Source organism: Streptomyces spinosisporus, from assembly GCF_022698145.1.
Taxonomy (GTDB): Bacteria; Actinomycetota; Actinomycetes; order Streptomycetales; family Streptomycetaceae; genus Streptomyces; species Streptomyces spinosisporus.
In genome coordinates this window covers 505277-598682 of the sequence record NZ_JALDAX010000005.1, presented here as the reverse complement: position 1 = coordinate 598682, position 93406 = coordinate 505277, and the positions used below count along the sequence as shown (strand labels likewise).

At 70.1% G+C, this 93406-nt stretch carries 99 protein-coding genes and 1 pseudogene (1 of these 100 only partly in view); 60 read left to right on the top strand and 40 right to left on the bottom strand.

The window, feature by feature from the left end; all coding sequences use genetic code 11:
* Positions 1-17 precede the first annotated feature (17 nt).
* Positions 18-563 (top strand): GNAT family N-acetyltransferase, encoded by a 546-nt coding sequence (locus MQN93_RS17395; RefSeq protein WP_242710175.1) that lies wholly within the window; start codon positions 18-20, stop codon positions 561-563.
* Positions 564-569: 6 nt separating this feature from the next.
* Here the strand turns inward: MQN93_RS17395 and MQN93_RS17390 are convergent, their stop codons facing one another.
* From MQN93_RS17390 to MQN93_RS17360, 7 genes are all read right to left on the bottom strand, one after another.
* Entirely contained in the window at positions 570-2066 is a 1497-nt protein-coding gene (locus MQN93_RS17390; protein WP_242710157.1) for a TraM recognition domain-containing protein, read from the bottom strand.
* Positions 2067-2078: 12 nt separating this feature from the next.
* Positions 2079-3506 (bottom strand): ATP-binding protein, encoded by a 1428-nt coding sequence (locus tag MQN93_RS17385; protein ID WP_016436847.1) that lies wholly within the window; start codon positions 3504-3506, stop codon positions 2079-2081.
* A gap of 13 nt (positions 3507-3519) precedes the next feature.
* Positions 3520-5079: an SCO6880 family protein gene (locus MQN93_RS17380; RefSeq protein WP_242710156.1), complete on the bottom strand. Its 1560-nt coding sequence runs from the start codon at positions 5077-5079 to the stop codon at positions 3520-3522.
* The gene (locus MQN93_RS17375) at positions 5076-6416 is read right to left on the bottom strand and encodes a hypothetical protein (protein ID WP_242710155.1); all 1341 of its coding nucleotides are present in this window, start codon (positions 6414-6416) and stop codon (positions 5076-5078) included. Before MQN93_RS17375 ends, MQN93_RS17380 begins: the two co-directional genes overlap by 4 nt.
* Complete coding sequence (locus tag MQN93_RS17370; protein WP_242710154.1) at positions 6406-7203, bottom strand: DUF8175 domain-containg protein; 798 nt, start codon at positions 7201-7203, stop codon at positions 6406-6408. The genes MQN93_RS17375 and MQN93_RS17370 overlap by 11 nt, the downstream gene beginning before the upstream one ends.
* A gap of 185 nt (positions 7204-7388) precedes the next feature.
* Positions 7389-7697, bottom strand: a complete 309-nt coding sequence (locus tag MQN93_RS17365) for a DUF8827 family protein (RefSeq protein WP_016436843.1) — start codon at positions 7695-7697, stop codon at positions 7389-7391.
* Between the two features lie 268 nt (positions 7698-7965).
* A complete protein-coding gene (locus tag MQN93_RS17360) occupies positions 7966-8418 on the bottom strand; it encodes an SRPBCC family protein (RefSeq protein ID WP_242710153.1) in 453 nt (150 codons plus the stop codon).
* A 191-nt stretch (positions 8419-8609) separates the two neighbouring features.
* Here MQN93_RS17360 and MQN93_RS17355 point away from each other — a divergent pair, with 191 nt between their 5' ends.
* The 3 genes from MQN93_RS17355 (at position 8610) to MQN93_RS17345 (ending at position 11402) form a co-directional block, all read left to right on the top strand.
* Positions 8610-9395, top strand: coding sequence for a trypsin-like serine peptidase (locus MQN93_RS17355; RefSeq protein ID WP_242710152.1), 786 nt, complete (start codon positions 8610-8612; stop codon positions 9393-9395).
* Positions 9396-9524: 129 nt separating this feature from the next.
* The gene (locus tag MQN93_RS17350) at positions 9525-10532 is read left to right on the top strand and encodes a C40 family peptidase (RefSeq protein ID WP_278190819.1); all 1008 of its coding nucleotides are present in this window, start codon (positions 9525-9527) and stop codon (positions 10530-10532) included.
* A 168-nt stretch (positions 10533-10700) separates the two neighbouring features.
* Complete coding sequence (locus MQN93_RS17345; RefSeq protein ID WP_242710151.1) at positions 10701-11402, top strand: phosphatase PAP2 family protein; 702 nt, start codon at positions 10701-10703, stop codon at positions 11400-11402.
* 89 nt (positions 11403-11491) lie between these two features.
* Here the strand turns inward: MQN93_RS17345 and MQN93_RS17340 are convergent, their stop codons facing one another.
* Positions 11492-13057 (bottom strand): FAD-binding oxidoreductase, encoded by a 1566-nt coding sequence (locus tag MQN93_RS17340; RefSeq protein WP_242710150.1) that lies wholly within the window; start codon positions 13055-13057, stop codon positions 11492-11494.
* A 319-nt stretch (positions 13058-13376) separates the two neighbouring features.
* Between MQN93_RS17340 and pstS the strand changes: the two genes are divergently transcribed.
* The 4 genes from pstS (at position 13377) to pstB (ending at position 17529) form a co-directional block, all read left to right on the top strand.
* Positions 13377-14501 (top strand): phosphate ABC transporter substrate-binding protein PstS, encoded by a 1125-nt coding sequence (pstS, locus tag MQN93_RS17335; protein WP_242710149.1) that lies wholly within the window; start codon positions 13377-13379, stop codon positions 14499-14501.
* Between the two features lie 140 nt (positions 14502-14641).
* A complete protein-coding gene (gene pstC, locus MQN93_RS17330; protein ID WP_016436836.1) occupies positions 14642-15649 on the top strand; it encodes a phosphate ABC transporter permease subunit PstC in 1008 nt (335 codons plus the stop codon).
* Complete coding sequence (gene pstA / locus MQN93_RS17325; RefSeq protein ID WP_242710148.1) at positions 15646-16710, top strand: phosphate ABC transporter permease PstA; 1065 nt, start codon at positions 15646-15648, stop codon at positions 16708-16710. Before pstC ends, pstA begins: the two co-directional genes overlap by 4 nt.
* 42 nt (positions 16711-16752) lie before the next feature.
* Positions 16753-17529, top strand: a complete 777-nt coding sequence (pstB, locus tag MQN93_RS17320) for a phosphate ABC transporter ATP-binding protein PstB (protein WP_016436834.1) — start codon at positions 16753-16755, stop codon at positions 17527-17529.
* Between the two features lie 114 nt (positions 17530-17643).
* Here pstB and MQN93_RS17315 read toward each other — a convergent pair whose 3' ends face one another.
* A complete protein-coding gene (locus MQN93_RS17315; RefSeq protein ID WP_016436833.1) occupies positions 17644-18642 on the bottom strand; it encodes an inorganic phosphate transporter in 999 nt (332 codons plus the stop codon).
* Positions 18643-18649: 7 nt separating this feature from the next.
* Positions 18650-19270: a DUF47 domain-containing protein gene (locus MQN93_RS17310; protein WP_016436832.1), complete on the bottom strand. Its 621-nt coding sequence runs from the start codon at positions 19268-19270 to the stop codon at positions 18650-18652.
* A gap of 224 nt (positions 19271-19494) precedes the next feature.
* Here MQN93_RS17310 and MQN93_RS17305 point away from each other — a divergent pair, with 224 nt between their 5' ends.
* Complete coding sequence (locus MQN93_RS17305) at positions 19495-19833, top strand: metal-sensitive transcriptional regulator (protein WP_016436831.1); 339 nt, start codon at positions 19495-19497, stop codon at positions 19831-19833.
* A 50-nt stretch (positions 19834-19883) separates the two neighbouring features.
* On the opposite strand, the gene MQN93_RS17300 is transcribed toward MQN93_RS17305, so the two are convergent.
* Both MQN93_RS17300 and MQN93_RS17295 read right to left on the bottom strand, forming a co-directional pair.
* Positions 19884-20066 carry a hypothetical protein gene (locus MQN93_RS17300; RefSeq protein WP_016436830.1) on the bottom strand — a complete coding sequence of 61 codons (183 nt, stop codon included), beginning with the start codon at positions 20064-20066 and terminating at the stop codon, positions 19884-19886.
* Positions 20067-20178: 112 nt separating this feature from the next.
* Positions 20179-21006 carry an SCO4651 family lipoprotein gene (locus MQN93_RS17295; protein WP_242710147.1) on the bottom strand — a complete coding sequence of 276 codons (828 nt, stop codon included), beginning with the start codon at positions 21004-21006 and terminating at the stop codon, positions 20179-20181.
* A 115-nt stretch (positions 21007-21121) separates the two neighbouring features.
* On the opposite strand from MQN93_RS17295, the gene MQN93_RS17290 reads away from it, so the two are divergent.
* The gene (locus MQN93_RS17290; RefSeq protein WP_199786598.1) at positions 21122-21283 is read left to right on the top strand and encodes a hypothetical protein; all 162 of its coding nucleotides are present in this window, start codon (positions 21122-21124) and stop codon (positions 21281-21283) included.
* Here MQN93_RS17290 and MQN93_RS17285 read toward each other — a convergent pair.
* The 6 genes from MQN93_RS17285 to MQN93_RS17260 all read right to left on the bottom strand — a co-directional run bounded on the left by MQN93_RS17285 (position 21280) and on the right by MQN93_RS17260 (position 27703).
* Complete coding sequence (locus tag MQN93_RS17285; RefSeq protein WP_016436828.1) at positions 21280-21690, bottom strand: NUDIX hydrolase; 411 nt, start codon at positions 21688-21690, stop codon at positions 21280-21282. The genes MQN93_RS17290 and MQN93_RS17285 overlap by 4 nt on opposite strands.
* A 34-nt stretch (positions 21691-21724) precedes the next feature.
* Entirely contained in the window at positions 21725-22849 is a 1125-nt protein-coding gene (locus tag MQN93_RS17280; protein ID WP_242710146.1) for a CHAD domain-containing protein, read from the bottom strand.
* Positions 22830-25262: an RNA degradosome polyphosphate kinase gene (locus MQN93_RS17275; RefSeq protein WP_242710145.1), complete on the bottom strand. Its 2433-nt coding sequence runs from the start codon at positions 25260-25262 to the stop codon at positions 22830-22832. Before MQN93_RS17275 ends, MQN93_RS17280 begins: the two co-directional genes overlap by 20 nt.
* A gap of 163 nt (positions 25263-25425) precedes the next feature.
* A complete protein-coding gene (locus MQN93_RS17270; RefSeq protein ID WP_242710144.1) occupies positions 25426-26382 on the bottom strand; it encodes an ABC-2 membrane transporter-related protein in 957 nt (318 codons plus the stop codon).
* Positions 26379-27299: an ABC transporter ATP-binding protein gene (locus MQN93_RS17265; RefSeq protein ID WP_242710143.1), complete on the bottom strand. Its 921-nt coding sequence runs from the start codon at positions 27297-27299 to the stop codon at positions 26379-26381. Before MQN93_RS17265 ends, MQN93_RS17270 begins: the two co-directional genes overlap by 4 nt.
* Positions 27296-27703: a GntR family transcriptional regulator gene (locus tag MQN93_RS17260; RefSeq protein ID WP_016436823.1), complete on the bottom strand. Its 408-nt coding sequence runs from the start codon at positions 27701-27703 to the stop codon at positions 27296-27298. The genes MQN93_RS17265 and MQN93_RS17260 overlap by 4 nt, the downstream gene beginning before the upstream one ends.
* A 111-nt stretch (positions 27704-27814) precedes the next feature.
* On the opposite strand from MQN93_RS17260, the gene MQN93_RS17255 reads away from it, so the two are divergent.
* Genes MQN93_RS17255 through MQN93_RS17235 form a run of 5 tightly spaced genes read left to right on the top strand, consistent with a single transcriptional unit; the run spans position 27815 to position 32262 of the window.
* Positions 27815-28357: an RNA polymerase sigma factor gene (locus tag MQN93_RS17255; RefSeq protein WP_242710141.1), complete on the top strand. Its 543-nt coding sequence runs from the start codon at positions 27815-27817 to the stop codon at positions 28355-28357.
* A complete protein-coding gene (locus MQN93_RS17250) occupies positions 28354-29193 on the top strand; it encodes a zf-HC2 domain-containing protein (RefSeq protein ID WP_242710140.1) in 840 nt (279 codons plus the stop codon). Before MQN93_RS17255 ends, MQN93_RS17250 begins: the two co-directional genes overlap by 4 nt.
* Positions 29190-30050: an ABC transporter ATP-binding protein gene (locus MQN93_RS17245; protein ID WP_242710139.1), complete on the top strand. Its 861-nt coding sequence runs from the start codon at positions 29190-29192 to the stop codon at positions 30048-30050. The genes MQN93_RS17250 and MQN93_RS17245 overlap by 4 nt, the downstream gene beginning before the upstream one ends.
* Complete coding sequence (locus MQN93_RS17240; RefSeq protein ID WP_242710138.1) at positions 30047-31573, top strand: ABC-2 transporter permease; 1527 nt, start codon at positions 30047-30049, stop codon at positions 31571-31573. The genes MQN93_RS17245 and MQN93_RS17240 overlap by 4 nt, the downstream gene beginning before the upstream one ends.
* The gene (locus MQN93_RS17235; protein WP_242710137.1) at positions 31564-32262 is read left to right on the top strand and encodes an ABC transporter; all 699 of its coding nucleotides are present in this window, start codon (positions 31564-31566) and stop codon (positions 32260-32262) included. Before MQN93_RS17240 ends, MQN93_RS17235 begins: the two co-directional genes overlap by 10 nt.
* On the opposite strand, the gene mshD is transcribed toward MQN93_RS17235, so the two are convergent.
* Complete coding sequence (gene mshD / locus MQN93_RS17230) at positions 32219-33145, bottom strand: mycothiol synthase (protein WP_242710136.1); 927 nt, start codon at positions 33143-33145, stop codon at positions 32219-32221. The two genes, MQN93_RS17235 and mshD, sit on opposite strands and share 44 nt — an antisense overlap.
* A 155-nt stretch (positions 33146-33300) precedes the next feature.
* Here mshD and MQN93_RS17225 point away from each other — a divergent pair, with 155 nt between their 5' ends.
* Positions 33301-35103 (top strand): bifunctional metallophosphatase/5'-nucleotidase, encoded by a 1803-nt coding sequence (locus tag MQN93_RS17225; protein WP_242710135.1) that lies wholly within the window; start codon positions 33301-33303, stop codon positions 35101-35103.
* A gap of 58 nt (positions 35104-35161) precedes the next feature.
* The gene (locus MQN93_RS17220) at positions 35162-36331 is read left to right on the top strand and encodes an LmeA family phospholipid-binding protein (protein ID WP_242710134.1); all 1170 of its coding nucleotides are present in this window, start codon (positions 35162-35164) and stop codon (positions 36329-36331) included.
* A 95-nt stretch (positions 36332-36426) separates the two neighbouring features.
* Here MQN93_RS17220 and MQN93_RS17215 read toward each other — a convergent pair whose 3' ends face one another.
* Positions 36427-36846, bottom strand: coding sequence for a peptidoglycan-binding domain-containing protein (locus MQN93_RS17215; protein ID WP_016436814.1), 420 nt, complete (start codon positions 36844-36846; stop codon positions 36427-36429).
* Between the two features lie 328 nt (positions 36847-37174).
* Between MQN93_RS17215 and MQN93_RS17210 the strand changes: the two genes are divergently transcribed.
* Positions 37175-37966, top strand: a complete 792-nt coding sequence (locus MQN93_RS17210; RefSeq protein ID WP_242710133.1) for a peptidoglycan-binding protein — start codon at positions 37175-37177, stop codon at positions 37964-37966.
* Positions 37963-38799: a helix-turn-helix domain-containing protein gene (locus MQN93_RS17205; protein WP_242710132.1), complete on the top strand. Its 837-nt coding sequence runs from the start codon at positions 37963-37965 to the stop codon at positions 38797-38799. The genes MQN93_RS17210 and MQN93_RS17205 overlap by 4 nt, the downstream gene beginning before the upstream one ends.
* Positions 38800-38805: 6 nt before the next feature.
* Here the strand turns inward: MQN93_RS17205 and MQN93_RS17200 are convergent, their stop codons facing one another.
* The 4 genes from MQN93_RS17200 to MQN93_RS17185 all read right to left on the bottom strand — a co-directional run bounded on the left by MQN93_RS17200 (position 38806) and on the right by MQN93_RS17185 (position 42408).
* On the bottom strand, positions 38806-40236 hold the full coding sequence (locus MQN93_RS17200) for a sensor histidine kinase (RefSeq protein ID WP_016436811.1): 1431 nt from the start codon (positions 40234-40236) through the stop codon (positions 38806-38808).
* The gene (locus tag MQN93_RS17195; RefSeq protein ID WP_016436810.1) at positions 40233-40970 is read right to left on the bottom strand and encodes a response regulator transcription factor; all 738 of its coding nucleotides are present in this window, start codon (positions 40968-40970) and stop codon (positions 40233-40235) included. Before MQN93_RS17195 ends, MQN93_RS17200 begins: the two co-directional genes overlap by 4 nt.
* A 140-nt stretch (positions 40971-41110) precedes the next feature.
* Positions 41111-41317 (bottom strand): hypothetical protein, encoded by a 207-nt coding sequence (locus tag MQN93_RS17190; protein ID WP_242710131.1) that lies wholly within the window; start codon positions 41315-41317, stop codon positions 41111-41113.
* A gap of 32 nt (positions 41318-41349) precedes the next feature.
* Positions 41350-42408: a S1C family serine protease gene (locus tag MQN93_RS17185; RefSeq protein WP_016436808.1), complete on the bottom strand. Its 1059-nt coding sequence runs from the start codon at positions 42406-42408 to the stop codon at positions 41350-41352.
* Between the two features lie 271 nt (positions 42409-42679).
* Between MQN93_RS17185 and MQN93_RS17180 the strand changes: the two genes are divergently transcribed.
* Entirely contained in the window at positions 42680-44428 is a 1749-nt protein-coding gene (locus tag MQN93_RS17180) for a trypsin-like serine protease (protein WP_242710130.1), read from the top strand.
* 48 nt (positions 44429-44476) lie between these two features.
* Here the strand turns inward: MQN93_RS17180 and MQN93_RS17175 are convergent, their stop codons facing one another.
* Complete coding sequence (locus MQN93_RS17175) at positions 44477-45502, bottom strand: LacI family DNA-binding transcriptional regulator (RefSeq protein ID WP_242710129.1); 1026 nt, start codon at positions 45500-45502, stop codon at positions 44477-44479.
* 95 nt (positions 45503-45597) lie between these two features.
* Positions 45598-46377 carry a winged helix-turn-helix transcriptional regulator gene (locus tag MQN93_RS17170; protein WP_242710128.1) on the bottom strand — a complete coding sequence of 260 codons (780 nt, stop codon included), beginning with the start codon at positions 46375-46377 and terminating at the stop codon, positions 45598-45600.
* A 191-nt stretch (positions 46378-46568) separates the two neighbouring features.
* On the opposite strand from MQN93_RS17170, the gene MQN93_RS17165 reads away from it, so the two are divergent.
* From MQN93_RS17165 to MQN93_RS17135, 8 genes are all read left to right on the top strand, one after another.
* On the top strand, positions 46569-47441 hold the full coding sequence (locus MQN93_RS17165) for an alpha/beta hydrolase (RefSeq protein ID WP_016436804.1): 873 nt from the start codon (positions 46569-46571) through the stop codon (positions 47439-47441).
* Between the two features lie 55 nt (positions 47442-47496).
* The gene (locus MQN93_RS17160; RefSeq protein WP_242710127.1) at positions 47497-47751 is read left to right on the top strand and encodes a MoaD/ThiS family protein; all 255 of its coding nucleotides are present in this window, start codon (positions 47497-47499) and stop codon (positions 47749-47751) included.
* A gap of 2 nt (positions 47752-47753) precedes the next feature.
* Positions 47754-48893, top strand: coding sequence for a hypothetical protein (locus MQN93_RS17155; RefSeq protein ID WP_242710126.1), 1140 nt, complete (start codon positions 47754-47756; stop codon positions 48891-48893).
* A gap of 156 nt (positions 48894-49049) precedes the next feature.
* Positions 49050-49790 (top strand): LmeA family phospholipid-binding protein, encoded by a 741-nt coding sequence (locus tag MQN93_RS17150; RefSeq protein WP_242710125.1) that lies wholly within the window; start codon positions 49050-49052, stop codon positions 49788-49790.
* A 234-nt stretch (positions 49791-50024) separates the two neighbouring features.
* Positions 50025-50105, top strand: coding sequence for a putative leader peptide (locus MQN93_RS44375; RefSeq protein ID WP_350310325.1), 81 nt, complete (start codon positions 50025-50027; stop codon positions 50103-50105).
* 123 nt (positions 50106-50228) lie between these two features.
* Positions 50229-51068 (top strand): sulfurtransferase, encoded by an 840-nt coding sequence (locus tag MQN93_RS17145; protein WP_016436800.1) that lies wholly within the window; start codon positions 50229-50231, stop codon positions 51066-51068.
* A gap of 65 nt (positions 51069-51133) precedes the next feature.
* Entirely contained in the window at positions 51134-51421 is a 288-nt protein-coding gene (locus tag MQN93_RS17140) for a DUF1416 domain-containing protein (protein WP_016436799.1), read from the top strand.
* 101 nt (positions 51422-51522) lie between these two features.
* Positions 51523-51783, top strand: a complete 261-nt coding sequence (locus MQN93_RS17135) for a DUF3099 domain-containing protein (RefSeq protein ID WP_016436798.1) — start codon at positions 51523-51525, stop codon at positions 51781-51783.
* A gap of 22 nt (positions 51784-51805) precedes the next feature.
* Here MQN93_RS17135 and MQN93_RS17130 read toward each other — a convergent pair whose 3' ends face one another.
* Entirely contained in the window at positions 51806-52168 is a 363-nt protein-coding gene (locus MQN93_RS17130) for a DsrE family protein (protein WP_037783182.1), read from the bottom strand.
* Positions 52169-52266: 98 nt separating this feature from the next.
* Between MQN93_RS17130 and MQN93_RS17125 the strand changes: the two genes are divergently transcribed.
* The 6 genes from MQN93_RS17125 (at position 52267) to ygfZ (ending at position 56912) form a co-directional block, all read left to right on the top strand.
* A complete protein-coding gene (locus MQN93_RS17125) occupies positions 52267-53040 on the top strand; it encodes a hypothetical protein (RefSeq protein WP_242710124.1) in 774 nt (257 codons plus the stop codon).
* Positions 53037-53861: a hypothetical protein gene (locus MQN93_RS17120; protein WP_242710123.1), complete on the top strand. Its 825-nt coding sequence runs from the start codon at positions 53037-53039 to the stop codon at positions 53859-53861. Before MQN93_RS17125 ends, MQN93_RS17120 begins: the two co-directional genes overlap by 4 nt.
* On the top strand, positions 53858-54640 hold the full coding sequence (locus MQN93_RS17115) for a hypothetical protein (RefSeq protein ID WP_242710122.1): 783 nt from the start codon (positions 53858-53860) through the stop codon (positions 54638-54640). Before MQN93_RS17120 ends, MQN93_RS17115 begins: the two co-directional genes overlap by 4 nt.
* Before the next feature lie 226 nt (positions 54641-54866).
* Positions 54867-55442, top strand: a complete 576-nt coding sequence (locus MQN93_RS17110; RefSeq protein ID WP_016436792.1) for a heme-binding beta-barrel domain-containing protein — start codon at positions 54867-54869, stop codon at positions 55440-55442.
* 56 nt (positions 55443-55498) lie between these two features.
* Positions 55499-55936, top strand: a complete 438-nt coding sequence (locus MQN93_RS17105; RefSeq protein WP_037783180.1) for a Fur family transcriptional regulator — start codon at positions 55499-55501, stop codon at positions 55934-55936.
* Positions 55937-55946: 10 nt separating this feature from the next.
* The gene (gene ygfZ, locus MQN93_RS17100; RefSeq protein WP_016436790.1) at positions 55947-56912 is read left to right on the top strand and encodes a CAF17-like 4Fe-4S cluster assembly/insertion protein YgfZ; all 966 of its coding nucleotides are present in this window, start codon (positions 55947-55949) and stop codon (positions 56910-56912) included.
* An 18-nt stretch (positions 56913-56930) separates the two neighbouring features.
* Here ygfZ and dtd read toward each other — a convergent pair whose 3' ends face one another.
* Positions 56931-57356, bottom strand: coding sequence for a D-aminoacyl-tRNA deacylase (gene dtd, locus MQN93_RS17095; RefSeq protein WP_016436789.1), 426 nt, complete (start codon positions 57354-57356; stop codon positions 56931-56933).
* Positions 57357-57513: 157 nt separating this feature from the next.
* Between dtd and MQN93_RS17090 the strand changes: the two genes are divergently transcribed.
* Positions 57514-58134: an RsiG family protein gene (locus MQN93_RS17090; RefSeq protein WP_372504375.1), complete on the top strand. Its 621-nt coding sequence runs from the start codon at positions 57514-57516 to the stop codon at positions 58132-58134.
* A 133-nt stretch (positions 58135-58267) separates the two neighbouring features.
* Entirely contained in the window at positions 58268-59524 is a 1257-nt protein-coding gene (locus tag MQN93_RS17085; protein WP_242710121.1) for a GNAT family N-acetyltransferase, read from the top strand.
* A 260-nt stretch (positions 59525-59784) separates the two neighbouring features.
* On the opposite strand, the gene MQN93_RS17080 is transcribed toward MQN93_RS17085, so the two are convergent.
* Positions 59785-59970 (bottom strand): hypothetical protein, encoded by a 186-nt coding sequence (locus MQN93_RS17080; protein WP_016436786.1) that lies wholly within the window; start codon positions 59968-59970, stop codon positions 59785-59787.
* A gap of 172 nt (positions 59971-60142) precedes the next feature.
* Between MQN93_RS17080 and MQN93_RS17075 the strand changes: the two genes are divergently transcribed.
* Positions 60143-61066 (top strand): winged helix-turn-helix domain-containing protein, encoded by a 924-nt coding sequence (locus MQN93_RS17075; RefSeq protein ID WP_078516709.1) that lies wholly within the window; start codon positions 60143-60145, stop codon positions 61064-61066.
* A 45-nt stretch (positions 61067-61111) separates the two neighbouring features.
* On the opposite strand, the gene MQN93_RS17070 is transcribed toward MQN93_RS17075, so the two are convergent.
* Complete coding sequence (locus MQN93_RS17070; RefSeq protein WP_016436784.1) at positions 61112-61300, bottom strand: hypothetical protein; 189 nt, start codon at positions 61298-61300, stop codon at positions 61112-61114.
* A gap of 203 nt (positions 61301-61503) precedes the next feature.
* On the opposite strand from MQN93_RS17070, the gene MQN93_RS17065 reads away from it, so the two are divergent.
* Genes MQN93_RS17065 through MQN93_RS17055 form a run of 3 tightly spaced genes read left to right on the top strand, consistent with a single transcriptional unit; the run spans position 61504 to position 63985 of the window.
* A complete protein-coding gene (locus MQN93_RS17065; protein WP_037783176.1) occupies positions 61504-62382 on the top strand; it encodes a GntR family transcriptional regulator in 879 nt (292 codons plus the stop codon).
* The gene (locus tag MQN93_RS17060) at positions 62382-63122 is read left to right on the top strand and encodes an HAD family hydrolase (protein ID WP_016436782.1); all 741 of its coding nucleotides are present in this window, start codon (positions 62382-62384) and stop codon (positions 63120-63122) included. Before MQN93_RS17065 ends, MQN93_RS17060 begins: the two co-directional genes overlap by 1 nt.
* Positions 63123-63160: 38 nt before the next feature.
* Entirely contained in the window at positions 63161-63985 is an 825-nt protein-coding gene (locus MQN93_RS17055; protein WP_372504374.1) for a winged helix-turn-helix domain-containing protein, read from the top strand.
* On the opposite strand, the gene MQN93_RS17050 is transcribed toward MQN93_RS17055, so the two are convergent.
* Entirely contained in the window at positions 63982-64164 is a 183-nt protein-coding gene (locus MQN93_RS17050) for a hypothetical protein (RefSeq protein WP_016436780.1), read from the bottom strand. The two genes, MQN93_RS17055 and MQN93_RS17050, sit on opposite strands and share 4 nt — an antisense overlap.
* A 170-nt stretch (positions 64165-64334) precedes the next feature.
* Here MQN93_RS17050 and MQN93_RS17045 point away from each other — a divergent pair, with 170 nt between their 5' ends.
* Positions 64335-65255, top strand: a complete 921-nt coding sequence (locus MQN93_RS17045; RefSeq protein WP_016436779.1) for a GntR family transcriptional regulator — start codon at positions 64335-64337, stop codon at positions 65253-65255.
* Here the strand turns inward: MQN93_RS17045 and MQN93_RS17040 are convergent.
* Positions 65197-65949: an HAD family hydrolase gene (locus MQN93_RS17040; RefSeq protein ID WP_234024464.1), complete on the bottom strand. Its 753-nt coding sequence runs from the start codon at positions 65947-65949 to the stop codon at positions 65197-65199. The genes MQN93_RS17045 and MQN93_RS17040 overlap by 59 nt on opposite strands.
* Positions 65950-66201: 252 nt before the next feature.
* Between MQN93_RS17040 and MQN93_RS17035 the strand changes: the two genes are divergently transcribed.
* From MQN93_RS17035 to MQN93_RS17015, 5 genes and pseudogenes are all read left to right on the top strand, one after another.
* A complete protein-coding gene (locus MQN93_RS17035; protein ID WP_242710119.1) occupies positions 66202-67320 on the top strand; it encodes an aminoglycoside phosphotransferase family protein in 1119 nt (372 codons plus the stop codon).
* A 216-nt stretch (positions 67321-67536) separates the two neighbouring features.
* The gene (locus MQN93_RS17030) at positions 67537-67698 is read left to right on the top strand and encodes a hypothetical protein (RefSeq protein WP_242710176.1); all 162 of its coding nucleotides are present in this window, start codon (positions 67537-67539) and stop codon (positions 67696-67698) included.
* Positions 67676-69706 (top strand): annotated as a pseudogene (locus MQN93_RS17025) (aminoglycoside phosphotransferase family protein). Before MQN93_RS17030 ends, MQN93_RS17025 begins: the two are co-directional and overlap by 23 nt.
* Positions 69707-69747: 41 nt before the next feature.
* The gene (locus MQN93_RS17020) at positions 69748-70368 is read left to right on the top strand and encodes a TetR/AcrR family transcriptional regulator (protein WP_242710118.1); all 621 of its coding nucleotides are present in this window, start codon (positions 69748-69750) and stop codon (positions 70366-70368) included.
* Between the two features lie 52 nt (positions 70369-70420).
* Entirely contained in the window at positions 70421-72526 is a 2106-nt protein-coding gene (locus tag MQN93_RS17015; protein WP_242710117.1) for a HelD family protein, read from the top strand.
* A 44-nt stretch (positions 72527-72570) separates the two neighbouring features.
* On the opposite strand, the gene MQN93_RS17010 is transcribed toward MQN93_RS17015, so the two are convergent.
* Positions 72571-73413 carry a nitroreductase/quinone reductase family protein gene (locus tag MQN93_RS17010; RefSeq protein ID WP_242710116.1) on the bottom strand — a complete coding sequence of 281 codons (843 nt, stop codon included), beginning with the start codon at positions 73411-73413 and terminating at the stop codon, positions 72571-72573.
* Between the two features lie 222 nt (positions 73414-73635).
* Here MQN93_RS17010 and MQN93_RS17005 point away from each other — a divergent pair, with 222 nt between their 5' ends.
* From MQN93_RS17005 to MQN93_RS16975, 7 genes are all read left to right on the top strand, one after another.
* Complete coding sequence (locus MQN93_RS17005) at positions 73636-74130, top strand: HAD domain-containing protein (protein ID WP_242710115.1); 495 nt, start codon at positions 73636-73638, stop codon at positions 74128-74130.
* A gap of 137 nt (positions 74131-74267) precedes the next feature.
* Entirely contained in the window at positions 74268-74846 is a 579-nt protein-coding gene (locus tag MQN93_RS17000) for a carboxymuconolactone decarboxylase family protein (protein WP_242710114.1), read from the top strand.
* Positions 74843-75694, top strand: a complete 852-nt coding sequence (sigJ, locus tag MQN93_RS16995) for an RNA polymerase sigma factor SigJ (RefSeq protein WP_242710113.1) — start codon at positions 74843-74845, stop codon at positions 75692-75694. The genes MQN93_RS17000 and sigJ overlap by 4 nt, the downstream gene beginning before the upstream one ends.
* Positions 75695-75943: 249 nt before the next feature.
* On the top strand, positions 75944-76459 hold the full coding sequence (locus MQN93_RS16990) for a toxin-antitoxin system HicB family antitoxin (RefSeq protein WP_016436769.1): 516 nt from the start codon (positions 75944-75946) through the stop codon (positions 76457-76459).
* A gap of 104 nt (positions 76460-76563) precedes the next feature.
* Complete coding sequence (locus MQN93_RS16985; protein ID WP_242710112.1) at positions 76564-77406, top strand: DUF4097 family beta strand repeat-containing protein; 843 nt, start codon at positions 76564-76566, stop codon at positions 77404-77406.
* A 100-nt stretch (positions 77407-77506) separates the two neighbouring features.
* Positions 77507-78514, top strand: coding sequence for an ATP-binding cassette domain-containing protein (locus MQN93_RS16980; RefSeq protein ID WP_242710111.1), 1008 nt, complete (start codon positions 77507-77509; stop codon positions 78512-78514).
* Positions 78511-79347 (top strand): ABC transporter permease, encoded by an 837-nt coding sequence (locus MQN93_RS16975; protein ID WP_242710110.1) that lies wholly within the window; start codon positions 78511-78513, stop codon positions 79345-79347. The genes MQN93_RS16980 and MQN93_RS16975 overlap by 4 nt, the downstream gene beginning before the upstream one ends.
* 28 nt (positions 79348-79375) lie before the next feature.
* Here MQN93_RS16975 and MQN93_RS16970 read toward each other — a convergent pair whose 3' ends face one another.
* The 3 genes from MQN93_RS16970 to MQN93_RS16960 all read right to left on the bottom strand — a co-directional run bounded on the left by MQN93_RS16970 (position 79376) and on the right by MQN93_RS16960 (position 82521).
* Positions 79376-80428, bottom strand: coding sequence for an FAD-dependent monooxygenase (locus tag MQN93_RS16970; RefSeq protein WP_242710109.1), 1053 nt, complete (start codon positions 80426-80428; stop codon positions 79376-79378).
* 330 nt (positions 80429-80758) lie between these two features.
* Positions 80759-81355, bottom strand: a complete 597-nt coding sequence (locus MQN93_RS16965) for a Clp protease N-terminal domain-containing protein (RefSeq protein WP_242710108.1) — start codon at positions 81353-81355, stop codon at positions 80759-80761.
* Between the two features lie 182 nt (positions 81356-81537).
* On the bottom strand, positions 81538-82521 hold the full coding sequence (locus MQN93_RS16960) for an SDR family NAD(P)-dependent oxidoreductase (RefSeq protein ID WP_242710107.1): 984 nt from the start codon (positions 82519-82521) through the stop codon (positions 81538-81540).
* A gap of 73 nt (positions 82522-82594) precedes the next feature.
* Here MQN93_RS16960 and MQN93_RS16955 point away from each other — a divergent pair, with 73 nt between their 5' ends.
* The 4 genes from MQN93_RS16955 to MQN93_RS16940 all read left to right on the top strand — a co-directional run bounded on the left by MQN93_RS16955 (position 82595) and on the right by MQN93_RS16940 (position 85498).
* The gene (locus tag MQN93_RS16955; protein WP_242710106.1) at positions 82595-83539 is read left to right on the top strand and encodes an AraC family transcriptional regulator; all 945 of its coding nucleotides are present in this window, start codon (positions 82595-82597) and stop codon (positions 83537-83539) included.
* Between the two features lie 114 nt (positions 83540-83653).
* Positions 83654-84304: a helix-turn-helix domain-containing protein gene (locus tag MQN93_RS16950; RefSeq protein ID WP_242710105.1), complete on the top strand. Its 651-nt coding sequence runs from the start codon at positions 83654-83656 to the stop codon at positions 84302-84304.
* Positions 84305-84371: 67 nt separating this feature from the next.
* On the top strand, positions 84372-85034 hold the full coding sequence (locus tag MQN93_RS16945; protein ID WP_016436760.1) for a hypothetical protein: 663 nt from the start codon (positions 84372-84374) through the stop codon (positions 85032-85034).
* A 131-nt stretch (positions 85035-85165) separates the two neighbouring features.
* Positions 85166-85498 carry a DUF2516 family protein gene (locus MQN93_RS16940; protein ID WP_016436759.1) on the top strand — a complete coding sequence of 111 codons (333 nt, stop codon included), beginning with the start codon at positions 85166-85168 and terminating at the stop codon, positions 85496-85498.
* Between the two features lie 67 nt (positions 85499-85565).
* On the opposite strand, the gene MQN93_RS16935 is transcribed toward MQN93_RS16940, so the two are convergent.
* From MQN93_RS16935 to MQN93_RS16925, 3 genes are all read right to left on the bottom strand, one after another.
* On the bottom strand, positions 85566-86879 hold the full coding sequence (locus tag MQN93_RS16935) for a PP2C family protein-serine/threonine phosphatase (RefSeq protein ID WP_016436758.1): 1314 nt from the start codon (positions 86877-86879) through the stop codon (positions 85566-85568).
* A 251-nt stretch (positions 86880-87130) separates the two neighbouring features.
* On the bottom strand, positions 87131-88198 hold the full coding sequence (locus MQN93_RS16930) for a C40 family peptidase (protein WP_242710104.1): 1068 nt from the start codon (positions 88196-88198) through the stop codon (positions 87131-87133).
* Positions 88199-88356: 158 nt separating this feature from the next.
* Complete coding sequence (locus MQN93_RS16925) at positions 88357-89163, bottom strand: class I SAM-dependent methyltransferase (RefSeq protein ID WP_242710103.1); 807 nt, start codon at positions 89161-89163, stop codon at positions 88357-88359.
* A 403-nt stretch (positions 89164-89566) separates the two neighbouring features.
* On the opposite strand from MQN93_RS16925, the gene mshA reads away from it, so the two are divergent.
* The 3 genes from mshA (at position 89567) to MQN93_RS16910 (ending at position 93220) form a co-directional block, all read left to right on the top strand.
* Positions 89567-90904, top strand: a complete 1338-nt coding sequence (gene mshA, locus MQN93_RS16920) for a D-inositol-3-phosphate glycosyltransferase (protein ID WP_242710102.1) — start codon at positions 89567-89569, stop codon at positions 90902-90904.
* Positions 90897-91397, top strand: a complete 501-nt coding sequence (locus MQN93_RS16915; RefSeq protein WP_016436754.1) for a type III secretion system chaperone family protein — start codon at positions 90897-90899, stop codon at positions 91395-91397. The genes mshA and MQN93_RS16915 overlap by 8 nt, the downstream gene beginning before the upstream one ends.
* Positions 91398-91552: 155 nt before the next feature.
* The gene (locus MQN93_RS16910) at positions 91553-93220 is read left to right on the top strand and encodes a glycosyl hydrolase family 28-related protein (RefSeq protein WP_242710101.1); all 1668 of its coding nucleotides are present in this window, start codon (positions 91553-91555) and stop codon (positions 93218-93220) included.
* Between the two features lie 23 nt (positions 93221-93243).
* On the opposite strand, the gene MQN93_RS16905 is transcribed toward MQN93_RS16910, so the two are convergent.
* Positions 93244-93406: the end of a helix-turn-helix transcriptional regulator gene (locus MQN93_RS16905; protein ID WP_242710100.1), read on the bottom strand. Its footprint extends 683 nt past the window's final position; only the last 163 of its 846 coding nucleotides appear in the window; its start codon lies beyond the right edge, outside the window; it ends in the stop codon at positions 93244-93246.

Here is a 93406-nt window from a genome sequence, read left to right as displayed (position 1 = left end):
CGGCTACCGTGGCTCGTATGACCTACAAGATCCGTCCCGTACGTGCCGACGAATGGCCGGCCGCGAAGGCGCTGCGGCTCGTCGCGTTGCAGGATCCGATTGCGCATCTCGCCTATCTGGAGACGTACGAGGAGGCGCTGCGGCACCCGGAGTCGTTCTGGCAGGAGCGTACGGCCGGTGGTGCCGAAGGGGCCCTGGGAGCGCAGCAGTTCATTGCCGAAGGGCCGGACGGGGAGTGGGGCGCGACCCTCACCGTGCTGATGGAGGAGCCCGGGACGACGGACTGGGCGGGCTATCCGATCGAGCGGAAGCAGGGGCATATCGTCGGGGTGTTCGTGCAGCCGGAGTTGCGAGGGATCGGGCTGACCGAGGTGCTCTTCGACGCCGGACTGGAGTGGGCGTGGGCGCGTGGGGCCGAGCGGGTTCGGCTCATCGTGCATGAGGACAACGGCCGGGCCCAGGCCTTCTACCGCAGGGCGGGGTTCGTGCCCACCGGGCGGATCGTGCCGCTGTCCGACAAGCTCGACGAGAAGGAGCTGGAGTTCGTCCTGGATCGCGACTGAGCGGTGTCAGACCGGGAGTTCGTCGTGCGGCCAGCGTGAGCGGCCCTGTTCTCGGGAGCGGAGCAGGGCCAGGGTCGGCAGGCCCCGCTCCGCTCCGGTGGCCAGCAGCTCCGGGAGCTGGGGAAGCGGAGCCACTGCTGCGACATCGTCGAGGACGAGGGTCAATGGTGGGTCGAGGCGACCGGAGGATGACCGTTCGGCCATGTGCCGGCCGCGCTCGACCACGCTTGCGACGAGAGCCGTCAGGAGGGGCATGGCGCCCGGGTTCGTCCTGGGGTCCTCGATGGATTCCCCCACCACATAAAGCGTGCCCCCTTCGTGGACGAAGGAATCCAAGGCGAGGGCATCGGTTCGGTTTGGAGTGCACGCCTCGCGGATGTTGACCGTGAAGAGAGCGGAGAGGGCTCTGCTGGTCAACTCCTGGGCCATGTCGCGGCGTTCGGGATGGGCGGTGAGGGCCGCCTCGAGTTCGCCGGCGCAGCCGGGAGCGGCCTTGGGGCTCGTACGGAGAATGCGGACCGCGTCCTGGATCTGGGCGCCCTGGGCCCAGCGGTGGACGTGGCGGGTGGTGCGGCCGTCGACCGCGGCGGCGTGCAGGTAACAGCGCAGGAGCGTTTCGGCTGTCGCGGCCAGCGCCTGGTCGAGCTTGGCCGTGGGACGGATGGGGGCCAGCAGCGCGGCGGCTCTGGCTGTCGCGGTCTGTTTGTCCTCGCAGCCGGCGGTGGGGGCCCAGTGCAGTCGGGCCGGGGTGTCGCAGAGGTGGGCAGGGTCGTAGAGGAGGACCGGGCCCAGTTTGGCGCGGGCGTCCTTCGTGTCCGACCAGACGGCCGGGTTCGAGGTGATGACGAGGGCCGGGCCCTCGGCGTCCCGTACGGCCTGGGTGGCGGTTGCCTGGCGGCTGTCCCTCGGGCCGACGACGATCTTCTCCTGGCCGCCCGCGAGCGGCTCGCTGGTGAAGAGGGGCGTGGTCGGTGCCGGTTCCTGGTCAATAACCGTCGTGGGCGGTTCCGGTGGTGCCGTTCTCGGTGTCGGTACCTCGTGCTGGGTCGGCAGCGGTTCGGGTGCGGGCTGCGGCTCCTGCGCGAGCGAGGGCGAGGGCGCGGGCTTCTCGAACGACGTGGGTGCCGTGCGTCGCTTCAGGCGGACCGCGCGCCAGCGCGCGAGCGTTCCCATCACGAAGACCGTCAGGACGACCAGCACCATCAGCTGGCCGATGAACAGCCCCCAGAACAGGCCGTATCCGGAAAGCTGTGTCTTCGGTGTGGCGGGCCAGGCGCCGGGGATGTCGTGCGGTTCGCCGATGAGGTGGCGCATCGCGACGGGCGTACGGGCGAAGGTGACGTGGTCCGGCCAGCTGCCCTGCGCGAACCAGCCGGCGAGGCCCGTGGCCGACCACACCAGCAGGGTCATGCCGAGCAGGAAGGCGAGTATGCCGATCAGCAGGCCGTCCGGGATGCCGCCCTGGCCGTCCCGGCCTTCCCGTCTCCGGTCGTCCGGTCTCACCACTGCCTCCCCCTACGCCACCGTCGACTCGGACGGGCCTTCGAAGTCGCTCAGCTGCTGTTCCACGAAGGCGGCCGCGCGCTCCTCGGCCTCCAGTTCGGCGGCGCGCAGGGCGTCGTCGTTCAGGTCGCGCTCGGCGGACGACTCCGTCATCGCGCGGTCGGTGAAGACCAGGGGGCGTTCCGTCTCCGTGATCAGGTGTTTGACGACCTGGACGTTGCCGTTGACGTCCCACACGGCGATGCCCGGGGTGAGCGTGGGGATGATCTCCACGGCCCATCGGGGCAGGCCCAGGACGCGGCCCGTGGCCCGGGCCTCGTCGGCTTTCTGGGCGTAGATCGTCCGGGTCGACGCCATCTTCAGGATCGCGGCCGCTTCCTTGGCGGCGGCTCCGTCGACGACGTCGGACAGGTGGTGGACGACCGCGACGAAGGACAGGCCGAGGCGTCGGCCGAACTTCAGCAGCCGCTGGAACAGCTGGGCCACGAACGGGCTGTTGATGATGTGCCAGGCCTCCTCGACCAGGAAGATGCGCTTCTTCCGGTCGGGGCGGATCCAGGTGTGTTCCAGCCATACGCCGACGATCGCCATGAGGATCGGCATGGCGATGGAGTTGCGGTCGATGTGGGACAGGTCGAACACGATGAGGGGCGCGTCGAGGTCGATGCCGACGGTCGTGGGGCCGTCGAACATGCCGCGCAGGTCACCGTCGACCAGGCGGTCGAGGACCAGTGCCACGTCCAGGCCCCAGGCCCGTACGTCGTCTATGGCGACGTTCATCGCCTCGGCGGACTCCGGCTCGGGGTGCCGTAGCTGCTCGACGATATCGGTGAGGACCGGCTGGCGTTCGACGATGGTCTCGTTGACGTAGGCGTGCGCGACCTTGAGCGCGAAGCCGGAGCGTTCGTCGAGGCCGTGGCCCATCGCGACCTCGATGATGGTGCGCAGCAGCGCTAGCTGGCCGGTCGTCGTGATCGCCGGGTCGAGGGGGTTGAGGCGGATGCCGTGGTCGAGGGCGGCCGTCGGGTCGAGCCGGATGGGAGTTATCCCCAGCTCTTCCGCGATGAGGTTCCACTCGCCGACGCCGTCCTCGCCCTGGGCGTCCAGGACGACGACCTGGCGGTCGCGGAAGCGGAGCTGGCGCAGGACGTAGGTCTTCTCCAGGGCCGACTTGCCGTTGCCGGACTCGCCGAGGACCAGCCAGTGCGGGGCGGGCAGTTGCTGGCCGTAGAGCTGGAAGGGGTCGTAGATGTAGCCCTTTCCGGAGTAGACCTCGCGGCCGATGATGACGCCCGAGTCGCCGAGGCCGGGGGCCGCGGTGGGCAGATAGACGGCCTGGGCCTGGCCCGTGGAGGTGCGTACCGGCAGGCGGGTCGTCTCGACCTTCCCGAAGAGGAAGGACGTGAAGGCGTCGGTGAGGACGGACAGCGGATCCCGCATCAGAGCTCAGCCCCTACCTTCGGATGCCGGTGGCGAACGGAAGCGTGTTCACGAAGGCGCGATGGTGCTCCCGGTCGCACCACTCCAGCTTCAGGTACGACTTTCCGGCCGACGCCCGGATGGTCCGCTTGTCGCGGGCCAGGGCCTCGGGGGAGCGGGAGGAGACGGTGATGTAGCCGACGAGGTTCACGCCCGCCGCGCCGCTGGCGAGGTCCTCGCCGCGCTGGTCGAGGCGGTTGTGGGCGGCCACGTCACGGGGGTCCACGGTGCGGTTCATCTTGGCGGCGCGGGAGGCCTCCGCCTCGTCGTTGGTCTTTTCGGTCAGCATGCGTTCGATGGCTACCTCGGTGGGCTCGAGATCCATCGTCACGGCGACCGTTCGGATGACGTCCGGGGTGTGGACCAGCAGCGGCGCCAGGAAGTTGACGCCCACCGGGGTCATCGGCCACTCCTTCACCCAGGCCGTGGCGTGGCACCAGGGCGCGCGGGTGGCGGACTCACGGGTCTTGGCCTGGAGGTAGGTCGGCTCCATGGCGTCCAGCTCGGCCGGCCAGGCGTTGCGCTTGGTCATCGCCTGGATGTGGTCGATCGGGTGGTCGGGGTCGTACATGGAGTGGATGAGCGAGGCGAGCCGGCCCTGGCCGAGGGGCTGGCGGACCCGGATGTCGGCCTCCTGCAGGCGCGAGCAGATGTCGGTGAGCTCGCGGGCCATGACGACGGCGAGGCCGGCGTCCCGGTCCACCTTGCGGCCGTTCTGCGGGCGGGCGGCGCGCGCCATGGCGTGCGCCTCGGAGGCGAGCTCGCGGGTGAAGTGCATGCAGGCGACGAGATAGGCGCGGTGCTGCTCGCTGCTCGTCGACACCATGGACTGCAGTTGGTCGTACGAGCCCTGCAGCCATCCCGGTGCCTTGTCGTCGCCGCGGACGGCGACGTCCTTGGCGTGGGCGTCCGGGTCGGCGGGGAGGGTGCGGGCGAGCATCTGCAGGCGGGTGACGAAGCCGTCGCCGTTGGCGACGTGCTTGAGCAGGGTGCCGAAGCGGTCGACGAGGGCTTCCTGGTCCTCGGAGTCGCGCAGGCCGACGCCGGGTCCCTCGATCTCGATGGCGGCGGTGACGGTCCTGCGGTCGGCGTGCAGCAGTACGGCGATCTCGTCGGGCCCGAAGGGGGCGGCCAGCCAGGTGATGCGGCCGATGCCGGGCGGGGGGCCGATCTCGATCTCGCGGCCGTCCAGGCGGGTGCCGGCCTCCATGACGCCGGAGCGGTACAAGGTGCCCTGCTTCAGGGTGCGCTTGTAACTGCGGTTGATCTCGAACCACTTGTAGAACGTGCGGTGCTTGTACGGCACGTAGACCGCTGCCAGCGCGAGCAGCGGGAAGCCCATCAGCAGCACGATGCGCAGGGAGAGGACGGGGACCAGGAGGCCGCACATCATGCCGAGGAACGCGCCCGCGATGATCAGGACGATCTCGCCGGACTCGCGGTTGCGGCCGACGATCGCGTTCGGCCGGGCGCGGCCGATGAGATATGTACGGCGGGGCGTGACCGGATGGGACAGGTGGGACTCGGTCGTCAACGCCCTTCACCTCCCGTGCGGTTGCTACTGCTGTTGCGGTTGTCGCCGGCGTGCGGGGTGCTGGCCGGGCTCGGCGAACGGGGTGCGGGTGCGGCGGAGGGGACGGCTCCGCCACCACCACCGTTCGAGGTGCGGGTGGAGTGGGCGGCCACGCCGCCGCTGACCGGGTTGGCCGGGCGGGCGCTGCCGCCGGAGGACGACTGGCCGCCGCCTCCGTTGTCGTTGGCGCGGGCGCTGTGGGTCTTGATGCCCTGCGCGACCATGGTGGCCGGGGAGCTGATGACCGCGGCGGCCTTGCTCTCGGCGCCCTGCATGATGCGGTTGTTGCGGCCGGAGGCGATCTCGTCGCCGAAGCCGGGCACGAAGCGGTAGATCATCGCGCTGGCGAAGATGGCGAGCAGGATGATCGCGAGGCCGGAGACGACGGCGGAGAAGGAGTCCGGGCCGCCGTCGGTGGACAGGGCGCCCGCGAGGCCGAGCACGATCACGATGACCGGCTTCACCAGGATCACGGCGATCATGATGCCCGCCCAGCGGCGGACGTGGCCCCACAGGTTCTTGTCGACCAGGCCGGCGTAGACCACGGTGCCGAGGAGGGCGCCGACGTACAGCAGGGCGGCGCGGATGACGAGCTCCAGCCACAGGACGCCGGCGGCGAGGATGCTGACCAGGGAGACGACGATCAGCATGATGGGGCCGCCGCCGATGTCGTTGCCCTTGTCGAGGGCGCCGGAGAACGTGCCGAAGAAGGTGTCCGTCTGGTCGCCGGTGGTCTTGGCGAGGACGTCGGTGATGCCGTCGGTCGCCGATACGACGGTGTAGAGGATCAGCGGGGTGAAGGCGGACGCCAGGACCGTCAGCCACAGGAAGCCGATCGCCTCCGAGACGGCCGTGGTGAGGGGGACGCCCCGCACGGCACGCTTGGCCACGGCGAGCAGCCACAGCAGGAGGGTGAGGACCGTGGACGCGGCGAAGACGACCGCGTACTGCTGCAGGAACTTGGTGTTCGTGAAGTCGACGTTCGCCGTCTCCTTCACCGCGTCGCTGAGCTTGTCGACGGTCCAGGAGGCGGCGTCGGCACAGCCCTTGGCGAGGGAGGAGAGCGGGTCGAGGGTGGAGGTGGGGTCGAGGGAGGGGGAGCCGCCGGAGGAGCCGCCTCCGGTGTCGCCTTCGCAGACCTGCCGGGCCTGGCCGGACAGCAGACCGCAGTTGTCGTCGGACTTCGTGGGGGTCGGCGAGGGGTCGGCCGCGGCGCGGGTGGCCAGCAGGACGGCGGCGGTCTGTACGGTGGCGACCGCGGCGGTGAGCTTGAGCGCGAGGCGCCGGCTACCGGGCATAAGTGAAGCCTCCGTACTCCTCGACGGCCTTTGCCATGTCGTCAGCGCCGGAGGCCTTGTCGTCGCCGGGGACTGGCGCAGGGCCTTCCTTCTGGGTCTGGGTCACGATCTTCCAGTCACCGTTGGTCCACTCGAGCTGCATCGTGGTGGTGAACCAGCTGTTGGTCACGGGGTTCGTGGAGTTCTCCCCGGCGACTCCGAGGAGGCCGCTGCACCACACCTCCACGGTCGCGCGGCTGTCGGTGGCCTCGGTGACCTTGGTGCCGATCGGGCTCGTACGGGAGACGAACGTCGATCCGGAGGGGGCCGAGCCGTCCTCGTTCAGGCCGACGTTCTTGTTGAACTGCGGGGTGTAGGCCTTGTCGAGGCTCGACACGAAGTCCGCGACGTGCGAGGGGGCGACGACGGTCTGCAGGATGGCGTCGCGCCTGACCTTGTTGAACATGTCGGGCGAGCCCAGTGCCACCGCGTAGTTCGCCGCCGCGCTCTGCGCCCCCTGCTGGTTGTGCGCGAATCCGGTCGGGATCCCCGCCGCCTTCGTCTTCACCGGGGTCTTCCCGGAGGGCGCCGTCGCGGAGGTCTTCGGGTCGTTGCCGGAGGAGGAGGAAGAGGAATCGTCTCCTCCACGGTTCGCGAAGGCGATCGCTGCGATCAGCAGGACGACCACGCCGACCACGGTGACCAGGCTCCGGGAGGAGGTGCGGCCGCCGCGCCGCGCGCCTCCGTACACGTCCGTGCCGCTGTCGGGCAGCCTTGTCCGGGTCTGCCCCTCGTCTCCGAGACTCATACCGCGTACGCCCTCTCCACCTCGTAGACATACGACGGTAGCCGTGCTGGTTCGCGCGCGTGCGCGGTGTGGTGACTCGACATCAGGGAAATGCAACCTCAGCCGGTGGGCGCGACGGGCGGGTGGGGTGGAGGGGGGCCGGGCGTGCCCGGAGCGGACTGGAGGACGCCTGCCGCGAACGGACGCTAGACGGCCATGCCGTACACGATGGTGAACAGCGTGCCCAGGGAGCCGATGATGAAGACGCCGGTGAGGCCGGCGATGATGAGGCCTTTGCCCTGTTCCGCGCTGAAGGTGTCGCGCAGTGCCGTCGCGCCGATGCGCTGCTTGGCGGCGCCCCAGACGGCAAGGCCGAGGCAGAGCAGGATGGCGACCGCCATCACGACCTCGATCATCACCTTGGCCTCGTTGCCCAGGCTGCCGAAGGGGCCCCAGTCCGGAGCGATCCCGCCGATGATGGTGTTGATGTCTCCCTTGTCGGCCGCAAAGAGCATGTAAGTCACCGCCCCTGGTGGGTAGTTCCGCAGTTCCTCTGCGGGCGTGCAGAGGTCAGGCTCATTCTCGCCGACAATGCTGCCGTCGTATGTCGACTTGGCGTCATTGCTTGGCGGGTTTCGTACGAATAGCACTTAGGTCACTCTGTGTATCACGGCAGGTTACGCCGGGCAATGAGGCCTGGGTGCGGAACCTGCCGTATGAAGAGTATCCCCGCAGTGCGAGCGGGCCACGACTGGTCGTCGTGGCCCGCTCGGTGACGGAGAGTCAGCCCGTGAGGGCCTCCAGCCGGCGCTTCAGGTTCCGGTAGCTGACCGGGGCTCCCTTCGCCGCCTGGCGTCGTACCAGTGGCAGGAGCGGGACGCCGATGCCGTGCGGGTCGAAGTCCAGGGCGAAGGTGACGCGGGAGGCGGTGCCGCCGGCGAGCGGCTCGACGGTGATGTCCATGGAGGGCCGCAGGGGGCCGTCCAGGCCGCGTGCGGACCAACTGCCCGGCGGCCGGCACTCGGTGACCTCCTGCGTGAAGGTGCGCTCCGACGGGCCGATCCTGCGGGTCGTGGTGAAGCGGTCGCCCTTGCCGGTCGAGGCGGGGCCGCCGTCCTCGGCCCGGACCCGCACCACGTCTCCCTGCCATTCGGCGAAGCGGGCCGGATCGGTGACGTAGGCGAAGACCTCGTCGGGGGGACGGGCGATGTCGATGGTGGAGACGAGGGGTGCCATGACACGTGCTCCTTGCTCGGGGACTGCTGCTCTACGTCTGTGACGGTCGGCGCGGGGTGTCTGTGACGGGGCCCGCACGGGTCAGGGGGAGGGGCTGTGGGTGGTGTGGTCGCAGGGGAGGCGGGGAGCGGGGGGCGACAGTACGGTGGAAGTGGTTCCCGGGGGCCCGGAGGGACGGAGGGCAGTGAGTGGTGGCCGCCTCACGCGTCGGCAGCCGGTTCAGCGGCCCCGTGTACGCCGTGGTCGTGCTCCTGGTGTCGGCCGTCACCTCGTCCTCGCTCGCGGCCGCCGACGACGGGCCGGGCCCCTTCGGGGTCACCGTGGTCGCGGCGGCGGGGATGCAGAACGCGAGAGTCGGGGCGCTCTTCGACGCCGACCGCGGGTCCGCGCTCGCCGGGGGGCACTTCTGCACCGCCTCCGTGGTCCACAGCCCGCACCGGGACCTCGTCGTCAGCGCGGCCCACTGCCTGGACGGGGACGGCGACTACGTGTTCGTGCCCGGGTACCGCAACGGGCGTGCGCCGTACGGGACATGGGAGATACGGCGGACGTTCCTGGCCGACGGCTGGTCCAAGGGGCAGGACTCCACGGGGCAGGACGAGGACAGTGACGTCGGGTTCGCCGTCGTCGGCGACCAGGGCGGCAAGGGTGTCGAGGACGTCGTCGGCGCGAACCGCTTCGTGACCGGCATGGCGACCGGGGCCACCGCCGTCACCGTCACCGGGTACCCCGACTCCCGCGAGGCCCCCGTCAGCTGCACCAACAAGCCGACCCCGCACAGCCGCACCCAGCAGCGCATCGCGTGCCCCGGCCTCTCCGGAGGGACCAGCGGCAGCCCCTGGGTCAACGGGGACCGGGAGGTCGTCGGCATCCTGGGCGGGTACGAACAGGGCGGGAACACCGACGACGTCTCCTACAGCGTGGTGCTCGGGTCGGAGGCGGCCGGGCTGTACCGACAAGCCGCCGCGGACCGGTAGGAGACCGTGGCCGGAATGCTGCCGGCGCGCACTGCTGACGGACTGTCACCTTCCGTGTGATCACCCCGGAACGCGGCAGCCGCCCCTACACTGACGTGGGCGAACGGACTCCCGGGCAGCGAGGGGCGGTTGACTGTGCGTAAGGCATGGGTCCTGACGACCGTGGCCGTCGGCTCGGCGCTGTCCTTCGTGATGCTGCTGGTCGTCGGGGTGTACATCGTCGCCGGGAACCTCGTCAACGGCGTGGGCGGCGCGACCAAGTCGCTGGCCAAGGGGTCGGTGCCCGCGGCGTACTCGGCCGTCGTGCAGAAGTGGGGCAACCTCTGCCCGGCCATCAACCCCGCGCTGCTCGCCGCCCAGCTCTACCAGGAGAGCGGGTTCAACCCCAACGCGAAGAGCGCGGCGGCCGCGGAGGGGATAGCGCAGTTCATCCCGGGCACCTGGGCCACGCACGGCATCGACGGCAACGGCGACGGCGTCAAGAACGTCTGGGACCCGCAGGACGCGATCCCGTCCGCCGCGTCGTACGACTGCCAGCTCGCCTCGTACGTGAAGGACGTACCCGGGAATCTGACCGAAAACATGCTCGCCTCGTACAACGCGGGGTCGTACGCGGTGATCAAGTACGGGGGCGTGCCGCCGTACAAGGAGACCCAGAACTACGTCAAGACGATCACGACGCTCGAGAAGAGCTTCGCCGCGCCCGTCACCAGGGTCGATCCCTCCAAGCAGGCCGCGGGCGCCATCGACTACGCGCAGAAGAAGCTCGGCACCCCCTATCTGTGGGGCGGCGACGGCACGGCCCAGGACAACGGGCGCTTCGACTGCTCGGGGCTGACCAAGGCGGCGTACGAGAGCGTGGGGATCACGCTGCCGCGGGTCGCCAACGACCAGTACAACGCGGGACCGCACCCGAGGCGGAACGAACTGCTCCCCGGGGACCTGGTGTTCTTCTCCAAGGACCCCACCGACTCCCGGGCCATCCACCACGTGGGGATCTACGTCGGCGGCGGATACATGATCGACGCGCCGCGGACCGGTGCCGTGATCCGGTTCGACCCGATCGACACCGGTGAGTACTTCGGTGCCACGAGGGTCACCGAAGATGGCGCGAAAGCGTTGCCCACGACGGTGTGAGCTGAGCGTGAACCCACCCCCTGAGCTGCAAGGATGAGTCTCTCTTCGATAACGTCTGAGTGATCATTCGATGGAGTGTGGAACGTAGTAAGCGGGACCGTGCGTTCCTGTTCCACGGAGGCGTGTGTGAGCGCGCCCGACAGCAGACGACGAAGGGGCCGCAGCACCATGGCTGGACTCGCCGCATCCGGGTCGAACCCCGACGTCGACCTGCTCTACGACATCAACGGCCTGGCCAAGGACTCGCCGCACTGGTTCGACCGGGTCATGGAGTTCGTCGGGGAGTACGGGCTGCTGGTCGCCATGGTGCTGCTCGTGGTGTGGTGCTGGTGGTCCCTGCGGCGCCGGGGCGGCGCGGACGTCGCCTCGTCCATGGCCGCCGTGGTGTGGGCGCCGCTGGCTGCCGCGCTCGCGGTCCTGGTGAACGTGCCGATAAGGGGGTTCGTCGAACGTCCTCGGCCGTTCCGTGCTCATCAGGGGCTCGAGGTCCTGGTGTCCGGCAAGAACGACTACTCGTTCGTGAGTGATCACGCGACGATCACCATGGCTCTGGGGGTCGGCTTGTTCGTCGCCAATCGGAAGCTGGGGCTCGTCGGGATCGGGCTGGCGCTGTTGGAAGGGTTCTGCCGGGTTTACATGGGGGTGCACTACCCGACCGATGTGGTGGGTGGGTTTGCGCTGGGTACGGCGGTGGCGTTGTTGTTGTCGCCGGTCGCCATGGCGCTGCTGACGCCCCTGCTGAGTGCGGTGGGGCGGTCGTCCCTTGGTGGGTGGTTGTTGCGGTCTCGGTCGGGGGCGGCGTTGGATGCGGTGATTCCTGGGGCGCGGTCTGAGGCGTCCGGGGCTGCGGAGCGGGATCTCGCCGCCTGAGCAGGGTGGGTGGGGTTGTTTGGCGGCTGCGGGATTGTTGTGGCTTGTCGCGCAGTTCCCCGCGCCCCCAAAAGAGCTGCAGTGGGCCCCTATAGAGCCTGCGGGTAGGTGAAGAAGCCCGTGGGGTCGTACTGCTTCTTCACCGTTGTCAGGCGGGTGGACGCGTCCCCGTAGTACGCCGTGCGCCAGTTCTTCAGCGTCGGGTCCGTGTAGTTCTGGTAGGCCGCGCCGGAGGCGTACGGCTTCATCGCGTCGTGGGCTGAGGTGAGCCAGGACTGGGCTGTGGTGCCTGAGGTGGTGGGGCGCCAGGAGGCGATGTACTGGGCCAGCATGCGGGAGCGGCGGTGGACGAAGGCCGTGGCCGTGGGGGAGACGCGGTTGATCGCGCCGCCGAGGGCGGTCAGCGCGATGCTGCCGGAGCCGCCCCGCACCGAGCTCATCTGCTTCAGCAGGGTCTGGATGCCGGTGGCGGAGATCGAGCGGTCGAAGAAGTCGGAGCGGGCCGCGTAGGTCTCGCGTTGCAGTGCGCCCTGCGCGGAGCGGCCCGGGGTGGTGCCGGGGAGGTGGCACTGCGCCTGGGAGGAGAAGGAGGAGCAGCCGGCGTAGATCTCCATGGCCTCCTCGTAGCCGCGGCGGCGCAGCGAGACGCTGGTGGCGTTCGCGCCGACCTTGTCGGCGAGGCGGTCCACGGCGTTCTTCAGCTCGCCGTAGGTGCCGATGGAGAAGCAGGCGACGGAGATGGTCGGGGTGCCGCCGGCGGCGTTCGCCAGGTGCAGGGAGGACCAGATCTCGTCCGGCTGGGTCGGGCCCCATTCCTGCCAGGCCCTGATCACCGCGGCCGCCCTCGACCAGGGCCAGGTGAGATAGCCCGTCACCGCCTGCGGGGCCGGGTGGGTCTTGAAGTGCAGCTCGGTCACGACGCCGAAGTTGCCGTTGCCCGCGCCGCGCAGGGCCCAGAACAGGTCCTTGTTCTCGGTCGAGTTGGCGACGACCTGCTTGCCGTCCGCCGTGATCAGCGTGGCCTGGGTGAGGCTGTCGCAGGTCAGGCCGTAGGCCCGGGAGACCACGCCGTGGCCGCCGCCCAGGACGAGGCCGGAGACGCCGACGGTGGGGCAGGAGCCCGCGGGTATGGTCACGCCCTTCGCGGCGAGCCCCCGGTAGACGTCGATCAGCTTGGCGCCGGCGCCGACGACGGCCTGGCCGCCGCTCACCCGTATCTGCTTCAGCTTCGAGACGTCGACGATCAGCTTGCCGTTGCCGGAGGACCAGCCCGCGTAGGAGTGGCCGCCGTTGCGTATCGCGACCTGGAGGTGGTGGGCGCGGGCGTACGCCAGGGTCGTACGGATGTCGTCGGCGTGGGCGACGTAGGCGACGGCCGCCGGCTTCAGGTTGTCGAAACGGGTGTTGTAGAGCTGGTGGGCCGCGGCCCAGTTCGCCTCGCCCGGGCGTACGAGGCTGCCGTCGAGGTCGTGTGCGAGAGCGGTCCAGTTCGCGGGGGCGGCCACGGCTCCGGTGGACCGGATCGACGTGCCGGTGGACGATGAGGAGGACGCCGGACTGCTCGCGTCCGCGTCGGCGGATCGGCCCTCGCACGCGGTCGTGGTGACCGCGGCGATGACGGCCGCGCCGCCGCCCATGAACGTACGCCGATGCATGCTGTGCCTCCCGATAGCTCTCGGGGAACGAGACGGCTCGCCGGCCCCACGGGTTCCAGGGGGAGGTGTCACGCCTGTGTCAGCGTGAACCGGAATCCGAGTGTGCTCTCCTCGTGAGCGTTCCGTGACCTAACCACAAAGTCTGCAGGGGTTCACCTTGCGTTCATTTGTGGCCATCGGCGGCTTCACCTGTTCTGCCTAATTTCGGCCTTACGCGATGCGGGTCGCCCTACGACGGAGGCAGCCCTGACTCGCGATGGTATTTCGACTTCGCACGCCGCCGATTCAGGACGGCGGCTCCTGGAAGGAACTCTTTCAAGTGAAGCTTCAGCGCATGAATCGGCGGGCCATCGCCCTCGGTGCCATCGCCGCGTCGAGCGCCCTGGTCCTCACGGCGTGCGGCTCGGACGACACCAGCGACGGCGGCGACAGCAGCGCGTCCGCCACGGGCGCCGCCAGCTCGATCAAGTGCGACGACGCCAAGGGCCAGCTGCTGTCCGACGGCTCGTCCGCGCAGAAGAACGCGATCGACGCGTGGGTCGCGCAGTTCTCCAAGCAGTGCGGTGTGCAGATCAACTACAAGGCCGGCGGTTCCGGTGCGGGAGTCACCTCCTTCACCCAGGGTCAGCTGGCCTTCGCCGGCTCCGACTCGGCGCTGAAGCCCGAAGAGGTCACCGCGTCCAAGAAGGTCTGCAGCGGCGGCCAGGGCATCGACCTGCCGATGGTCGGTGGCCCGATCGCGGTCGGCTACAACCTCTCCGGCGTGGACAACCTGGTCCTGGACGCCAAGACCCTTGCGCAGATCTTCGACAGCAAGATCACCAAGTGGAACGACCCGGCGATCCAGAAGCTGAACCCCGACGCGAAGCTTCCCGACCTCAAGATCCAGGCGTTCCACCGCTCGGACGAGTCCGGCACCACGGACAACTTCACCAAGTACCTCAAGGCCACCGACCCGGCCGACTGGAAGTACTCGGGCGGCAAGGCCTGGCAGGCCAAGGGCGGCCAGTCCGCCGCGCAGTCCTCGGGCGTGGCCGCCCAGGTCAAGCAGACCAACGGCGCCATCGGCTACTTCGAGCTCTCCTACGTCGCCGACGGCATGAAGGCCGTCAGCATCAACACGGGCGCCAGCGCGCCGGTGGCCCCGAGCAGCGACGCCGCCTCCAAGGCGATCGCCGACGCCAAGATCGTGGGCACGGGCAAGGACCTGTCCCTGGAGCTGAACTACGCCACCAAGGCCGACGGCGCCTACCCGATCACCCTGGTCACCTACGAGATCGCCTGCGACAAGGGCAACAAGGCCGACACCCTCCCCGCGACCAAGGCGTTCCTGCGCTACATCGCCTCCGAGGACGGCCAGGGCATGCTCACCGATCTGAAGTACGCCCCGATGCCCGCCGACATCATCGCCAAGGTCCGCACCACCATCGAGGGCCTGAGCTGACTTGAGTGTGCGGTCCGGTCCCGGGATCTCGACGCCGGGACCGGACCGCACCGTCCGGTGCACCGCCGCCATGAGCCGTATGCCGCGTACGGCTTCGCAGAGCCGCGCCGCGCGCACGGCTCCGCAGACCGGAGAACCCGATGGAATCCTCAACGCAGATAGCCGACACCCCACCTCCCGCACCCCAGCCCTCCGCCACCGAACAGAAGCGCGCCGCGCGAGGTGCCACCCGGCCCGGTGACCGGATCTTCCTCGGTCTCTCCCGCGGATCGGGCATCCTGCTGCTGGTGATCATGGCCGCCATCGCGGTCTTCCTCACCTATCGCGCGTACCTCGCGATCAGCGAGGACCACACCAACTTCCTGACCACCTTCGAGTGGAACACCAACATCCACCCGGCGTCCTTCGGCATCGCGGTACTGGCCTACGGCACGGTGATCTCCTCGATCATCGCCATGGTCATCGCGGTCCCGATCGCGGTGGCCATCGCGCTGTTCCTCACGCACTACGCCCCGCGCCGTCTGGCCGGCCCCATCGCGTACGTGATCGACCTGCTCGCCGCCGTGCCGTCCATCGTCTACGGCCTGTGGGGCGCGCTGATCCTCGTACCGCACATGAACGGCCTCTTCGGCTGGCTGAACGACTACTTCTCCTGGACCGGCCTGTTCTCCTGGGAAGAGGGCGCCCCGCGCTCGATGCTCACCGTCGGCATCCTGCTCGCGATCATGATCCTGCCGGTCATCACCAACGTGAGCCGCGAGGTCTTCCGCCAGGCTCCGCAGATGATCGAGGAGGCGGCCCTGGCCCTCGGCGCCACGCGCTGGGAGGTCATCCGGATGGCCGTCCTGCCCTTCGGCCGCTCCGGCGTGATCTCCGCCTCGATGCTGGGCCTCGGCCGTGCGCTCGGCGAGACCATGGCCGTCGCGACCGTGCTCTCCCCGGACTTCCTGATCCACGCCAGCCTGCTCAACCCGGGCGGTGGCACCTTCGCCCAGAACATCGCCAGCAAGTTCGGCGAGGCGGACGAGTTCGGCCGTGACGCGCTGATCGCCTCCGGTCTGGTCCTGTTCGTCATCACCCTGCTGGTCAACGGCGCCGCCCGCATGATCATCGCGCGCCGCAAGGAGTACTCGGGGGCCAACGCATGAGCCACTCAGCAGCCGTCACCGAACAGCGCCCCAGCTCTCTGCGCGGCGCCGTCCTGCCGAAGTGGTCGCCGTGGGCGATCGCCGCCGGTTCCGTAGCCGTCGCCGTCGGCATCGGCCTGGCCGCCGGTCTCGACAGCAGGATCCAGTGGGGCCTGATCGCCGCACTGCTCTTCCTGGTCAGCACCTACGTCATCGCCGCGACCGTCGAGGGCAGCCGGCAGGCCAAGGACCGTATCGCGACCGGACTGGTCTGGACGGCCTTCCTGATCGCCGTCGTACCGCTGGTCTCCCTGATCTGGACGACCGTCGCACGCGGTGTGAAGGTCCTCGACGTCTACTTCCTGACCCACTCGATGGGCATCGTCGCCGACTCCCAGCCGGGCGGTGGCATCTACCACGCCATCATCGGCAGCCTCGAACAGGTCGGACTCGCCACGATCATCGCCGCGCCGATCGGTGTGCTCACGGCGATCTACCTCGTCGAGTACGGCCGCGGCGGCCTCGCCCGCTCGGTCACCTTCTTCGTCGACGTCATGACGGGCATCCCGTCGATCGTCGCGGGTCTGTTCATCCTGTCGCTGATGCTGATCTTCGACATGGAGCCGTTCGGGTTCGCGGGCTCGCTGGCCCTGGCCATCCTGATGATGCCGATCGTGGTCCGCTCCACCGAGGAGATGCTCAAGCTCGTCTCCAACGAGCTGCGCGAGGCGTCCCTCGCGCTCGGCGTCCCGAAGTGGCGCACCATCCTCAAGGTGGTCCTGCCGACGTCGATCGGCGGCATCACGACCGGCATCATGCTGGCCGTCGCCCGTATCGCGGGCGAGACCGCTCCGGTGCTGCTGCTCGTGTTCGGCAACCGGTTCATCAACAACAACCCGTTCGACGGCGCGCAGCAGTCGCTGCCGCTGTACATCTACCAGCAGTACGCGAACAGCGCTGGTGCGAACGCGGCGTACGACCGGGCGTGGGCGGCCTCGCTCACCCTGATCGCCTTCGTGATGATCCTGAACCTGGTGGCCCGGGCGATCGCCCGCTGGAAGGCCCCGAAGACCGGTCGCTGACGCGGCCAACGGCGACCGAAGAAATCTGGAAGTGACGTAATCATGGCCAAGCGAATCGACGTCAGCGGACTGACCGCCTACTACGGCTCCCACAAGGCGATCGAGGACATCTCGATGACCGTGGAGCCCCGCACGGTGACGGCCTTCATCGGCCCCTCCGGCTGCGGCAAGTCGACGTTCCTGCGCACGCTCAACCGTATGCACGAGGTCACCCCCGGCGGCCGCGTCGAGGGCAAGGTGCTCCTGGACGACGAGGACCTGTACGGCGCCGGGATCGACCCGGTGTCGGTGCGCCGCGAGATCGGCATGGTGTTCCAGCGCCCGAACCCGTTCCCCACCATGTCGATCTTCGACAACGTGGCGGCCGGGCTGCGCCTGAACGGCAGCTACAAGAAGAGCGAGCTCGCCGACATCGTGGAGAAGTCCCTCAAGGGCGCGAACCTGTGGAACGAGGTCAAGGACCGGCTGAACAAGCCCGGCTCCGGGCTGTCCGGCGGTCAGCAGCAGCGGCTGTGCATCGCCCGCGCGATCGCGGTCGAGCCGAAGGTGCTGCTCATGGACGAGCCCTGCTCCGCCCTCGACCCGATCTCCACCCTCGCCATCGAGGACCTGATCGGTGAGCTGAAGGAGCGCTTCACGATCGTCATCGTGACGCACAACATGCAGCAGGCCGCGCGTGTCTCGGACCGTACGGCGTTCTTCAACCTGGCGGCCGTCGGCCAGCCCGGCAAGCTGATCGAGATCGACGACACGGAGCGCATCTTCTCCAACCCGTCGGTCCAGGCGACGGAGGACTACATCTCCGGTCGCTTCGGCTAGAACAGGCCGGTACGAACCCCTCGCGGTGCTGCATGGCGGTGCCACCGCGGGGACGATAGGGGCCCGCCCCTGGCTCCCGGGGGCGGGCCCGTCGTCGTTCTCAGGGTTCCTGCGCTACAGGAACAGCAGGTTCACGATTCCGTACGAGGCCGCCGCGACCAGGGCCGCCGCCGGCATGGTGATGAACCAGCCCAGGACGATGTTCTTGGCGACGCCCCAGCGGACCGCGTTGACGCGCTTGGTGGCGCCGACGCCCATGATGGCGGAGGTGATGACGTGGGTCGTGGAGATCGGGGCCTTGAAGATGAAGGCCGTGGTGAACATGATCGCCGCGCCGGTCGTCTCCGCGGCGAAGCCCTGCGGCGGGTCCAGCTCGATGATCTTGCGGCCCAGGGTGCGCATGATGCGCCAGCCACCGGCGTACGTGCCCAGGGAGAGCATGATCGCGCAGACGAGCTTGACCCAGACCGGGATCGGGTCGCCGTAGGTCTCGTGGCCGGAGATCACCAGGGCCATCACCACGACGCCCATCGTCTTCTGGGCGTCCTGCAGACCGTGACCGAGCGCCATGCCCGCGGCCGAGACCGTCTGGGCGATCCGGAAGCCGCGCTTGGCCTTGTGCGGGTTGGACCGGCGGAAGAGCCACATGATCGCCGTCATGACCAGATAACCGACGAGCAGGCCGACGACCGGCGAGATGAACATCGGGACGACGACCTTGTCGATCACCCCGTGCCAGATGACGTCCGTGCCGCCCGCGAGCGCCGCGCCCACCATGCCGCCGAACAGGGCGTGGGAGGACGAGGAGGGCAGGCCGAAGTACCAGGTGACCAGGTTCCAGACGATGGCGCCGACCAGGGCCGCGAAGAGGATGCCCATCCCCTTGGACCCCTGCGGTGTCTCGATCAGGCCCTCGCTGACGGTCTTGGCGACCCCGGAGCCGAGGAAGGCACCCGCGAGGTTCATCACGGCGGCCATCGCGAGCGCGGCCCGCGGGGTCAGTGCCCGGGTCGAGACGGATGTCGCGATCGCGTTCGCGGAGTCGTGGAAGCCGTTGGTGTAGGTGAAGAAGAGCGCGACCGCGACGGTCACGATCAGGGCGAAGGTGTCCATCGACGCCTCAGGACTCCTTGACGGCGATGGTCTCCACCGTGTTCGCCACGTGCTCGAACGCGTCCGCGGCTTCTTCGAGCACGTCCACGATCTGCTTGAGCTTGAGCACCTCGATGGCGTCGTACTTGCCGTTGAAGAGGTGGGCGAGCAGCTTGCGGTGGATCTGGTCGGCCTGGTTCTCGAGGCGGTTGACCTCGATCCAGTACTCGGTCAGGTTGTCCATGGTGCGCAGGTTCGGCATGGCCTCGGCCGTCAGCTCGGCCGCCCGCGCCAGGACCTCGATCTGCTGCTCCACGCCCTTGGGGAGCTCCTCGACGTTGTAGAGGACGACCAGGTCGACGGCCTCCTCCATGAAGTCCATGATGTCGTCGAGGGACGAGGCGAGGGTGTAGATGTCCTCGCGGTCGAACGGCGTGATGAACGAGGAGTTCAGCTGGTGGAAGATCGCATGCGTGGCGTCGTCACCTGCGTGTTCCGCGGCCCGCATACGCTCTGCGATCTCGGCCCGGGCAGGTGTGTCCGCCCCGAGCAGTTCCATCAGGAGCTTCGAGCCCGTGACGATGTTGTCCGCGGATGCGGCGAACATGTCGTAGAAGCTCGTCTCCCTGGGGGTCAGACGAAAGCGCACGTGGGGTCCTCTAGGTGCTTCGGTTTCGGTCAGGCTGATGCTAGGCGCATCATCCGGCCACGGCTAATGGGCCGTCCCCCAGTGTCGCCCATCGGGCAGAGTGCTCGGCACGGGGGCGGTACGAGGCTTCGGTCGCGGCGTCGGCCAAGGGCCCTATACCCAGCAAAGTTCGATACCATATACCCACCTGGGGTATATGTCCGCACGTCTTGTGGGAGGACGCGATGACGACCACCGAGGCCGGCGCGACGGCGCCCTCCGACAACAGCACACAGAACGTGACACACGGGTACCACAAGCAGAAGGACGAGCACCTCAAGCGGCTGCGCCGCATCGAGGGCCAGATCCGCGGGCTGCAGCGGATGGTCGACGAGGACATCTACTGCATCGACATACTCACCCAGGTGTCCGCCTCCACCAAGGCCCTGCAGTCCTTCGCGCTGCAGCTCCTGGAGGAGCACCTGCGGCACTGCGTCGCCGACGCGGCCGTCAAGGGCGGCGAGGAGATCGACGCGAAGGTCGAGGAGGCCACGAAGGCGATCGGCCGGCTGCTGCGGACCTGAACCGGGGCGCGGCGGGCAGGGGCCCGGCCGCGCCTTCCGGCAGGTGGGGCTCAGGCGTCCGCGTCCCCTGCGCGGGCACGTTCTTCGGCCACTTTCAGCACCTCGTCGATGCTCTCCAGGCTGAGCCGCTCCTCCGCGGCCGAGGCCGCGATGATCAGTTCTCCGCACAGCTCGATCTCGGCGAGGGCCACGTGGTCCTGAACTGCCGTACCGCCGACCGGAGCCACGTGCATCACCTCATCTCTGCCGTTACCGACTTCCTAGAGTAGGGAGCGGCCTACGCACCGCGCATGGCACGGACGGGCTAGTTCTTGACGCCCGTCGGTCATGCGCGAGGACGGTCCCCTACTCGGCGATCTTGCCTGCGTAGATGTCCTCGGACGCCGGCAACCTTACGTCGACCCGGGTGCCGAAGCCGTACAGCAGGGTCGTCGAGGCGACCGCGACGGTGCCCTTCTCCCGGTCGTTGACGAAGCTGAACCGGTGTCTGATCTTGCGGATACGGCCCTGGTCGTCGAGGTAGGCGTCGAACGGCACCTCGCCCTTGGCGAACCCTTTCGCCGCCGCGGCCAGCGGTTCCCGCACACCCTTCGAGGCCGCCTTGGCCGCGGCGGCGAGATCCACGGTGCCGCGGTAGTGCCGCACCTCGACGCCCGCGAGCCTGGTTCGGCCCAGATAGTCCGCGGTCCGCGTGCCGAGCAGCAGCTCCGCCGCCGTGTACGGGTCGGTGGCGCCGCCGGTGACCAGATTGCCGTCGGAGAGGGCGGCCGTGTCGACCCGGACCCACTTGTCGGCGGGGACTCCGGCGCCCCGGTTCTTCATGAACAGGGCGCCGGGCGCGAGGAGTTCGGTGATCGGGCGGTGCTCGGCGGTGCCGGCCGGGGTCTGCGGGAGCTGCACGCGCAGCCGGCCGATCCGTCTGCGGTAGTCGTAGTCGCCCTCGCCGCGGATGGTGACGCGGGTGCCGCCCGCGGCCATCTCCATCGACGTGCTCGCCTTCGAGGTGCCCGCGTCCACGAGGGCGGCGGCGGCCCGGTGCAGGGTCTCGACCGGATCGGCGGCGCGGGCGTCCTCGGCGGCGGACCCGGTGCGCGAGCAGCCGCCGGTGCCCAGACAGACGCAGACCATCAGTCCTGCCGCGACGGTCCTGCCCCTGTGCTGCCTCTGAGCCATCGCTGCCCCCAGCCGGTCCGTCCGTCACGGGTCCCCTTCGGTTCGCTTAACGACGGGTGGAGTGGGCCGTCACGCGCAGAGGAACCCTTTACCCGGGCTCGGTAACGTTGTCGGCGTGGCGCAGCAGGAACATCGCACGACGACCGTCGAACAGGGCCCGTTCTGCATCGCACGATGCAGCTGCGGCTGGCGCGGTCCGGCCCGCAGGGCCCGCAGCCAGGCCAGGACGGACGCCGCGGGGCACGCGGCGACGGCGGACGGCCTGGACGGGTCCTAGAGCGGCAGCAGCTCGTCGATCAGGGCGCGGTCGCGGAACTGGGTCAGCCGGCTGCGGGCCGCGGCGGGGGAGAGCCACAGGATGCGGTCCACCTCGTCGTTCGGCGTGAAGTGGCCCTCGCGGGCCTCGGCCGCCCAGTAACGCACCTGCTTGGGGCGGCCGTTGACCATGTAGCGCACGGTCGGCAGCTCGACCCCGGGGGCGGCGGTGTACCCCGTCTCCTCCTCGACCTCGCGCAACGCGCCCGCGAGCGGGTCCTCGGCGCGCTTCAACTTGCCCTTGGGATGGGACCAGTCGTCGTACTTCGGCCGGTGGACCAGGCAGACCTCCAGCTCGCCGTCGACCGGGGAGTGGCGCCACAGGACGCAGCCGGCGGCCCGGATGAGGGTGTCGTCGGTATGGGTCACCGGCTCACCGCCTCCTTCGACAGGGTTCACATCGTCAGGACGTGCGCACCGTCTGCTTCTGCCAGCACTGCTGGAAGGCGAAGCGGGCGGCCTCCACTTCGTGCCGCTGGTCGGCGTGGAGCACCCCGAGCGCATACGCGGTGGCCGGGGCGATGCGGGGGGTGCGGGCCGAGGCGGCGGCTGCCGCCGCGGCCTCCGAGGCGTCGCGGTGGCGGTCGAGGGCCTGACCCGCGGTCAGCAGGCGCACGTCGACCGGGCCGCCCGGGCCGCCCGTGCCGTGCAGCGCCTCGCGGGCGTAGCGGTGCAGGCGCAGCAGCAGCCGGACCTGGTGCCAGGGGGCGTCCTGGGGGTGCGGCGCTGGGTCCGGGGAGAGGCCGTGGACGAGGGCCTCCGCGTTGTACGGGCTGCCCGCGGTGACCAGGGGCAGCGCGGCCACGGCGTCGGTCAGCCGTTCCTCGGCGGCCGCGGCCAGTGGGCGCAGGTCGGTCGTGGGCGCGGCGGCGGTCAGCGGGACCTCGCTGGCCAGGACGGCGATCTTGTCGGCGACGGCGTGGAAGCGGCTCGAACCGAGGGCCTGCAGGGCGGTGCTGTGGGCGCGGGTCCGGGCGAGCGTGAGCTGACGCTCCAGCAGGGCGCCCGCCTTGGCCGCGCCGACGGTCAGATTGCCGCGGTCCGTGTCGGCGGGGCCGGAGGTGCCATGTGCGGCTTTCAGCGGGGCGGTGTCCAGTCCGGCGGTACGTCCGCTCACGACGGTGGCGGGTGACGCGGAGGCGGCGGCCGTCTGCGCCGGGAGCCCCGAGGCCCCCGACAGCCGGTGCAGCGCCAGCAGCAGCCGCTCGAGGCGGGCCTCGTAGGCGTGCTCCATCGACAACGTCCCCGACAGCCAGGCCAGTTCGGGCCGCAGGCCTTCCGACCAGTCCGTCTCCAGCAGGGGACGGAAGGTGTGCAGGCTGCCGCTGATGCGACGGACCGAGCGGCGCAGGGCGCGCGCCGCGTCGACGGAGTCCTCCGTGCCGCCCTGGGCGGTGGCGCCGGTCTCCCGGTGCTGCCGCAGGGCGCGCAGGAACTCCGTGGCCTGGGCCCGAAGGTAACCCGCGAGGGCCTCCCCGGTCACGGGCGTGGCCGTGGGGTCCGTCGGGTCAAGGTGTTGCTGTGCCACGCCGGCGCCTCCGGGCGTCTATGAGCATCTCCTGGACATTCCGCAGGGGCTGGCCGTCCGCGTCCGTGGCGTGCCGGACCCAGTCGCCGTCCGGGCCGAGGTGCCAGGAGGAGGTGGTGTCGGACATGCCCGTCTCCAGCAGCCGGTTCAGGGCTGCGCGGTGGGCCGGGTCGGTAACCCTGACCAGGGCCTCGATCCGTCGGTCGAGGTTGCGGTGCATCATGTCGGCGCTGCCGATCCACACCTCGGGCTCGCCGCCGTTGCCGAAGGCGAAGACCCGGGAGTGTTCGAGGAAGCGGCCGAGGATCGAGCGGACCCGGATGTTCTCCGACAGGCCCGCGACGCCCGGGCGGATCGCACAGATCCCGCGCACCCAGATGTCGACCGGGACGCCCGCCTGCGAGGCCCGGTAGAGCGCGTCGACGACGGCCTCGTCGACCATCGAGTTGACCTTGATGCGGATGAAGGCCGGGCGGCCCGCGCGGTGGTGCTGGGCCTCCTTGTTGATCCGTGAGATCAGGCCGTCGCGCAGGGACTTGGGGGCGACCAGGAGTCGGCGGTAGGTCTCCCGGCGCGAGTATCCGGACAGCCGGTTGAAGAGGTCGGAGAGGTCGGCGCCGACCTGCGGGTCGGCCGTCAGCAGGCCCAGGTCCTCGTAGAGGCGGGCCGTCTTCGGGTGGTAGTTGCCGGTGCCGACGTGGCTGTAGCGCCGTAGCGTGTCGCCCTCCTGACGGACCACCAGGGAGAGCTTGCAGTGCGTCTTGAGGCCGACCAGGCCGTAGACGACGTGGCAGCCGGCCTCCTCCAGCTTGCGCGCCCACTTGATGTTGGCGTGCTCGTCGAACCGGGCCTTGATCTCGACCAGGACGAGGACCTGCTTGCCGGCCTCGGCGGCGTCGATGAGCGCGTCGACTATCGGGGAGTCGCCGGAGGTGCGGTACAGGGTCTGCTTGATGGCGAGGACGTCCGGGTCGTTGGCCGCCTGCTCCAGGAACGCCTGCACGGAGGTGGAGAAGGAGTCGTAGGGGTGGTGCAGCAGGACGTCCCGGCTGCGCAGCGCCGCGAAGATGTCGGGTGCGGACGCCGACTCGACCTCGGCCAGGTCGCGGTGGACGCCGGCGATGAACTTCTTGTATTTCAGCTCGGGCCGGTCGAGGGAGGCGATGCGGAACAGGCCCGTGAGGTCCAGCGGGCCGGGCAGCGGGTACACCTCGGCCTCGGAGATCTTCAGCTCGCGCACCAGCAGGTCCAGCACCTCGCGGTCGATGGACTCCTCGACCTCCAGGCGCACCGGCGGCCCGAAGCGGCGCCGCATGAGCTCCTTCTCCAGGGCCTGGAGCAGGTTCTCGGCGTCGTCCTCCTCGACCTCCAGGTCCTCGTTGCGGGTGAGCCGGAAGGCGTGGTGCTCCAGGACCTCCATGCCCGGGAACAGCTCCTCCAGGTGGGCCGCGATGACGTCCTCGATGGGGACGTAGCGGCCGGGGGAGCTCTCCAGGAAGCGGGACAGCAGCGGCGGCACCTTCACGCGGGCGAAGTGCCGGTGGCCGCTGACCGGGTTGCGCACCACCACGGCCAGGTTCAGCGACAGGCCGGAGATGTACGGGAAGGGGTGCGCGGGGTCGACCGCGAGCGGAGTGAGGACGGGGAAGATCTGGTGCCGGAAGAGCGTGAACAGGCGCGCCTGTTCCTTCTCCGTCAGCTCGCCCCAGCGGACCAGGTGGATGCCCTCCTCCGCGAGGGCGGGGGCGACGTCCTCGTGGTAGCAGGCGGCGTGCCGGGCCATGAGCTCGCGCGAGCGGGCCCAGATCATCTCCAGCACCTCGCGCGGCTGCAGGCCGGACGCCGAGCGGGTGGCCACGCCGGTGGCTATGCGGCGCTTCAGACCGGCCACGCGGACCATGAAGAACTCGTCCAGGTTGCTGGCGAAGATCGCGAGGAAGTTGGCCCGCTCCAGCAGGGGCGTGTTCGGGTCCTCGGCGAGTTCCAGGACCCGTTCGTTGAACGCGAGCCAGCTGCGCTCCCGGTCGAGGAAACGGCCCTGCGGCAGCTGGGGCCCGTCGTACGGCGACTCCTCGTACGCGTCGAGGTCGGCGTCGATGTCGGGTTCCAGGTCGGACACCGCGGCGGCCACCGTGTGCGGGCGGTGCGCGGCGATGGAGCCGACGGAGGGCTGCGCGTGTGAATCATTGCCGCGGCCCGCGGTTCCGCCACCGAGGGCGGTGGCGGTGGACGGGTGTGCCTGTGCCTGGGCTTCTTGCTGACTCATGAACCCATTCTTCCGCGACCGCGGCGATACGGGCGCGTCGGAAACCGCGGAAGGCAGTGCGTTCCCGGAGCGAGCGGCGCGGAGGGCGTCCCCGTTCCCCGCGGGCCCCTCGGAGGGCGGCGAAGGCTTCGGCACGGAGGGCGTCATTGGCCGAGCGTCGCAAGTCCGTCTGAACCGTTGGTTACGGCGACATGGCGTGCGGGATATCTGGGGGCGGCTCCCGGGGGGTCCGTGTGCGCCGGCTTTGGAGAGTACGGCCGTCCCTCCCCTATGCGGAAGGCCGGGGAGGGACGGGGCGGGACCGGGTCGGTCAGGTGGCGCGGCGGCGTACCACCGCGAAGGCGGCGGTGGCCGCGAGTGCGGTCAGGGCCAGCAGGACGCCGGTCTCCAGGAGCTGGCGCGGCCAGTAGTCGGGGGAGGGGAGGTACTCACGGGCGAAGCGGGCGATGTGGTGCTCGGCCAGGCAGCCGCGGTCGGTGTAGCAGTTCGGGTCGGGGACCGTGGCGCCGGAGGTGTCGATCGCCCAGCTGCGGGAGGTCGGGTCCGGCGCCGTGTAGCGGCCCTGGAAGGGCCAGTGGTTGCCGCGGAAGGCGTAGATGAGGAAGTACGCGAACCCGCTGAGGGCGAGCGCGGGCAGTGTGCGGCGCACCGCGAGGCCGATGAGCGCGCCGAGGGCCAGGCCCAGCAGCGGCGCTACGACCGTGGCCGGGCCGAGGGAGAAATAGAGGGAGCGGGGGTCGATGCCGGCCACCAGCAGATTGCTGTGGGTGTTCCACAGGTGCCGGTAGAGCGCGGCCAGCAGGCCGTTGCCGAGGACGAGGAAGCAGGCGGGCACGGCGAGTTTGGCGGCGAGCCAGCGGGCGGGGGAGACGGACTGCGTCCAGGCGAGCTGTGCGGTGCCGTTCTCCAGTTCGCGGCCGATGAGCGGCCCGGCCGCGAACAGGGCCACGGCGAAGCCGCCGAGGGTGATCAGGGTGTCGGGGTCGTAGAAGAGGTCGTTGTAGGCGCCCGAGGTGAAGGACAGGAACGTCGCCGAGGACGAGGCCGCCTTCAGGACCCCGGCGTAGCCGAACGTCTCGAGTTGGTGCTGGGCGTCGTGGGCGGCGGGACCGGTCAGCCACAGCAGGAGGCCGGCGGTGGCGACGACGAAGGCGAGCCAGACCCACAGGGCGGTCCGGTGCAGGCGCAGCACCGACCAGAGCAGACCGCGGGGCCGGAGGGACGCACGGCGGGACGGGGCGGGGGCGGTGAGGGTGGCGGTGCTCATGCCTGCACCGCCAGGGGTGCCGTGGTGGTGGCCGGTGTGAGCAGGGCCGGGGCGTCGGGGGAGCGCAGATGGGCGAGCAGGAGTTCCTCCAGGGACGGTTCCTCGGTCTGCCAGGCGGGGTCGACCGGGCCTTCGCGGCGGATGAGTGCGGTCAGGCCGCGGCCCGCGGGGCGGGACTCGACGACCGTGTGCGGGGCGAGGTCGGCGGCCGTGCCGCGGCCGGTGACCAGGGTGTGCGCGGCGAGCAGGTCGTCGATGCCGCCGCCGAGCCGTATCCGGCCGCCGCCCAGGAGCAGCAGGTGGTCGCAGACGTCGGCGAGTTCGCTGACGATGTGCGAGGACATCAGGACGGTGGTGCCGTGTTCGGCGGCGTCCGCCATCAGCGTGCCCATGAGGTCGTGGCGGGCGAGCGGGTCGAGGTCGGCCATCGGCTCGTCGAGCAGCATCAGGGCGGGGCGCTTGCCGAGCGCGAGGGCGAGGGCGACGCGGGTGCGCTGGCCGCCGGAGAGCCCGCGGATCTTCTGACCGGGGTGCAGCGCGCCCTCCTCGACGATGCGGGCGGCGTACGCCGCGTCCCAGCGGGACGGGTTCAGCTCGGCGCCCATGCGCAGGGTGTCCGCGATGGTCAGCTGCGGGTACAGCGGCTTGTTCTGGCCGAGGTAGGCAACGCGGTCACGGAGTTCGCCCGGTGCCGCGCCGAGGACGCGGAGTGTGCCCGCGGTGGGGTGCAGCAGCCCGGCGGCCAGGGCCAGCAGGGTCGACTTGCCCGCGCCGTTGGGGCCGACCAGTGCGCTGATGCGGCCCGCGGGCAGCCGGAAGGAGCAGTCGTCCAGGGCCGGGGCGGCCTTCCTGCCGTACCGCTTGCCGAGCCCGGTCGCCTCCAGGGCGACGGCCGGGGTGGTGCTCGTGGAACTCACTGGTCCCCCTCAGGGAAGAGCTCGTCGGGTTTGGGGAAGTGCTGGTCGAGGACCGAGCCGAACAGGGCGTCGACGTCCTCGCGGTCCAGTCCGGCGGCCCGGGCGCGCCGTGCCCAGGACTCCAGTTCGGCCCGCAGGGGCGAGTCGGCGGGCTGTGCGCCGAGCGTCCGGCGCACGAAGGTGCCCAGGCCCCGGCGGGCCTCGACCAGGCCCTCGCGCTCCAGTTCGCGGTAGGCCTTCAGGACCGTGTTGGGGTTGATGGCGGTGGCCTCGACCACCTCGCGTGCGGTGGGCAGCCGGTCTCCGGGTTCCAGCAGGCCCAGCCGGAGGGCCTGCTTGGTCTGCTGGACGATCTGGACGTAGGTGGCGACGCCGGAGCGCCGGTCGATGCGGTACTCGACCACTCGTACAACCACCCTTTCACTAATTGAGTAGTGAAAGGGTGGTGGAAGGGGTGCGGCAAAGTCAAGCGGGATCCTGTGAACCGATCGGGCCCGGCCGAGCGATGAGGAGATGTGAGCGAAACGAGAAGCGACGGGGAGCTGCTGTGCGCCGTCGCGGCGGACGCGGACCGCGGCGCCTTCGAGGAGCTGTACCGGCGTTACGCCCCCTGGCTGACCGCCCGGCTGCGCGGCCGCTGCGCCGACCCCGGGGTGGTCGACGACGTCGTACAGGAGACGTTCCTCGCGATCTGGCGGGGCAAGGCCCGCTACCGCGAAGACATCGACGTGGCCGGATGGCTGTGGCGGATCGGGTCGCGGCGGCTGATCGACGCGCTGCGCGGCGACGGGGCGCGGGGGCGGCTGCGGCAGGCGCTCGCCCGGCTGCGGCACCGCGACGAGGCGTCCGCGGAGGAACGGGTGCTCGCGGGGGTGGAGCACGGCGACCTCGCGGGCGCCCTCGTCCGGCTCTCGCCGGAACTGCGGGCGGTGCTGCAGGCCACCGTCATCGACGGGCTCACCACCCGTGAGGCGGCCGTCCTGCTCGGGATACCGCCGGGGACGGTCAAGACACGGGCGATGCGGGCCCGTAAGCAACTGCGGGAGGAACTGGCATGAGCAGTCGGGAACGAGAACGGGGGACCTGGCACGTGGCCGCCGAGGACCTCGGGGCCTACGCCCGGGGCGAGCTGGCGCCGCCCGCGCTCTGGTCGGCCGACAGCCACCTGCTCGCCTGCGCCATCTGCCGGACCCGGCTCGCGGAGGCCGGCGACCCCGGCGGCCTGGAGGCGGGGTGGGCACGGCTGGACGCCGAACTGGACGCGCCCCGGCCCGGGTTGTTCGAGTCGCTGCTGCTGCGGCTCGGGGTCGCCGACCACACCGCCCGGCTGCTCGCGGCCACCTCGGTGCTGCGCCGCTCCTGGCTCGCGGCGGTCGTGTTCCTGCTGGTCACGACCGTCGGGGCGGTGTACTCCTCCGGCTCGCCCATCCTGTTCCTCGCGCTCGCGCCGCTGCTGCCGCTGGCCGGGGTCGCCCTGGCCTACGGGCCCGCGGTCGACCCGACGTACGAGATGGCGGTCGTCTCGCCCGTGCACGGGTTCCGGCTGCTGATGATCCGTACGGTCGCCGTGCTCGCCGCCGGCATCGGCCTCAACGGCCTGGCGACGCTCGCCCTGCCGTCCTACGGGCTGCGCGCCCTCGCCTGGCTGCTGCCCGCGCTCGCCCTCACCGCGACCGGGCTCGCCCTGATCCCACGGCTCGGACCGGTCCTCGCGCCCTCGCTCGTCGGCGGGGCCTGGCTCGCACTGCTCCTCGCCGAGGCGGGCGACGACGGCCCGCTCGCGCCGTTCACCGCGGCCGGGCAGGGGGCCGCCGCCGCGCTGGCCGTCCTCGCCACGGGGCTGCTCTTTCTCGTACGTGATCGCTTCGACGTCTTCTCCGGGAGTGCCGCATGATCCCCACCGTTTCCGCCTCGGGGCTGAGCCTGCGTTACGGGCGGGCCCAGGCGCTCGATGACGTGTCGCTGCGGCTGGGGCAGGGGGTGACCGGGTTGCTCGGGCCCAACGGGGCCGGAAAGACCACCCTGTTGAGGGTGCTGGCGACGGCCGTGCCCGCCGACCGCGGCGCGTTCGCCGTGCTCGGGCACGACCCCGCGACGCCGGCCGGCCGGCAGGAGCTGCGGCGCAGGCTCGGCTATCTGCCGCAGACACCCGGCTTCCACCCGGACTTCACGGCCTTCGAGTTCGTCGACTACGTGGCGATCCTGAAGGAGCTGACCGACCGGGCCGCACGCCACCGCGAGGTGCGCCGGGTGCTGGACGAGGTCGACCTCGCCGACGTACGCGGCAAGCGCATCAAGAAGCTGTCCGGCGGCATGCGGCAGCGCGTCGCACTGGCCGCCGCGCTCGTCGGCGACCCGGGCTTCCTGGTGCTGGACGAGCCGACCGTCGGACTCGACCCCGAACAGCGCATGCGCTTCCGGGAGTTGATCGCGCAGGCGGGCGAGGGCCGCACGGTCCTGCTGTCCACCCACCAGACCGAGGACGTGGCGATGCTCTGCCACCGCGTCCTGGTCATGGCGGGCGGCCGCATCCGCTTCGACGGCACCCCGGCCGAACTGACCGCACGCGCGGCCGGACGGGTGTGGATCAGCACCGAACGCGACCCGGCCGCGAAGGCGGGCTGGCGCACCGGCACCGGCACCTTCCGCAACGTCGGCAGCCCGCCCGACGGCGCGGACCTGCTCGAACCCACCCTGGAGGACGGTTACTTGCTCACCCTGGACGGCGCGGGCGCGGAGGTGGCGGCATGACCGCGGTACTGGACGGGGCGCCCGTGGCGACGCGGGACGCGGGGCGCCGCAGCTCCTGGGCGGCCGCCCTCGCCCTGGCCCTCTTCGAGGCGCGCCGCCTGCTGCTGACCCTCCCCGTGCTGCTCGCCTTCGCGCTCTACGTCGGCTGGATCGTGTGGCGGACCCCGGACTTCCAGGACGGCTACCCCGCGCTCCAGGACGCCGACCGGGCCGGTCAGACCACCCTGCTGCTGGTCGGAATGGCGGTGCTGGTGTGCGTCAACCAGGCCGTGTTGCGCGCCAAGCGGCGTGACACGGAGCGCCACTTCGCCGTTCTGGTGCTACCGAGGTCGTGGCGCACCGCGGCCCACGCGCTCTCCCTGGTCCCGGTGGTCCTGCTCACCGCCGTCTGCGCGCTCGCCCAGTTCGGCTGGTCGGCGCTGCGCTCCGGCGCGGTCGGCAGCGGTTCGCCCGGCGAACTGCTCGTGGGACCGCTGACGGTGCTGCTGTTCGGCGCGCTGGGCGTGCTGCTCGCCCGGCTGGTGGCGTCACCGATCGCTGCGCCGCTGATCACCGTGCTGCTGGTGCTGATGTTGTTCGTCGCCGGAGGATTCCCCGCGGGCGACGGCGAGCGCGGCCTGCGCTGGCTCGCACCCGTCGTGACCGAGGCGAGCTCCCAGACGCTGCCCGCAGCTCTGCTGGACCGGCCCGCGGCCTGGCACGCCCTGTATCTCGCCGGGTTCGCCCTGACCCTGGCACTGCTCGCGGTGCTGGCGGGAGGGGGCCGCGGCTGGATGCTGACGGCCGCCACCGCGGGCGCGGCGGCCCTCGCGGTCACCGGAGGCGTCCTGCAGTGCGCGCCCGTCGGTGCGGACACCAAGGCGGCGCGCGAACGGGCCTCGGTCTCCCCGGAGAAGGACCAGACGTGCGTCCGGCACGGGTCCTCCACGTACTGCGCCTTCCCGGAGTGGACGGCGCGGACGGAGAGCTGGGCGGACGTGGTGCACGACGTGCAGTCCTCGGCCGGCGGCACCGCCCGCACCCAGCCCCTCGTCGTACGCCAGCGCATCGACGCCCGCCACGGCCTGACCGGGGACGCAGCCCTGGAGCCGTCCATGACCCCGCACCAGGTGACGGTCGGCACCGCCTGGGGCGGCAACCGCGTCCCCGAGTTCTCGGCCGCCGTGGCCGCCGTGCTGGTCGCGGGCGACGAGAAGGCGGCGGGCTCGCTGTGCGACGGGCGGATGGTCACCGTCATGTGGCTCGCCCTGAACCGTCTGCCGGACCCCATGACCTCCCTGCGCGACGTCCGGCTCGACGACAGCGTGAGCGGTTCCGCGATCGTCCTGTCGCCCACGAACCCGATGTCGATGACGGCCGGCCAGACCGATGTCGTACGAGAGCTGCTCGGCCGGCCCGCCGGCGAGATCGCCCCGCGGGTCACGGCGCACTGGGCGGAGCTGACGACCCCGAAGGTGACGACAGCGCGGGTCGCGAAGCTGCTCGGGGTGGCCGCACCGAAGGCGGCCGACCGGTGCGAGTGAGCCGACAGGCGCGAGCGATACGGCAGTTGCTGCTGCCCGCCGCGCGTGCGCTGCCGTGGCGCGCGCCCGCGGCGGGAGCCGGCCTCGGGCTGCTGATCCTCGCGGTGGCCCGGATCGTCGACAGTGACCCCGCCCCCTGGCTGGCCGCCGTCCTGCTGCGCTGCGCGATCCTCGCCGACGCCGTGGGCCTGGCCTTCCTGATGGACGACCCGGCCCGTCACACCACGGCCACGGTGCCGACCCGGCGCGCCCTGCGCACCGCTGTCCGGCTCGCTCTCATCACCCCCGTCACCGCCCTGTGGTGGACGGCCGCGCTGCTCCTCGTACCGTCGCAGGCACGGCCCCCGGCGGGCGCCCTCACCCTGGAGGCGGCCGCGGCCTGCGTCCTGGCCCTCGCGGCAGGAGCGGCGGCGGTCCGTCTGACGGACGCCCTCGCGCCGGGACCGTCGGTGGCGGCGGCGTTCCTCTTCACGGCCGTGGTGGCGCCCCTGCTCCTGCCGGACCGCTGGGCCCTGTTCGTCGCGCCGGGCGACGCGCGGTGGGAGGCGGCGCACCAGCGGTGGGCGGGCGTGCTGGTGGGGGCCGTGCTGCTGTGGGGGATGTGCCTGCCGGAGCCGGTGCGGCGCCGGCCGGGGGCGCTGCGGGTCAGGTCTCCGTCCGGTACATCAGATCCGTCTCGTACGTGGTGAACCCGAGCCTCTCGTACACCGACACCGCCGCCTTGTTGTCCCCGTCGACGTAGAGCATCGCGGTCGGCAGGCCCTGCGCCTCCAGGTGCCGCAGCCCGATCGTCGTCAGGGCCTTGCCGAGGCCGCCGCCCTGCGCCCCCGGCCGCACCCCGACGACGTAGACCTCGCCGAGGCGCTCGGTGGCGTGGACCTTCGTCCAGTGGAAGCCGACGAGTTCGCCGTCGCGGAAGGCGAGGAAGAAGCCGGCCGGGTCGAACCACGGCTCGGCCTTGCGGTCGTCCAGGTCGCGCTGGGTGAGGGAGCCCTGCTCGGGGTGGTGGGCGAAGGCGGCGGCGTTCACCTCCAGCCAGGCCGCGTCGTCCGTGCCGGGCTCGAAGGTGCGCACGCTCACCCGGGCCGGCAGGACCGGCTCGGGCAGGTTCAGATCCGTCAACGACCGCCGCATCTGGCGCAGTTCGCGAAAGAGCGTGAGGCCGAGCACCTGCGCGAGATGCCGCGCCGCGGCATGGCCGCCGTGCGCCCACACCCGCAGCCGCCTGCCGGACGCGGCGAGCAGGGCCGAGCCCAGCGCCCGTCCGTGCCCGTTCCCGCGGTGCGAGGGGTGGACGACCAGCTCGGCGGCCGGTGCCTCCACCGGGTCGGTGTCCTCCAGCTGGGCGTAACCGACCAGCTCCTCGCCGACATTGAGCAGCAGATGGGAGACGCCCTCGCGGGCGCCGCCGCGCAGCTGCAGCCGCCCCTGTTCGGACACGGCCTGCTGGCCGTCCGCGCGGGCGGCGTAGGCGAGCAGGCGGAGCACGGCCTCGGTCTGCTCCGGGGTGAGCTCGGCATGGGTCTCGATGGACCGGGTCCGGCCGGGCCGGGCGGTGTCGTCGCTGGTCATGCGTATGAGGGTAAGGGGAGCCACCCGCAAAGTGGGGGTCAAGGGAGGGGCAAAGGGAAACCAGGATGTAACCCCCCATCCCTTTTCGTGCTACGCGCGTTGACCCTAGGCTGCGCCGGACGGTCCACTTCCTCAGCAGACCCACAGGGGGGCGCATGCCAGCCACTTCCCAGCCGAGTCCGCGCCACAGACGAACGCTCCGTCTCGTGGCCGCGGCCGCCGCTCTCGCCACCGCCGGCGCTCTCGCCGCGGCCTATCCGGCGGGCGCGCACGAGTCCAGGGGCCACGGCCATCACGGCCCGAGCCGCTACCAGGACGTACAACTGCTGTCCTTCAACGACCTGCACGGCAATCTGGAGCCGCCGGCCGGTTCCTCCGGCCGGGTCACCGAACTCCAGCCCGACGGCACGACGAAGACGATCGACGCGGGTGGCGTCGAGTACCTGGCGACGCATCTGCGCGAGGCCCGCAAGGGCGAGAAGTACTCCATCACCGCGGCCGGCGGCGACATGGTCGGCGCCTCCCCGCTGATCTCGGGCCTCTTCCACGACGAGCCCACCATCGAGGCGCTGAACAAGCTCGACCTGGACGTCACCTCCGTCGGCAACCACGAGTTCGACGAGGGCGCGAAGGAGCTGGCCCGCCTGCAGAACGGCGGCTGCCACCCCACCGACGGCTGCTACACGGACAAGAAGTTCCAGGGCGCCGACTTCCCCTACCTCGCCGCGAACGTCCTCGACGAGAAGACGAACAGGCCGATCCTCAAGCCGTACTGGGTCTGGAGGAAGAAGGACGTCAAGGTCGGCTTCATCGGCGTGACCCTGGAGGACACCCCGGGTGTCGTCTCCGCCGAGGGCGTCAAGGGCCTGAAGTTCAAGGACGAGGTCGAGACGATCAACAAGTACGCGCGCGTGCTGCAGGCACAGGGCGTGAAGTCGATCGTGGCGCTCATCCACGAGGGCGGCTTCCCGGCCTCGGGCGCCTACAACTACGACTGCGACTCCGCGGGCGCGGGCAGCGGCGTCTCCGGGCCGATCGTCGACATCGCCAAGAACATCACCCCGGCCGTGGACGCCCTGGTCACCGGGCACACCCACAACGCCTACGTCTGCACGATCCCCGACCCCTCGGGCAAGCCCCGCATGGTCACCTCGGCCGCGTCCTTCGGCCGCCTGTACACGGACACCACACTGACGTACGACCGGCGCACCGGTGACATCGCCCGCACGGCGGTGAAGTCGGCGAACCACGTGGTGACCCGGACCGTCGCCAAGGCACCCGACATGACCGCGCTGATCGGAAAGTGGAACACCCTCGCGGCGCCCATCGGCAACCGCGCGATCGGCTACATCTCCGCCGACGTGCCGAGCACCGGCACCGAGTCCCCGATGGGCGACCTGATCGCCGACGCACAGCTGGCGTACGGCAAGGAGCTGGACCCGGAGACCGACCTCGCGCTGATGAACCCCGGCGGTGTGCGGGCGGGCCTGACCTACGCGGCCAGTGGCAGCGAGGGCGACGGCGTGGTGACGTACGCCGAGGGCTTCACCGTGCAGCCGTTCTCCAACACCGTGAACCTCCAGGACTTCACCGGCGCCCAGCTGGTCCAGGTGCTGAAGGAGCAGGTGAGCGGCGCCAACGAGAGCTCCCCGAAGGTCCTGCAGCCGTCGTCGGGGCTGACGTACACCCTGGACCTGACGAAGACCGGCGCGGACCGCGTGGTCACCGACTCCATCAGGCTGAACGGCGCCGCGATCGACCCGGCCGCCACCTACCGCGTCGCGACCAACAGCTTCCTCGCGGGCGGCGGCGACGGCTTCACGACGCTGGGGCAGGGCACGAACGACCTGGTCGGCACCGACGACCTGACGGCCCTGGAGCAGTATCTGACGGCCAACTCCTCGGCGAGCAGCCCGATGCCGCCGCCGGCGGCCGACCGGATCTCGATCATGAGGTAGATCGCACCGGTGCGGTAGAGGTTGCGTGTGGGGCTGGTGCGCATGGTCGGATGGTTCGATGCGTACCCCCCACATATCGACGCATGCCGGCCTGCACATCTTCGACACCTTCGACGGTTTCGTCGCCAACGAGGGTGAGGAAGAAGAAGAGGAGCCCTGGAGCCCGCCCAACCACCGCCGCGGCAACCGGCGGCGCAAACGCGGCCGCCTCGCGGGGCTGCCGCTCGCGCTGAAGGCGGTGGTGGGCGTCTGCGTCCTCACCGCCTTCCTCACCCTCGCCGACCGCTGGGCGCTGCTGTACGCCGAACACCGCGCGGCGAACGCCCTGGAGCACCGGCTGAAGCTGAACGCTGCGCCCGAGGTCGAGATCGAGGGCTTCCCCTTCCTCACCCAGCTCGCCGACGACCGGCTGGACTCGGTGCGGGTGACCGTGCCGGACGTCGCGGCCGACCGGGTCACGCTCGCCAAGGTCACGGCGACCGCGCACGACGTACGGCTGGACGCCCCCGACGGGCCGACCTCCGTCAGGGGCGCGGGAATTCCCCGGCTCGACGGCGACGTCCTGCTCTCCTTCGACGACCTGAACCGCGAACTCGGCGCGTCCCAGGTCACGTTCAGCGGGCGCGGCCGTGACCGGGTGCTGGCCCGCGGCACCCTTCCGGTCGCCGGACACGACCTGCGGCTGCGCGCCGACGCCCGGATCGGCCGGGACGGCGACCACGGCATCGCCACGCAGATCGGCGGCATGCGGCTCGACATCGGCGACCTGGCGACCTACCGGCCCGGCGCCCGGGACACCGAGGGACTGCACCTGACCCGCAGCTCCGCCGCGCGCCTTGCGCACGAGACGCGCAAGGCGAAGGCCCTCTTCTCCGTCCCCGCGGTGATACGGCGGCTCGGCGTGCCCGAGCCCGTCGTGCGCGAGGCGCTGCGCTCCGACGACAAGCTGGCCCGGGTGACCGGCTCACCGCGCTTCGTCCACCGGGCCATGCGGCTCAACCTGATCGACCTGGCGCTGGAACACCCCGCGCTGCTCAAGCGCCTCGGCTTCGACCCCGCCCTCCTGAACGCCCTGCCTCGCCTCACCCGCCCCGTCCTCGCCGACCGCCTCTCCCTGGGCTTCCGACTGCCCACACCCCACCAGGGCGCGCTGCGGCTGCGGGACGTACACGTGGAGAAGGAGGGGATCAGGGTGCGGATCGAGGGGGCGGGACTGGCCGTCGGCTGAGAGCCGGCCCCGCAGATCTGGTGCCACGGCACGAGGCGGTGCGCCCTCCTCCCCCGTGGGGAGGGCGCACCGCCGGGTGTGGTCCTGCGCGGAGGTCAGTAGCGCAGCCACTTCCAGGTCTTCGGGCCGACGATGCCGTCCACCGGGATGCCCGCGTGCTGGTACCGGTTCACGCGCTTCTGGAACTCGGTCACGGCCGCCGTGGTCTTCGGGCCGTACTTGCCGTCGATCGCGAGGTGCTTGCCCTTGGGCGTCTTCCAGTGGAGCTTCAGCAGGCACTGCGCTTCCTTGACGGCCGCGCCCTTCGAACCGGACCTGAGGATCTTCGAGTTGCCGTGGTAGTAGTTGCAGGTCCAGCTGCCCGCGGTGCTGTCGCTGCGGACCGCGGTGGCGGCTGCGGTGTGGGCGGACTGGTGGCTTGCGCTCGTGGAAGCGGCCTCGGCCGCCGGGACGATGGCGAGACCGCCCAGGGTGGCGGTGGCGAGGGCGACGGCCATGCGCTTGCGTGCGTTCATGTCGTGGGTGTTCCTTCCCCGTTTGGTCGGTGGAGGCGGCGCGGGGTGGACCGCGCCGCCCGGCTTGCAGGACCGACGATGCTGGCCAATTCACCGGTGGGGCCAGTGGGTTCGGGCCGGACGGGGCATCGTGGGACGCCGTACGCGCTGACCTGCTGGGACGCATCCGCGGCTGAGGCGTCCCTGGGACGGCCCGGCCGCTCTGCTGCGGTGCTCGCGTGGCCGAAATGACGGGGGCTCACATTGCGGCGCGTGGCACGCGGGGAACCATGCGGGGGGAGACATGCCTCCCTGAAGGGGACACGGAACACCGGACATGGGGTGGAACATGTCGCGTTGGAAGGAGCTGCCGGCAGAGCTCGACCAGCAGATGTGGCAACTCGTCGTACAGATGCGGCGGTTGAAGGACCACACCGGCCTGAGCCTGCACGCGCTCGCCGCCAAGACGACGTTCAGCAAGTCGTCCTGGGAGCGCTACCTCAACGGCCGGACGCTGCCGCCGCGCACCGCCGTCGAGGAACTGGCGAGCGTCTGCGGCAGTGACCCCGAACGTCTGCTGGCCCTGCACGAGATCGCCGAGGCGGAGTGGGCGGCATCGGCGGCGAGCCGGAACAACGGCCACGGCGAGACGTCCGAGGAGCCGGAGCCCGCCCCGCCGCCCACCCCCGTGCCGCCGGGCCCGCACCCACTCCGGCTGGTGCTGGGTGGTCTGGCCTGCGCCCTCGTGGGCGGTGTCATCGGCGCCCTGCTGGTGTCGGCACCCTGGGACGACGACAGCACGGACACGGGCAGGGCGTCACAGTCGGCGTCGGCGTCGGCGACCGCCTCCGGCGCGGCCTTCACCTACGGCGGCACCTACCGCTGCGACTTCGAACGGCGCGGCGGCGTCCTCTACGCGGGACACAGCACGGACCACACCTCGGTGATCGGACTCAATGTGCAGGGCTGGCCGGTGGTCGAGGCCCAGTGCCTGCTGCAGCACGCCGGGTACTCGCCGGGACGGATCGACGGCCGCTTCGGCCAGGACACCGAGATCGCCGTCAAGCGGTTCCAGGACAAGAAGCGGCTGGACGTCGACGGCCTGGTCGGACCGCAGACCTGGGGGGCACTGGGCCGATGAGCGGGCAGGCCCCGGAATGCGCACGGCTCGCCGAGGCCCTGCGCGAGCTGCGCGGACGTACGGAGCTGAGCCTGGCCGCGCTGGCCGGGCAGACCGCCTTCAGCAAGTCGTCCTGGGAGCGCTACCTCAACGGCCGGAAGCTCCCGCCGCGTTCGGCGGTGCAGGCGCTGTGCCGGGTGGCGGGGGTGCCGCCCGCACGGTATGTGGCGCTGTGGGAGCTGGCGGAGGTGGCCTGGAGCGGGCGCGGCGCCCGCCCCGGACCCACCGCGACCGAGCCGGAACCGGCCGGGACGCCCCCGCAAGCCCCGGAGGAAGCCCCGGCCTCGCCGCCTTGGTGGCGCCGCCCCGCCGTGCTCGCGACCGCGGGTGCCGTGGTGTGCGCCCTGGCGATCGTGCTCACGGTGGTGCTGTCGCCGTCCGACGAGCCGCGGTCCACCCCTGTCTCCGGCACCCACAGCACCGTCCGGCAGGTCCGCTGCCACGGCACGGCGTGCACGGGCAGGCCGCCCCTGGACTCGGGCTGCGGCGACGTGGAGGTGCAGGGCGTGCCCCAGGTCCTGCGGACGGTCAGGCGGTCGGGTGTCGAGATGCAGATCCGCTACAAGCCCGAGTGCGGTGCGGCCTGGGTGCGCGTCAGCGGACAGCACGTCGGCGACCGCTTCGAGGTCTCCGCACCCGGTGCGGCCGCACAGCAACTGGTGATCGCGGACCGGTACGCCACCGGCATCCTGCGCTCCTCGCCGATGGTCGCGGTGCGCGCCGGGAACACCAAGGCGGTCAAGGCGTGCGCCGAGCTCGCCGGGAGCGACGGCTGGGAGTGCTTCAGGCCGTGACCGCCGCTACGGCACCTCCGGCGGCGGCGTGGGCGCACCCGGCAGCCGTACGGTCGCGACCGTCCCGCCGCCCTCCGCCGGCTCCAGGGTGATCTCGCCGCCCGCCTGCTGGATCGTGCGGGCCACTATGGACAGGCCGAGGCCCGAGCCGGGCAGGGCGCGGGCGCTGGGGGAGCGCCAGAAGCGGTCGAAGACGTGCGGGAGTTCGTCGGCGTCGATGCCGGGGCCGTGGTCGCGGACGGTCAGGATGCCGCTGCCGAGCTGCACCTCGATCGTGCCGTGCTCCGGGCTGAACTTCACCGCGTTGTCGAGGATGTTGACGAACGCCCGCTCCAGGGCGGACGGCTCCGCCCGTACGTACCAGGGCTGCAGGTCCGCGGTGATCGTCAGCTCCGGCCCGCGCAGCCGTGCGCGGCGCAGCGCCGCCTCGACGGTGTCCTCCAGCGAGACGACCTGCACGCGCTCACCCCGCTGCCCCTCGGAGCGCGACAGCTCCTGAAGGTCGCCGATCAGCGCGGCCAGCTCGGTCATCTGCGCCTTCACGGACGCGAGGAGCGCCTTGCGGTCGGCCGGGGGGATCGGACGGCCCGTCTCCTCGCTGCGGGTGAGCAGTTCGATGTTCGTGCGCAGGGAGGTCAGCGGCGTACGCAGCTCGTGCCCGGCGTCCGCGATCAGCTGCTGCTGCAGCTCACGGGAGCTGGCCAGCGCGGACGTCATCGAGTTGAACGACCGCGACAGCCGCGCCACCTCGTCCTCGGCGTCGTCCTCCACGGGGATGCGGATGCTCAGATCCTCGGTACGGGCGACGTGTTCGACGGCCCCGGTGAGCCGGTCGACGGGACGCAGCCCCGCCCGTGCGACAGCGAGTCCCGCCGCGCCTGCGCCGAGCACGCCGATGCCGCTGACGATGAGGAGGATCAGGGCGAGTTCGTTGAGGGTGGACCGGGTGCTCTTGAGGGGGGTCGCGAGGACCACGGCGACGCCCTGCGAGTTCCGGTCGACACCCAGGTACAGGGTCAGCACCCGTACGGGGTTGCCGTCGGCGTCCGTGCCGTCACGGAACAGCCCCTCACTGGGCTTCGCGTCCTTGATGACCTGCCGGTCGGCGCCGGTGACCTTGACGGTGCTGGGGGACGTCGGGTCGACGCACGGCGCGCCCCGCTCCTTGATCGCCTGGACGTACTCGTCCCGGCCGTGGAACGGCTGGGTGTTCTGCTCCGGGGTCTGCGTGCACCGCTGCAGCATCACCCCGACCGTACCGGGCCGCCGAGCCATGTCCTTCAGGTCGTCGTCGACCTGGTCGTACAGCTTGCCCTGCACGATGAACCAGCACGTCACCGACACCGCCGCCACCGCGAAGGCCACAGCGGCAGCGACCAGCATCGCCAGCCGCGACCGGATCGGCAGCGTCTGGAAGCGCCGTAGGACCTTGCTCACTCGGCGCCGCCCTGGCGCAGGACGTACCCGACCCCGCGCACCGTGTGCACCAGGCGCGGCTCGCCACCGGCCTCGGTCTTGCGGCGCAGGTACATCACGTACACGTCCAGCGAGTTCGACGACGGCTCGAAGTCGAAGCCCCAGACCGCCTTCAGGATCTGCTCACGGGTGAGGACCTGGCGCGGGTGCGCCATGAACATCTCCAGGAGCGTGAACTCGGTGCGCGTAAGCTCCACCGGGCGCCCGCCCCGCGTCACCTCCCGGGTCGCCAGATCCATCGTCAGGTCCGCGAAGGCCAGCGCCTCGTTCTCCTGGTCCGTGCCGGCGACGGCAGCGGCGGCGTAGGAGCTGCGCCGCAGCAGAGCGCGGACGCGGGCGAAGAGCTCGTCCAGTTCGAAGGGCTTGACCAGGTAGTCGTCGGCGCCGGCGTCCAGCCCGGTGACCCGGTCCCCGACCGTGTCCCGGGCCGTCAGCATCAGGATCGGCGTGGTCGTGCCCGCCCCGCGCATCCGGCGCGCGGCGGTCAGCCCGTCCATGCGCGGCATCTGGATGTCGAGCACGACCAGGTCGGGCTGGTACGCGGTGGCCTTCTCCAGCGCATCCACGCCGTCCGCGGCGACCTCGGTGTCGTACCCCTCGAAGGCGAGGCTGCGCTGGAGTGCTTCACGCACCGCCGGCTCGTCGTCGACGATCAGGATGCGCTGGGGGTCACGGTCGCCATCGGCGGGGCTCATGGGCTCTTGGTTCCTCGGGTGCGGTGGGACGACAAGGGGCTGACAGTGCTCGAACCTGCTTGCAGCTGTTTGAACCTTCGGGATGTCTTCAGCCTCGCATGTTTCCCTGCGGACGCGTACGGCGTGAAGGGCCGGGGCGGTCAGCCGCGCAGCGCCGCCAGCCGGTTCAGCGGCACCTTGCGGCGGTGCGGGCGGGCGGTGGAGGTGTGCAGACCCATCAGCTGCGGGACCGGTACCACCTCGGGCGCCCGGGTCACCGGCGCGTGCAGTTCCTGCGCCACCTCCAGAGCGAGGGCGAGTGCGGCCGGACCGGTGTCGGCGACCGTGTGGGAAACCTGCTTGATCATGACGTACTCCCTGCTGCTGGTGCGGTGAGGGTTCAGCTGTCGCTGCCGCCCGCCCGGAGGTTGGCCAGGTCGGACTTGACGGTGTTGATCGGGATGGCGAAGCCGAGGCCGACGCTGCCGGCGTCGGAGGAGCCGGAGGACTGTGAACCGGCGCTGTACATCGCGGAGTTGATGCCGATGATGTTGCCCGCGGCATCGATCAGCGCACCGCCGGAGTTGCCCGGGTTGAGCGAGGCGTCGGTCTGGATCGCCTTGTACGTCGTCGTTGAGGAGCCGGTGTCGCCGTTGAACTGCCGGCCGCCGAAGGAGAACGGCCACTGGCCGTTGCCGCCGCCCTGCTGCTGGCCCTCGTCGGTGGAGACGGTCACGTCACGGTTGAGCGAGGAGACGATGCCGCTGGTGACGGTGCCGCTCAGGCCCTCGGGGGAGCCGATGGCCACGACCGTGTCGCCCACCTGGACCCCGTCGGAGTTGCCGAGGGTGGCCGCCTTGAGGCCGGAGGCGCCCTCCAGCTTGATCAGGGCGAGGTCCTTCTTGCTGTCGGTGCCGACGACCTGCGCGGTGTAGCTCTTGCCGCTGTTGGTCGTCACCTTGATCGACGAGGCGCCGGAGACGACGTGGTTGTTGGTGACGATCTCGCCGTCGCTGGTGATGATCACGCCGGAGCCGGTGGACTCGCCGACGTTCGAGGTGGCGTTGATCTCGACCACGCTGGGGCTCACGGCCGCGGCGATGGTGGCGACGTCGCCCTTCTTGCTGGAGGGCACCACGCTCGTGCTGGTGCTGCTGGAGGCGACAGTGTCGCTGCCGGTCAGCTGCTGGAAGGCGTACGCGGTGCCGCCGCCGACGGCCGCGGCGACGATCGCCACGGCGGCCAGCAGGGCGACGGGGCCCCGGGTCCGCTTCCTCGGCGCCGGAGCGACCGGTCCTACCGGATCGACCGGCTGCGCCGGAGCGGCCTGCTGCGCCGGCGGCTGCACCGGCGGGGGTGGCCACTCGGGGTTCACCGGGGCGGAGGCATGCTGCTGAGCGCCCTGGTACGGGTTCTCGTAACTCTCGTACTCGCCGCTGCGGCGGAAGCTCTCGGTCATGTCAATGAGCTTGTCGCGCGACCATGAGAGGCGGCTGAGTGCTTGCTGAGAAGCCCGGCAGAACCTTGTTTGCCCGATATAAAGACGCGGCGGGCCCGGGCCGAAGGGAAACAGCACGTGGCCGTGGGGTGAGATCACGGCGGGCCGCGGACGAACACTTTTCCGGTTTATGTGAGACCCGTGTGAAGGGTGATCGCCGGGGCGCAATCTTGGTGGGTTCACGTTCTTCGAACATCGCTCGTTGACTCATCAACCACCACAGGAGACCTAGGTGATACGTGCCCTGCGCGGCCGCCTCAGACGCCCCGTCACGGCGTTTCCCGCGGCCGCCCTCGCGCTCGCCCTCAGCTGCGCCGGCCTGTTCGCCGCCCAGCCGGCGAGCGCGGCGGACGGACTGCCCGACCCTGGAGTGAAGGCCCAGCAGCAGACCGCCCCGAAGCCCACCGCCACGGACAAGGTGCTGCACTCCCGCGTGCTCAAGGCCGCGCAGAAGGCGGCCACCCCGAGGACGGCCAAGGCGACCCCGTTCATCATCGGCGGCAGCGAGACCACGATCTCCAGTGCGCCGTGGATGGTCCAGCTCGCCTACTACGACGACGTCACCGGCGACGGCTACTTCTGCGGCGGCACCCTCGTCGCCCCGAACAAGGTCCTCACCGCCGCCCACTGCGTCGCGGGCCTGGACTGGACGAAGAACGGCGCCGTCCTCGCCGGGGCGAGTGACCTGTACGACTCGGCGAACGGCACCGTGGCCGGTGTCTGGCGCCAGTGGAACCACCCCAAGTACAACGCCGCCGCCATCCAGAACGACGTCGCGGTCCTCACCCTGGACCGCCCGCTGGACATCCCGACGCTGCGGCTGGCCGCCTCGAACGACGACGCGCTCTACACCGCGGGCCGCGACTCCGTGGTCTACGGCTGGGGCCTGACCTCCGGCGCCGACGGCGCGGACCTGTCGGTGAAGCTGAAGACCGCGCAGCTGCCGCTGGTCGCCGACGCGACCTGCAACAGCGCCATGCAGAGCGTCCTCGGGGAGGACGACTTCGCCGAGGGCTCGATGCTCTGCGCGGGCACCCCGGCCACCGGCGGCGACGCCGGCACCACCACGCCCTGCAACGGCGACTCCGGCGGCCCACTGGTCTCCGGCGGCAAGATCATCGGCATCGTGTCCTGGGGTGTCCAGGGCTGCACCGCGCAGGGCGCCTACCCCGTCTTCACCAAGGTGAAGTCGTACACCTGGGCCGCCCAGCCGCGCATCGACGACACCGACCTGTCCTACGACGGCCGGGCCGACCTGCTGGCCCGCGCCCCCTCCGGCAACCTCTTCGAGCAGGACAGCAGGGGCACGTCCCTCGCCCAGCGGGCCTACACCGGCAACGGCTGGGAGTACATCAGCTGGGGCCTGCAGGCCGACCTGGACCGGGACTTCTACCAGGACCTGATCGTCCGCGACAAGAACGACGGCAAGCTGTACCGCAGCTACTTCGACCACGCCTCGGGCGCGTTCACCTGGATGCAGATCACCTCGGTCTGGGGCGGCTACACGTCCTACGCCATCCCCGGCGACATGACCGGTGACGCCCGCCCCGACCTGGTCGCGGTGGACGCCGACGGCTCGGTCTACCTCTACCCGGGCAAGGGCACCGGCGAGTTCTTCGGCCGCGTCAAGGTCGTCGACAAGTCCTGGAAGGGCGTGAAGATCTTCGGCCACGGCGACCTGTCCGGCGACGGCAAGGCCGACCTGCTGGTCCGCAACGGCTCCGGCGTGCTCTACCTGTACCGCGGCACCCAGCAGGAGCACACGCCCTGGTCGGCCCGCATCCAGGCCCGTACCGGCTGGAACTTCACGTCCTACGTGGCAGGCGGCGACGTGACCGGCGACGGCGTCGCCGACGTGATGGCCCGCGACTCGGGCGGCACGCTGTGGCTCTACCCCGGCACCAACAAGGCGTCGAGCAGCCTGTTCGGCTCGCGCATCAAGCTGGGGACCGGGTTCAACCAGTACAACCTGCTGTTCTGAGCAGTCCGAACCCGTACGAATCCTTCTGAGGGTGTACGGCGGTGCTGCTCAGCCCTCGCAGCCGCAGGACCGCCGTACCACCAGATGCGACGGGAAGACCTTCAGCCGCTCGCGGCGGGAGCCCGCCACCCGCAGTCCGTCGTCGAGCACGAGGTCGACGGCGGAGCGGGCCATCGCGGAGCGGTCGGAGGCGACCGTGGTCAGCGGCGGGTCGGTGAGCCCCGCCTCCTTGATGTCGTCGAAGCCGGCCACCCCGAGCTCGCCCGGCACGTCGATGCGCAGCTCGCGCGCGGCCCGCAGGACGCCGATGGCCTGGTCGTCGGTGGAGCAGAAGATCGCGGGCGGCCGCCGCGGCCCGGAGAGGATCTCCAGCCCTATGCGGTACGCGTCGTAGCGGTTGTACGGCGCCTCGAAGAGCCGGCCCTCGGTCGGGATGCCGGCCTCCTCCATCGCGCGCCGCCAGCCCTCGACGTGGTCGGAGACCGGGTCGCCGACGACGGGGGTCTCGGCGGTGCCGCCCATGCAGGCGACGTACTCGTAGCCGTGCCCGAGCAGATGGCTGACGGCCTGCCGGGCGCCGTCGAGGTCGTCGATGACCACGGCGACGTCGTCGATCGCCTCGGGCCGCTCGTGCAGCAGGACCACCCGGGCGTCCCAGGCGTCGATCTCGGCGGCGGCCAGGTCGTTCAGGGCGTGGCTGACGAGGATCAGCCCGGACACCCGCATCCCCAGGAAGGCGCGCAGATAGTGGACCTCGCGCTCGGCCACGTAGTCGGTGTTGCCGACGAGCACCATCTTGCCGCGCTCGGAGGCGGCCTGTTCGACCGCGTGCGCCATCTCACCGAAGAAGGGCTGGCGTGCGTCCGGGATGATCAGGCCTATGAGGTCGGTGCGCCGGGATGCCATCGCCTGGGCGACCCGGTCGGGCCGGTACCCCAGCTCCTTGATGGCGGCGAGGACACGCTCGCGCGTGGCCGGGGCGACCGGCCGGGGTCCGTTGTTGATGACATAGCTGACAACGGCGGTGGAGGTACCCGCCAGCCGCGCCACATCATCCCGAGTCACCTTGGCCACGCGCGGAGTCTACGCGGATATACCGGCCCCGGGCAGGGCGAAAGCTGCTTCTCGCGGGACTGCCCGTGCCCAAGCAATGCCCCGTTCGCGGCCCGCTATGCCTCCGTGGTCACCTCGGCACCGTCCCGGGCGGCCCCCGCGTCCGCACTGTCCGGCTTTGCCCGGTCCGCCTTGGCCTTGGGGTCGTCGGAGGAACGTTCGCCCTTCTCGGGCGTAACGAATCGATAACCGACGTTGCGGACGGTTCCGATCAGCGACTCGTGCTCGGGCCCGAGCTTGGCGCGCAGCCGCCGTACATGGACGTCGACCGTGCGGGTGCCGCCGAAGTAGTCGTAGCCCCAGACCTCCTGCAGCAGCTGCGCGCGCGTGAAGACGCGGCCCGGGTGCTGCGCGAGGTACTTCAGCAGCTCGAACTCCTTGAAGGTCAGGTCCAGGACCCGGCCCTTGAGCTTGGCGGAGTACGTCGCCTCGTCCACCGACAGGTCGCCGTTGCGGATCTCCATCGGGGAGTCGTCGCCCGCGATCTGCTGGCGGCCCATGGAGAGCCGCAGCCGGGCCTCCACCTCCGCGGGCCCCGCCGTGTCGAGCAGCACGTCGTCGATGCCCCAGTCGGCGGTGACGGCGGCGAGACCGCCCTCCGTGACCACCAGGACGAGCGGACAGCCGGGGCCGGTGGAGCGCAGCAGCTGGCACAGGCTGCGGACCTGCGGAAGATCGCGGCGGCCGTCGACGAGGATGACGTCGGCGCCGGGGGTGTCGACGAGTGCGGGTCCTTCCGCGGGCGCCACGCGCACGTTGTGCAGCAGCAGGCCGAGAGCCGGAAGCACCTCCGTCGACGGCTGGAGGGCATTGGTCAGGAGCAGCAGAGAGCTCATACGTCTGGTTCCTCCTCGGTCCCTGCGAGGACGTGTGCGGTAGGTCACCTGCTCTGCGATCCCGGGGCCCCGTACACCCGCGGCCACCTGGAGTTTCCCGGCGGTTCCCGCTTCGTATACAACGCTTCCGAAAGCACAAAAGGACCCGGGGGCGTCGCTGCCCGAGTCCTCTGCCCAGCAGAATAGCCCACATGAGCAGCACTCCGGCAGGTCATGTGGCACGTTCCACGAGCCGTCCACACTCCGAGACGCTCCGCCGCGCCCCTTCCCGGACCTTCCTGACCACACGGGACGGCGTCTCGATCGATGCCGTATACGACCCGCCGGCCGTTGTGTACGACGCCTCCGCGCCACCCTCCCTCGACCTGGTGTTCGTGATCGCGCACGGCTTCACGGGCGACGCGGACAAGCCGCACGTGCGCCGCGTGGTCGAGGCGTTCACGCAGTACGGGGCCGTGGTCACGTTCTCCTTCCGGGGCCACGGCGCCTCCGGCGGGCACTCCACGGTCGGCGACCGGGAGGTGCTCGATCTGGCGGCCGCGGTGGAGTGGGCGCGAGGGTTCGGGCACGGATGCGTGGCGACCGTCGGCTTCTCCATGGGCGGCTCGGTGGTGCTGCGGCACGCGGCGCTCCACGGTCCGGGCGGCCCGGGGCGCGAGGGGCGCACGGAAGCGTCCACGGACGCGGTGGTTTCGGTGAGTGCACCGGCCCGCTGGTACTACCGCGGCACCGCCCCTATGCGGAAGCTGCACTGGCTGGTAACCCGCCCCGAGGGACGACTGGTGGGCCGCTACGGCTTCCATACGCGCATCCACCACAGGGAGTGGGACCCGGTACCGCTGTCGCCCGTGGAGGCCGTCCCGCAGATCGCCCCCACACCCCTGCTCATCGTGCACGGCGACCGCGACGGCTACTTCCCCCTCGACCACCCCCGCATGCTGGCCGCAGCCGCCGGGGAGCAGGGCGAACTGTGGATCGAGGGCGGCATGGGGCACGCCGAACACGCGGCCACGGACGAGCTGCTGGCCCGCATCGGTCGCTGGGTGGTCGCGCGGGCGGGCTAGCCTAACGAGGTACACAGCCGACCGACCGCCCATCGACCGTTGATTGAGGAACCGGATGCCAAAGGTCACGGTGCGCTACTGGGCCGCCGCGAAGGCCGCGGCCGGGGTCGCCGAGGAGCCGTTCGACGCGGACAGCCTCGCCGAGGCGCTCGACGCCGTGCGGGTGCGACACCCCGGTGAACTGACGCGCGTCCTGCAGCGATGCTCGTTCCTCGTCGACGGTGACCCCGTGGGCACGCGCGGACATGAGACGGTACGGCTGGCCGACGGCGGCACGGTCGAGGTGCTCCCGCCGTTCGCAGGAGGGTGAGGATGACCGATCAGCCGTACGACCCGTACCAGCAGCCGCAGCAGCAGGGGTGGCCCGGGCAGCAGCCCCACCCCGCCCAGCAGCCACACCAGGGCTACGACGGGTACGAGGGGTACGACGACCCTTACGCCGCCCAGCAGTACACCCAGCAGTGGAAGGGACAGACCTGGGAGGCGCAGGCCCAGCCGCAGGGGCCGACGCCCATGTCGACGGCGGAGACGGCGTATCTGCAGGCGCAGGCTCCCCATCCGCAGGCTGCTCATCCGCAGGCTGCTCAGCCGGCGGCGCAGCAGTGGCAGCAGCCGCAGGCCTTCGCGCCGGCCGCCGTCGCGGGTGAGGCACCGGACCCGGGCTACGGCCCCGCCACCCTCGCCGGCAACTCCCGTGTGACGGACGCCCAGCGGGCCCGTCTGGAGGGCCGGTCCCCGATCATCGAGCCGGGCATGCAGCCGGCCGCGCTCACGGCCCTGCTCGGGCTGCTGCTGGCGGGCGCGGCGGCGATCGGCTCGTACGCCCTGCTCGTCCCGCTCGTGGTGCTGCAGGCCGTCACCGCGGCGGGCTGGTTCCGGCTCAACGGCATGTGGCCGGCCCGCCAGGGCATCGCGCTCGCGTTCCTCGGCGCGCTGGCCGCGGACGCCGCGCTGCTGGCCGCGGGCCGGGAGAACGGCCCGGCCGCGATCCTGGGCACCCTCGGCGTCTGGGTCCTGCTCTCGCTCGTCCTCCAGCTGCGCTCGCACGCGGACCCGGACGAGCGGATGTACGGCCTGATGGCGAGCGTCGCCTCGGCGGCACTGGCCATCGTCGCGGCCGGATACCTCGCGGCCTTGGCCGACGCGGCGACCGTCGGCGCCGTCGCGGTGGCCGTCGCCGTACTGGCCCGTGCCCTGCCGCTGCCCACCCCGGCGTCGGTCGTCGTCTCGCTGCTCGCCGCGGCGGGCGCGGGTATCGCGGCCGGCTCGATGACCGACTTCGGCGCGAAGGGCGCGCTGCTGGGCGCGGGCGCTGCGGTGTGCGCGCTGATCGGGCACCGGGTGGCGAGCTACGACTACCCGTCGAGGTTCGTGCACTTCACGGCGGGCGTCGCCCTGCCGCTGACGGTCGCGGCACCGGTGGTGTACGTGCTGGGGCGGGCGCTCGGGTAGGACGCCCGGGTAAGAGCCGGACAAGGAACGGCGGTTCCTGTCACAGATGATCGACAATTTCCCGGCCGGGGTCCGGCCCAGGGTTACGCTCACGCTGGACGGCCACCCGGTCGTCGGCAACTGTCGTCATTGTCCGGCCAGGTGGGGGAAGACCCGATGCGCGCGCTGCGAATACTCCTGATCGTCGTCGTGATCCTCGGCGGCCTGTTCGTGGTGGCGGACCGGGTCGCGGTCTACTTCGCCGAGGACGAGGCCGCCTCCAAGCTGAAGACCACCGAGAACCTCGCGAGCACCCCGGACGTGTCCATCAAGGGCTTCCCCTTCCTCACCCAGGTCGCCTCCGGCGAGCTGGACGACGTCGAGGTCGGCATCAAGGACTACGAGGCGGACACCGGCAACAGCGGTGGCAGCGGACCGTCGACGATCCGCATCGACGACCTGAAGGCGCACATGAAGGGCGTCACCTTCTCCGGCGACTACAGCTCCGCCACCGCGGACAACGCCACCGGCACCGCGACCATCGCCTACGACGAGCTGCTCAAGGCGGCCAAGTCGCAGCCGACGCAGGTCATCACGGGTGTCACCGCCCAGGTCGTCGGCCTCTCCGACGGCGGCAACGGCAAGATCAGGTCCGACGTCAAGATCTCGGTGGCGGGCCACTCGCAGACGTATCCCGTGCTCAGCACGGTCACCGTCGAGGGCGACGACGTGAAGGTGCACGCCGACAACCTGCCCAAGCTGGTCGTCGACCTCGCCGAGTCCCGCATCCGCTCGATCACCGACTTCCAGCAGACGATCGACGAACTGCCGGGCGGCGTGAAGCTGGACAGTGTGCAGGCCGCGAAGAACGGTGTGGAGATCACGGTGAAGGGTTCGAACGTCAGGCTGGCGGGGTAGTACGAGGCCGGGCGGCACGCCGGTACTCCGGTACGCCGGACCGGCGGCCGGCCAGGCGCTGTCCGGAGGGTGAGACGCCCGCGTCCGTACCGTAGATGTGATGACCGATACATCCACCCGGAAGCCGTGCGCGGGCGGGCCGGGCGGAGATCGCTTCCCGCATCGCGGACCATCGTGTCTCACTATTCGACACACCGGTGACATGCCCGGCTGTCCGTCCCTACGATCGAGGCCATGAAGCGACAGGCGGATCTCACGAAGCGGCGGGCAGTCGACCTGTGCCGCGTCGCCGCCATGCTCTGTCGCACCTTCTGAGCGGAAGCCTCGACTTCCGCATCCCCGCCGCCCTGACCAGGGCATCTCTGCGCGCCGCCGCCTGCGCGCGCAGGGCCTCGCACTCGCACGCCCCGCCGCAACTGCCCCGGAGGAGAGAAGAGCATGAGCCGCAGCGACGTCCTCGTCGATGCCGACTGGGTCCAGGAGAACCTGGACAACCCCAGCATCGCGATCGTGGAGGTGGACGAAGACACGTCCGCCTACGAGAAGAACCACATCAAGAACGCGATCCGCATCGACTGGACCAAGGACCTGCAGGACCCGGTCCGCCGCGACTTCATCGACCAGGAGGGCTTCGAGAAGCTCCTGTCGGAGAAGGGCATCGCCAACGACACGCTGGTGATCCTCTACGGCGGCAACAACAACTGGTTCGCGTCCTACGCCTACTGGTACTTCAAGCTCTACGGCCACGAGAACGTCAAGCTGCTCGACGGTGGCCGCAAGAAGTGGGAGCTGGACGCCCGCGAGCTGGTCGAGGAGGTCCCGGAGCGGGCCGCCACGAACTACAAGGCCAAGCCGCAGAACACCGCCATCCGCGCCTTCCGCGACGACGTCGTGGCCGCCATCGGTTCGCAGAACCTGGTCGACGTGCGGTCCCCCGACGAGTTCTCGGGCAAGCTGCTCGCTCCCGCGCACCTGCCGCAGGAGCAGTCGCAGCGTCCTGGACACGTCCCGACCGCCCGCAACATCCCGTGGTCGAAGAACGCCAACGACGACGGCACGTTCAAGTCGGACGAGGAGCTCAAGGAGCTCTACGCCGACGAGCAGGTCGACCTGGCCAAGGACACCATCGCCTACTGCCGCATCGGTGAGCGCTCCGCGCTGACCTGGTTCGTGCTGCACGAGCTGCTCGGTGTCGAGAACGTCAAGAACTACGACGGCTCCTGGACCGAGTACGGCAGCCTCGTCGGCGTCCCGATCGAGCTCGGCGCCGCGAAGTAACCCGACCACCATCCGCGTACCCCGACCGGCCTTCCCTCCGGTCAGACCCCTTCTTGGAGAAAGACATGTGTGGAGCGAAGGCCGGCGGCCCGGACGCCTCGACGATCAAGCCCGGTGAGACCACGATCCAGGGCCAGGTGACGAAGGACGGCGAGCCGGTGACGGGCTACGTCCGCCTCCTGGACTCGACCGGCGAGTTCACCGCGGAGGTCCCCACCTCCGCCACGGGCCAGTTCCGCTTCTACGCCGCCGAGGGCACCTGGACCCTCCGAGCCCTGGTCCCCGGCGCCACAGCCGACCGCACGGTCGTCGCCCAGCAGGGCGGCCTGGCAGAGGTCGCGATCGCGGTCTGAGCCGTCCGACGGAGCGTAAAGGGGCCGCACCTGCCGGGTGCGGCCCCTACGCGTGACTTCCCGGCACGGCTGTCCGTCCCGCGCGGGCCTACCCTGGAGGCATGTACGCACGGCGACGGCGCTTGTACTTCGCCATGATGGGCACCTGTATCGGGCTGTTCGTCCTGGCGTGGGGGGTCGTACGGATCTGGTCGATCCCGGCCGCGGTCGGGATGTGTGTCGTGGCGATGCTGATCCCGCCGGTCGCCGCCATGGTCGCCAACCGGCGCGGCCCCGACGACCGCTGGTGGGACGACCCGTCCGGGGATCCGCAGTCCGACGACTGGTGGGACGAGCTGGACGGCAAGAAACGCCGCCAGTAGCCCCGGAACCCGGAGACCGTCCTCAGTAGACGAGCGCCTGCGTCTCCTCGCCCAGCGCCTCCTGCACGAACACCTGCGCCCCCGCGATCCGTACGCCCTCGATGACGTCCTTCTCCGTGATGTCCCGCCGCGCCGCGCACTGCGTGCACAGGGTGACGTGCCCGGCCGCGAGGACGGAGTCCAGCAGGTCCGGCAGCGGAGCGGCATGCGGCAGCTCGAACTCGGCCGCCCGCCCCGGCAGCGCGAACCACGCGGACTCGCCGGTCAGCCACAGCGAGACCTCGACCCCACTGGCCACGGCCACCGCCGCCACCGTGAACGCCTGTGAGCACCGCTCGGGCGCATCGGCCCCCGCCGTCACCTTGATCACGAGCTTCTTCGCCATGCCCGAATCGTAATCAACGCCCCTACAACTCTGTCCCTCAGCCATGAGTCTCCTGTGAGCGCGCATACGGCATGCACGCTTCATGTTCGTGGGGGGACATGTTGGAAGTTCCCGAGAATGCGGCTGACGCCCCGGTCGTAGAGGTCGCGCGGGAAGAGCCCGCCGCGCCCGTACGCCGCCGCGGCCGCACCGCTCTGCTCATCGGCGGCGCCGCACTGCTCGGCCTGGTCGCCGGCGCCTGCACCGGCTATCTGATCCAGGCCGACCGCCGCCCGACGGCGCTGCCCCCGCTGTCCCAGCCCCAGCTGGCGCAGGCGAAGGGCAAGGCTCCCGAACCGCTGTCCGCCGCCCGGGACCGTCAGGTGAGAACCGACGGTGACCTGCGCAAGCTGCTGCTGAAGAAGCCGCGCGGCGCGAAGCCGGCGGACTGGACGCCCGGCGACGGCTGGATGGACCTGGACGCATACGCCGAGACCTACGAGGAGCCGCGCAACATGTTCGGCCGCCTCATCGCGGACGAGTTCCGCCGTGCCGCCGTCACCGGCTGGGAGGACGGCGGCCAGACCGTGGAGGTCCGGCTGATCCAGTTCCGCCAGCAGGAGTCCCTGGAGGCCGCCGACTCCACCGACAGCGACCAGTACTGGGCGGACCGGGAGCCCGAGACCGACAGCTGGTCCGTCCCCGGCACGGGAAACGGAATGGCGTACGTCCATCATCGACCGGATTCCGACCCCGGCTATCTGCCGCTCTACGCCGCCGAGGCACACGCCTACCGCGGTGACATCGCCATGGAGATCTGGATCTACGACAGCAAGCCGATCACCAAGGCCCGGATCATGGACCTGGCCGAGCGGCAGATGGAGCGGCTGTGACCGAGAACCTGAGCGAGCCGCCCGCCGAGCCGCCCGTCGAGCCCGCCGCCCCCGTTGAGCCCCCCGCCCCCAAGCCCCGCCGTAGCGGCCGTATCGCCGCGATCGCGGGATCCGCCCTGCTCGCCGCGGCCGTGGTCGCCGGCGTCGGCTGGACCGTCGTCACCGTGCACGGCGCCGACCGCGACGCGGGTGCGGCCGTCTGGAAGTTCCCGAAGAAGGAGAGCGCTGCCGCCGCCGAGAAGGCGGCCTCCGCGGGCAGCCTCCGCGGGATGCTCCTGGCGTACGGCGACGGCTGGAAGCGCGGCCCCGACCTCGGTCAGTTCGCCGCCGACACCGAGCTCAGCGGCGCCCAGGCCACCGCCATGCGCAAGGAGGCGATACGGAACCTGCCGCGCAGCGAGCGCAGACAGCTGGAGAAGCTGATCGACAAGCAGCGCATCGAGGGCATGGCGATGCGCAGCTACGTCAAGGAGACCGGCGGCTCTTTCGTCACGGACAACGCCGTGGCCGTGGACATCGAGCTGTCCCGGATGAAGAACCGGGCCGCCGTCCGCAACATCTCGACGTCCCAGAACGCGTTCCTGAGCGGGCTCGACATCTTCCGCAAGGGCCCGAAGATCGAGGGCCACAAGGACGCCGAGTGCTTCCTCCCGCCCAAGGACTCCGGCGAGGATCTCGAGTCGATGCTCTGCTCCGGCTACCGGGGAGACGTCCTGGTCTCCCTCGCCGCGTACGGCATCAAGCCGTTCAACGCCCAGTCGGTCGCGGAGCTGCTGAAGGACCAGCTCGACCGAATCGCCGAGCCGGGAGAGGCCGTATGACCGAGCAGACAGCACAGCCACGCCGCCTCCTGCGCGCCGCCCTGCGCTGGACCGCGGCCGTCGTCGTGTTCGCCGCGGTCGGTGCGGGAACGGCGTACGGCATCACGAGGATGGACCGGACCGACGTACCGGGACTGGCGACGCACTCGGACGGGCGCTGGGACTACCCGACGCTCGTGAAGCCGCCCCTGCCGTCCGGCAGCCCGGCCCCCTTCGACGAGCGCAACACGGCCGGTGCCCACTACGCCGACCTGCGCGAGCTCGTCCTGCCCGCGCCCGGCGGCGCGGTCGAGGACAAGAAGCTGCGCGGCAGGGACGGCTGGCTGAAGACCGAGGGCTTCCTGGCCGAGTACGCGGACAAGGACGCCCGGCACGAACTCCACCAGACCTTCGTCGACAACGGTCTGCGGCATGTCGCGGCCCGCGGCTGGACCACCCCTGACGGCACGCACACCCGCGTCTACCTGCTCCAGTTCGGCACGGCGGCCGTCACGGACGAGCTGTTCGGAAAGGACCTGGCCCCGGCCTCCGGCCCCCGCGAGCAGCTGCGCGGCGCCGGCACGTCCGTCTTCGACGTGGACCACCCGATCCGGGCCCACGACCCCGACATGCTGTGCACCGTGTACGTCGAGTCCGAGCCGTACGGCGCCGAGCAGGTCCGGCAGGGCTACCTGTCCGCCGGTGACGTCCTCGCCGTGATCGTGCAGTCCAGGAAGGGCGGCGCGAAGACCGTCCCCTTCCGGCAGACGGTGGCCCTGCAGAGCGAGCTGCTCGGCTGACTCCTGCGCGGGCGCACCTGGCACCGTGGGGCCGCCCCCGGCCGCGTAAGCTGGGGTCGGCCCGTGTACCGCTCATAACGCTCATCCGAGGAGCACCCCGTGCTTGAGGCATTCTTCGAAGCCCTGCTGGTCCTGGTCTGCGTCGGCGTCCTCGCCTTCGCCGGTCTGACCGTGAAGAAGCTGTACCAGGGCCAGCGCTGACCCCCATCAAGGAACTGCCGACCCCATGATCGAGATCCCGTCCGACCTCCACAAGGACCTCGTCCCGCTCGCCTTCCTGCTCGGCAGCTGGGCCGGCGCCGGCGTGCACGACTTCCCCGGCGCCGAGAAGTGCAACTTCGGGCAGGAGGTCACCTTCTCCCACGACGGCCGGGACTTCCTGGAGTACCACTCCCACACCTGGGTCCTGGACGGCGACGGCAACAAGGTGCGGCCCCTGGAGTCCGAGTCCGGCTTCTGGCGCATCGACGCCGACCGCAAGGTCGAGGTGACGATGACCCGCGACGACGGCGTCATCGAGATCTGGTACGGCGAACTGGCCCACCAGAAGCCCCAGATCGACCTGGTCACGGACGCGGTGGCCCGCACGGCCGCCTCCGCCCCGTACACTGGCGGCAAGCGTCTGTACGGCTACGTCAAGAGCGACCTGATGTGGGTCGGCGAGAAGCAGACCCCCGAGGTCGAGCTGCGCCCCTACATGTCGGCGCACCTGAAGAAGGTCGTCACCCCCGAGGACGTCGAGCGCTGGGCCAAGGCCCTCCCCGACGACATGCCCGACGACGGGATCGCCTTCTTCAAGTGACCGGGTTCCTCGCGTAGCCCGGAGCGCCTTCTTCAAGTGGCTCTAGACTCGTCGGTGTGGTGAGCACCGACTGGAAGAGCGACCTCAGGCAGCGCGGCTACCGGCTGACGCCGCAGCGTCAGCTTGTCCTCGAAGCCGTGGACACCCTTGAGCACGCGACCCCCGACGACATCCTCGTGGAAGTGAGGAAGACGGCGTCGGGGGTCAACATTTCCACCGTGTACCGCACCCTGGAGCTCCTGGAGGAGCTCGACCTGGTCAGCCACGCCCACCTGGGCCACGGCGCGCCGACGTACCACCTCGCGGACCGCCACCACCACATCCACCTGGTCTGCAGGGACTGCCAGAACGTGATCGAGGCCGATGTGTCGGTGGCCGCGGAGTTCACCGCGAAGCTGCGCCGGGAGTTCGGCTTCGAGACGGACATGAAGCACTTCGCGATCTTCGGCAGGTGCCGGGACTGTTCCCTGCAGGGTTCAACTACCGAGTCGTAGGCTTGTGCCCATGAAGAGCCCCCTGCTGTCCCATCCCGGCGCCGTCCCCGCCGAGGGCGTGGACGAAGGCGTAGCCGCCCACTACGGCGATCTGTTCCGTGAGCAGCGCGCCCTCGCCGACGGCACCGGCTTCGTCGACCTCTCCCACCGGGGCGTCGTCACCGTGACCGGCGAGGACCGGCTGAGCTGGCTGCACCTGCTGCTCACCCAGCACGTCAGCGATCTGCCGGCCGGCCAGGCCACCGAGGCGCTGATCCTCTCCGCGCACGGCCACATCGAGCACGCGCTCTACCTGGTCGACGACGGCGAGACGGTCTGGGCCCATGTCGAACCCGGCACCCAGGACGCGCTCATCGCGTACCTGGAGTCGATGAAGTTCTTCTACCGCGTCGAAGTCGCCGACCGCACCGCCGAGTTCGCGGTGGTGCACCTGCCCGCCGGTTCGATCGCCGAGGTCCCGGACGGGATCGCCGTACGGGAGACGCCGTACGGCCGCGATCTCTTCCTGCCGCGCGCCGACCTGGAGTCCTACGCCGAGAAGGCCGGGCCGCCGGCCGGGATCCTGGCGCACGAGGCGCTGCGCGTCGAGCAGCACCGCCCGCGCCTCGGCTTCGAGACCGACCACCGCACCATCCCGCACGAGCTGGGCTGGATCGGCAGCGCGGTCCATCTGCAGAAGGGCTGCTACCGCGGCCAGGAGACGGTCGCCCGCGTCCAGAACCTGGGCAAGCCGCCCCGCCGCCTGGTCTTTCTGCACCTGGACGGCAGCGAGGTCCATCTGCCCGCGCCCGGCACCGAGATCCGCCTCGCCGACGACGAGCCCGACGGCCGCAAGATCGGCTTCATCACGACGTCCGTACGCCACCACGAGCTGGGTCCGGTCGCGCTGGCCCTGGTGAAGCGGAACGTACCGGTCGACGCGCGGCTGCTGGCCGGGGAGACGGCGGCGGCGCAGGAAGCGGTCGTGGAGCCGTAGCCCCGGCTTCTGCGCCCGCTACATCTCCAGGAGCACCGTGAACGGGCCGTCGTTCGTCAGCGAGACGCGCATCTGCGCGCCGAACCGGCCCGTCGCCACGGTCGCGCCCAGCGCCCGCAGCTGCGCCACGACCTCCTCGACGAGGGGCTCGGCGACATCGCCCGGGGCGGCCGCGTTCCAGGTGGGCCGGCGGCCCTTGCGGGCGTCGCCGTAGAGCGTGAACTGGCTGATGACGAGCAGCGGGGCGTCGATGTCGCTGCACGACCTCTCGTCCTGCAGCATGCGGATCGACCAGAGTTTGCGGGCCAGTTGGGCCGCCTTCTCCTTGGTGTCCTCGTGCGTCACCCCGACCAGGACGCACAGTCCCTCTCCGGTGATCTCGCCGACCGTCTCGCCGTCCACGACGACGCTCGCGCCGTCCACCCTCTGCACCACTGCACGCATACGACCATCATGCCGGTCCGTTCGAGGGAGACCACACCGGCATTCTTTTTGCTCCTTAACCCCCCATCTGGGGCCGATCGGGGGCACTCGGTCACATAGCGGCCACTTGGGGTGGCACGATGCTTCCACACGCCGGTCGAGGGGACGGTAGAGGCACATGAGCACACCGAGTACCGGGCAGCAGCCCGGGGTTTTCTCGTTGATCAGAACGGGGGAGCGGATGGCCGTGCGGCCGCCCGTGCAACGCACCGACAGCCCGGCGGACAGTCCGGGCCCACAGCTGCCCGCGGCTTTGCCCGAGCACGACCTGACCACGCTGAGCCTGCCCGAGCTGCGCACCCTGCGCCGGGACGCCCAGCGCGACGAGGCCGATCTCAGCTATGTACGGCGGCTGCTGCAGGGCCGTATCGACATCCTGCGGGCGGAGCAGGCACGCCGGTCACCGGCGGGCGCGGGCTCGGTGGTCGACCGCCTCCCCGAGATCCTCACGGACGCGCCGGCCCGCCAGCGCTCCTCCGCCCGCCATGTCACCCTGGGCACCCCGCACAGCGAGGAATACCGCCGCCTGGCCGCCGACATGCTCGCCGAGGTCGAGCTCTCGGACCTCGCCGCCCGCACCGACCTGGAACTGACCACGGCGATGGCCCGCCTCGTCCGCTACGAACAGCAGGTCTCCCAGCGGCGCCACCACCTGCAGCGCACGGCGGACGACTGCAGCGCGGAGATCGCCCGCCGGTACCGCGAAGGGGAGGCGCAGGTCGACGACCTGCTGACGTGACGGAGGGCGGCCGCCCGGTCAGGGCAGGTCAGCTGGATGTCGGTGAGGGGGGCGCGCGGGGCGCGGGCGGGGCGTGGGCGGGGGCGCGGGAAATCCGGGCGACACCCCACCCGCGTAGACCTACCGTGATCCCATGACCAGCGCGCGCTTCGACATCGACATCCGACCGATCACCCAGGCCGAGCACCCCGAGTGGCTCCGCGCCGTGAAGACCGGGTTCCTGCAGAACCCGGTCATCAGCGAGGAGGAACTCGCCGCCCGGAGCGAACGCTTCGAGGTCTGCCGCTATCTCGGGGCGTTCGACGGGGACCGCTGCGTGGCGACCTTCCGTTCGTTCGACCAGGAGGTCACCGCGGTCGGCGGCGGTCTCATCTCCGCCGACGCCATATCCAGCGTCACGGTCACCGCGACCCACCGCCGCCGCGGCCTGCTGACCCGGATGATGAACCAGGATCTCGCGGCCGCCAAGGAGCGCGGCGACACCGTGGCCACGCTGATCGCCGCCGAGTACCCGATCTACGGCCGCTACGGCTTCGGCCCCGCGACCCAAAGCGTCGAGTGGACCGTCGACATCCCGCGCGCGGGCCTGGACCCCCGCTGGTCCGGTCCGGGCGACGGCGGCCGTATCGACATCGTGGACGCCGAGGACGTACGCAAGTTCGGACCCGAACTGCACGAGCGCGTCCGCCGTCTCATCCCCGGCGTGATCGACCGCGACGACTGGTGGTGGCGGCTGAACACGGGCGCCGTACGGGTCGAACCGAAGTGGAAGGAGCCGTTCTACGCCCTCTACCGCGGGGCGGACGGCGAGGTCGAGGGCCTGGTCGTCTACGAGGTCGACGACAAGTGGGGCGACGCCAAGCAGCCGCAGGACACGGCGACCGTACGGGACCTGATCGCCGCGACGCCGGCCGCCGAGCGCGCCCTGTGGAGCTTCCTCTGCTCCATCGACTGGGTCACCGGGATCAAGAGCGGCTCGCGGGCCCCCGACGACCTGCTCCCGCTGCTGCTGCCGGACGCCCGGGCCGCTCGTGTCACCTCGGCCGTGGACTGGCTGTGGGTGCGGATCCTGGATGTCGTACGCGCGCTGGAGTCGCGGACGTACGAGGGGACGGGCTCCCTGGTCCTCGAGGTCGCCGACCGGGCCGGACTGACGGGCGGCCGCTTCCGGCTGGAGACGTCGGCGCAGGGCGCGTCCTGCACGCCGACCACCGAGTCCGCCGAACTCACCCTCGACGTCGCCGACTTGGCGCGGCTGTGGCTGGGCGACGAGTCGGTCGTGCGGCTGGCGGCGCTCGGCCGGGTCCAGGAAGAACGAGCGGGCGCCGCCCTGTCGGCCGACGCCCTGCTGCGTACGTCCAGGCGGCCTTGGTGCCCGGACATGTTCTGAGGCTCCTCTCGCTAGACGGCTGATGGGTCATCCGTAGCTGTGCTGTGGTGCGTATTGAGTTGTGGCTGTGCTGTTCAGTTGTGACTGTGCCGATGGAGCTCTTCAGTTGTCGCTGTTCAGATTTCTCTGTTCAGTTGTCTTTCTCTGTTCAGTTGTCGGTGTTCGGTTGTGGCTGTGCTGGTGCTGACTGGCCGGGCTCCCGGCTCCCCTCCGGAAGGGAGCCCGGCCAGCCGGATCCTGGGCCGGCGAGCGGCTCTGGCTCAGCCGGACTGGGCGAGCAGCATGACGAGGATGACCGCGCCGAAGCCGCTGATCGCGGTGTTCCTGGCCTTGAGTCCCACGGTGAGCGCGACGAAGGCGATGATGCCGAGAGGTCCGTACTTCCACTGGACGAGCTGCTCGAATCCGATGGCGAGGGCGGCGACAACGAGGGCGATGAGCGGCATGGCGGTCCCTCCTTCGGGACGGGGAGGCGGACCCGTGGTTGCGGCCAACCATCCTGAAGTTTGACCATGTTGCTGAAGTTGGTGACCAACTTCACTGTACTTATCTCCTCTTGGAAGAGGCTTATAACCACCTTCCCGAGAACTGCCCAAAGATGGCGGGAAGTTGTAGTGTTTGGTCGTGGACCCGAAACACGCCTCCGTCAATGGACGGAAGAGGTCACAGCGGCCACGGACGTCACTGGCGTCACACCAGGACGTGGCCGACGAGCTGCGCGCGCGTATCAGGTCCGGCGAGCTGCGACCGGGGCAACGCATGCCCACGCAGGCCACCCTGGCCGACGAGTTCGGCGTCGAGCGCGGCGCCGTCCGCCAGGCGCTGCGCATTCTGCAGTCGGAACACCTGCTGACCAACGTATCCAAGGGCAGTCCCGCGACCGTCGCCCCTGACCTGGGCCTCGGCAAGGCGCTGGCCGGTCCCGGGGCTCCGCCGCTGCCGACGATGGTGGCCCTGGCGCCGCGCATAGAGGACGCCTTCGCGGCCACGCACGTCGAGATAGACGCCCTGTGTCTGACCTCGGTCTCGCTCACCCTCGCCATCGGGGAACCGCTGCGCCGGATCCACGAGGGGCGACTAAAACCGGCCAAGGTCGACGTGCGGGTCCTGCTGCCCAGCCGGGACATCGACCTCGCGTTCCCGACGCCGGTGGACCTGACCGCGGACGGCCGGCTGCAGCGCCGCTGGCTGGCCCAGCGCAACGCCCAGGGCCAGGTGCTCAGGCACAACCTGCTGGCTTTGCGGGCCACGCACGGCATCGAGGTGAACGTCGCCTTCCGCGCACTGCCCTTCACACCCCCCGTGAAGCTCTACCTGCTCAACGGCATGGAGGCGCTCTTCGCGTACTACACCCTCACGCGACGCGAGGAGGAGGTCGACCACGAGCCGCTGGAGATGTACGACGCGGAGGGCACCCAGTCGATGCTGTTCGCCTTCGCGCAGGGTGCCGGGCTGCGGGACACCACGTTCGTGGAGCAGTCGCACCTGTGGTTCAACGCACTGTGGGAGACGATCAGTTCGGAGCTGGTGCTCACGAGCTGACGGTCTCCCGGTCTCCCACAGTGACTGACCAGGCCGTTTCCCTGCTCATAGAGCGGGCCCCGCGACCAGCAGGGCGAGCACTACGGCCCCCATGGAGCTGACCGCCGGGTTCTTGGCCTTGATGCCTACGGCGAGCAGCAGCAGGCCGATGATGCCGGTGGTGCCGTACTTCCAGCTGACGATCTGCTCGAAGCCGAAGACGAAGACTGCGGAGAGGAGGGCGAGAGCAGGCACGGTGGTTCCCCCTTCGGGCGGCGCGGGCGGGACGGTGCGGTGGGGGGTTGTGCGAGGGGAGCGGAGGCGGACTGGGACAGGAAGCAAACCTTCCGCCAACTCTTGTGAGTTGGCAACCAACTCTGTTTTAGTTGTCCCCACTTGGCGCCTACTCATAAACAAGTCACCAACAACTCCCTGTAGATGGATCTGAGTTGTAGCGTTTGGTTGTGACCCAGGAGAACGTGGCAGTGAACGGCAGCAGAAGACTCTCGCCCCAGGAGATCGCCGACATCCTGCGGGAACGTATCCGCGCCGGAGACCTCAAGGCAGGAGACCGCCTGCCCACCCAGGCCGAACTGGCCGACGAGTTCGGAGTCGAACGAGGCACCGTCCGCCAGGCCCTGCGCGCCCTCCAGGAAGACGGGTTGCTGAGCAATGTGAGCAAGGGAAGCCCACCACGGATCGCGGAGCCGCCGGCGCAGGTCGGCGAGCCGCAACCGACGATGGTCGGGCTGGCTCCGCGACTCACGGAGGCGTTCACGGCACAGAACGTACGGGTCGACGCCGCATGCCTCACCGCCGAGACCCTGATGCTGGCCATGGGGGAACCGATTCGCTTGATCCACGAGGGCCGCATCCGCCCGAAGTCGATCGACGTCCGCATCCTGCTGCCCTCACGCGACATCTCCCTCGCCTTTCCCGTCCCGGTCGAGGGGCGCTCCGACGACGACGCGGTCCATGAGCGATGGCTCGCCCAGCGCAACTCACAGGGCCACGTGCTGCGCCACAACCTCCGCTCCCTGCGCTTCTCCCACAACGTCGACGTCAACGTGAGATTCCGCGCCCTGCCCTTCACCCCACCCGTGAAGCTGTACCTGCTCAACGGCGCGGAGGCGCTGGTCGCGTACTACATGATCACGCGCCGGGAGGAGCCCACGGACTCCGGCACGATGGACATGTACGACGTCCTCGGCACCGAGTCGCTCCTCTTCTCCTTCGAGAAGCGGGCAGGCCAGCGCGACGAGGCGTTTGTGGAGGAATCCCAGAAGTGGTTCGACGCCCTCTGGGAAACCATCACGACGGACCTGACACTCTCCTAGTGACACCTGATGCGAAGCAGACTGAACCGGTGGCAGTAGAGGCAGGCAACCTGCGAGAACTGGTCACCAGAGCCCGTTTTGTCCTGTTCGACTTCGATGGCCCGATCTGTCGATTGTTCGCAGGGCACACGGCGGAAGAGGTGGCGAAAGATCTCGTCGCCTGGCTGGAGCGACAGGGGCTGCGCGAGCTGCTGACCGAGGAGGAACGGAGCCATCCGGACCCAATGGCCGTGCTGTACGCCGTCAACCGGCGCCATCCACACAGCGATCTGGTGGCCGAGCTCGAGGAGAGACTCACTCAGCAGGAGCTCAAGGCGATCACCTCGGCGATGCCGACGGAATACGCCGATCCCCTGATACGCACCTGGTCCGCCGTCGGTAGTCGGCTTGCAGTGGCCACCAACAACTCCCCCCGCACAGTCTCCGACTACCTCTCCGGCCGTGGCCTGTCCGACTGCTTCTCCCCACATGTCTACGGCCGTACCAACGACCTTGATCTCCTGAAGCCGAACCCGCACTGCCTCAATCGAGCCCTGAACGCGATGGGGGCCGCTCCTGACGCCGCATTGATGATTGGCGACTCTCCGACCGACCTGAGGGCGGCGAAGGAGGCCGGGGTGCCGTTTCTGGGCTACGCGCGTAACGCCCACAAGGCACAGCAGTTGAAGGTCGAGGGCGCTCGCCATATCGTCGGGTCGTTGCTGCCGGTGTTGCGGGTGCTGTGGGATCACGTCTCGTGAACGCGGAACCGCGGAAAGAGGGCAGGGAGTTCCAGCGGGTGTCCGACGAGCTCCGCGCCCGGATGACCGACAACACATACGCGTTGGGACACTTTCTGCCCTCGCAGCGTGATCTGGCCGAGGAGTTCGGAGTCTCCCGGGACACGGTTCAGCGCGCACTGCGGGAGTTGGCCAACGAAGGCTGGATCGAGTCGCGGCAGGGCAGTGGGTCACGAGTGGTCAAGATCCAGCGCATCCAGTCGTCGACTCCCAAAGCCAGCAGGACGCGGCGTGGCATAACGCTGGGGCCGCTCATCAGCGAGGCCTTCGAGCAGCCCGAAGTCAGCCTGGACGTCTTCACGTTGACCTCGGAGTCCCTGGATGCGCATATCCGTCTGCAGGCCGAGCGCATTCACGGCCGCGTGATCAAACCGCAGCGCATCACTCTGCGCATGGTGCTGCCCGACACCGAGCTGCCCCTGCCCTATCCGCGGCTCAGCGACGACAAGGACGACCCGCGTCCACGGCAGCGCTTGAACGCCATCACGCAGCGGCACACGGACTCTCTGCGCGGCCTGCTGCAGGATCTGACGACGGAGAAGCTGGTCGACGAAGTCGACCTCGAGATCCGCTACGCGCCGCTGATCCCGACGTTCAAGCTGTATCTGCTCAACGGCGTCGAAGCGCTGCACGGCATGTACGAGGTGATTGAGCGTCAGATCGAGTTCGAGCCCGGCGAGGTGGTGGCAGCTCTTGACGTCCTGGGGCTGGGGGCCACGCTCACTCATCACGTGCAGGACACCGACCCCGACTCTCCCGGCTCGGTGTTCGTCGACAGCATGCAGAGCTGGTTCGACTCGGTGTGGGATCGGCTGGCCGGCTAGGCCTGTGTCATCAGCAGGACGAAGACCACGGCGCCGACAGAAAGGCATGCCGTGTTCCGCGCCCGGACTCCGACTCCGAGGAGGAACAGGCACAGGATGCCGAGTGCGCCGAACCGGGACTGAAACAACTGGTCCAGCCCCATGAGGAAGACGGTGCACAGCAGTTGCAAGGCGATCATGACACCCCCAGCGAACACTTCCTGAGAAGCGATCAAGTTCCAGTCCAATTGGACTGCTTGACGTAATCTGGTTCTTCCCGGCTTGTTGATCCCTTAACCAGCAGTCAAGTTGGGCTGCCGACTTGACTGAAAATGGTTCGCCAGAGGCCGAGGAGGGGTACTGTCGCCGTGTGAGCGAGGGCAGTATCGGCGATGGCGGCGGCAGGGAATTCGAGCGCGTCGCGGGTGCGCTGCGGGCGCGTATGGCCGACGGAACCTATCCCCTCGAGTCGTTCCTGCCTGCGCAGCGTGAGCTGGCCAAGGAGTTCAACGTCTCCCGCGATACGGTGCAGCGCGTGCTCAGGGAGCTGATGAACGACGGCTGGATCAAGACCCGTCAGGGGCAGGGTTCCAAGGTCGTCTGGGTGCAGCAGGTCCACTCCCCGACGAGCAGCAAGAGTGCCGACGGAATGGTCAGCTTGCGGCCGATCATCGAGCACGCATTTGAACGGTCCACGGTGACCATGGACGTCTTCACGCTGACCTCCGAGTCGCTGGAGGCGCACCTTCGTCTGCAGGCGGAGCGGATACGGGGCGGGCAGATCGCCCCCAAGCGCATCGCCCTGCGCATGCTGCTGCCTTCTGAATCACTCTGGCTTCCCTATTGGCGCACCGAAGATGGCCGCCAGGATGACGTTTTGAGAGAGCGGTATTTAGGGCTCTTGAGGAGGTACACCACCTCCGTACGCTCCGTGCTGCGCAGTCTAGAAGCGGAAGAACTGGTGTCCTCTGCTGGCCTGGAAATCCGTAGGGTGCAGTTGATACCGCCGTTCAAGCTCTATCTCCTCAACGGAACTGAGGCAGTGCTCGGCCCCTACAAGGCCAAGAAGCGAACCATAGTGCTGGAAGAGGGCGGGGAGATCGAGGACGCTCTCGACGTGGTCGGTCCAGCTGCCGGACTCACACACCACGTGAAGGACGATAATTCAAATTCTCAGGGAACGGTGTTCGTGAACAGCTGGCAGGACTGGTTCGACTCCGCCTGGGATCTCCTCACCGAGCCGGCGCAGCCGACGCTCTCCGGCGAGCGAGAAGTTCTCGAGCAGCCGTAATGAGAGCAAGGTGCGAGGAGACCACGGCATTCGCACCGTTGTGTTTCATCTCCTTGGCCCGGACCTCGTTCTGGGTGTACCCGAGGAATAGCGTTCCAGCTTTCTGCGCCGCTGTGAGGTCGGTGAGCTGATCTCCGATCAGGAGGCAGGAAGAAGGTGGCAGTGAAAGGTGATCGAGAGCACGCTCCACGCAATGGGGATGCGGTTTCATCAGGTTCGCGTTGTACGGATCCCGGCCGGAAATCATCTCGAACTTGCTCTTCATGCCGTGCTCTTCGAGGTACTCCTGAATCGGGCTCTCCGCATTGTTGCTCACGATCACCAGACGGATGCCTAGTTCGAGGAGCAGGTCCACGAGGGGGACGACGTGTGGCGCCTTCTTCGCGGTCACACCCGCCAGGGACTCGAATTCTGCGACGATTTTCTCTGCCAGTCTGAGTGGAAGGTCGGTGGGTGCTGGGCTGCACCCGTCGTACATCTCCCGAAGAACGCGCAGGATGCCGTGCGAGTCGTCGCAGGTTTCGACGCTGGGGTCGAGCCCCTTCCACTCCCGACGGGCCTCCTGCTTGACCCTGTCAGCAACGTGGGCAGTGGATGCGGCCCCGAAGAGATCGCAGATCGGGCCGTCGAAGTCGAAGAGGACGGCCCGCGTGGAACCAAGTAGGTCCACCACCGCATCCTGGTCTTCGGTCACGTCTGCCAACAGGCCTCCTCGGTCGAGGCGACAGTCTGTCCCAAAAGTGTTCTGCGTTACCAACGCCACAGGTCAGGACTGGGCCTGAACGTATGTTCACCCCTTGCGGGACTCGGTCGCCCTTGCGCAGGATCGCCCGTCACGGCGATGGGACTGCCCAATGCAGGGGTTCTTCGTCGCTACTTGACGTCACAGGAGTAATGTGCGTCACCCCTTACCCCGTTGGTTCCTCGGAACGGTTGCACTCTGAGAATGACTCCCCAACTGGTCTCCGGCACTCGGCAGCGAGCCGAGCAGGTGAGCCGTGACGCGAGCGTGCTGAAGGGCCCCCTCAAGGGGTACCACCACGAGACCTATGTGCTGGCTCTCCCGGACGGATCACGGACCGTCAAGTTCCGGGAGCCGCGCGCCGAGATCCTTTGGTACGACCGGCGGTGCTTCAGGTCGGAGGAGCAACTCCTTCGTGCTCTAAAGGGTCATGTCACGCGCATTCCCGACATCCTCGACGTGGCGGGCATGAGCATGCAGGGGTTCATCGAGGGGCGGACGCTCAGGTCTCGTCGCTGGGCCGGCCGACGCGTCACCGACGCGGTGTTCGACCAGATCCTGGACCTCTTCCGGGAGATGGTGCGGATCACCCCGGACATGCTCAGCGTGGAGCGCCGCTGCGAGGAGAAGGATCGCCCCGATGACGGCGACACAGACGGCTTCCTGGAACGGCTGATCGTCTTCATCGAAGACAACGTCTACACGAAGAACAGTGCTCGGTTCGCCGGTCTGTTCGGGGAGCTGGGAATCGAGTACAGGGAGTCCTTCGCTCGGCTCAGAAAGAGCGTGAGCGGGTTGCGGAGGCGTCCTTTCTGTCTTCTCCATGCGGATTTGCATCGCAAGAACATGGTCGTCGATTCTCAAGGCCTTCTCTGGGCTATCGACTGGGAGTTGGCGATGTTGGGTGATCCTCTCTACGATCTGGCAACCCATCTCTACCTGATGCGCTACCCGGAGGATCAGAAGAACCGGATGACTCAGGAATGGTGCAGAGTCGTCGAAGGCATCCGGTCCGGAAGCTCATACGGTTGGGAAAATGATCTGCCGCTGATCCTCGACTTCAAGCGGGCGCAGTCGGTATTCACGGATGTCATTCGTATCGCGTTGTCTCTTCATGAGGAAACGAGCTTCAACCGGGTGCGCCGCCTCCCGTGGGAGGCCTGGAGACTCCAGAAGATTCTGGAGAATGCGGCCGAGCCGCTCGGCCTCGACAGGACGCGGAGTCATTCAGAGATCACGAGTGCGCTCACTCGCTGGCTACGGACACAAGACCAGCCAATGGCGGAAAGAGTGTCTAGCGCGCCTGAACCTGACCGCTTCTGACAACTTTTGACACCAAGTCACCAATACCGCTGAGACCACCACTGAGACCACAGGCATCACATGTGCGACTTGGTCGTATGTTCGTATGCTTGGATCCTGGCTCTGCCGACAGCTCGAGCACACCCGGAGTGGCCTGTGGGTGCACCTTTTGCTCGCTCTTCCTTGGCCAGGGAGGGTGTTCATATTTATTGTTCTAACGAGGCCTACGATTGGTGCATGTACGGCGCGAACCCTGCGCCCGTCAGCGCGGTGCCGTCTGAGGTCGTCTATCAGGTCTTCGCGGCGCGCAGGGAAAATGGGGCAGGCGAGCAATGGCTTTCACAACCAGAACTACGTGCTGCCGCTGACCGTTCCCATGGCACGGTTGTTAAATCGTGATCTAGGCACTTCTGTCACTGTGCGTATTCGGCGCACTGAGGCTCTCCCTGTGGTGATCAGGACCTGGGAGGACGAGGCGGAGATCCTTCGGGCCGTCAAGGGTGTCCTCCCCCACGTGCCGGAATGTCTGTTCCAAGGGCGAGGATTCGCCATCCACAGCTACGTGGAGGGCGTACCCCTTTCGAGTGTCTGCGGGAACGGCAAGCCCGTCGACACCCTGCTCATGAAGGCACTGGCCGACCTCCTCGCGGCAATGACGCAGGTGCCCGTGAAGAAGCTGCCGCCACTGCCGCCCGGCTGGCCCAGCGACCACACGGACAGTCAGGGTTTCCTGCGGACGTTCGCGATGCGGGCGGACTCGCACATCAGAAAGCCCAACTGGCCGGCCTTCAAGAGTCTGTTCGCGGCGCTCGGCATCCCGGAGGACGCGTTGAGCCGGCTGGCCGAGCGGGTACCGGCCATGGCGGCGCGTCCCTACAGCCTGCTCCACGCCGACCTGCACCGCGACAACCTGATCATGTCGTACGGCGGTGATTCGCCCCTCATCTGCGTGGACTGGGAGCTGGCCACCTACGGCGACCCTCTGCACGATCTGGCCACTCACCTGGTCCGGATGCAGTATCCCGACCACCAGTGGGACGAGGTGGTGTCCGCGTGGGCCGATGCCATGGAGAGGGTCCGGCCGGCAGCCGTGAACGGTGCGACCAAGGACCTGCGCCATTACGTCGCCTTCGAACGAGCCCAGTCCGTCTAACCCGACGTGATGCGCGCGGCCCAGACCCTCGAGGGGCCGATCGACCAGAAGGGCCTGGACGCGGCGACGCAGGCGGTGCTGCGTGCCCTGGAGGCCGCGGCGGAGCCGCTTCGGCTGGCGAAGGTGCCGAGCGAGGGCGCGATCGAGCAGATCCTCTTCCGGTGGCGGGCCTCCCGTACGGGCAGCGGGCTCAACCTGTACACCCTGGGCTCCGACTGGCAGCGTGACGAGCGGGTTCTCGAGCGCCCGGACTTCCCCCAGCAGGCCGTCAGCGATGCCCTTCGGGCCGAGGCCGCGGCACCGGCCAGCCGCGTGTTCAAGGGGACCGCCCACGTCAACACGGTGGTGAGGGTGCCGGACCATGACTCCTGCGTGGTGGTGAGGCGTGTGGTGCCCGGTGTGCGGCGGCGTGAGCGCGGCTTCCTCTCCGAGCATGCGGTGCTGGGCGCCATCGAGAAGTCGAACGTCGAGGTGGCGGCTCCGAGGATCCTGGCGCTGGGCTGGAGCCACGAAGGCTCACGCTTCGCGATCCACACCTACGCCGGGCCCGATCGTGACCACCAGTCGCCCGACCATCCGGTGAACGGCCTGCTGCCACGTGAGGCCGACAAGCTGGTCGACCAGCTCTGTGCCCTGACGAAAGTCGACTACCTCCAGGTCGACCCGCTCGCCGGCCAGGGGCGCTTCTACGGCTGGCTGAGCGATCAATTGGTGGAACTCGTACGGGGGTTGCCGAAGGAGTCGCAGCAACTGGCGCGTGTTCTGGGACTGCCCGACGCAGACTGGCTGGCGCAGATCCTGAGACGGCACACGGTCAGCCACCGGGCGCCGGCCCTGCTGCACGGCGACCTCAACCCGTGGAACCTCGTCCGCCGCGACGACGCCCTGGCCCTGACGATCATCGACTGGGAGATGGCCCTTGTCGGTGACCCTCTCTACGACCTGGTCCGGCACATGCATCTGACGCCCACGCGGCCGGAGATCCGGGACCGCATGTTCCGTCGTTGGGAGAGGCTGCTTCCAGCCCAGTACACGAAGGACTGGCTACGGGACTGGCGTGTCTACCGGTGGATCGAGATCGTGCGGTCCGCCTACGTCGACCTCGACCGTCTGGTGACGGGAGCAGGCCTCGACGCCCCGAACGTGCGGCGCGCCGTCGACTCGTACGCGATGACCCTGGCCGCAGCCACCGCCTCCCTCGGACTGCGCGTCCGCCCCGCAGCGAACCCCTACCTTGCCCGGGCCTTGGCCTAGCTCGCACTTTCGGCGGTCTGAGACTGCGTAGGCTCGGCGTCATGAGTGAGTCGGACGCCCCCGTGATCGGTCTGCGTGAGCGTAAGAAGCGGCAGACGTATGAGCGGGTGTCCGAGGTTGCTATTCGGCTCTTCCTGGAGAAGGGGTTCGACGCCGTCTCTGTTGCTGAGGTTGCTGCGGCTGCGGAGATCTCCAAGCCCACCCTTTTTCGGTACTTTCCGGCCAAGGAAGACCTTGTGTTGTATCGGATTGCCGATCATGAGGGGGAGGCGGCGCGGGTGGTTGCCGGGGAGGCGCATCCCATTGCTGCTCTGCGGCGGCACTTTCTTGAGGGGGTGGAGAAGGGGGATCCCGTTACCGGGCTGAGTGATCATCCCGAGGTGCTTGCTTTTCATCGGTTGCTCTATGGGTCTCCTTCCCTTGTCGCCCGGGCCCAGGCCCATGTCGAGCGGTCCGAGGTCGCCCTTGCGGAGGCGCTCGGTGGGGGGCTGGATGGGCGGCTCGCTGCTGGGCAGATCCTTGCTGTGCAGCGGATTCTGGCCATGGAGAACTGGCGGCGGATCTCCGCGGGGGAGTCGGTGGCGGAGGTGAAGCCGGAGGCTGTGGCCGCCGCCGAGCGGGCGTTCGCGCGGCTTGCTGCCGGGTTGCCCGAGCTCGCATAGCGATACCGGGTAATAAATTTAACTCGGTTGCTTTTTCCTTTATCCTCTTCGGATGACAGTCGACCCTGACCCTGGCCCCGACACCACGCCCGCCGCCCTCCTCCAAGACTCCCTCCTCCGCGAACGCGCCCACCACGACCGCTGCCGGACAGCCCTCGCCGCCATGGTCGACGGAGCGCGGGAGCATGTCGTCACGGGTGAGAACGTCTCCGCCTCCGGGGCCGATGCCGAGGTGCTCGGGTACGAGTTGCGCAGTCGGGCCAAGGCGATGGGGGAGTTGCCCCAAGGGCCTTTGTTCTTCGGGCGGTTGGACTTCAGTGATGACTGCACCGAGGGTGCGGGCCATCACTCCGGGCAGAGCTACCACATCGGCCGGCTGCGGATCAGTGAGGCGCCCACCGTCCCGCCGCTCGTCGTCGACTGGCGCGCCCCCGTCTCCCGCGCCTTCTACCAGGCGAGTGCCCGCGATCCGCAGGGCGTCGCCGTACGGCGACGGTTCGGCTGGGCGCCCGGGAGCCTCGGCGACTCCACCGACCTCACCGGCCTTGAGGACGAGTACCTCGACAGCGGGCACTACGACGACGAGTACCGCCCCCAGGGGCAATCGCCCGTCAGCACCCTCGTCACCCGCGAGATAGAGCGCCCCCGCGTCGGCCCCATGCGGGACATCGCGGCCACCATCCAGCCCGATCAGGACGATCTCGTACGCGGGGACATCGGGGTCTCGCTCTGTGTTCAGGGTGCGCCCGGCACCGGCAAGACCGCTGTCGGGCTGCACCGGGCCGCCTATCTCCTCTACACCCACCCGCAGCGCATCCGGCGCGGCGGACTGCTCATCCTCGGTCCCAACCGCACCTTCCTGTCGTACATCTCGGAGGTGCTGCCCGCGCTCGGTGAGACCGGTGTACGTCAGTCCACGCTGCAGGAGGAGATCGCCCGGCACCCGGTCACGGGCAGCGACGGTGAGCGGGCCGCCGTCGTCAAGCATGACGCCCGGACGGCCGAGGTGCTGCGCCGTGCGCTCTACGCCCGGGTCTCCGTCGAGGGGGTCAACTCCCTTGCGGTCAAGGACGGTTCGTATCACTGGCGGGTGCGGGCCGATGAGCTGGTGCGGATCGTGGAGGACGTGCTGGCCGAGCAACCGCCGTACGCCATCGGCCGCGAGCGGGTGCGGACGCGGGTCGTGCGGGCGATGCAGCTGCAGGCCGAGCGGCGGGCCGGGCCGCAGAACGCCGCCTGGGTGCAGAGGATTTCGCGGGCGCGGGCCGTTACGGCGTACGTGGACGCCGTGTGGCCTCGGGTGCGACCCGAGGAGGTCGTGGCTGAACTGCTGGGCGACAGCGCCGTGTTGGAGGCTGCGGCCGATGGTGTGCTGGACGCCGAGGAGCAGAAGGCGCTGTTGTGGGCGAGGCCGCCGCGGTCCTGGAAGTCGGCGCGTTGGTCGGCCGCGGACCTCGTGCTGCTCGACGAGGTCGCCGGGCTGATCGAGCATCCCGAGGGGTACGGTCACGTCGTCGTCGACGAGGCGCAGGACCTGTCCCCGATGGAGTGCAGGGCCATCGCACGCCGGGCGCCCTTCGGATCGCTCACCGTCCTCGGCGACCTGGCGCAGGGGACCACGCCCTGGGCGGCACGGTCGTGGGAAACGGCCCTCGGGCACCTGGGGAAACCGGACGCGACCGTCGTGCCGCTCACGACCGGATTCCGTGTGCCGGAGGCCGTCGTCACGCTCGCGAACCGGCTGCTACGGCGTCTCGACGTGGATGTACCGGCCGGCCGTTCCCTGCGCGGGGACGGGGAGTTGAGGGTGCGGGAAGTGCCGGTGGGCGCTGTGCCGGGCGCCGTCGTGGACGCCGTACGAGATGCGCTCGGTCGGGAGGGGTCGGTCGGTGTCGTCGCCGCCGACGCCCAGGTGGGGCGGGTGGCCGAGGCGCTCGGCGCGGCCGGGATCGCGACCGCGGGCCCGGACGACCTGCGCGCCCGCGTTACCGTGGTCCCGGCCACGCTGGTCAAGGGACTTGAGTACGACAATGTCGTCGCCGTCGAGCCCGCGGCGATCGCGGAGGCCGAGCCGCGGGGGCTGCACCGGCTGTACGTGGTGCTGACCCGGGCGGTGTCGCGGCTGGAGGTGGTGCACGGGCGGCCGTTGCCGTTCTGAGGGAGTTTGGCTCCAGGTGGCGTCGGCCGCCCGTGGTGGGTACGTCAGCCGGCGGGGTCCAGGAGCGGTATCAACTCCTGCTCCTCGTAGGCCAGATGTGCCTCAAGGTCGAGCGTCAGACGCTCGACCTCCGCACGCGCCGCCGCCGGATCCGCGCCCTCGGCCGCCACCGCGCGCCGCAGCTCCGCCACGAGTTCGGCGATCCGCTCGTGTTCCTCGCGCAGGCGGACGAGCGCGGGGGCCGCCGACGGGTGGTGGGCCTCGACGAAGGGGAACAGGGCCATGTCCTCGCCGGTGTGGTGGTTGTGCAGCCCCTGGCAGAAGGTGAGGCAGTTGACGCGCAGCTGGGCGCCGAGGGTGCCGTTGCCGTTCGCCATCTCCTTGCGGATCAGGGCGAGTTCGCGGCGGAAGGCGTCGTGCACCACCTTGATCGCCTCGCCCGGGGAGGCGGCGTTGACGTTCGGGGGGCCGCCCTGGGCGATCTCGTACAGGGCGACCACCGGGATGACGCGTGTGGTCTTCTTCTGGTACGCCGCCCAGCCCGGGTCGGCCTCCACGGCCCGTTTCCAGGCCTGTTCGCGCTCCTCGCCCTCCAGGACGACGGCCCGCGCCTCGTAGGTGAACGCGCCGCACTCCACAGTGGCGTGGGGGTCGGCGAGGAGGTTGCGGTACCAGTCGGGGTGCTTGGGGGAGCCCCCTGCCGAGGCGATGACCAGGACGCGCTCGCCGCCGTCGGGGAGATAGCCGACGGGGGTGGTGTGGCGGGTGCCGGTGCGGGCGCCCGTGGTGGTCAGCAGGAGCAGCCGGGCGTCCGCGAAATAGCCGGTCAGGTGGCCCTTGGCGGACCGGAACTCGTCGATGACGGATTGATTGAAATCGTTGGGCATTCTCTTCTTTCTCTGTCGCTGAGGTCCTGAGAAGTTCTCGAAGGCAACGCAGAGAAAAGGGGTGGGCTCCTGGCCCTCCCCGGCCTCACTCAGAGGCCGGGCACCCAACTCGCTCACGGCACAAGGCCGACCCGGCAGTCATGAAAGGGACGGTAGCGTTCGGGTCACGCTCGACGCCAGCGAGTTCCTCGCCCACGCCCACCCTCGCCGAACCCGGAGCCGATGCTTCTCTTCCTGGATGTCGACGGCACGCTGCTTCCGTTCGGGGCCGCGGGGCCGTACCCGACGTACGACGCCCGCTTCGACCTGCCGGCGGCGGCCGTCGGCCATCCGCTGCTCAACCGCGTCGATCCGGCGCTCGGCGCGCGGCTCGCGGCGCTGGGCTGCGAGTTGGTGTGGGCGACGACCTGGATGGACGACGCGAACGTATGCCTGGCGCCCTGGCTCGGCCTGCCCCCGCTGCCGCTGGTGGACTGGCCCGACGAGAACGAGTTGCCGGCGCCGTTGCACTGGAAGACCCGGCCCCTGGTGGACTGGGCGGACGGCCGCCCCTTCGTATGGGTCGACGACGAGATCACCGGCGCCGACCGCGACTGGGTCGCCGCGCACCATCCGGCGCCCGCGCTGCTGCATCGCGTCGACCACCGCCGCGGGCTCACCGAGCGGGATCTCGCAGCGGTGGAGGAGTGGCTCGGAACCCGTCGGGACGGGCGGTGAGGAGTTTGCGGCCGTCGGATGTCACGTTCGGGGCGGCGGGCGGTGTCTTCATGCCGACAAGGCATGCGCAACGCATGCGCAAGGCGCGCGCCAGGCACGCGCCACGCGCGCACCCGCTGACGTACCGGGAGACCATCATGACGCTACGTGTTCCGAAGGCCGAGATCCCTGCCGAGCTTCGTGCGGCTCTGACCGAGCAGCTGGGGGCCGTGCCCGAGCCCGTGGAGGTGTTGTGGAACAACCCGGGGATCGCGGAGGCGAGCCAGTACCACTCGGCCCAGGTGGCGCGGTGGGACGAGGTCGACGCGAGCCTCAAGAGCTTCGCGCACATGGCCGTGGCGGCACAGATCGGCTGCAGCTGGTGCCTCGACATCAACTACTTCCTCGCCATCAACCAGAAGCTGGACCCGGCCAAGGCCGGCCAGGTGCCGCGCTGGCGGGAGTCGGACCTGTTCACGCCGCTGGAGCGGGACGTCCTCGAGTACGCCGAGGCCATGACGAACACCCCGACGACCGTCACGGACGAACTGGCCGCCCGGCTGCTGGAACAGCTCGGCGCGCCCGGGCTGGTCGAGCTCAACGCGTACATCGGCTACGCCAACATGGCCGCCCGCTGCAACACGGCCCACGGGATCACCTCGCAGGGCTACTCCGACTCCTGCGACATTCCGCCCGCTGCCCGTCCCGCGGTCACCGGCGCGGCCCCCGCGGCATGACCGAGGACCCGTTCGTCGCCCACCGCAGCCTGCTGTTCACCGTCGCCTACGAGATGCTCGGCTCCGCCGCCGACGCCGAGGACGTACTGCAGGACTCGTGGCTGCGGTGGGCCGACGTCGACCGGGCTCAGGTGCGCGACCCGCGCGCCTACCTCGTCCGTACCGTCACCCGCCAGGCGCTCAACCGGCTGCGGACGAGGTCGCGCAGCCGCGAGGACTACGTCGGTGAATGGCTGCCCGAACCCCTGCTGACCAGCCCCGACGTGGCCGAGGACATCGAGTTCGCGGAGAACGTCTCGATCGCGATGCTGACCGTCCTGGAGACACTCGGACCGACGGAGCGAGCGGTGTTCGTGCTCCACGAGGTCTTCGAGATGCCGTACGGCGAGATCGCCGAGGCCGTCGGGAAGACCGCGACCGCGGTACGGCAGATCGCGCGGCGGGCACGCGAGCATGTGGCGGCCCGGCGGCCGCGGATGCAGGTGAGCCGGTCGGAACAGCAGGTGGTGGTGGAGCGGTTCCTGTCCGCACTGCGCACCGGGCGGCTGCAGGAACTGCTCGACGTCATGGCACCGGACGTGGTCCTGATCGCCGACGGCGGCGGCTTCGCGGCCGCCGCGCCCACCCCGGTCCACGGGGCCGAACCGGTGGCGCGGCTGCTCGCCCGCCCGGGCCGGACGGTGTCGGTGGTGTGGCTCAACGGCGCACCCGCGGGCCGGGTCGAGATCGACGGCCGGCTGTCCGCGGTCAGCCTCGTCGTGGAGGACGGCAAAGTCACCAGGATCCACGCGGTGGCGAACCCGCAGAAGCTGACGCGGCTGACGGAGCCGACGGAGCTCGCGAGGTAGCGAGGTGAGGCAGCGAGGTGAGGTAGCGGGGGTGTCGTGGGCCGTGCGTTTGGCGTCGGGTGGTGCCATTTAGGTGCCACGCGGGTGTCATTTGGCGCCTGTGCGGGCCGGTGGGTGGGCGTGGCGGCGTAGGAGCGCCCTTTGTGGGGAGTGTGTATGTGCAGGTCAAAGCCATGATGGCGCGTCTGGCGTCATGTGCGGCACCATTGGCGATTGCATGTGGCGCCATAGTGGTGCCATGGTGACGTCATGGACCTCACCCCGTATGTCGACAACCTCCGCCGTGAACTCGCGGTGGCCGCCGAAGCCGGCGGGGAAGACGCTCGCGAGCTGGCCGAGCGGCTCACCGCTCCGCTGGAGTCGGCGACCCGGCTGACCATGCTCAACGTGCTCTCCGCGGCGATGGACGAGATCACCCGCGAACTCGCCCCCGGCTCGGTCGACGTGCGGCTGCGCGGCCTCGACCCCGACTTCGTGGTGACGCTGCCGCCCGGCGGCGGCGCCGTGGAAGCGGCCGTTCCGACCGGCGAACCGTTCAGGGCGCAGCTGCCCGCCGACGGCGACGAGGGCGGCACCGCCCGCGTCAATCTGCGTCTGCCGGCCCAGCTCAAGGCGCGCGCCGAGGAGGCGGCGAGCCGCGAGGGCCTGTCGGTCAACGCCTGGCTCGTACGGGCGGTTTCGGCGGCGGTCGACGGCGGCGGTCGGTCGCGTACGACGGAGAGGGCCCGCAACGTCGGACAGAGCTTCACGGGCTGGGTGCGCTGACCGCACCCGCTCCTCGCCGCAAGGCACTCCACCCACACCACTTCCCACCCACACCACGTCCCACCAGCGGGGACGCCCCAAGGACCCATGAGGACGGTACAGCCATGCCTTCTTACGACACTCCCGAACCGATTTCGGTCACCGCCCATGTGGGCGCCGGTTCCCTCCGGTTGACCGCGAGCGACCGCCTCGACACCGTCGTCGACGTACGGCCAGCCGGCCCGAAGCGGGACAAGGACGTACGGGCCGCCGAGCAGACCGAAGTCTCGTACGTGAGCGGTGTTCTGACCGTCAGGACGAAGGAACGCCGCCTGATCGGACCGACCGGCGCCGTCGACGTGACGATCGAACTGCCCGCGGGCTCGCGCGTCGACGTGACCGGCTCCTGGACCCATGTGCTCGGCGAGGGACGGCTCGGCGAGACCCGGGTGAAGACCTCGGGCGGCGACGTTCGCCTCGATGCGACCGGGCCGCTCCAACTGACCGCCTCCCACGGCTCGATCACCGTCGACCGGGTCGAGGGCAAGGCCGAGATCACCACCAGCTCCGGCAGCCTGCGCGTCGGCACCGTCGACGGTCCGGCCGTACTGAAGAACTCGCACGGCAGCACGACCGTCGGCGCCGCGATCGGCGACCTGCGGGTCAGCGGGGCCAACGGCGACATCGACATCACACGCGCCGAGGGCACGGTCGTCGCCACCACGGCGCACGGCACCCTACGGGTCGCCGAAGTCGCGCGCGGCAACGTGCAGTTGGAGACCTCCTACGGCGCCATCGAGGTCGGCATCCGCGAGGGCACCGCCGCCTGGCTCGACGCCGGCTCCGAACACGGGCAGGTACGCAACACACTCGCCGCCTCCGACGCCCCGGAGGAGACGGAGGACACCGTCAAGATCCACGCCCGCACCCGCTGGGGCAACATCGACGTACGGCACGCGCGGGGTTGAGCCGGCACCCCCTCCACTTCCCCCAACTCCACTGCCCCCAATACCCGACTTCCCAGCCACATCAGCCTTCGAACGGGAGGGCACCATGCCTGTCTCTGTCATGCCCACGACCAGTCGAGGTGGCGGCTTGCAGCCGCCCGCCGCCGTCTCCGCAGCCGGACTGCGCAAGTCCTACGGCGACAAGACCGTGCTCGACGGGATCGATCTGCGTATCCCCGCCGGGTCCGTGTTCGCGCTGCTCGGCCCGAACGGCGCCGGCAAGACCACCACCGTGCAGATCCTTTCCACGCTCATCTCCGCCGACAGCGGGCAGGCCCAGGTCGCGGGCCACGATCTGTCCGCCGATCCGCAGGCGGTGCGTGCCGCGATCGGTGTCACGGGGCAGTTCTCCGCCGTGGACGGCCTGATCACCGGTGAGGAGAACATGCTCCTGATGGCCGACCTGCACCACCTGCCCAAGCGCGAAGGACGCCAGGTCACCGCCGAACTCCTGGAGCGCTTCGACCTCACCGAGGCCGCGAGGAAGCCCGCCTCCACCTACTCCGGCGGCATGAAGCGCCGCCTGGACATCGCGATGACCCTGGTCGGCAGCCCGCGGATCATCTTCCTGGACGAGCCGACCACCGGTCTGGACCCGCGGGCCCGGCACACCATGTGGCAGATCATCCGCGACCTCGTCACCGGCGGCGTCACCGTCTTCCTGACCACCCAGTACCTGGAGGAGGCGGACGAACTCGCCGACCGTATCGCGGTGTTGCACGACGGGAGGATCGCCGCCGAAGGCAGCGCCGAGGAGCTCAAGCGGCTCATCCCCGGCGGACACATCCGGCTCCGCTTCACCGACCCGGCCGCCCACCAGCGCGCCGCCACCGAACTGACCGAGGCCACCCGCGACGACGAGGCCCTCGCCCTGCACATTCCCAGCGACGGCAGCCAGCGCGAACTGCGTTCGATCCTCGACTGGTTGGAGGCGGCGGGCATCGAGGCCGACGAACTGACCGTGCACACCCCCGACCTCGACGACGTCTTCTTCGCCCTCACCAGCAGCGCCGGCACCAGCGCCAACCAGCCCAACCAGCCCAACCAGCCCAAGGAGAACGCCCGATGAGCACGCAACTCGCCCCCGCCCGCCCGGCCACCGGCCTCTCCCTCGCCGTACGCGACTCGACGACGATGCTGCGCCGCAACCTGCTGCACGCCCGGCGCTACCCGTCCATGACGCTGAACCTGCTGCTCACGCCGGTCATGCTGTTGCTGCTCTTCGTCTACATCTTCGGCGACACCATGAGCGCGGGCATGGGCGGCGGTGCCGACCGGTCGGCGTACGTCGCCTATCTCGTCCCGGGTCTGCTGCTGATGACCATCGGCAGCACCACGATCGGCAGCGCGGTCTCCGTCGCCACGGACATGACCGAGGGGATCATCGCCCGCTTCCGTACGATGGCGATCCACCGCGGGTCGGTGCTCATCGGGCATGTCGTCGGCAGTGTGCTGCAGTGCGTGATGAGCGTGATCCTGGTCGGAGCCGTGGCCGTGGCCATCGGTTTCCGGTCCGCGGACGCCACGGCTCTGGAGTGGCTGGCGGCGTTCGGGCTGCTCGTGCTCGTCGCCACCGCGCTGACCTGGATCGCGGTCGGCATGGGCCTGTCCAGCCCCAACGCCGAGGCCGCCAGCAACTCCGCGATGCCGCTGATCTTCCTGCCCCTCATCTCCAGCGCCTTCGTACCGGTCGACGCGATGCCGGGGTGGTTCCAGCCCATCGCCGAGTACCAGCCCTTCACCCCGGCCATCGAAACCCTCCGCGGCCTCCTCCTCGGCACCGAGATCGGCCACAACGGCTGGCTCGCCGTCACCTGGTCCCTGGCCCTGGCCGCACTCGGCTACTTCTGGTCCAAGTCACTGTTCGACAAGGGGTTCGACAAGGGCGCCAACCGCCGGTGACCGAGGGACCTCAACGAACCGAGGGACCTCAACGAGATGCCGCCGAGTCCGGCGCCCCCGCGTAGTCGGGCAGCTCGACGCCGTTGATCGCGCGCCCGACCAGCTCGGTGAACCAATCGCCGGCGAAATCGGGGCGCGGCTCGGCGTCCGGCCCGGGAACATCGCGGCTCCGGGCGTTCAACCGGCCGATCTCCTGATTGGCCTCGACGAACGAGCGCATCCGCGCCTCGTAGCGGGCGAACCCGGTGCCGGGGTCCCAGCCGGCGGCGGCCAGTTCACCGGCCAGCACGTAGGCGCCGACCAGAGCAAGACCGGTGCCCTGCCCGGACATCGGCGAGGAGCTGAACGCCGCGTCCCCGAGCAGCCCCACCCGTCCGCTCGACCAGCGGTCCATCACCACCTGGGCGACCTGGTCGAGATAGAAGTCCGGGGTGTCGTCCAGGTGCGCGAGGATGTCCCGGGTCAACCAGCCCAGGCCGGCCATCCGTTCACGCAGCAGAACCTTCTGGGCCGCTACGTCACGATGGTCGACGTCGAAGTCGGCCGAGGCGAGGTAGAACATGGCCATCGCCCGGGTGGCGTCCTGGATGGGGCGCAGCAGGACCGAGCGGCCGGAGTCCTGGTCCTGGTACTCGAGCAGCCAGCGGTCCAGCCCGAACACGTTGGGCACGCTGTAGAAGGCCAGCACGTGCCCGAGGTGGCGCAGGAACCGCTCGGGCGGCCCGAAGACCATCGCCCGCAGCTCCGAGTGCAGTCCGTCGGCCCCGACCACCAGGTCGAAGCGCCGCCGGTCGCCGCTCTCGAAGGTCACGTCGACCCCGTCCGCGTCCTGGGTGAGTTCGGCGATCCGGTCGCCGAAGACGTACTCGACGCCGTCGCGGGTGTGGTCGTAGAGCACCCGGGCCAGATCCCCGCGCAGGATCTCGATATCCGCGATGAACCCGTCGCCGGCGTCGTCGTCGGCACGGAACGTCTCCAGCACCCGGCCGTCCGCGTCCACGGTGTGTGCGCCGGCGGTGTCGGTGCACGCCGCGCGCACCGCCGCGTCCAGCCCCATGCGCGCGATGACCTCCTTGGCCACCCCGCGCGCATCCACCGCCTGCCCACCGGGACGAAGCTCGGGGCCCGCTCCACCACGGTCACCTCGGCCCCCCACCGACGCAGCCAGTGGGCCAGCGCGGGCCCCGCGACACTCGCGCCCGCCACCAACACCCGGGGCCCGCTCGCCCCCGCCCTCCGCTCGCCACTCCGGACGCTGCGCTCCTGCTCGAAGCCCTCGACGCTCATCACTGCCTCCACGAGCCCTTCCGCACCGGACCGACCGCTCCAAGCGCGGGCCCGTCGCTGTCGGTGCAGTCGGTGTGTCCAGCCGTAACGACCACGGATTCACCCGAAACTCATCGCCGCGGCTTCAGGCGTCGGCAGGTGAGGGGTCGACGGCGTCCGCATCGAAGCCGGCCTCGGCCAGGACATCGGCGGCGACCCCGCGGCCGACCCCGGCGAGGCCGATCAGCAGGTCGTCGCAGTCGATGCGTGCGGAGCCGCTCTGCTCGGAGCGTGCTTCGGCGAGGGCGATGGCCTTGCGGGAGTACGGCGTCCAGGCGATGCGCTCGGCCGCTTGGGAGGCGCCCATGCTCAGCCGGGTTCCGACGGACCGGTGGACCGCCTCCGGTGAGAGCCCGGTGGCCTGCAGGAGCCGGGTTGCGCCGTTGTCCTCCGCGGTCAGTCCCCAGAGCAGGTGCTCGGTGCCGATGTAGTTGTTGCGGTGGTGCACCGCAGCCTGCTTGACGTGGACCATCGCCTGGCGGAGGTCGTCGGTCATCGAGTCGGGGCCGTAGCGCTTGTGCGGGGCGTGAAAGCGCTGCTGGACCGCCTGCCGGGACACCCCCAGGGCGGCGCCGATGTCGGTCCACGAGTTGCCGTGCATCCGGCAGTGCTCGACGTAGTCCTCGACCAGGTCGTCCGCCAACGCCTGCATCTGTCCTGCCAGTTGAGCGGCAACGGTCACAGGTCTAGGCGACCTCGTCGAAGCAGCGGATCACGACGCGGGCGAGCCGACCCACGCCGAGCCGACTGGACCAGACCTCGCTCCCCTAGCCGTCGTGATCGCCACCGCGGCGCAGTTCCAGCACGCCGAGGACCCTGTCGTCACGGCCCCACAGCCGGTGTCACCACCCGCCCACCCACGCATCACGCACGAGCGAGCAGCTGCTCGCTCACCTCCCACAGCCTGCGCGCGTCGTCGGGGTCGAGCATCGCCGAGTTGGCGTCCGACGGGATGGAGTCGGCGGTCAACGGGCGCTGTTCGTCGTCGAGTACGGCGATGTCGCTGTCCTTGAGGTAGACCCCGCCGTGGCCGTCCAGCAACGGGCTGGCGGCGCCGAAGACGAGGGTGGCGGCGCCCTGCTCGATCGTCTTCTTGCCTCCCTCGGGGTCGATGACGGTGGAGCCGGTGTCGTCGATCAGGCCCTGCGCGCGGTACGACTCCACCTGCTCCGGCGTGAACGGGCCCGGCCCGATGATGACCCCGGGGTGCGCGGCGAAGGCGCGGATGCCCTGATCGGCGTACCGGCGGTCCAGCTCGACGGTGAACAGGACGTTGGCCCGCTTGGACTGGCCGTATGCCGTGGCGGGGTCGTACCCGCTCGTGAAGTCCAGGTCGTTCCAGCGGATCTCACCGAAGCGTGCCGCGCCCGAGGTCACCGTGACCACGCGGGCACCGTCGGCGGCCCGCAGGGCCGGCAGGAGCGCCCGGGTGAGCTGGAAGTGGCCGAGGTGCGAGGTCGAGAACTGCAGCTCATGACCGCGGGCGTCGCGCACGATCTCGGGCGAGAACAACACGGCGGCGTTGTTGACGAGGGTGTGCAGCGGCCGGCCGGAGGCGAGCCACCGCCGCGCGAAGGAATCGACGGAGCCGGGGTCGGTGAGGTCGAGCCGCTCGACCTGGACGTCCTTGATCCCGTCCAGCGCCGCGGCGGCCCGCTCGGGGTCGCGCGCCGCGACGGTCACACGGGCGCCGGCGTCAGTGAGCGTGCGGGTGACCTCGCGGCCGAGCCGGCCATGCCCTCCGGTGACGACGACTTCGCGCCCGGTCAGATCGAGACCGGACAGGATGTCGGCGGCGGTGGAGGAGGCGGTGAACGGGGTTCCCAAGGGGGTCTGCTGCGCTGTCATGCCTCCAGTCTCGGCCGCAGCCACCGGACGCTGAATGATTGCGCGTCCTAATTTTTTGCGCGAGAGTACGAAGATGTCCGATCAGGCTGCCACCGATGTGCTGTCCGACGTCCTCGACCTGGTGGAGGTGCAGGGGATGATGACGGGCGGGTTCGCGGTGCGCGGACCGTGGGTGTCCTCCGGCGCGGTCTCCAAGCCGCTCAAGCTGATCGCGCTGGTCGCCGGATCCGCCCGGGTCAGCGTCGACGGACCGGGCGGCCCGGACGGCCCCGTAGAGCTGGCTCCCGGCGATGTCGCCCTCCTCAACCATCGCACCCGCCTGGACATACACGGTGGACACGGCGACGGAGCGCCGGCAGAGCTGATTCCCGGGACCGACTTCGACGCCATGGCGCTGGCGGCGGCCGACCGGACCACCGACGACGTACTCGTAGGCGGCTGGATCCAGGTGAGCCCGGCGGGCCTCACGCTGCTGAGCGCGGCGTTGCCCGGCCTGGTCCACGTGAAGGCGGCGACCTCCGCAGCCTCCCGCCTCGGCGGCATCGTCGAGCGACTCTTCGACGAGGCGTCGAGCGGACGCCTGGGGTCACAATTCGCCATCCGCCAGAACGGCCAACTCCTCCTGCTCGAAATGCTCCGTTCGTACCTGGAACAGGAGGAAGCACCGGTCGGCTGGCTGCGCCTGCTCGCCGACGAACCGCTCCGCCCGGCCCTGCGGCTGATCCACGATCAGCCCGGCCGCCCCTGGGGCCTGCTGGAACTGGCCCGCGCCGCCGGAATGTCCCGCACCAGCTTCGCCGAACGCTTCCGCGCGACCGCCGGAACCCCACCCCTCGCCTACCTGTCGCGCTGGCGCATGCTGCTCGCCCAGCGCGCCCTGCGTGACCCGGACATCCGCGTGGGCTCGCTCGCCGCCGAACTCGGATACGGGTCGGAGAGTGCTTTCAGTACGGCGTTCAAACGAGAGGTGGGCGAGTCGCCGCTGCACTACCGCAGGCGGCTGCACGCGACGGCGTAGGCCTGCGCGCCGGTGGGGAGGGGCGCTCGATCACCCATACCCGCAAGAGTGGCGTGCCGCACTTTTGCAAGCGGGTGCTTGCAATAGTTAGCGAAGGTGGTGCATGGTGGGGGCATGGCATCGCTCAACGTCGGCAATCTCGGTGAATACCTGCGCGAGCAGCGGCGCACCGCGCAGCTGTCGCTCAGGCAGCTCGCCGATGCCGCCGGGGTGTCCAATCCGTATCTGAGCCAGATCGAGCGCGGGCTGCGCAAGCCGAGCGCGGAGGTGCTGCAGCAGGTCGCCAAGGCGCTGCGGATCTCCGCCGAGACGCTGTATGTGCGCGCCGGCATCCTCGACGCCGAGCGGGACCGGGACGAGGTCGAGACGCGCGCCGTCATCCTCGCCGACCCCACGCTGAACGAGCGGCAGAAGCAGGTGCTGCTCCAGATCTACGAGTCCTTCCGCAAGGAGAACGGATTCGGGAGCGGCACGCAGGACGAGGCGACCGATCAGGCCCCGGAGGCCGGCGCGGTGGTGCCGGCCGCCGAGCCCGGCCCACATCCCTCCGCGGCTCAGAGCGCCAAGGACACCGCAAGCACCGGTGACACCGAGGACGACGACATCGCCATACGCCGCACCCGCAAGGGCGCCGGCGAGGAAACCGGCGAGCGCCGCACCCGCAGGACCCGCACGGCCGGCGGACGCAAGTCCGCCACGCGCCGCACCCGTACGTCCGACGGCGACGATGCCGCACCGCACGACCCGCAGCAGCCCACCGGCTGAGCAGGCCGGCCGGACCGCCCGCGGAACCCAAAACCCTCAGCTGAAAGCAACCGGGAGGACCATCACCATGGCCATCACCGACGACCTCCGCAAGACCCTCAGCGACCCGACGCCGCTCTACTTCGCCGCCGGCACCGCCGACCTGGCCTTCCAGCAGGCCAAGAAGGTGCCCGGCCTCGTGGAGCAGCTGCGCGCCGAGGCCCCGGCCCGTTTCGAGGCCGTTCGCAACACCGACACGAAGGCCGTCCAGGAGAAGGCCCAGGCCCGCGTCAAGGAGACGCAGGCACGTGTCAAGGAGACGCAGGAGACCCTGCAGGCCAAGGTCACCGAGTTCCTCGCCACCCTCGACGGCGACATCAAGAAGCTCGGCTCCACCATCGACGCCGACCTGAAGAAGTTCGGCGAGTCGGCCCAGGACTTCGCGCTGCGCGGTGTCGGCGTCGCCGCCGAGTACGCCGTCAAGGCCCGTGAGACCTACGAGAAGGTCGCCGAGCACGGCGAGCAGGCCGTACGGACCTGGCGCGGCGAGGCCGCCGAGGAGATCGAGGACATCGCGGTCGCGGTCGAGCCCAAGGCCGAGCCGGTCCAGGTCAAGGAGGCGGCCAAGCCCGCCGCGCCCAAGCCCGCCGAGGCCAAGGCCGAGCCGGCTCCGGCGAAGAAGCCCGCCGCCAAGAAGGCGCCGGCCCGCAAGACCACCACCGCGAAGAAGACCACGCCGCCCGCGAAGTAACACGAACGGGTGATCGGTAACGGGTCGGGCACTCTAGGGGAGCCCGGCCCGTTCTCCGTGTAACGCCGTCGTGGGAACGGGTACGGTGACCGCGTAGGAACAAGCCGAGTCTGGTGGTGGACGTAGTGCTGATGCAGGGGTTCGCAGGCTTCATGTGGCTGCTGAGCATGGCCCTGATCCTTTTCAGCGGCTTCGCGCTGATCGACGCCGCCACGCGCCGCGAGGACGCCTATCGCGCGGCCGACAAGAAGACCAAGCCGTTCTGGCTGATCATCCTCGGGCTCGCCTTCGTGGTGAACCTGATATTCAACATTCTGTCGTTCTTGCCGGTCATAGGCCTCATCGCCACCATCGTGTACATGGTCGACGTCCGCCCCGCCCTGCGCAGCCTCCCGGGCGGCGGCCGCAGCCGCCGCGGCTCCAGCAGCGACGGCCCGTACGGCCCGTACAACGGCGGCCGCTGAGGCAGAGGCGCAAGAAGACCCGGCAGCACAGCCGCGAAGGGCCCCGAAGCAAGCACCTACGGGGCCCTCACCCGGTCTCGGAACCGCGATCCAACATCAACACCGCCACATCATCCGCCAGCTCACCCCCATTGAGCTCACGCACCTCGTTCACGGCCTCCCGCAGCAGCCCTTCCCCGCTCAGACCGGCGGCCAGCTGGCGTCGCACCATCTCCACCATGCCGTCCTGACCGAGCCGCTCCTTGCCCGGGCCGATGCGGCCTTCGATGAGACCGTCGGTGTACAGCATCAGGCTCCACGCGCGGCCCAGTTCCACCTGCATCCGCGGCCAGCGGGCGCCCGGCAGCATGCCGAGCGCGGGGCCGTTGTTGTCGTACGGCAGCAGCTGGGCGGGTCGGCCCGGTCCCGCGATCAGGGGGGAGGGGTGCCCGGCAAGGCAGAGGCCCGCGCGGCGCCCGTCGGGGGAGATGTCCACCGTGCACAGGGTCGCGAAGATCTCGTCGTCGGAGCGCTCGTGTTCCAGCACCTGCTGCAGCGTGCCCAGCAGCTGGTCGCCGCACAGGCCCGCCAGCGTCAGTGCGCGCCAGGCGATGCGCAGCTCCACGCCGAGCGCCGCCTCGTCGGGGCCGTGCCCGGAGACATCGCCGATCATGGCGTGGACGGTGCCGTCGGGGGTGCGTACGACGTCGTAGAAGTCCCCGCCGAGCAGTGCGCGCGAGCGGCCGGGGCGGTATTTGGCGGCGAACCGCAGGGACGAGCCCTCCAGCAGCGGTGTCGGCAGCAGTCCGCGCTCCAGACGGCGGTTCTCCTGGGCGCGAACCCGGCCCTCGGCGAGCCGCCGCTCGGCCGAGTCGGAACGTTTCCTCTCCACGGCGTAGCGGATGGCACGGCTCAGCAGCCGGGCGTCCAGTTCGTCCCGGAGGAGGTAGTCCTGGGCGCCGACCCGTACCGCCTCGGCGCCGCGCTCCGCATCGCCGGACGCGGTGAGCGCGAGCACGGCGTGCCGGGGCGCGAGCTCCAGCACATGCCGGAGCACGGCGAGCTCGTCCTCGTCACCGCCGCGGCCCGGCGCCGGCAGCGCGAGGTCCAGCAGGATGCAGTGGACGTCGTCGGTCAGCAGCCGCTCGGCCTCGGTGAGGTTGCGGGCGGTGCGGACGCGGATCGGCCGCCCGGCCGCGTCCCGCAGCTCGGGTACGACCGCTGAGCCGCCGGGATCGTCCTCGATCAGCAGCAGCGTCAGAGTGGGGTTGGCGGCGTTGTTGTCGACCTTTGCTTCCTTGCGCGGGGTGTCGTTCCTGGAGGTGCCGCTGGTGTGCGCGGCCGGCGCCTGACCACTTTCCGCGGCCGGGATCGCTCTCTGCCGCGGTATGGGTGCGGGCATCGTGTTGAGTTCCTTCCCTCCCCCCGAGGGCATGGCGGACGAGAGATCTCGATCCACCGACGGGGACCATAGCCGGTGGCGGTGCAGTAAAGGAATGGTGTGAGACACGCCGCTTGGAGAGGCGCCGGAGTCATATGCCGCGATCCGTACCGCAGTTGGACACCAGGAGCCGATGGTGAGGATGACGAAGGTCACGTCCGCCGTGTGTTTACCGGGGTGTTCGGCGTGCGCCAGGTCACGTGACCTGGCTCTCAGGCGTCGGGGCGCACCACTCCGAGGATCGGCATCGACCCGGCGCCGGTGATGGTCACGTTCCGTCCGGGCCGCGGGGCGTGCACGATCGCACCGTCGCCGATGTACATCCCGACATGGGTGGCGTCATGAAAGTAAATGATCAGATCGCCGGGCCGCATGTCCTTCACGTCCACGTGCTTGAGCTGCTTCCACTGCTCCTGCGAGGTCCGCGGAATGGGATGTCCGGCGTCGGCCCAGGCCTGTGAGGTGAGCCCCGAGCAGTCGTACGTCTTCGGTCCCTCCGCGCCCCACTCGTACGGCTTGCCGATCTGGCCGGTGGCGTACGCGACGGCCTTCTTGCCCTGCGCGGAGGCCTTCCCCTTGATCTCGTCGAGGACCCCGGAATCCAGCCACGCGGTCTGGGCCTTGAGAGCCGCCGCCTCCTCCAGCGCGGCGAGGCGCTCCTTCTCCTTCTTCTCCAGCCGGTCCTGCAGCTTCTCGGCGGCCGCGATCTGCTTCTTGATCTTCTTGCGGGCGGTGTCCTTGGCCTTGCGGTTGGCGTCCAGCTGCTTCCACTGGGCCGAGGCGTCCTTGGCGTACTGCTTCAAGTCCTGCTGGGTGCGGGTCATTTCACCGATCAGCCCCTTCATGGCCCGCTCGCCCTGCAGGGTCCGGCCGGCGCCGTCGAGGAACTCCTGCGGATTGTCGCTCAGCAGCAGTTGGGCCTCGTCGGGCATCCCGCCCGTCCGGTACTGCGCGGCGGCCGCGGATCCGGCCCGCTTCTTCAGCTCGTCCAGCTTCTTCTGCCCCTTGACGATCTTCTTCGCCAACTCGACGATCGCCGCGGACTGCTTCTGGGCCTTCTCCTCCGCCGCGTTGTACGAATCCGTGGCGACGGCGGCGTCGTGGTAGAGCGTGTCCAGCTTCTTCCGTACGGCTTCAAGGTCCTTGTCCGGCACGGGAGCTGCCGTAGCCGAAGGGGACGGCTCGGGGCTCGCGAACGCCGTGCCCGGAGCCGCCAGCACGGTGACCGCGCAGACCACGGTCACGGCTGTCGCGATCAGGCCGCGCTTGCCCGTACCCATACCGCTTCCCCCAACCTGATTTACCGTCAGTAACTTACGGTGGGGATCGTGCCACGGCAACGCTCAAAACGACAGAGCGCGTCAAAGCCGGATTTCCCCCACCATGACGATCTCCCCACCCCTGTGACGAACGGCTCATCGACTTCGTTCCCCGCAGGTCAACGGCCCACCCACCCCCGAGGCGCCAACGCCCCCCACTCCACGGTCACTTCCCCTTGCCGCCACCGCCCCGCCCCACCGACCACCGGCCAATCGCCCGCCAGATCCCCCACGGCCCGAACCCACCGCTGCCGAACCCCGTACGAGGCATAGGGCGCGGCCGCGGCCCACGCCCGATCGAAGTCCCGTAGAAACGCATGCACCGCTTCCCCGGGCACATTGCGATGGATCAACGCCTTGGGCAGCCGCTCCGCAAGGTCGGACGGCCGCTCGAGCGACCCCAGCCGCGCCGCGAACGTAACGGTCCGCGGCCCCTCCGCCCCGAGAGCAACCCACACATGCCGCCGCCCCACCTCATCACAGGTCCCCTCGACGACCATCCCCCCAGGCGCAAGCCGCGCACACAGCCGCTCCCAAACCCCAACAACCTCACGCTCGTCGTACTGCCGAAGCACATTGGCGGCCCGCACAAGCATCGGAGCCTCACCCACAGGCAGCTCAAACCCCCCGTGGACAAACGAAAGCCCTTCCTGCTCAAAAACCTTGGCGGCAGCCACCCGCTCGGGCTCGATCTCCACCCCCACCACCCGCACCCGAGGCGCAACGCGCCGAAGCCGCCCCAACAACTCCACAGCAGTCCAGGGCGCAGCCCCATACCCAAGATCAACAGCCACAGCAGAGCCGGCCCGCCGCAAAGCACCGCCATGCGAAGCCACAATCCACCGATCCATCCGCCGCAACCGATTCGGATTGGTGGTCCCACGAGTAACCGCACCCACGGGACGAGCGGCACGGGAGGTGGTCATGCGCACGAGGATATGCGGCCACCGGACGGGCCCCTCGCCTGCGCAACGGCGAGCAGGGGACGTACCGGGGGGTGTCCGCCCGCAGCGGCGGGCGTCCGCCAACGGCACCGCACAAACAGACAGCACCGCCCGACCGGGGACGGATACCCCCCGGTGCGGCCCCGACCCACGACGAAAGAGCCGACGCAACGCGCACCCCCACAATCCGCACGGGCCGCCGCAGGCACCCCAAAAACAACCCCCAAACAACCGGCAACGCACCCACCCCCCGAACAGTTGAGCGACCCCCAGTAATGCCTAGGCAAAATTAACCCCGCCCGGAATGGGAACCCGCCCCTCCACCGTTGCTCCCACGGAGGGCACCCCACACCCTCCCCCCGGCATGCCCGCACAAGGAGGACACGTGAGCCAGTACGTCAGCAGGCTCGGGCGTCGCTCCCAGTCAACGCCCCCACGGCTCAGGCTCCACCGCCGCCCCCGCCGCGTAGCCATGCTCTCCGTGCACACCTCCCCCCTGCACCAGCCCGGCACCGGCGACGCCGGCGGCATGAACGTCTACATCGTCGAGCTAGCGCAGCGCCTCGCCGCCATCAACATCGAGGTGGAGATCTTCACCCGCTCCACCGCCGCCGCCCTCCCCCCGACCGTGGACCTCGCCCCCGGCGTCCTCGTCCGCCACATCGACGCGGGCCCCTATGAAGGCCTCGCCAAGGAGGAGCTCCCGGCCCAGCTCTGCGCCTTCACCCACGGCGTGATGCAGGCCTGGGCAGGCCACCGCCCCGGCTACTACGACCTCGTCCACTCCCACTACTGGCTCTCCGGCCACGTCGGCTGGCTCGCCGCCCAACGCTGGGGCGCCCCCCTCGTGCACGCCATGCACACCATGGCCAAGGTCAAGAACGCCAACCTCGCCGACGGCGACACCCCCGAACCCGCAGCCCGCGTCATCGGCGAGACCCAGATCGTGGACGCGGCCGACCGCCTCATCGCCAACACCGCCGAAGAGGCCGACGAACTCGTACGCCACTACAGCGCCGACCCCGCCAAGGTCGCCGTCGTCCACCCCGGCGTGAACCTCGACCGCTTCCGCCCCGCCGACGGCCGCGCGGCGGCCCGCGCCCGCCTCGACCTCCCGCAGGACGCCCTCATCCCCCTCTTCGCGGGCCGTATCCAGCCCCTCAAGGCCCCCGACATCCTCCTGCGCGCCGTGGCGACGCTCCTCGACGAGCGCCCCGAGCTGCGCTCGCGCATCGTGGTCCCGATCGTCGGCGGCCCCAGCGGCAGTGGCCTCGCCAAGCCCGAGGGCCTGCAGAAACTCGCCGCCCGCCTCGGCATCGCCGACGTCGTACGCTTCCGTCCGCCCGTGAACCAGGAACAGCTGGCGGACTGGTTCCGGGCGGCCTCCGTCCTGGTCATGCCGTCGTACAGCGAGTCCTTCGGCCTGGTGGCGATCGAGGCGCAGGCCGCCGGCACCCCCGTACTGGCGGCATCCGTCGGCGGACTCCCGGTGGCCGTCCAGGACGGACGGACCGGTGTCCTCGTACGCGGCCACAACCCCGCCGACTACGCGCGCGCACTGGCCGGCTTCGCCGGCGACCCGGCCCTGCTGACCCGCATGGGCGGGCAGGCCGCTCGGCATGCGCAGTGCTTCGGCTGGGACACCGCGGCCGCCGCGACGGCGGACGTCTACACGGCCGCGATGCAGGCGCACCGCCGTCGCGTACGCTCCCACCATGGCTGATGCACAGAACGCGGCCCAGGTGATCGAGGGCGTCCTCAAGGACGCGGAACTCGAATGGGAGAGCCCCGCGGAGGGCAACTACGTCGTGCAGCTCCCGGGCACCCGGAAGCTGAAGACGACCGTCTCGCTCCTCGTCGGCCGCCACTCCCTCTCCCTGAACGCCTTTGTCATCCGCCACCCCGACGAGAACGAACCCGGCGTCCACCGCTGGCTCCTGGAGCGCAACCTCAAGCTGTACGGCGTGAGTTACGCCGTCGACCGGCTCGGCGACATCTACGTCACCGGCAAGCTCCCGCTGGCCGCCATCACCGCCGACGAGCTCGACCGCCTCCTCGGCCAGGTCCTCGAAGCGGCGGACGGCAGCTTCAACACCCTCCTGGAACTCGGCTTCGCGTCCGCGATCCGCAAGGAGTACGAGTGGCGGGTGTCGCGCGGCGAATCGACCCGCAACCTGGACGCGTTCACGCACCTGACCCAGCGCCCGGCTGACTAGCGCGACTGTCGCGCTCGATCAACCCCTGCAGGACTCTTCCCTGCCCCGGGGGCTGCATGCCATGCTCACGCCCAACGCACACATGAACACCGTTCACATCCATGAAATGCCGCACCCAAAGCCGCACCCGCAGCCGCATGGAAAGGGCGTACGGAATGAGCACGGCGCACCACGGCATCACCAGACGCAGCCTTCTCGTCACGGCCACCGCGGTGGCCGCCGCCGCGGCGACCGGCACGCCCGCTCTCGCCGCCCCGACGCGCGGCGGCCAAGTCCCCACCCTCTGGCGCGAGTTCACCCGCACCCCGTACACCCACCCGCAGATCCCGTACGTCGGGCGGGTCGGCTTCCGCGGCGGGGCCACGCGCTTCCCCCGGCGGCCCGTCGTGGCGGACGTACGCGACTACGGAGCCGTGGCGGACGGCACCACCGACTCCGCCCCCGCGATCAACCGTGCCATCGCCGCCGCCGGTAGGGCCGGCGGTGGCACGGTCACCATCCCGCCCGGCACCTTCCGCATCGACGACCTGATCCGGATCGGGTACGACAACGTGGTGCTGCGCGGCGCCGGAAGCGGCCGCACGACGCTCTACGCCACGAAGAACCTCACCGAACTGATCGGCCCCTACGGCTCCCGCTACGGCGGCACCAAGTCGTCCTGGTCCTGGGCGGGCGGCCTCATCTGGCTGGCGCCACAGGCCCGTTGGGACTCCCTGGTCGCCGCCATCAAGGCGCAGGCCTGGCCCTTCGAGGGCTGGACCGGCAACAAGCGGGACGAGTGGGAGACGCTCACGGCGATCGAGCCGGCCCGCCAGGGCTCCTGGACGATCAAGGTCGCCGACCCCTCCCGCCTGCGCCCCGGCGCCCTGGTCCTGCTCCGCCTGACCGACGACCCCACCCACACGCTTCTGCAGCACATGGCGGGCGGCGGCCCCGGCCCGGCGGCGTACTACTGGGACGACAAGACCAAGCTCCTGAGCTACGTCCCCCACGAGTGGCCCGTGCGCATCACCCGCGTCCACGGCCGCACCGTCACCCTGGAACGCCCGCTCCCGCTGGATGTGCGCCCCGAATGGGACCCCCGACTCACCACACACGTACGTGAGTTGACGGGTTCCGGCGTCGAGGGCCTCACGCTGCAGGCGATCCCGACCCCGCAGTCCCCGCACCTGCTCGACAAGGGCTACAACGGCGTCGTGCTGCAGTGCGCGTACGACTGCTGGGTGGACGACGTCAGCGTCCGGGACGTGGACAACGGCTTCGGCCTGGTGGCCGCGTCCGCGTGCACGCTGCGCCGCACCCGGGTCGGAGGACGCGGCGAGCACCACCCCTACTTCTGCCGCGAGGGCTCGCACGACAACCTGATCGAGGACTTCACCATCGAGGAGCGCACCGTCCCGGCCCCCGCCGACACCCAGCTGCACGGCATCAACGTCGAGGGCCTGTCCTCCCACAACGTCTGGTCCCGCGGCGACATGCGGATGGGCACCTTCGACAGCCACCGCGGTCTGCCCTTCGCCAACGTCCGCACCGACATCACGGTGAACAACAACGGCCGCCACGGCGGCGACGCGAGCGCCGGCCCGCTCTTCGGCGCCCGGTTCACCCACTGGAACATCCGCGTGACCAACGGCAGGGCCGGCCTGGTGAAGATCGACGGCCTGGCCCCGTACTCCGCCACCGTCGGCGTCGACGAGGTCAAGGAGTTCGACCAGATCGACGTCCCCGACTTCACGGGCGATCTGCACGCACGGCTGGAGCTGTATCCCACGACGGACGCGGTCAGGCCGCGCAACCTGTACGAGGCGCAGCGGGAGTTGTAGGCAGCCCGGTGTGCTGATGGGGGTCAGCCGCGCGTGGTGCGGGAGTAGTGGCCCGGTGTGACCCCCACCAACTTCCGGAAGTGCCGGGTCAGATGGGACTGGTCGAAGAACCCGGTCGCGGAGGCGACCTCGCCCGCGGGCCGGCCGTCGAGCAGCAGACGGCGGGCCCGGTCGACGCGCCGGGAG

What these genes read in the sequence shown, in the direction of transcription:
- MQN93_RS17395 (WP_242710175.1), top strand. Translation starts at nt 18, where the DNA reads ATGACCTACAAGATCCGTCCCGTACGTGCCGACGAATGGCCGGCCGCG.
- MQN93_RS17385 (WP_016436847.1), bottom strand. Translation starts at nt 3,506, where the DNA reads ATGCGGGATCCGCTGTCCGTCCTCACCGACGCCTTCACGTCCTTCCTC.
- MQN93_RS17375 (WP_242710155.1), bottom strand. Translation starts at nt 6,416, where the DNA reads ATGCCCGGTAGCCGGCGCCTCGCGCTCAAGCTCACCGCCGCGGTCGCC.
- MQN93_RS17370 (WP_242710154.1), bottom strand. Translation starts at nt 7,203, where the DNA reads ATGAGTCTCGGAGACGAGGGGCAGACCCGGACAAGGCTGCCCGACAGC.
- MQN93_RS17365 (WP_016436843.1), bottom strand. Translation starts at nt 7,697, where the DNA reads ATGCTCTTTGCGGCCGACAAGGGAGACATCAACACCATCATCGGCGGG.
- MQN93_RS17360 (WP_242710153.1), bottom strand. Translation starts at nt 8,418, where the DNA reads ATGGCACCCCTCGTCTCCACCATCGACATCGCCCGTCCCCCCGACGAG.
- MQN93_RS17345 (WP_242710151.1), top strand. Translation starts at nt 10,701, where the DNA reads ATGGCTGGACTCGCCGCATCCGGGTCGAACCCCGACGTCGACCTGCTC.
- MQN93_RS17340 (WP_242710150.1), bottom strand. Translation starts at nt 13,057, where the DNA reads ATGCATCGGCGTACGTTCATGGGCGGCGGCGCGGCCGTCATCGCCGCG.
- pstC (WP_016436836.1), top strand. Translation starts at nt 14,642, where the DNA reads ATGGAATCCTCAACGCAGATAGCCGACACCCCACCTCCCGCACCCCAG.
- pstA (WP_242710148.1), top strand. Translation starts at nt 15,646, where the DNA reads ATGAGCCACTCAGCAGCCGTCACCGAACAGCGCCCCAGCTCTCTGCGC.
- pstB (WP_016436834.1), top strand. Translation starts at nt 16,753, where the DNA reads ATGGCCAAGCGAATCGACGTCAGCGGACTGACCGCCTACTACGGCTCC.
- MQN93_RS17315 (WP_016436833.1), bottom strand. Translation starts at nt 18,642, where the DNA reads ATGGACACCTTCGCCCTGATCGTGACCGTCGCGGTCGCGCTCTTCTTC.
- MQN93_RS17305 (WP_016436831.1), top strand. Translation starts at nt 19,495, where the DNA reads ATGACGACCACCGAGGCCGGCGCGACGGCGCCCTCCGACAACAGCACA.
- MQN93_RS17300 (WP_016436830.1), bottom strand. Translation starts at nt 20,066, where the DNA reads ATGCACGTGGCTCCGGTCGGCGGTACGGCAGTTCAGGACCACGTGGCC.
- MQN93_RS17295 (WP_242710147.1), bottom strand. Translation starts at nt 21,006, where the DNA reads ATGGCTCAGAGGCAGCACAGGGGCAGGACCGTCGCGGCAGGACTGATG.
- MQN93_RS17275 (WP_242710145.1), bottom strand. Translation starts at nt 25,262, where the DNA reads ATGACGCCCTCCGTGCCGAAGCCTTCGCCGCCCTCCGAGGGGCCCGCG.
- MQN93_RS17270 (WP_242710144.1), bottom strand. Translation starts at nt 26,382, where the DNA reads ATGAGCACCGCCACCCTCACCGCCCCCGCCCCGTCCCGCCGTGCGTCC.
- MQN93_RS17250 (WP_242710140.1), top strand. Translation starts at nt 28,354, where the DNA reads ATGAGCAGTCGGGAACGAGAACGGGGGACCTGGCACGTGGCCGCCGAG.
- MQN93_RS17245 (WP_242710139.1), top strand. Translation starts at nt 29,190, where the DNA reads ATGATCCCCACCGTTTCCGCCTCGGGGCTGAGCCTGCGTTACGGGCGG.
- MQN93_RS17240 (WP_242710138.1), top strand. Translation starts at nt 30,047, where the DNA reads ATGACCGCGGTACTGGACGGGGCGCCCGTGGCGACGCGGGACGCGGGG.
- mshD (WP_242710136.1), bottom strand. Translation starts at nt 33,145, where the DNA reads ATGACCAGCGACGACACCGCCCGGCCCGGCCGGACCCGGTCCATCGAG.
- MQN93_RS17225 (WP_242710135.1), top strand. Translation starts at nt 33,301, where the DNA reads ATGCCAGCCACTTCCCAGCCGAGTCCGCGCCACAGACGAACGCTCCGT.
- MQN93_RS17220 (WP_242710134.1), top strand. Translation starts at nt 35,162, where the DNA reads ATGCGTACCCCCCACATATCGACGCATGCCGGCCTGCACATCTTCGAC.
- MQN93_RS17215 (WP_016436814.1), bottom strand. Translation starts at nt 36,846, where the DNA reads ATGAACGCACGCAAGCGCATGGCCGTCGCCCTCGCCACCGCCACCCTG.
- MQN93_RS17210 (WP_242710133.1), top strand. Translation starts at nt 37,175, where the DNA reads ATGTCGCGTTGGAAGGAGCTGCCGGCAGAGCTCGACCAGCAGATGTGG.
- MQN93_RS17205 (WP_242710132.1), top strand. Translation starts at nt 37,963, where the DNA reads ATGAGCGGGCAGGCCCCGGAATGCGCACGGCTCGCCGAGGCCCTGCGC.
- MQN93_RS17195 (WP_016436810.1), bottom strand. Translation starts at nt 40,970, where the DNA reads ATGAGCCCCGCCGATGGCGACCGTGACCCCCAGCGCATCCTGATCGTC.
- MQN93_RS17190 (WP_242710131.1), bottom strand. Translation starts at nt 41,317, where the DNA reads ATGATCAAGCAGGTTTCCCACACGGTCGCCGACACCGGTCCGGCCGCA.
- MQN93_RS17185 (WP_016436808.1), bottom strand. Translation starts at nt 42,408, where the DNA reads ATGACCGAGAGCTTCCGCCGCAGCGGCGAGTACGAGAGTTACGAGAAC.
- MQN93_RS17170 (WP_242710128.1), bottom strand. Translation starts at nt 46,377, where the DNA reads ATGAGCTCTCTGCTGCTCCTGACCAATGCCCTCCAGCCGTCGACGGAG.
- MQN93_RS17165 (WP_016436804.1), top strand. Translation starts at nt 46,569, where the DNA reads ATGAGCAGCACTCCGGCAGGTCATGTGGCACGTTCCACGAGCCGTCCA.
- MQN93_RS17160 (WP_242710127.1), top strand. Translation starts at nt 47,497, where the DNA reads ATGCCAAAGGTCACGGTGCGCTACTGGGCCGCCGCGAAGGCCGCGGCC.
- MQN93_RS17155 (WP_242710126.1), top strand. Translation starts at nt 47,754, where the DNA reads ATGACCGATCAGCCGTACGACCCGTACCAGCAGCCGCAGCAGCAGGGG.
- MQN93_RS17150 (WP_242710125.1), top strand. Translation starts at nt 49,050, where the DNA reads ATGCGCGCGCTGCGAATACTCCTGATCGTCGTCGTGATCCTCGGCGGC.
- MQN93_RS44375 (WP_350310325.1), top strand. Translation starts at nt 50,025, where the DNA reads ATGAAGCGACAGGCGGATCTCACGAAGCGGCGGGCAGTCGACCTGTGC.
- MQN93_RS17145 (WP_016436800.1), top strand. Translation starts at nt 50,229, where the DNA reads ATGAGCCGCAGCGACGTCCTCGTCGATGCCGACTGGGTCCAGGAGAAC.
- MQN93_RS17140 (WP_016436799.1), top strand. Translation starts at nt 51,134, where the DNA reads ATGTGTGGAGCGAAGGCCGGCGGCCCGGACGCCTCGACGATCAAGCCC.
- MQN93_RS17135 (WP_016436798.1), top strand. Translation starts at nt 51,523, where the DNA reads ATGTACGCACGGCGACGGCGCTTGTACTTCGCCATGATGGGCACCTGT.
- MQN93_RS17130 (WP_037783182.1), bottom strand. Translation starts at nt 52,168, where the DNA reads ATGGCGAAGAAGCTCGTGATCAAGGTGACGGCGGGGGCCGATGCGCCC.
- MQN93_RS17125 (WP_242710124.1), top strand. Translation starts at nt 52,267, where the DNA reads ATGTTGGAAGTTCCCGAGAATGCGGCTGACGCCCCGGTCGTAGAGGTC.
- MQN93_RS17115 (WP_242710122.1), top strand. Translation starts at nt 53,858, where the DNA reads ATGACCGAGCAGACAGCACAGCCACGCCGCCTCCTGCGCGCCGCCCTG.
- MQN93_RS17110 (WP_016436792.1), top strand. Translation starts at nt 54,867, where the DNA reads ATGATCGAGATCCCGTCCGACCTCCACAAGGACCTCGTCCCGCTCGCC.
- ygfZ (WP_016436790.1), top strand. Translation starts at nt 55,947, where the DNA reads ATGAAGAGCCCCCTGCTGTCCCATCCCGGCGCCGTCCCCGCCGAGGGC.
- dtd (WP_016436789.1), bottom strand. Translation starts at nt 57,356, where the DNA reads ATGCGTGCAGTGGTGCAGAGGGTGGACGGCGCGAGCGTCGTCGTGGAC.
- MQN93_RS17090 (WP_372504375.1), top strand. Translation starts at nt 57,514, where the DNA reads ATGAGCACACCGAGTACCGGGCAGCAGCCCGGGGTTTTCTCGTTGATC.
- MQN93_RS17085 (WP_242710121.1), top strand. Translation starts at nt 58,268, where the DNA reads ATGACCAGCGCGCGCTTCGACATCGACATCCGACCGATCACCCAGGCC.
- MQN93_RS17080 (WP_016436786.1), bottom strand. Translation starts at nt 59,970, where the DNA reads ATGCCGCTCATCGCCCTCGTTGTCGCCGCCCTCGCCATCGGATTCGAG.
- MQN93_RS17050 (WP_016436780.1), bottom strand. Translation starts at nt 64,164, where the DNA reads ATGATCGCCTTGCAACTGCTGTGCACCGTCTTCCTCATGGGGCTGGAC.
- MQN93_RS17035 (WP_242710119.1), top strand. Translation starts at nt 66,202, where the DNA reads ATGACTCCCCAACTGGTCTCCGGCACTCGGCAGCGAGCCGAGCAGGTG.
- MQN93_RS17030 (WP_242710176.1), top strand. Translation starts at nt 67,537, where the DNA reads ATGTACGGCGCGAACCCTGCGCCCGTCAGCGCGGTGCCGTCTGAGGTC.
- MQN93_RS17020 (WP_242710118.1), top strand. Translation starts at nt 69,748, where the DNA reads ATGAGTGAGTCGGACGCCCCCGTGATCGGTCTGCGTGAGCGTAAGAAG.
- MQN93_RS17015 (WP_242710117.1), top strand. Translation starts at nt 70,421, where the DNA reads ATGACAGTCGACCCTGACCCTGGCCCCGACACCACGCCCGCCGCCCTC.
- MQN93_RS17010 (WP_242710116.1), bottom strand. Translation starts at nt 73,413, where the DNA reads ATGCCCAACGATTTCAATCAATCCGTCATCGACGAGTTCCGGTCCGCC.
- MQN93_RS17005 (WP_242710115.1), top strand. Translation starts at nt 73,636, where the DNA reads ATGCTTCTCTTCCTGGATGTCGACGGCACGCTGCTTCCGTTCGGGGCC.
- MQN93_RS17000 (WP_242710114.1), top strand. Translation starts at nt 74,268, where the DNA reads ATGACGCTACGTGTTCCGAAGGCCGAGATCCCTGCCGAGCTTCGTGCG.
- sigJ (WP_242710113.1), top strand. Translation starts at nt 74,843, where the DNA reads ATGACCGAGGACCCGTTCGTCGCCCACCGCAGCCTGCTGTTCACCGTC.
- MQN93_RS16990 (WP_016436769.1), top strand. Translation starts at nt 75,944, where the DNA reads ATGGACCTCACCCCGTATGTCGACAACCTCCGCCGTGAACTCGCGGTG.
- MQN93_RS16985 (WP_242710112.1), top strand. Translation starts at nt 76,564, where the DNA reads ATGCCTTCTTACGACACTCCCGAACCGATTTCGGTCACCGCCCATGTG.
- MQN93_RS16980 (WP_242710111.1), top strand. Translation starts at nt 77,507, where the DNA reads ATGCCCACGACCAGTCGAGGTGGCGGCTTGCAGCCGCCCGCCGCCGTC.
- MQN93_RS16975 (WP_242710110.1), top strand. Translation starts at nt 78,511, where the DNA reads ATGAGCACGCAACTCGCCCCCGCCCGCCCGGCCACCGGCCTCTCCCTC.
- MQN93_RS16960 (WP_242710107.1), bottom strand. Translation starts at nt 82,521, where the DNA reads ATGACAGCGCAGCAGACCCCCTTGGGAACCCCGTTCACCGCCTCCTCC.
- MQN93_RS16955 (WP_242710106.1), top strand. Translation starts at nt 82,595, where the DNA reads ATGTCCGATCAGGCTGCCACCGATGTGCTGTCCGACGTCCTCGACCTG.
- MQN93_RS16950 (WP_242710105.1), top strand. Translation starts at nt 83,654, where the DNA reads ATGGCATCGCTCAACGTCGGCAATCTCGGTGAATACCTGCGCGAGCAG.
- MQN93_RS16945 (WP_016436760.1), top strand. Translation starts at nt 84,372, where the DNA reads ATGGCCATCACCGACGACCTCCGCAAGACCCTCAGCGACCCGACGCCG.
- MQN93_RS16940 (WP_016436759.1), top strand. Translation starts at nt 85,166, where the DNA reads ATGCAGGGGTTCGCAGGCTTCATGTGGCTGCTGAGCATGGCCCTGATC.
- MQN93_RS16935 (WP_016436758.1), bottom strand. Translation starts at nt 86,879, where the DNA reads ATGCCCGCACCCATACCGCGGCAGAGAGCGATCCCGGCCGCGGAAAGT.
- MQN93_RS16930 (WP_242710104.1), bottom strand. Translation starts at nt 88,198, where the DNA reads ATGGGTACGGGCAAGCGCGGCCTGATCGCGACAGCCGTGACCGTGGTC.
- MQN93_RS16925 (WP_242710103.1), bottom strand. Translation starts at nt 89,163, where the DNA reads ATGACCACCTCCCGTGCCGCTCGTCCCGTGGGTGCGGTTACTCGTGGG.
- MQN93_RS16915 (WP_016436754.1), top strand. Translation starts at nt 90,897, where the DNA reads ATGGCTGATGCACAGAACGCGGCCCAGGTGATCGAGGGCGTCCTCAAG.
- MQN93_RS16910 (WP_242710101.1), top strand. Translation starts at nt 91,553, where the DNA reads ATGAGCACGGCGCACCACGGCATCACCAGACGCAGCCTTCTCGTCACG.